The 115,343-nt window shown below is 33.3% G+C and carries 93 protein-coding genes, 5 tRNA genes and 1 pseudogene (1 of these 99 running past the window's edge); 43 read left to right on the top strand and 56 right to left on the bottom strand.

Annotated features, from left to right (window positions below):
- Positions 1 to 443, top strand: partial view of an SAM-dependent methyltransferase gene (locus B0I03_RS12145; protein WP_111567726.1) — the 3' portion only. 292 nt of this gene lie to the left of the window's left edge; 443 of the gene's 735 nt are visible here — the last part of the coding sequence; the start codon falls outside the window, past its left edge; the stop codon is at positions 441 to 443.
- A 2-nt stretch (positions 444 to 445) separates the two neighbouring features.
- Here the strand turns inward: B0I03_RS12145 and B0I03_RS12140 are convergent, their stop codons facing one another.
- From B0I03_RS12140 to dapF, 5 genes are all read right to left on the bottom strand, one after another.
- Complete coding sequence (locus B0I03_RS12140) at positions 446 to 1,093, bottom strand: peptidoglycan-binding protein LysM (RefSeq protein WP_111567708.1); 648 nt, start codon at positions 1,091 to 1,093, stop codon at positions 446 to 448.
- A 96-nt stretch (positions 1,094 to 1,189) separates the two neighbouring features.
- Positions 1,190 to 2,083: a DUF2279 domain-containing protein gene (locus B0I03_RS12135; RefSeq protein ID WP_245903041.1), complete on the bottom strand. Its 894-nt coding sequence runs from the start codon at positions 2,081 to 2,083 to the stop codon at positions 1,190 to 1,192.
- 103 nt (positions 2,084 to 2,186) lie between these two features.
- The gene (mltG, locus tag B0I03_RS12130; RefSeq protein WP_111567706.1) at positions 2,187 to 3,227 is read right to left on the bottom strand and encodes an endolytic transglycosylase MltG; all 1,041 of its coding nucleotides are present in this window, start codon (positions 3,225 to 3,227) and stop codon (positions 2,187 to 2,189) included.
- An 11-nt stretch (positions 3,228 to 3,238) separates the two neighbouring features.
- The gene (locus B0I03_RS12125; protein WP_111567705.1) at positions 3,239 to 3,769 is read right to left on the bottom strand and encodes a GNAT family N-acetyltransferase; all 531 of its coding nucleotides are present in this window, start codon (positions 3,767 to 3,769) and stop codon (positions 3,239 to 3,241) included.
- A gap of 37 nt (positions 3,770 to 3,806) precedes the next feature.
- Positions 3,807 to 4,595: a diaminopimelate epimerase gene (gene dapF, locus B0I03_RS12120; protein ID WP_111567704.1), complete on the bottom strand. Its 789-nt coding sequence runs from the start codon at positions 4,593 to 4,595 to the stop codon at positions 3,807 to 3,809.
- A gap of 124 nt (positions 4,596 to 4,719) precedes the next feature.
- Here dapF and B0I03_RS12115 point away from each other — a divergent pair, with 124 nt between their 5' ends.
- On the top strand, positions 4,720 to 6,102 hold the full coding sequence (locus tag B0I03_RS12115) for a Do family serine endopeptidase (protein ID WP_111567703.1): 1,383 nt from the start codon (positions 4,720 to 4,722) through the stop codon (positions 6,100 to 6,102).
- Positions 6,103 to 6,226: 124 nt separating this feature from the next.
- A complete protein-coding gene (locus tag B0I03_RS12110; RefSeq protein ID WP_111567702.1) occupies positions 6,227 to 7,675 on the top strand; it encodes a glyceraldehyde-3-phosphate dehydrogenase in 1,449 nt (482 codons plus the stop codon).
- 66 nt (positions 7,676 to 7,741) lie between these two features.
- Here the strand turns inward: B0I03_RS12110 and trxB are convergent, their stop codons facing one another.
- Both trxB and B0I03_RS12100 read right to left on the bottom strand, forming a co-directional pair.
- Entirely contained in the window at positions 7,742 to 8,689 is a 948-nt protein-coding gene (trxB, locus tag B0I03_RS12105) for a thioredoxin-disulfide reductase (RefSeq protein WP_111567701.1), read from the bottom strand.
- 133 nt (positions 8,690 to 8,822) lie between these two features.
- Positions 8,823 to 8,897: transfer RNA gene (locus B0I03_RS12100), tRNA-Pro, on the bottom strand.
- 191 nt (positions 8,898 to 9,088) lie between these two features.
- Here B0I03_RS12100 and udk point away from each other — a divergent pair.
- The 5 genes from udk to scpA are packed head-to-tail and all read left to right on the top strand — an operon-like array spanning position 9,089 to position 16,625.
- Positions 9,089 to 9,697 (top strand): uridine kinase, encoded by a 609-nt coding sequence (gene udk, locus B0I03_RS12095; RefSeq protein ID WP_111567700.1) that lies wholly within the window; start codon positions 9,089 to 9,091, stop codon positions 9,695 to 9,697.
- The gene (locus B0I03_RS12090; protein WP_111567699.1) at positions 9,697 to 10,050 is read left to right on the top strand and encodes an FtsB family cell division protein; all 354 of its coding nucleotides are present in this window, start codon (positions 9,697 to 9,699) and stop codon (positions 10,048 to 10,050) included. Before udk ends, B0I03_RS12090 begins: the two co-directional genes overlap by 1 nt.
- 11 nt (positions 10,051 to 10,061) lie before the next feature.
- A complete protein-coding gene (locus B0I03_RS12085) occupies positions 10,062 to 11,435 on the top strand; it encodes a methylmalonyl-CoA mutase subunit beta (RefSeq protein WP_111567698.1) in 1,374 nt (457 codons plus the stop codon).
- 29 nt (positions 11,436 to 11,464) lie between these two features.
- Positions 11,465 to 14,494, top strand: coding sequence for an ELWxxDGT repeat protein (locus B0I03_RS12080; protein ID WP_111567697.1), 3,030 nt, complete (start codon positions 11,465 to 11,467; stop codon positions 14,492 to 14,494).
- Positions 14,495 to 14,498: 4 nt separating this feature from the next.
- Entirely contained in the window at positions 14,499 to 16,625 is a 2,127-nt protein-coding gene (gene scpA, locus B0I03_RS12075; RefSeq protein WP_181452394.1) for a methylmalonyl-CoA mutase, read from the top strand.
- Between the two features lie 55 nt (positions 16,626 to 16,680).
- Here scpA and B0I03_RS12070 read toward each other — a convergent pair whose 3' ends face one another.
- From B0I03_RS12070 to B0I03_RS12055, 4 genes are all read right to left on the bottom strand, one after another.
- Positions 16,681 to 17,211, bottom strand: a complete 531-nt coding sequence (locus B0I03_RS12070) for a tetratricopeptide repeat protein (RefSeq protein WP_111567695.1) — start codon at positions 17,209 to 17,211, stop codon at positions 16,681 to 16,683.
- On the bottom strand, positions 17,195 to 17,887 hold the full coding sequence (gene prfH, locus B0I03_RS12065; protein WP_111567694.1) for a peptide chain release factor H: 693 nt from the start codon (positions 17,885 to 17,887) through the stop codon (positions 17,195 to 17,197). The genes B0I03_RS12070 and prfH overlap by 17 nt, the downstream gene beginning before the upstream one ends.
- A 1-nt stretch (position 17,888) precedes the next feature.
- Entirely contained in the window at positions 17,889 to 19,280 is a 1,392-nt protein-coding gene (locus tag B0I03_RS12060; RefSeq protein WP_111567693.1) for an RtcB family protein, read from the bottom strand.
- A 329-nt stretch (positions 19,281 to 19,609) separates the two neighbouring features.
- Positions 19,610 to 20,182, bottom strand: coding sequence for a hypothetical protein (locus B0I03_RS12055; protein WP_245903039.1), 573 nt, complete (start codon positions 20,180 to 20,182; stop codon positions 19,610 to 19,612).
- A gap of 151 nt (positions 20,183 to 20,333) precedes the next feature.
- On the opposite strand from B0I03_RS12055, the gene B0I03_RS13315 reads away from it, so the two are divergent.
- The 10 genes from B0I03_RS13315 (at position 20,334) to B0I03_RS12010 (ending at position 30,299) form a co-directional block, all read left to right on the top strand.
- Positions 20,334 to 20,456 carry a hypothetical protein gene (locus B0I03_RS13315; RefSeq protein WP_262510485.1) on the top strand — a complete coding sequence of 41 codons (123 nt, stop codon included), beginning with the start codon at positions 20,334 to 20,336 and terminating at the stop codon, positions 20,454 to 20,456.
- Positions 20,457 to 20,939 (top strand): DUF6169 family protein, encoded by a 483-nt coding sequence (locus tag B0I03_RS12050; protein WP_111567691.1) that lies wholly within the window; start codon positions 20,457 to 20,459, stop codon positions 20,937 to 20,939. It abuts the gene before it with no gap.
- Positions 20,940 to 20,946: 7 nt separating this feature from the next.
- Positions 20,947 to 22,074, top strand: a complete 1,128-nt coding sequence (locus B0I03_RS12045) for a methionine aminotransferase (protein ID WP_111567690.1) — start codon at positions 20,947 to 20,949, stop codon at positions 22,072 to 22,074.
- A gap of 211 nt (positions 22,075 to 22,285) precedes the next feature.
- Complete coding sequence (locus tag B0I03_RS12040) at positions 22,286 to 24,703, top strand: T9SS type B sorting domain-containing protein (protein ID WP_181452393.1); 2,418 nt, start codon at positions 22,286 to 22,288, stop codon at positions 24,701 to 24,703.
- 155 nt (positions 24,704 to 24,858) lie between these two features.
- Positions 24,859 to 25,623 (top strand): ParA family protein, encoded by a 765-nt coding sequence (locus B0I03_RS12035; protein WP_111567688.1) that lies wholly within the window; start codon positions 24,859 to 24,861, stop codon positions 25,621 to 25,623.
- A 9-nt stretch (positions 25,624 to 25,632) separates the two neighbouring features.
- Positions 25,633 to 26,532, top strand: coding sequence for a ParB/RepB/Spo0J family partition protein (locus B0I03_RS12030; protein ID WP_111567687.1), 900 nt, complete (start codon positions 25,633 to 25,635; stop codon positions 26,530 to 26,532).
- Complete coding sequence (locus B0I03_RS12025; RefSeq protein WP_111567686.1) at positions 26,532 to 27,092, top strand: DUF5683 domain-containing protein; 561 nt, start codon at positions 26,532 to 26,534, stop codon at positions 27,090 to 27,092. Before B0I03_RS12030 ends, B0I03_RS12025 begins: the two co-directional genes overlap by 1 nt.
- Before the next feature lie 44 nt (positions 27,093 to 27,136).
- Entirely contained in the window at positions 27,137 to 27,844 is a 708-nt protein-coding gene (dapB, locus tag B0I03_RS12020; protein WP_111567685.1) for a 4-hydroxy-tetrahydrodipicolinate reductase, read from the top strand.
- A gap of 36 nt (positions 27,845 to 27,880) precedes the next feature.
- On the top strand, positions 27,881 to 29,596 hold the full coding sequence (gene lepB / locus B0I03_RS12015; protein ID WP_111567684.1) for a signal peptidase I: 1,716 nt from the start codon (positions 27,881 to 27,883) through the stop codon (positions 29,594 to 29,596).
- Positions 29,597 to 29,684: 88 nt separating this feature from the next.
- Entirely contained in the window at positions 29,685 to 30,299 is a 615-nt protein-coding gene (locus B0I03_RS12010; protein ID WP_111567683.1) for a WbqC family protein, read from the top strand.
- 2 nt (positions 30,300 to 30,301) lie between these two features.
- Here B0I03_RS12010 and B0I03_RS12005 read toward each other — a convergent pair whose 3' ends face one another.
- From B0I03_RS12005 to B0I03_RS11975, 7 genes are all read right to left on the bottom strand, one after another.
- Complete coding sequence (locus tag B0I03_RS12005; protein WP_111567682.1) at positions 30,302 to 31,342, bottom strand: endonuclease/exonuclease/phosphatase family protein; 1,041 nt, start codon at positions 31,340 to 31,342, stop codon at positions 30,302 to 30,304.
- Positions 31,343 to 31,345: 3 nt separating this feature from the next.
- A complete protein-coding gene (locus B0I03_RS12000) occupies positions 31,346 to 32,203 on the bottom strand; it encodes a rhomboid family intramembrane serine protease (protein ID WP_111567725.1) in 858 nt (285 codons plus the stop codon).
- Positions 32,204 to 32,390: 187 nt separating this feature from the next.
- Positions 32,391 to 33,137, bottom strand: coding sequence for a rhomboid family intramembrane serine protease (locus B0I03_RS11995; RefSeq protein ID WP_111567724.1), 747 nt, complete (start codon positions 33,135 to 33,137; stop codon positions 32,391 to 32,393).
- Complete coding sequence (mutL, locus tag B0I03_RS11990) at positions 33,137 to 34,993, bottom strand: DNA mismatch repair endonuclease MutL (protein ID WP_111567681.1); 1,857 nt, start codon at positions 34,991 to 34,993, stop codon at positions 33,137 to 33,139. Before mutL ends, B0I03_RS11995 begins: the two co-directional genes overlap by 1 nt.
- Positions 34,993 to 35,286, bottom strand: coding sequence for a hypothetical protein (locus B0I03_RS11985; protein ID WP_111567680.1), 294 nt, complete (start codon positions 35,284 to 35,286; stop codon positions 34,993 to 34,995). The genes mutL and B0I03_RS11985 overlap by 1 nt, the downstream gene beginning before the upstream one ends.
- A gap of 117 nt (positions 35,287 to 35,403) precedes the next feature.
- Positions 35,404 to 35,889, bottom strand: coding sequence for a 6,7-dimethyl-8-ribityllumazine synthase (ribH, locus tag B0I03_RS11980; protein WP_026724848.1), 486 nt, complete (start codon positions 35,887 to 35,889; stop codon positions 35,404 to 35,406).
- 2 nt (positions 35,890 to 35,891) lie between these two features.
- On the bottom strand, positions 35,892 to 36,677 hold the full coding sequence (locus B0I03_RS11975) for a tetratricopeptide repeat protein (protein WP_111567679.1): 786 nt from the start codon (positions 36,675 to 36,677) through the stop codon (positions 35,892 to 35,894).
- 135 nt (positions 36,678 to 36,812) lie between these two features.
- Between B0I03_RS11975 and recF the strand changes: the two genes are divergently transcribed.
- The 9 genes from recF to B0I03_RS11930 all read left to right on the top strand — a co-directional run bounded on the left by recF (position 36,813) and on the right by B0I03_RS11930 (position 46,062).
- Complete coding sequence (gene recF, locus B0I03_RS11970; RefSeq protein ID WP_111567678.1) at positions 36,813 to 37,892, top strand: DNA replication/repair protein RecF; 1,080 nt, start codon at positions 36,813 to 36,815, stop codon at positions 37,890 to 37,892.
- A 164-nt stretch (positions 37,893 to 38,056) separates the two neighbouring features.
- Positions 38,057 to 39,064: a UDP-N-acetylmuramate dehydrogenase gene (gene murB / locus B0I03_RS11965; RefSeq protein WP_111567677.1), complete on the top strand. Its 1,008-nt coding sequence runs from the start codon at positions 38,057 to 38,059 to the stop codon at positions 39,062 to 39,064.
- Positions 39,065 to 39,366: 302 nt separating this feature from the next.
- Positions 39,367 to 39,570 carry a hypothetical protein gene (locus B0I03_RS11960; protein ID WP_026724852.1) on the top strand — a complete coding sequence of 68 codons (204 nt, stop codon included), beginning with the start codon at positions 39,367 to 39,369 and terminating at the stop codon, positions 39,568 to 39,570.
- Positions 39,571 to 39,582: 12 nt separating this feature from the next.
- Positions 39,583 to 40,692, top strand: coding sequence for a glycosyltransferase (locus tag B0I03_RS11955; protein WP_111567676.1), 1,110 nt, complete (start codon positions 39,583 to 39,585; stop codon positions 40,690 to 40,692).
- Positions 40,683 to 41,246 (top strand): RNA polymerase sigma factor, encoded by a 564-nt coding sequence (locus B0I03_RS11950; RefSeq protein ID WP_111567675.1) that lies wholly within the window; start codon positions 40,683 to 40,685, stop codon positions 41,244 to 41,246. The genes B0I03_RS11955 and B0I03_RS11950 overlap by 10 nt, the downstream gene beginning before the upstream one ends.
- Before the next feature lie 16 nt (positions 41,247 to 41,262).
- Positions 41,263 to 41,655 carry a hypothetical protein gene (locus B0I03_RS11945; protein WP_111567674.1) on the top strand — a complete coding sequence of 131 codons (393 nt, stop codon included), beginning with the start codon at positions 41,263 to 41,265 and terminating at the stop codon, positions 41,653 to 41,655.
- A 119-nt stretch (positions 41,656 to 41,774) separates the two neighbouring features.
- Entirely contained in the window at positions 41,775 to 42,650 is an 876-nt protein-coding gene (gene lipA / locus B0I03_RS11940; protein ID WP_111567673.1) for a lipoyl synthase, read from the top strand.
- Between the two features lie 125 nt (positions 42,651 to 42,775).
- A complete protein-coding gene (gap, locus tag B0I03_RS11935) occupies positions 42,776 to 43,792 on the top strand; it encodes a type I glyceraldehyde-3-phosphate dehydrogenase (RefSeq protein ID WP_111567672.1) in 1,017 nt (338 codons plus the stop codon).
- Between the two features lie 119 nt (positions 43,793 to 43,911).
- Complete coding sequence (locus B0I03_RS11930; RefSeq protein WP_245903037.1) at positions 43,912 to 46,062, top strand: tetratricopeptide repeat-containing hybrid sensor histidine kinase/response regulator; 2,151 nt, start codon at positions 43,912 to 43,914, stop codon at positions 46,060 to 46,062.
- Here the strand turns inward: B0I03_RS11930 and B0I03_RS11925 are convergent.
- Together B0I03_RS11925 and lpxK are read right to left on the bottom strand one after the other, a co-directional pair.
- Positions 46,037 to 46,849, bottom strand: a complete 813-nt coding sequence (locus B0I03_RS11925) for a purine-nucleoside phosphorylase (RefSeq protein WP_111567670.1) — start codon at positions 46,847 to 46,849, stop codon at positions 46,037 to 46,039. The genes B0I03_RS11930 and B0I03_RS11925 overlap by 26 nt on opposite strands.
- The gene (gene lpxK, locus B0I03_RS11920; RefSeq protein ID WP_111567669.1) at positions 46,821 to 47,834 is read right to left on the bottom strand and encodes a tetraacyldisaccharide 4'-kinase; all 1,014 of its coding nucleotides are present in this window, start codon (positions 47,832 to 47,834) and stop codon (positions 46,821 to 46,823) included. Before lpxK ends, B0I03_RS11925 begins: the two co-directional genes overlap by 29 nt.
- A gap of 110 nt (positions 47,835 to 47,944) precedes the next feature.
- Between lpxK and B0I03_RS11915 the strand changes: the two genes are divergently transcribed.
- From B0I03_RS11915 to rluF, 3 genes are all read left to right on the top strand, one after another.
- A complete protein-coding gene (locus B0I03_RS11915; protein ID WP_111567668.1) occupies positions 47,945 to 49,060 on the top strand; it encodes a Nif3-like dinuclear metal center hexameric protein in 1,116 nt (371 codons plus the stop codon).
- Between the two features lie 2 nt (positions 49,061 to 49,062).
- A complete protein-coding gene (locus tag B0I03_RS11910; protein ID WP_111567667.1) occupies positions 49,063 to 49,842 on the top strand; it encodes a zinc ribbon domain-containing protein in 780 nt (259 codons plus the stop codon).
- A 226-nt stretch (positions 49,843 to 50,068) separates the two neighbouring features.
- The gene (rluF, locus tag B0I03_RS11905; protein WP_111567666.1) at positions 50,069 to 50,857 is read left to right on the top strand and encodes a 23S rRNA pseudouridine(2604) synthase RluF; all 789 of its coding nucleotides are present in this window, start codon (positions 50,069 to 50,071) and stop codon (positions 50,855 to 50,857) included.
- A 3-nt stretch (positions 50,858 to 50,860) separates the two neighbouring features.
- On the opposite strand, the gene B0I03_RS11900 is transcribed toward rluF, so the two are convergent.
- The 25 genes from B0I03_RS11900 to B0I03_RS11785 form a co-directional block, all read right to left on the bottom strand.
- A complete protein-coding gene (locus B0I03_RS11900) occupies positions 50,861 to 53,011 on the bottom strand; it encodes an erythromycin esterase family protein (protein WP_111567665.1) in 2,151 nt (716 codons plus the stop codon).
- A gap of 76 nt (positions 53,012 to 53,087) precedes the next feature.
- Positions 53,088 to 53,585, bottom strand: a complete 498-nt coding sequence (locus tag B0I03_RS11895) for a GNAT family N-acetyltransferase (RefSeq protein ID WP_111567664.1) — start codon at positions 53,583 to 53,585, stop codon at positions 53,088 to 53,090.
- A gap of 46 nt (positions 53,586 to 53,631) precedes the next feature.
- The gene (locus tag B0I03_RS11890) at positions 53,632 to 53,940 is read right to left on the bottom strand and encodes a DUF3467 domain-containing protein (RefSeq protein WP_111567663.1); all 309 of its coding nucleotides are present in this window, start codon (positions 53,938 to 53,940) and stop codon (positions 53,632 to 53,634) included.
- 175 nt (positions 53,941 to 54,115) lie between these two features.
- Entirely contained in the window at positions 54,116 to 58,423 is a 4,308-nt protein-coding gene (gene rpoC / locus B0I03_RS11885; protein ID WP_111567662.1) for a DNA-directed RNA polymerase subunit beta', read from the bottom strand.
- Between the two features lie 241 nt (positions 58,424 to 58,664).
- Complete coding sequence (gene rpoB, locus B0I03_RS11880; protein WP_111567661.1) at positions 58,665 to 62,477, bottom strand: DNA-directed RNA polymerase subunit beta; 3,813 nt, start codon at positions 62,475 to 62,477, stop codon at positions 58,665 to 58,667.
- A gap of 240 nt (positions 62,478 to 62,717) precedes the next feature.
- Entirely contained in the window at positions 62,718 to 63,089 is a 372-nt protein-coding gene (gene rplL / locus B0I03_RS11875; protein WP_026724869.1) for a 50S ribosomal protein L7/L12, read from the bottom strand.
- Between the two features lie 55 nt (positions 63,090 to 63,144).
- Positions 63,145 to 63,642, bottom strand: a complete 498-nt coding sequence (gene rplJ, locus B0I03_RS11870; protein WP_026724870.1) for a 50S ribosomal protein L10 — start codon at positions 63,640 to 63,642, stop codon at positions 63,145 to 63,147.
- A 22-nt stretch (positions 63,643 to 63,664) separates the two neighbouring features.
- Positions 63,665 to 64,354 (bottom strand): 50S ribosomal protein L1, encoded by a 690-nt coding sequence (gene rplA, locus B0I03_RS11865; protein ID WP_111567660.1) that lies wholly within the window; start codon positions 64,352 to 64,354, stop codon positions 63,665 to 63,667.
- A gap of 21 nt (positions 64,355 to 64,375) precedes the next feature.
- A complete protein-coding gene (rplK, locus tag B0I03_RS11860) occupies positions 64,376 to 64,813 on the bottom strand; it encodes a 50S ribosomal protein L11 (protein WP_026724872.1) in 438 nt (145 codons plus the stop codon).
- Positions 64,814 to 64,879: 66 nt separating this feature from the next.
- Complete coding sequence (nusG, locus tag B0I03_RS11855) at positions 64,880 to 65,431, bottom strand: transcription termination/antitermination protein NusG (protein WP_111567659.1); 552 nt, start codon at positions 65,429 to 65,431, stop codon at positions 64,880 to 64,882.
- A gap of 10 nt (positions 65,432 to 65,441) precedes the next feature.
- A complete protein-coding gene (gene secE, locus B0I03_RS11850; protein WP_008256584.1) occupies positions 65,442 to 65,636 on the bottom strand; it encodes a preprotein translocase subunit SecE in 195 nt (64 codons plus the stop codon).
- Positions 65,637 to 65,651: 15 nt separating this feature from the next.
- Positions 65,652 to 65,723 (bottom strand) — tRNA-Trp (locus B0I03_RS11845).
- Positions 65,724 to 65,775: 52 nt separating this feature from the next.
- On the bottom strand, positions 65,776 to 66,963 hold the full coding sequence (tuf, locus tag B0I03_RS11840; RefSeq protein WP_111567658.1) for an elongation factor Tu: 1,188 nt from the start codon (positions 66,961 to 66,963) through the stop codon (positions 65,776 to 65,778).
- Between the two features lie 57 nt (positions 66,964 to 67,020).
- Positions 67,021 to 67,092: transfer RNA gene (locus tag B0I03_RS11835), tRNA-Thr, on the bottom strand.
- 71 nt (positions 67,093 to 67,163) lie between these two features.
- Positions 67,164 to 67,245 (bottom strand) — tRNA-Tyr (locus B0I03_RS11830).
- Positions 67,246 to 67,277: 32 nt separating this feature from the next.
- Positions 67,278 to 67,351: transfer RNA gene (locus B0I03_RS11825), tRNA-Thr, on the bottom strand.
- Positions 67,352 to 67,443: 92 nt separating this feature from the next.
- Positions 67,444 to 67,746, bottom strand: coding sequence for a ribosome hibernation-promoting factor, HPF/YfiA family (hpf, locus tag B0I03_RS11820; protein ID WP_111567657.1), 303 nt, complete (start codon positions 67,744 to 67,746; stop codon positions 67,444 to 67,446).
- A 33-nt stretch (positions 67,747 to 67,779) separates the two neighbouring features.
- A complete protein-coding gene (locus tag B0I03_RS11815; protein WP_111567656.1) occupies positions 67,780 to 68,670 on the bottom strand; it encodes a tyrosine-type recombinase/integrase in 891 nt (296 codons plus the stop codon).
- Between the two features lie 65 nt (positions 68,671 to 68,735).
- Positions 68,736 to 68,930, bottom strand: coding sequence for a 30S ribosomal protein S21 (rpsU, locus tag B0I03_RS11810; protein WP_111567655.1), 195 nt, complete (start codon positions 68,928 to 68,930; stop codon positions 68,736 to 68,738).
- 72 nt (positions 68,931 to 69,002) lie between these two features.
- Positions 69,003 to 70,172 carry an acyl-CoA dehydrogenase family protein gene (locus tag B0I03_RS11805; RefSeq protein ID WP_111567654.1) on the bottom strand — a complete coding sequence of 390 codons (1,170 nt, stop codon included), beginning with the start codon at positions 70,170 to 70,172 and terminating at the stop codon, positions 69,003 to 69,005.
- 39 nt (positions 70,173 to 70,211) lie between these two features.
- A complete protein-coding gene (locus tag B0I03_RS11800; RefSeq protein ID WP_111567653.1) occupies positions 70,212 to 71,090 on the bottom strand; it encodes a ComEA family DNA-binding protein in 879 nt (292 codons plus the stop codon).
- An 11-nt stretch (positions 71,091 to 71,101) separates the two neighbouring features.
- A complete protein-coding gene (locus B0I03_RS13250) occupies positions 71,102 to 71,257 on the bottom strand; it encodes a hypothetical protein (RefSeq protein WP_220084606.1) in 156 nt (51 codons plus the stop codon).
- Complete coding sequence (locus B0I03_RS11795) at positions 71,254 to 73,074, bottom strand: sodium-dependent transporter (protein WP_111567652.1); 1,821 nt, start codon at positions 73,072 to 73,074, stop codon at positions 71,254 to 71,256. Before B0I03_RS11795 ends, B0I03_RS13250 begins: the two co-directional genes overlap by 4 nt.
- Positions 73,075 to 73,152: 78 nt before the next feature.
- A complete protein-coding gene (locus tag B0I03_RS11790) occupies positions 73,153 to 73,374 on the bottom strand; it encodes a PspC domain-containing protein (protein WP_111567651.1) in 222 nt (73 codons plus the stop codon).
- A gap of 26 nt (positions 73,375 to 73,400) precedes the next feature.
- On the bottom strand, positions 73,401 to 74,669 hold the full coding sequence (locus B0I03_RS11785) for a DUF2851 family protein (RefSeq protein WP_111567650.1): 1,269 nt from the start codon (positions 74,667 to 74,669) through the stop codon (positions 73,401 to 73,403).
- Between the two features lie 66 nt (positions 74,670 to 74,735).
- Between B0I03_RS11785 and B0I03_RS11780 the strand changes: the two genes are divergently transcribed.
- Together B0I03_RS11780 and B0I03_RS11775 are read left to right on the top strand one after the other, a co-directional pair.
- On the top strand, positions 74,736 to 76,424 hold the full coding sequence (locus B0I03_RS11780) for a PNGase F N-terminal domain-containing protein (RefSeq protein ID WP_111567649.1): 1,689 nt from the start codon (positions 74,736 to 74,738) through the stop codon (positions 76,422 to 76,424).
- Between the two features lie 67 nt (positions 76,425 to 76,491).
- Positions 76,492 to 77,289: a T9SS-dependent choice-of-anchor J family protein gene (locus B0I03_RS11775; RefSeq protein WP_111567648.1), complete on the top strand. Its 798-nt coding sequence runs from the start codon at positions 76,492 to 76,494 to the stop codon at positions 77,287 to 77,289.
- Between the two features lie 42 nt (positions 77,290 to 77,331).
- Here B0I03_RS11775 and B0I03_RS11770 read toward each other — a convergent pair whose 3' ends face one another.
- The 5 genes from B0I03_RS11770 to B0I03_RS11750 form a co-directional block, all read right to left on the bottom strand.
- The gene (locus B0I03_RS11770) at positions 77,332 to 78,693 is read right to left on the bottom strand and encodes a pyridoxal-phosphate dependent enzyme (protein WP_111567647.1); all 1,362 of its coding nucleotides are present in this window, start codon (positions 78,691 to 78,693) and stop codon (positions 77,332 to 77,334) included.
- A gap of 262 nt (positions 78,694 to 78,955) precedes the next feature.
- Positions 78,956 to 80,887 (bottom strand): putative porin, encoded by a 1,932-nt coding sequence (locus tag B0I03_RS11765; protein WP_111567646.1) that lies wholly within the window; start codon positions 80,885 to 80,887, stop codon positions 78,956 to 78,958.
- A 109-nt stretch (positions 80,888 to 80,996) separates the two neighbouring features.
- Positions 80,997 to 81,755 (bottom strand): hypothetical protein, encoded by a 759-nt coding sequence (locus B0I03_RS11760; RefSeq protein ID WP_111567645.1) that lies wholly within the window; start codon positions 81,753 to 81,755, stop codon positions 80,997 to 80,999.
- Positions 81,756 to 81,782: 27 nt separating this feature from the next.
- A complete protein-coding gene (locus B0I03_RS11755; protein WP_111567644.1) occupies positions 81,783 to 83,249 on the bottom strand; it encodes a RagB/SusD family nutrient uptake outer membrane protein in 1,467 nt (488 codons plus the stop codon).
- 11 nt (positions 83,250 to 83,260) lie between these two features.
- Positions 83,261 to 86,491 (bottom strand): SusC/RagA family TonB-linked outer membrane protein, encoded by a 3,231-nt coding sequence (locus B0I03_RS11750; protein ID WP_111567643.1) that lies wholly within the window; start codon positions 86,489 to 86,491, stop codon positions 83,261 to 83,263.
- A gap of 198 nt (positions 86,492 to 86,689) precedes the next feature.
- Between B0I03_RS11750 and B0I03_RS11745 the strand changes: the two genes are divergently transcribed.
- The gene (locus B0I03_RS11745; protein WP_111567642.1) at positions 86,690 to 87,349 is read left to right on the top strand and encodes a ribonuclease HII; all 660 of its coding nucleotides are present in this window, start codon (positions 86,690 to 86,692) and stop codon (positions 87,347 to 87,349) included.
- 113 nt (positions 87,350 to 87,462) lie between these two features.
- Here B0I03_RS11745 and lipB read toward each other — a convergent pair whose 3' ends face one another.
- Complete coding sequence (gene lipB / locus B0I03_RS11740) at positions 87,463 to 88,158, bottom strand: lipoyl(octanoyl) transferase LipB (protein ID WP_111567641.1); 696 nt, start codon at positions 88,156 to 88,158, stop codon at positions 87,463 to 87,465.
- A 226-nt stretch (positions 88,159 to 88,384) separates the two neighbouring features.
- Here lipB and lysS point away from each other — a divergent pair, with 226 nt between their 5' ends.
- The 3 genes from lysS (at position 88,385) to B0I03_RS11725 (ending at position 91,063) form a co-directional block, all read left to right on the top strand.
- A complete protein-coding gene (gene lysS / locus B0I03_RS11735; protein WP_111567640.1) occupies positions 88,385 to 90,082 on the top strand; it encodes a lysine--tRNA ligase in 1,698 nt (565 codons plus the stop codon).
- 107 nt (positions 90,083 to 90,189) lie between these two features.
- Positions 90,190 to 90,609, top strand: coding sequence for a hypothetical protein (locus B0I03_RS11730; protein ID WP_111567639.1), 420 nt, complete (start codon positions 90,190 to 90,192; stop codon positions 90,607 to 90,609).
- Positions 90,610 to 90,685: 76 nt separating this feature from the next.
- On the top strand, positions 90,686 to 91,063 hold the full coding sequence (locus B0I03_RS11725) for a hypothetical protein (protein ID WP_111567638.1): 378 nt from the start codon (positions 90,686 to 90,688) through the stop codon (positions 91,061 to 91,063).
- Between the two features lie 30 nt (positions 91,064 to 91,093).
- Here B0I03_RS11725 and hemL read toward each other — a convergent pair whose 3' ends face one another.
- From hemL to B0I03_RS11710, 3 genes are read right to left on the bottom strand one after another with little or no spacing between them, the layout of a single operon-like run.
- The gene (gene hemL, locus B0I03_RS11720; protein ID WP_111567637.1) at positions 91,094 to 92,380 is read right to left on the bottom strand and encodes a glutamate-1-semialdehyde 2,1-aminomutase; all 1,287 of its coding nucleotides are present in this window, start codon (positions 92,378 to 92,380) and stop codon (positions 91,094 to 91,096) included.
- Entirely contained in the window at positions 92,380 to 93,267 is an 888-nt protein-coding gene (locus B0I03_RS11715; RefSeq protein ID WP_111567636.1) for a glucosaminidase domain-containing protein, read from the bottom strand. Before B0I03_RS11715 ends, hemL begins: the two co-directional genes overlap by 1 nt.
- Positions 93,254 to 94,156 carry a 1-aminocyclopropane-1-carboxylate deaminase/D-cysteine desulfhydrase gene (locus tag B0I03_RS11710; RefSeq protein WP_111567635.1) on the bottom strand — a complete coding sequence of 301 codons (903 nt, stop codon included), beginning with the start codon at positions 94,154 to 94,156 and terminating at the stop codon, positions 93,254 to 93,256. Before B0I03_RS11710 ends, B0I03_RS11715 begins: the two co-directional genes overlap by 14 nt.
- Before the next feature lie 497 nt (positions 94,157 to 94,653).
- Here B0I03_RS11710 and B0I03_RS11705 point away from each other — a divergent pair, with 497 nt between their 5' ends.
- The gene (locus B0I03_RS11705; protein WP_111567634.1) at positions 94,654 to 96,729 is read left to right on the top strand and encodes a T9SS sorting signal type C domain-containing protein; all 2,076 of its coding nucleotides are present in this window, start codon (positions 94,654 to 94,656) and stop codon (positions 96,727 to 96,729) included.
- A gap of 174 nt (positions 96,730 to 96,903) precedes the next feature.
- Here B0I03_RS11705 and B0I03_RS11700 read toward each other — a convergent pair whose 3' ends face one another.
- A complete protein-coding gene (locus tag B0I03_RS11700; RefSeq protein WP_111567633.1) occupies positions 96,904 to 98,751 on the bottom strand; it encodes a T9SS type A sorting domain-containing protein in 1,848 nt (615 codons plus the stop codon).
- Between the two features lie 605 nt (positions 98,752 to 99,356).
- On the opposite strand from B0I03_RS11700, the gene B0I03_RS11695 reads away from it, so the two are divergent.
- Together B0I03_RS11695 and B0I03_RS11690 are read left to right on the top strand one after the other, a co-directional pair.
- Entirely contained in the window at positions 99,357 to 105,200 is a 5,844-nt protein-coding gene (locus B0I03_RS11695; protein WP_111567632.1) for a GEVED domain-containing protein, read from the top strand.
- 285 nt (positions 105,201 to 105,485) lie between these two features.
- A complete protein-coding gene (locus tag B0I03_RS11690; RefSeq protein WP_111567631.1) occupies positions 105,486 to 110,777 on the top strand; it encodes a GEVED domain-containing protein in 5,292 nt (1,763 codons plus the stop codon).
- On the opposite strand, the gene B0I03_RS11685 is transcribed toward B0I03_RS11690, so the two are convergent.
- Positions 110,778 to 111,104: a hypothetical protein gene (locus B0I03_RS11685; protein WP_111567630.1), complete on the bottom strand. Its 327-nt coding sequence runs from the start codon at positions 111,102 to 111,104 to the stop codon at positions 110,778 to 110,780.
- Between the two features lie 28 nt (positions 111,105 to 111,132).
- On the opposite strand from B0I03_RS11685, the gene B0I03_RS11680 reads away from it, so the two are divergent.
- From B0I03_RS11680 to B0I03_RS11665, 4 genes and pseudogenes are all read left to right on the top strand, one after another.
- Positions 111,133 to 111,312: a DUF5522 domain-containing protein gene (locus tag B0I03_RS11680; RefSeq protein ID WP_111567629.1), complete on the top strand. Its 180-nt coding sequence runs from the start codon at positions 111,133 to 111,135 to the stop codon at positions 111,310 to 111,312.
- 130 nt (positions 111,313 to 111,442) lie between these two features.
- Entirely contained in the window at positions 111,443 to 113,419 is a 1,977-nt protein-coding gene (locus B0I03_RS11675; protein WP_111567628.1) for a urocanate hydratase, read from the top strand.
- A 79-nt stretch (positions 113,420 to 113,498) separates the two neighbouring features.
- The gene (locus B0I03_RS11670; protein WP_111567627.1) at positions 113,499 to 114,014 is read left to right on the top strand and encodes a DUF4136 domain-containing protein; all 516 of its coding nucleotides are present in this window, start codon (positions 113,499 to 113,501) and stop codon (positions 114,012 to 114,014) included.
- Between the two features lie 122 nt (positions 114,015 to 114,136).
- A pseudogene (locus B0I03_RS11665) lies at positions 114,137 to 115,343 on the top strand (hypothetical protein); the annotation flags it as partial.

Below are 115,343 nucleotides of genomic sequence, written 5' to 3'. Positions count from 1 at the left end.
TGAGTGAATCTGGTTGTCCAGGAGTAGCTGACCCTGGTGCTGTTATTGTAAAACTGGCACATGAAAAAGGAATTCAAGTAGTACCTTTAGTGGGACCGAGTTCTATTTTATTGGCTTTAATGGCTAGCGGAATGAACGGACAAAGTTTTGCTTTTAATGGTTATTTACCTATCGATAAGAACGATAAAAAACAAGCATTGAAAAATTTCGAACGTTTATCTCAGGATAAAAATCAGTCGCAATTGTTTATTGAAACTCCTTATCGTAACAATAAATTGATGGAAGATTTGTTGCAAATTCTACAACCTAGTACTCTTTTATGCGTGGCATGCGACATTACGCTACCAACAGAATTCATAAAAACCAAAACCGTGAACCAATGGAAAAAAGAAAAGGCCGATTTACATAATCGACCTTGTATTTTTATTATTCACAAAATGTAAAATTACTCTAAATCTACTTTAGCATTTGCATCTGCTTCAATGTGCGAAATATCGTAATTTGAAAATTTTCTGATGTAGCTTGATAACGATGTTCCAAAACCATCTTTGAAACCATTACGTCCATTACTTCTTAAATATTTTTTTACGGAACCAGCTCCACCTAAATGCGCTGCCGCAATTAAACCTGATTCTGTAATTTCTACACCATTGATTACTCTACCAGAATATTTTTGAATTTCTTTACGTAATTCCCACTTGTTTCTAGCGATTAAAGCTTTAAAAGCTTCATCTTGCCACTCAGCGTTACGTAAAAATTCTTGAAAATCATAAATACCCACAGTGCGTAGTGTACTTCTTCCGAATTGGTATTTACCCATGTATCCGTATGGATTCACTAAATGTAACATACCTCTTGACTCTTTGTAAGCCATTTTTTGAGCAAAACCAGTAAATGATTTACCAACATTTGGTACTTTAACTGGAATAATTACTTCTTCGTTCTCATACTCATTTGGAACATGGTATTTAATTACCTCTGTATTCGACAAATGAAAACCTTCTAACTTTTCTTTCTTAAAGTTTATAAAACCTGAAGAAATGACTAATACCAGGAGTGTCAATCCTGTAAAATACGACCTTTTTTTTATCATGAATTGTTATTTCTCAGCGTCTGTCACCCATCTGAAATTACCGATGCAAATATACAAAAAAAATTACAATATTGATTTACAGCATGTTAATAATTCCTAAAAGTAGATGAAGTGTGCTTTAAGTCCGTTATACTCATCGTATTGCAAAGTAGGTGCTGGAATTTTAATTGTGTTAAAAACCGAAAAAAGCGTCTTTAAAAAGTGTGATTTTGTAGTAATTTTCGTTAAGTCAACATCCAAACTCAGATAAAATTGACGATACGGGTTTTGAATGATTCCATTTTCGAGTGCTTCTGAATCGTTTCCATACAACATTCCCTCTCCACTATAACCAATTGCGAGGTTTAACCACTTGGGAATAAAGCTATCTTTTGTAAACGAATGAACGTTAAACGACAACCAATACGTTTGACCATTGTAATCTTTTAAAATTTCTTCGTTAAACGATGCACCCAAAGTTTCTGGACGTTGCGAAGCGAATTTAGTTTGATGAAATGAAAATTTAGGCGTGATACGTTGTTCTTTCCAAAGTACTTCTTGCGATACATAAAGCGCTGTTCCAGAAAGATTGGCTATTATATCGCCTGAAGATGCTCCCCATTCTTGTGAAAAACCATCAAAAACCTCAACTACCGTTAAAAATCCTAATCCAAGAGTAGATCCATAAATTAATTGTTCTTTTTTGGACGCACCACTCCATTGCAACATTTCGGAACCTACTCTACCTAAATGATAGGTGGAATACATATGTCCCAGTTTATCCATTTGTAACCACTGATTGTTATCGTTAATGAAATGGAAATTTGTTTGTGGATAATCTTTGTACCAAATTTGATTTAAACCAATTAAAGTAGCACCCAAAGCAACGGATTCTCCAATGTAAACTCCTGTTCTTCTTGACTTATTTAGAGTATCCGAAGGTTTTAAAAAAGTATTGATACTTGATTGCGCCTGAGAAAAAACAGAAACAAACAGAAAAATGGTCAGCAAACTAGCCCTGATTGTAATGAAAATCCTATGCTGAAAGCATAGATTGAAATGGAAAGCAGGAAAATGGTTTACTGATAAAGCCCAAGCCATTCGCTTCTAAAAATTAACGATCAATTCCTAACTTCGTCACCCACTCTGCATATTTTTTAGCATTTACTTGATGCGCTTCGTAGCTTGATGCAAAAGCGTGATAACCTGGTTTGTCTGGATTAGCGCAGAAATAAATATAATCGTGTTTTTCAGCATTTAAAACCGCATCGATAGCCGAAACATCGGGCATAGCAATTGGTCCAGGAGGCAAACCTTTGTTGATATAAGTATTATAAGGAGAATTAATTCGTAAATCGTTAAAGAAAACACGTTTGATTTCTTGATCAAAATCTCCCGAACGTTTTTTAATAGCAAAAATTACGGTTGGGTCAGCTTGTAACGGCATATCTTGTTTTAAACGGTTTAAATAAACGCCAGCTACTGTTGGTCTTTCATCTACTTTAGCCGTTTCTTTATGTACAATTGATGCTAAGATATATACTTGAATTGGAGTTAAACCTAACGCTTTTGCTTTTTCAGTACGCTCATTATTCCAGAAAATACGATATTCTTTTGCTAATTTTTGAGCGATTTTGTCTGCAGGTGTATTCCAATAGAATTCATACGTATTTGGAATAAAAAGAGCTAAAATAGTTTCTTCTGTTAATCCGTTTTCTTCTAAAAAAGGCGTGTTAGTAAACGCTACTTCTAATTTTAAACTATCAGGTTCTAATTGAGTTGCTAAACGTTGCACTAATTTTCCTAATGTTTCTTGATTGTTAAAAGCTACTTTTACTGGAACGTTTAAACGCAAACTTCTTACCATATCAAAACTGGTCATGTCTTTTTTGAAAAGAAATTTTCCGGCTTTTACATTAGTACTATAATTTCTTGATGTGGCTACGAAATCAAATTTTTCAAAATCTTTGATGAATGGTTTTACAATTTCGGTTACTTGTTCATAAGTTGAATTCGTAGGAATGTAAACATAAACCTCGTTTTGAGAAAATTGAGTATTTGGTGTAAAAGCTTTAAAATATACATAAACACCAACAGCAGTTGCAACAACGATTCCAGCAACAGCGATTATTGAAATTATTTTTTTTACGTTCAAGGGGTTATTTTTTAAGTGTAATTGATTAATTGATATAAAATTTCGTCTTTAAAAACGTTGTTTACTTTTATCCAATCTTTTTTTACTCCAATTTTTTGAAAGCCAAATTTAGTAAAAAGTTGTAAACTAATTTCATTATCGCTTCCAATATTTGCATACAATTGATGCAATTGCAATTGATTGAAAGCATAATTGATAACAAGTTGCAAAGCTTCAGAACCAATTCCTGAATTTCGATTGATTTCGCTTAAAATTACAATCCCAACTCCTGCTCTATTATTTTTAGGATCAAAATCAAACAAATCAATTAAACCTACTGCTTCAAAAGTATCATTTAAGCAAATTGCTAAGCGCAATTGTTTGGCTTCATAAATATCTTGATGCGCATTTTCTAAATACTGACGAATCAAAAAACGACTGTAAGGCGTTTGCGTGTTACTCACATCCCAAATGGATTCGTTGTTTTCTATTTTGTAGATAAACTCTAAATCTTCGGGCTCAAGTGCGCGTAGGTATATGTTAGTTCCTTTTAATGTTATCATTTCGATTTCAAGTTCAAGTTCAAGTTCAATTACAAATTCAAAAATCTAAATTGATTTTCCCTTCAAAAACAAAAGTTGCGGGTCCAATTAAGAAAACGTTGGTGTATTTTCCGTTATCTACATCGAATTGTACTTTTAATTTTCCGCCTTCCACGTTTAAATCTATGATGTTGTTGTTTGTTTTTCCGGTTTGATGCATGGCGATTGCAACCGCTGTTACTCCGGTTCCGCAAGACAAAGTTTCATCTTCAACGCCGCGCTCATACGTACGAACTGCAAAAATGTCACTAGCTAATTGATATACAAAATTGACATTACTTCCTGCTTTTCCATACAAATCGGAATAACGGATTTTAGCGCCTTCTGTTTTAATATCCAATTTTGCTAAATTATCTACCAATTGCACATGATGTGGTGAACCCGTATTTAAAAAAGTATAATTTGATTCACTTTTTATAGTATCAACATCTTTCATTTGAAGTGCTACGATTCCGTCCTTATCAATCGTTGCATAATGATATCCATCAACTGCTTCAAACTTGGCTTTATTATCGATAACTCCCATTTGTTTGGCAAAAGCGACTAAACATCTACCACCATTGCCACACATAGAACTTTCGTTACCATCAGAATTATAATATACCATTTTAAAATCATATTGCGGATGATTTTCTAACAAAATCAAACCATCACCACCTATGCCAAATCTTCTGTCACACAATTGCTCTACAAGTTTGGTGTTATTTTTAGGAAAAAAGTCAGTACGATTATCAATCATTACAAAATCGTTTCCTGTTCCTTGATATTTATAAAATATAAGTTGCATTGTCAAATTAGTTTATACAAAAGTACGAATTATTAATAAGATGTTAAACATTGTTAATCGTGCGTTAAAGTGATTTTTTGGAATATTTTTTGTTATAATTTTGAGTGAACAAAAATTAATACATATGAAAAAATTTGGAAGTTTATTAGCGGTTTCTTTATTGAGTGGTGCCGTAACATTAGGTGCTTACAAATTCTTTTTAGAGCCAAATAATGCAGGAAAACTTACACTTGCATCACCTAATTATGCCAAAAATGTAAATTTAGGCGCCGAAAACATTGATTTTACCGCAGCAGCTGAAAACACGATTCATGCGGTAGTTCACGTAAAAAACGTGAGTGTTTCAAAAGTACCAAACAATCCTTTAATGGAGTTTTTCTATGGCTATCAAGGACCAAGAGAACAAACACAAATAGGAACTGGTTCGGGCGTTATTATAACTGAAGATGGCTATATTGTAACAAATAATCACGTTATCCAAGATGCAACTGAAATTGAAGTTACACTTAACAATAACAAATCCTACAAAGCAAAATTAGTCGGAACCGATTCTAAAATGGATGTCGCGCTTTTAAAAGTAGAAGCCGATGAAAAATTACCTTATGCGGTTTTTGGCGATTCTGATGCTATTAAAGTGGGAGAATGGGTTTTAGCTGTTGGAAATCCGTATAACTTAAATTCTACTGTTACTGCTGGAATTGTTTCGGCAAAAGCCAGAAATTTATCAAACAATGGTATTCAATCGTTTATTCAAACCGATGCTGCAGTGAACCCTGGAAACAGTGGTGGCGCATTGGTAAACACTCGCGGGGAATTAATTGGAATTAATACGATGATTTCTTCTCCAACAGGAAGCTATGCTGGATATTCGTTTGCTGTTCCATCGAATTTGACTCGAAAAATTATTGAAGATTTAATGCAGTTTGGAAATGTTCAAAGAGGCGTTTTAGGAGTTGAAGGTGGCGAATTGAATTCGAACTTCGCAAAAGAATTAGGTATTAAAGAAACACAAGGTTTCTATATTAATAAGGTTACTAAAAATTCGGGAGCTGAAAAAGCAGGATTGAGTAAAGGGGATATTATTGTGCAATTAGACGATAAAAAAATCAATAGTTTCTCCGAATTATCGGCTTACATTAATACCAAACGACCAAATGATGTCATTCAGGTAAGTGTTTTACGTGATGGCAAACAAAAAACGCTTCCTGTTAAGTTGACTAAAAAAGAAATTTTGAATTACGAATTCAACGGAATTGAATTTGAAGATATTGATGCTACCGATAAGAAACAATTCAACGTTAAAGAAGGCATCAAAATTAAAAAAGTCAACAATCCTGAATACGCAGAATATAGTGATATTTTAGATGGCGCAGTTATTTTAAGTATTGATGGCTTGAAAGCAAAAGATATGGAAACCGTTTCGAGCTATTTGGCTAAGAAAGAAAATCAGAAAGCGAGATACCAAATCATTTCGAAAAACGGTCAAATGTATAGTATCATCATGTAAAATCATGCGACCCAATTCATATTTAAAACCAGACAAAAATAATGTCTGGTTTTTTTAGTTAAAAAATTTTACGAAAACGATTGAAATCTATACTTTTGCACCACATAACAACACATTTATTTTCATGAGCAATATCTCTTTATACGAAAAAGAATTAGCTTTTCAGGCAGACAGAAGAAAAGCTGGTGTAGAATTCATTAAAATCATCAGTGATTTATGGTATGACAAATCAATCGAATTGGTTTTATTCCGTAATCAATTAATCGACAAAAATGTTAGCGAAATTATCAACTTACATGAGTATGCTGGTGCATTCGTTGGAAAACCAATCAACGTTTTCGACTCAGTTGAAATTGCAAGCGCTATTGTTGATTTAGATTTACCACCATCAAGAATTGATATTGGAAAATTAACTTACGAATATCATTTAGAAGACGACAAATACAATGATGCTAAAGCATTCGTAATTGACAAATTAAAGAATGCTAAAAACTATCAAGAAATTAAACCAAAAGATGTGGTTTTATACGGATTTGGTAGAATTGGGCGTTTATTAGCTCGTGAAATGATGTCGAAAATTGGAAAAGGACAACAATTACGTTTAAGAGCAATTGTTACTAGAGATAAAAATGACGCTGTTTTATTAGAAAAAAGAGCTTCATTATTACGTTATGATTCAGTTCATGGCGATTTCAATGGTTCAGTAATTGCAGATCCAGAAAACAATGCTTTATTGATCAACGGAACAACAGTTCACATCATTACTGCAAACACACCAGAAGAAATTGATTATACAGCTTACGGAATTGAAGATGCATTAGTAATCGACAATACAGGAGCTTTCACTACTGAAGAAGCTTTAAAACGTCATTTAACTTCTAAAGGAGCTGACAAAGTTTTATTAACGGCGCCTGGAAAAGGAGTTCCAAATATCGTTTACGGAGTAAATCATGAAGATTACAATCCAGACGAAGTAAATATTTTCTCAGCAGCTTCTTGTACAACGAATGCAATTACTCCAGTTTTAAAAGCGGTTGAAGATACTTTAGGTGTAGTTAAAGGACACTTAGAAACGATTCACGCGTATACGAATGACCAAAACTTAGTAGATAACATGCACAAAAAATACCGTAGAGGTCGTGCTGCTGCTTTAAATATGGTTATTACTGAAACAGGTGCTGGAAGTGCTGTTGCAAAAGCATTACCTGCATTAGCTGGAAAATTAACTTCAAACGCGATTCGTGTACCAGTTCCAAACGGTTCATTAGTAGTATTGAATTTAGAAGTTGGAAAAAACACTTCAATTGAAGAAGTAAACAACATTATGAAAAAATACGCTTTAGAAGGTGATCTTGTAGAGCAAATTAAATACTCTTTAAACAACGAGTTAGTATCTTCAGATATCGTAGGAACTTCTGCTCCTGCTATTTTTGATAGTAACGCAACTATTGTTTCTGGAGACGGAAAAAACATTGTAATGTACGTTTGGTACGATAACGAATATGGTTACAGCCACCAAGTTATTCGTTTAGCGAAATACATTGCTAAAGTTAGAAGATACAGCTACTATTAGTAGATAGTTTGAAAACAAAAAAGCTCCTATTTTTCAATAGGAGCTTTTTTTATATTCATAATTTAATTACTCTTTCGACGCCAAATAACGCTCCGCATCCAAAGCTGCCATACAACCTGTTCCCGCAGCCGTAATTGCCTGACGATATACATGGTCAGCCGCATCACCAGCTACAAATACACCTGGAACATTTGTTTTTGAACTTCCTGGCACATTTACCACATAACCTGTTTCGTCTAGCGTAATATAATCAGTAAAAATATCGGTGTTTGGTTTGTGACCAATCGCTACGAAAAATCCAGTTGCTGGAATTTCAACAACTTCTCCTGTAGCTCTATTTTTAGCTTTAACTCCTGTTACTACTTGTCCGTCACCTAAAACTTCTTCTGTTTCCGTGTGCATTAAAATTTCGATGTTTTCTGTTTTTTGTACACGTTCTGCCATGATTTTAGATGCCCTAAATTTATCGCTACGTACTAACATCGTTACTTTTTTACATAATTTAGAAAGATAATGTGCTTCTTCACAAGCACTATCTCCTGCTCCAACGATTACTACTTCCTGATTTCTATAGAAAAATCCATCACAAACCGCACAAGCTGAAACACCACCACCTAATTTTAAATAGTGTTGCTCCGATTCTAATCCTAAATATTTAGCCGAAGCTCCAGTAGAAATAATTACCGTTTCTGCATGAATTTCAATCGTATCATTAATCCAAACTTTATGAATAGGTCCAGAAAAATCTACTTTTGTAGCCCATCCATCGCGAATATCTGAACCAAAACGTTTTGCTTGCTCTTGCAACTGTACCATCATTTCAGGTCCGGTTACACCTTCAGGATAACCTGGAAAGTTTTCAACTTCATTAGTTGTTGTTAATTGACCACCTGGTTGTTGTCCTTGATATAAAACAGGATTCATATTAGCTCTAGCCGCATAAATAGCCGCAGTATATCCCGCTGGACCAGAACCTATAATTAAGCATTTTACTTTTTCGATTGTATCTGACATAACTTTATTCTTTTAAGAGTAGCAAATGTAAGTTTTTAATTAAAATTATTTCTTAAAATTGAATTAGTTTTAATTATGAATGTATAATTTTTGACAATAAAAAAAACCTTCCTGAAGTTTCAAGAAGGTTTTGTCGGGGTGGCAGGATTCGAACCTGCGGCCTCCTGCTCCCAAAGCAGGCGCGATAACCGGGCTACGCTACACCCCGAATTTGTGAGTGCAAATATATAACTAATTTCTATTGTTCCAAACAAATCAATTCTTTTTTTGAAATAAATTTTCACTCCTATTTAACCTATATTTTTTTAGCACTAATTCCCTAAACTTTCTATCCAAAAACAAAAAACACTTAGAATATTATTTCTATTTTTGCTAAAATTAAACAAGACAACCTTTTATATGCTAATTATTGGAATTGCCGGAGGAACCGGAAGTGGAAAGACAACAGTTGTTCATCAGATTATGAACGAGTTACCTTCTTCTGAAGTAGGTATTATTTCTCAAGACTCCTACTATAAAGAAACGCATCATTTAAGTTATGAAGAGCGTACTAAAATCAATTTTGATCATCCAAGAGCGATTGATTTTGAATTATTAGTAGCGCATCTTAAAGATTTAAAAGCTGGAAAAACCATTGAACAACCGGTTTATTCTTTCGTAACTCATGATAGAACCGACGATAAAGTTATCACTCATCCAAGAAAAGTAATGATTGTAGAAGGTATCTTAATTCTAACTAATCCAGAATTAAGAGACATGTTTGACATTAAAGTATACGTTCATGCGGATTCTGACGAGCGTTTAATTCGTCGTTTAAAACGTGATATTGCAGAACGTGGCCGTGATATGGAAGAAGTTTTGAATCGTTATCAAACTACTTTAAAACCAATGCACGAACAATTCATCGAGCCTACAAAAGCGTTTGCTGATATTATTATTCCTAACGATAAATATAACACGGTAGCTATCGATGTAGTGCGTGCCGTAATTAATCAAAGAATCGCATAATGAACAAAATCAAGAATTTAATTGCCAAATATCCGTTTTTAGCATTCGTAATGAATCGCTACGTTTTGGTGTTAATTCTTTTTTCTGTTTGGATGCTTTTTTTCGACAATTATTCCTATTTAGAACACCGCGTTTTGGATAAAGAAATTGAAGAAATTGAAGACAATATTCAGTATTATAAAACTGAAATCAAAAAAGACAGCATAAAAATCAAAGAGTTGAAAAACGATGACCGTGTAGAAAAATACGCTCGCGAAAAATATTACATGAAACGCGATAACGAAGACATCTACATCATCGAATTTGAAGACGAAAAGAAAGCGGCTGCCGAAAAAACAACTAGTAACAATTAAATACATAATTCGTGGCTAACAACAATTTATTTTCCGATTTTGATGCCGTTTCTTCTAAACAATGGAAGCAACAAATTCAATACGAACTAAAAGGTGCTGATTACAACGAAACTTTAGTTTGGGAAAGTCCAGAAGGCATTAAAGTAAAACCGTTTTATCATAATGATGATTCCGAAGTGTCGGAAGAAGTAAATCTTGACGCCATTGTTCCAACAAAACCTTTTGCAATAGTTCAAAATATTTTTGTTCATGATGTAAAAAAATCGAATGCTCGTGCGCTAGAAACATTACAAAGAGGAGCAGAAAGTGTTCGCTTTACATTAGAAAACGATACGATTTCAATTGAAGAATTAATGCAAAATCTTCCGCTGGAGAATGTGAATTATTATTTCAATTTGCCTTTTCTTTCTGTTGAATTTTCGAATAAAATCAACGAATTTGCTTCAAAAAACAATGCCAACATCTTTATACAAAATGATCCAATCGGTCAATTAGCAAAAGATGGCAATTGGTTTGAAAACCTTGAAAAAGATTTTGAGAAATTAAATACAATTGCTTCAAAAACAGCTATTCCATTTTTAACTATTTCAAGTGGAATTTATCAAAATGCAGGTGCGAATATCGTACAACAATTGGCTTACACTCTAGCGCAAGCAAACGAATATTTCAATAGAATTCCAGCTATCAACCAACCGATTACAATTGAAGTTGCTGTTGGAACAAATTACTTTTTCGAAATTGCTAAACTAAGAGCGTTACGCCTTTTATTCAATACATTAGCTTCAGAATTCAATCATAATTTTGATTGTCATATCATTGCAACTCCAACAAAACGCAACAAAACCTTATACGATTACAACGTTAACATGTTGCGCACGACTACTGAATGTATGTCGGCCATTTTAGGTGGAGCCGATGCGGTTGCGAATTTAGCCTATGATGCAATTTATCATAAAGACAATGAGTTTGGCGATAGAATTTCAAGAAATCAATTGTTAGTTTTAAAACACGAAAGTTATTTTGACAAAGTAAATAATCCAGCTGATGGCGCTTATTACATTGAAACGTTAACAGAGCAATTAGCCGAAAAAGCCTTGGAATTATTCAAAGACATTGAGAAAAATGGCGGTTTGATTTCGCAATTAATCGACGGAACAATCCAAAGAAAAATCAACGAAAGCGCACAAAAAGAACAAGAACTTTTTGATTCAGGGAAAGAAGTTTTATTGGGAACTAACAAGTATCCAAACAAAAACGACCAAATGAAAAACGATTTAGAATTGTATCCTTTCGTAAAACAAAACGCCAGAAAAACGCTAATCACACCGATTATCGAAAAACGTTTGGCTGAAAAATTAGAACAAGAACGATTAGCTTCGGAATAAATCTATTTAATAAACATAATTAATCTCTTATGAAAAAATTAATTTTATACATTTTAATTTCATTTTTAACCAATATAAATGTCTATTCACAAATTATAGATGTTACACAAATCGAATTAAATTTTACAGGAGATAGTAATCCCAAAAACATCACAAAAGGAATATCCAAAATATATTTCTTAGCAGATGATGGCATACATGGTGATGAATTATGGGTTTATGATGGATTAACAAACAATACTTTTCTAGTAAAAGATGTTATTCCAGGAAGTAACGGGATTGATTCTTCATATTTTTTAGTTAGTGATGATATTTTGTATTTTACTGCAAACAATGGAACTCAATTATGGAGAAGCGATGGTACTGAAATCGGCACCTATCTTATTAAACAAGTTAATAATAACAATTGGTCAGCAAATATTGGCCAATTAATAAAATTTAATGATCAAATATTTTTTGGAGCAAATGATGGAGTTAATGGTTTAGAATTATGGACAAGCGATGGCACTCCTTCGGGTACTAATCAATTAAAAGACATAAATATTGGTTCAAATAGTAGTTCCCCAAGGGATTTTTTTATTTTCAATGAATACCTGTATTTCACAGCTGATGATGGCTTAAATGGGCGTGAAATATGGAAAAGTGATGGAACACCAAGTGGAACTTCTCTTTTAAAAAATATTAATCCAAGTGGAAATGGTTTAGTTGATACTAAATTCATTTTTTTAAACAATTATTTCTATTTTTATGCATATACAAGTTTAAACGGATTTGAACTTTGGAGAAGTGATGGTAACGAAAACAACACTTTTCTTTTCAAAGATATAAATCCCGGATCAGGTAATTCAAATACTAAATTGATAGGAGAATCATCAAATGGTTATTTTATTTTCCAAGTAAATAGTTCAATTCATGGTACCGAATTTTGGAAATGTGATGGAACAGTAGTTGGCACCACATTGTTAAAAGATATTTATACAGGTTCTGGTAGCAGTGTAAATATATTTACTCAATTAGCTTCTATTAACAATAAAATATACTTTAATGCCACAACAAACTCAAATGGCAATGAGCTATGGGTCACAGATGGCACAAATACTGGAACAACACTTGTTAAAGATATTTATCTTGGCACTTTAAACAGTAATATTGAAAAACTTACTAGTATTAATGATTACTTATTATTTTCCGCAAATGACGGAAATCGTCTTTACAATACTTTGTGGAAAAGTGATGGAACACCTAATGGAACATTTGAACTTAAAGATACTAACTTAACTCAAAATTCTGACATGGATCTTAGATTCGTTGAATTTAATGGGGAAGTATTTTTTCCCTCAGGATACAATTCTTCTAATGGAGTTGAATTATGGAAAACAGATGGTACATCTACAAATACTAATCTGTTTGAAGATATTTTTCACAGATATTCTGGAGTATATGACTTTTTTGATTCAGCTGAAATTAATGGAAAGTTAATTATTAGTGGAAATAATGGAAATGGAAAAGAACCTTTCGTAACTGACGGAACAGTTAATGGAACATTTATTATTAAAGATATCAATCCAGGATCATCTGCGTCAATATTTTCAAGTTCTGACTTTAGACCTGCAAGTTACACTAAAGCAGGAAATTATGTTTTTTTTAGAGCAGCTTCGTCAAATATTGGATTTGAACTTTGGAAAACAGATGGTACTCAAACAAATACTTCACTTGTTAAAGATATCAAATCTGGATCAGGAAGTAGCTTATCTGAATTTACTTTTTTTGCAGAACTTAACGGAATTCTTTACTTCAAAGCTGACGATGGTATTCATGGAGAAGAGTTGTGGAGAAGTGATGGTACGAACGAAGGAACTTATTTAGTTAAAGACATAAATCCAGGAAGCGCACCATCCTTAAATGGATTATCTAATGTTTATTATAATGAACCAAACATCTTAAATGAAAAATGTTTTGCTATCCTAAATGGATTTTTATATTTCACTGCTAAAGATGGAATTGACAATTCAATCTGGAAAACTGATGGAACAGAAAATGGTACTATTAAAGTCATTACTATCCAACAAAGTGGCGGATATGACAATAATAGAATCATAATAAATGCCACAAATAATAAAATATTTTTTAAGACTAATACCACCAATTCTTCTTATGGGAATAATAGTTTATGGTCATCAGATGGAACACAAGCTGGCACAATACATTTGTATCATACAGATATAACAGGACCAACACAATTTAAAAAAAATATAATTCATGATGACAATTTATATTTTTCAGTATACGATTCAAATGGTTTAACACTCATTAAATCTGATGGTACAATTGGTGGAACAATTGTTATAAAAGATAATTTATCCTTTTCACCCAATATGAATATAAAATCATTAATATCTTGTGGTGGCAATGTGTATTTCTCAATTGGAGGACAAGGCTCTATAGATGCTAAAGAATTATGGAGAACCGATGGATCTACATTTGGAACTTTAAAACTTGGAGATTTAACAAATTCAAGTTCTATTTTTGAAAATTTCAATTATTGTAATACATGTTACCAAGAAAATTTAATCTTTAATAAAACATCCATAAATGACAATAAAATTTATTATGTAAATGCCAACTCGACGAATACAGATAGTTTTCTTACCCCAAACATAATAAATTCAGAAAGTTTTGGAGAAACAGGCAACTATGGCTACACAAATTTTTACGCTTTTAATGATATATTAATTTTTAATGCTTGGAAAGAAGAATCGGGTACAGAATTATTTTCTTCTATCTTTAATATTACTCTTGATAATAATGATTTTGAAATTAGTTCCTCAAACAACATTAAAATATATCCAAATCCTGCAAAAGAAATTATTAATATTATTTCTTCAAAAAATGAATTAATTGAGAGAGTTGAAATATATGATTTATTAGGTAAAAATATTTTTTCAAGCACAATAAATGATGATCGATTAGCATTACCTCTTTTAAGTAATGGTATTTATATAATTAAAATTAAATCATCTGTAAACCAATATAGTAAAAAATTGATCATAAAAAATTAACTATATTTTGAGAAAAGATATACAACATTTAAAGTTAGAAGTTAAAAGTCAGAAATCAGTAGTTTCTGAAAAACAACACTTCACAACCGCTGAAGGAATCGAATTAAAACCAACCTATTCTAAAGAAGATATTTCCGATTTAGAACACCTTGGTTTTGGAGCAGGTTTTGCACCAAATTTACGCGGACCTTATGCAACTATGTACGTTCGCCGACCTTGGACGATTCGTCAATATGCGGGATTTTCTACTGCGGAAGAAAGTAACGCTTTTTACAGAAGAAACTTAGCAGCTGGACAAAAAGGTTTATCCGTTGCCTTCGATTTAGCAACACACCGAGGTTACGATTCGGATCACGAACGAGTGGTGGGTGATGTTGGAAAAGCTGGAGTTGCGATTGACTCGGTGGAAGATATGAAAGTACTTTTTGACCAAATCCCACTAGGGGAAATGTCGGTTTCGATGACGATGAATGGTGCGGTTTTACCAATTATGGCATTCTACATCGTGGCAGCAGAAGAACAAGGCGTTGCTCCTAACCTATTGTCGGGAACGATTCAAAATGATATTTTAAAGGAATTCATGGTGCGAAATACCTACATTTATCCACCAACACCTTCGATGAAAATTATTGCGGATATTTTCGAATATACGAGTAAAAATATGCCAAAATTCAACTCGATTTCTATTTCGGGTTACCACATGCAAGAAGCGGGAGCTACTGCTGATATTGAATTGGCGTACACTTTAGCAGACGGTTTGGAATACATTCGCACCGGTTTAGCCGCGGGAATGGATATTGATACTTTCGCTCCTCGCCTTTCGTTTTTCTGGGCGATTGGAATGAATCATTTTATGGAAATTGCAAAAATGCGCGCTGGTCGTATGCTTTGGGCAAAACTATTAAAACAATTCAATCCAAAAGACGAAAAATCATTAGCTTTAAGAACGCATTGCCAAACTTCGGGTTGGAGTTTAACCGAGCAAGATCCTTTTAATAACGTAGCTCGAACTGCAATTGAAGCAGCAGCCGCAGCTTTTGGAGGAACACAATCGTTACACACGAATGCTTTAGACGAAGCGATTGCTTTACCAACCGATTTCTCCGCACGAATTGCTCGTAATACGCAAATCTTTTTACAGGAAGAAACTAAAATCTGTAAAACGGTTGACCCTTGGGCAGGAAGTTATTATGTAGAAAGTTTAACGGCAGAAATTGCTGAAAAAGCTTGGGCTTTAATTGAAGAAGTAGAAGAATTAGGCGGAATGACAAAAGCGATTGAAGCTGGAATTCCAAAACTACGAATTGAAGAAGCAGCTGCGCGTAAACAAGCACGTATCGATAGCAGTCAAGATATTATTGTTGGAGTGAACAAATACCGTTTGGAAAAAGAAGATCCGTTACATATTTTGGATGTGGATAACCAAATGGTGCGCAAACAACAAATTGAACGTTTAGACCAAATTAAAGCGACTCGTGATAACGCTAAAGTTGCCGAATGTTTAGCAAAATTAACCGAAAGCGCTAAAAATGGTGGTGAAAATTTACTATCTTTAGCAGTAGAAGCGGCACGAAACAGAGCTACACTAGGTGAAATCAGTGATGCTTTAGAAGTAGTTTTCGGAAGATATAAAGCACAAATTAGAAGTTTTAGCGGCGTGTATAGTAAAGAAATTAAAAACGACGAAAGTTTTGAAAAAGCAAAACAATTAGCCGATGCTTTCGCGAAGAAAGAAGGGCGTCGTCCTCGTATTATGATTGCGAAAATGGGACAAGACGGTCACGATCGTGGAGCGAAAGTAGTAGCAACAGGTTATGCCGATGTAGGTTTTGACGTTGACATTGGTCCGTTATTCCAAACGCCACAAGAAGCAGCCAAACAAGCGGTGGAAAACGACGTACACATTTTAGGTGTTTCTTCTTTAGCTGCGGGACACAAAACCTTAGTACCACAAGTAATTGAAGAACTAAAAAAATACGGAAGAGAAGACATTATGGTAATTGTTGGTGGGGTTATCCCAGCACAAGACTACCAATTCTTATTCGACGCCGGAGCAGTAGCGGTTTTTGGTCCTGGAACTAAAATTAGTGAAGCGGCGATTACGATTTTAGAGGTTTTATTGGAGGAGTAAACCTCATCTAATCAATATACATCAACAAAAAACCAGCCTAAAAGCTGGTTTTTTTTTATTTCTTACTTTTCTTTTTAGATTTTTCAGACTTGGTCTTTTTATTAGGTTTTAAAAGTTCTTTTTTTGCCTTTAATCGCTTTTCAACCTCATCTGTTTCGTAAGTGTCATTGGTAAACGTATTCAATTTAACCTCATCGATTAATTTTAAAGCCTCTTTAATAGCTGCTTGACGTTCTAACAATTGAACTTTCTTTAACAAAATCACCATTTTATTAATGCCTTTTATTGTCATTGCAAAGTCAATTAACTTGGAAGCTTCTTCATAATCTTCATTCAAAAGCAAGGTTTCTATATAATATGGATATACCGCTACGGCATCAATATTAATTGCCAGTGCTTCTTGAAAATAACGTTTTGCCTCTTCATAATTTTGTAATTGCTCTGTTTGAATTCTTCCATACAAACACAAAGCGGTTGTATTTTTTGAATCGTAGGACATCGCATAATCTAAAGATTCAATAGTTTCTTCAAGAGAATAAGGATAATTATCCAAGGCTTGAAATAAGTATTTATCTATATTTTTCATTTTTTAATTCGTTTTTTAATTGCTGTCGTACAGCTTTAAATTTCTTTTCTGCTTTGAGTTTCTTAAAATCAGAACCTTCAAAAGTTCGTGTCGGATTACCTCGTTCTACAGCTAATTGATTCGTCCATTGACTTTGAAACTGTTGTTTCAAAAGATTCAATTGGGCTTCATTTAGTTTCAGTAATAAACGCTCAGTAGCTAATTTCTTGTTCTGATGTTGCGAACGTGAATCCATACTCACCACACTAATTCCTGTTGGTACATGTGTCGCTCGAATAGCAGAACTCACTTTATTCACATGTTGTCCGCCCGCTCCAGAACTTCGCATCGCTTGATATTGAATGTCTTTTTCTGAAAATGCTCTAGATTGAATCGCATCCACTTCAAAAATTCCGATAAACCAATTACTGCGTTTGTGAAATTTTCTAAACGTACTTTTTCCAATCCATTGAATGGTTCCCACCCATGAAGCAACAAACTCATCTGCTTCATTTCCTATAATTTGAACCATGGCGGAAACTACCGTTCCATTTTCCGAACCTGCTTCGCGTTGCAAGATAGTCGCTTCTAAACCAAGCGTTTCTGATTCTTGCAACACTTTTTTCAATACTTGCGCTACTACCCAAGTACATTCAGCAGGCCCTCTTCCTGATGTTATTTGAATTATCTTTTCCATCTTAACGGTCCATTCTAACAATTTTCGGCGTGAAAGTCCCTAACACATCTACTAATTCTGTTTGTAAATTCATCACCGTATGGATGTTTTTATACGCCATTGGTGCTTCGTCAATATTTCCACCTATCAACGTAACATCGTTATCTGCCAAGACTTTTTTAATCTGACTTTGCGTAAAAGTAGCTTTACATTTCGCTCTCGAAAACAAACGACCCGCTCCGTGAGAAGCTGATTGCAAACTGTCTTCGTTTCCTTTACCCATTACAATAAATCCTGGCGCAGTCATTGAACCTGGAATAATTCCCAATTGCCCTTTAGCTGCTGGTGTTGCTCCTTTTCGGTGCACAATACATTCTTTGCCATCCACCATTTCTTTCCAAGCAAAATTGTGATGATTCTCAATGGTTACCGCAATGCGTTTTCCAAGTGCTTTAGCCAATCTTCTGTGAATATCTTCGTGACAAGCTTTGGCATACTCTCCCGCTAAATTCATAGCCATCCAATATTCTTGACCGTCATGCGTATTCAAATCCAACCAAGCTAAATGCTGTACATTTTTTGGTAACGGACATTGCTTACTTGCCAAATACGTATAATGTTTAGCAATATTGGCACCCAATCCACGAGAACCACTATGTGATAAAACCGCTACGTATTCTTTGGCTTCCAATTTCCATTCCGGCAATGGATTGTCTAATTTCACAATTCCGAATTCCACAAAATGATTCCCTCCACCAGATGAACCTAATTGCTTGTACGCTTTGTCTAACAACTGTTTCGCAACTGGAATAGTTTTGAATTCATCTTTGTAAAATACTTCGTGATCTGCTTTAACTTTATGCGTTTCACTCATTCCAAATTTGGTATTGTCTTTCAAAATCGCTTGTAATTGATGGTCTTTCCCTTTGAAAAAAGACGCAGGCAAATCGAAAATCGACAAGCTCATTCTACAACCAATATCAACTCCCACTCCATAAGGAATCACTGCATTTTCAGTTGCCAAAACTCCACCAATTGGTAATCCGTAACCTGAATGTGCATCAGGCATTAAAGCGCCTTTTACTGAAATTGGTAATTTTAAAGCATCGTACAATTGAAACTTAGCTTGTTCATCAATTTCGTTTTCTCCAAAGATGGAAAAAGGTGCTCGAGTTGTTTTCAATTGATTAAACTTTACTTGAACTGGATTTACTAAACCTTCCGCTACTTTTCCCCAAGTGCCATCTCCTTTGAATTTTTCTGGATGCAACAATACTTGTTTGGCTTCGGTTAAAATGCTTTCCTTCTTTTCTCTTTTTCGATATCTGTTAATTTGCCCTAAGGCAATGTTTATTGCATTATTTTTTGGGAAGCCTAATTTGATTAAGTCTTTCCCAGATAGTTTATTTCCCATGATTATTTTAAAAATGATTCATAACAATGAACCGCAGTAAACCAAAAAGGCATACTTAGCACATTGCAATATTTTTGAATACGTTTCGGGAAATTTTTTGAAGGTTCTAGAATAAACAAAAAAAAGCCCGAAACTAAATGTCTTCGGGCTTTTTCATATATGTTTTTTATCTATGATTGCGTTAAGCCACGAAGAAGAGCCACACCAGTTCCTACTGATGAATTGCTTTGAGGTAATGATTTGAATACAAACATTTTTCTTCGTTTTAAAAGGTTATTAATTTTCTGATGCAAAGATTTGGTTAATTTTTTCAATATTCCAAATAAATTTTAAAATTTCTTATAAATATGCTCATTCACCGCCATCACGCCTTCCAAAAAATCAATACCTTTCACTTCTTCAAAAAAGTCGATTTCGGTTTCGTGAGGTAAAAAATCGGAGATGATGCGTACGATAAAATCTTGTGGTTTCTTCAAATATTTAAAAGTGTAATCTTCCATATTTACAACCGTTTTTTCGGCTAAATCGGTTGTTCTTACAAACTTGTCGGAAGTTAAAGAAGACAAACAAGGTAACTTTAGTTTTGGCTTTTCGGTGATGATGGGTTTTCCGTTTTCAAACAAGCCGCCTTCGTAACCGTATAGCGAGGCATTGGTAATTTCGATAGGCTTTCCTAAATGCAAATAATCGGGTAAATGAGCTTCTTTTCCTACCACAGCAGCAAAACCCATTAACACACAAATATCGTGTGGTGGCAATTGCATCATCGCCTTAGCCGTACTTTCGCGACCAATTCCAGAAACGATTACTTCATACGTATGATTCAAATTGGGAATTTGAGCTAAAGCGTTTAGGACTTTTTCTCGCTCAATTTCCATCGGTGTTAATATGATTATCTTCAAAATCTCAGAATTAAATCACAAAATAAAGTAATTTGAAGAAATTTGAGCGTGTGTATTCTCAAAAAATATAAAATAACAACTAATCCGCTCAAAAAGAATAAATTGGAATAATTTTTGACAATATTACAAAATATTATACATTTGCATAACTATGAAACAAACAGTTACAATAACAGCAGATAGCAAAATAGCTGCTACATTGAAAAAAATGGTTGCTTTGAAAAAAGAAAACCGTGAAATTGTTGTGGCAAAAATTAAGGCTTCAAAAAAATAAATGAAAACGAATTCTTATTCATATACAAAAGAGGGCAATGACCCTCTTTTTACTTTTTTAACCAAGCATGGTTTAGAATATTACGTTTCGTTTAAGAAAATGGATTTGGAAAATGAAAATTTCAATAGACTTTATGCCATAGATTTTGGAGAATTAAACAATAAAAAATTCATAAAAGACGATTTGATTGAAAATACAATCATTGAGATTATTTTTGATTTCTTTACATCTTATCCTGATAGTTTACTACACTATGTTTGTGATAGTTTAGATAACAAACAACTTTTTAGAAGTAAACTATTTGACAAATGGTATTCTAAATCAGATAATAAAGAATTTTCAAAATTAGAAATCAATTATGAAATCCCTGAAGAAGAAATTCATTACAAACTCGAATTCATATTCAAAAATGAGTTTTATAATATCGAAATAGTAAAACAACATATCAAAACACAACTTGATGATTTTTCAAGTATGAAATAATTATCTCATGTCAAAACTACCTAACATCACCACAAGTATATTTTCCGTAATGTCGCAATTAGCGAACCAACACGGCGCTATTAATTTATCGCAAGGATTTCCAAATTTCCCTGAAGATGAACGTTTATTACAAATTTCAGAACGTATTATTCGAGAAAACATTCACCAATATACACCAATGGCGGGTTTGCCTTCGTTATTGGAAAAAATTGCGAATCAAACCTTAAAACAATACAACAGAAAAGTCAATACCACAACCGAACTATTGATTACCGCTGGCGCTACACAAGGCGTTTTTACAGCAATTAACACGTTTGTGAATCATGGCGATGAAGTGTTGATTTTAGATCCAAGTTATGACAGTTACGAGCCTTCGGTTTTGGTAGCGGGTGGAAAACCAGTTCGAGTTTCATTAAACGATGATTACACGCCAAATTTCAACCGAATTGAAAGCGCGATTTCGGCTAAAACCAAAATGATTGTCATTAATAATCCTCACAATCCTACTGGGAGAATTTGGACAGAACAAGATTTTGAATCTTTAGAAACCATTTTAGAAAAACATCCTCAAATTCTTATTTTAGGTGACGAAGTATATGAATACATAACGTTTTCGCAACCTCATATTTCGTTTAATACGCGTCCAAAATTAGTAGAACGAACCATTATCGCTTCTTCTTTTGGAAAATCATTACATGTTACGGGTTGGAAAGTGGGTTATTTAATTGCACCTGAAAATCTAATGTTCGAAATGAAGAAAGTGCATCAATTTTTGGTGTTCAGTGTGAATAGTTTTTCGCAACATGTTATTTCAGAATATTTGGATGTAGTTGATTTTAGTGAAGTTTCGAAAATGTACCAACGCAAACGCGATTTGTTTCAAAACCTAATCAAAGACAGTCGATTCGAGTTGATGCCTTGCGATGGAACGTATTTTCAAGTGGTGAATTACAACCAAATTTCGAATAAAAACGATGTGGATTTTGCTAAGGAATTGATTGTAAATCATGGCGTGGCTTCGATTCCGATTTCGGTTTTTTATAATGATGCTACGGATAGACATATGCTTCGTTTTTGTTTTGCGAAAACGGATGAAACTTTAATTGCTGCAGCTAAAAAGCTATGCTCAATTTAAAAAGTGACAAGTAAATTTAGTTAAAAACCGGATTTCAACCTAAACAACACCTATACAGAATAACGATTTACATCATCAAATCTGCTTTAAAGTCAGTAAATATTGATATTTATTGCTTCATAATTATTTGTATAGTTTTTATGACAGATTTTCGCTTCTAACTCTTGAAAAGATATTCTAATTTTAAGAAATTATGAATATCAAGAAAAACATGTCACTAAAAATAAAGGAATTTTACTTTTTTATTGTTCTATTTTTTTACACTATACTTTCGTTTGGACAGTTAGGATTTTGCAATGGTAGTAGTGGCGCTCCTATCTTTTTAGAAAATTTTGGAAGTGGTTTAGATTACGGTCCAGCTTTACCAGCTGGAGTTACCAATTATAGCTACGTCAATACTGGTTTTCCTCAAGATGGTCAATATACTTTGTTTCACAGAACCAATATAATTCCGAATTCTCCCAATTGGCTTTTTTCACTTGACCGCACTCCCGACAATGAAGTTGACGGTTTAAACGGAAAATGTTTAATCGTGAATGCTAGTAATTCGCCTGGACAATTTTACAGAAGAACCGTAACGGGATTGTGTAGCAATACGCGTTTTGAATTTTCGGCGTGGCTTTTAAACATTTATAATGCGGCTTCAGGTGGTTGTCCTGGAACTGGCATACCAATTAATGTCACTTTTGAGATTTGGGATCAAACCGATACCATTTTATTACGTTCAGGAAATACTGGAAATATTGCTGGAACTTCAACTCCGATATGGAATCCATTTGGATTAGTTTTTACAATGCCTGCTGGACAAACTTCTGTAATCTTAAAAATGCGAAATAACGGTGTTGGTGGCTGTGGAAATGACTTAGCTATTGACGATATCATGTTCAGAGCTTGTGGAGAAAATAGTGCTATTATCAACACTGCAACTACTGGAAATACTATGACCATTTGTCAAAATTCAAGCATCACCAACCCAAATTTACAAGTAGTTACAACCGGAAGTATTTCCCATGTTTACCAATGGCAACAAAGTAATGACAACATAAATTTCACGGATATTATTGGTGAAAACACCGCAAATTATACCATTCCAAATATAACTACTACAACATATTACCGAGTTAAAGTAGCGCAAGATATAGTCAATTTAAACAATGCATTTTGTTCCACTTTTTCGGATATTTATAGTGTTATTTTTATTCCAACGCCTAATGCACCAATTTCTAATGGCAATCAACGATTTTGCACCAATCAACCAACGAGTTTAAATGTTAGTGTATTAGCAGGAGAAACTGTAAATTGGTACGATAGTCCAACAAACGGGAATCTTTTACTCGCAAATTCAACGACTTTTACGCCAACCAATATTGGAACTTATTATGCGGAAACCGTTACAACTTCAAGTGGATGCAGAAGCAATACACGAACTGCCGTATCTTTACTACCCGCAATTTCGGTAACTTATTCTGGACCAACGACTTTATGTACGAATACCAACACCGTAATTTCACTTGTTGCTTCGGATGTAAATGCTACTCTAAACTGGACAGCTTCATCTACTGATGTTACTGGATTTTCTAATGGTTCGGGAACAAGTATTAATCAAACGCTACAATATAACGGAACGACTTCAGGAACTGTAACTTATGTGGTTACCCCAATTTTAAATGGTTGCGCAGGAACTTCTGAAACCATTGTTGTGACTGTAACACCTGCAACTACTATTGCTTTAGTTTTTCCATCAATAACGACAACATATTGCTTAAATGCTACCCCTGAAATTTTACCACTAACATCCGCAAATGTTACTCCAATTGCTGGAACTTGGAATCCTTCCATAATAAATACATCAACTTTAGGAACCACAACTTATACTTTTACACCTCAAGTAGGAGCTTGTGAAAACATTCCTATTTATCAAATAAACATTACCATAGTAAATGGTTTATCACCTGATTTCCCTAGTACTATTCCATTATGTTCAGGAGAAACGTCTCCTATTTTATCAAATACTTCTCCCAACGGAATTTCAGGAACTTGGTCGCCAGCGGTGATAGATAATTTAGTTTCGGGAAGTTATACTTTTACACCAAATTTGGGTACATGTGCTGTTCCTCAAACCATAACTGTAACTATTTTAGAATCGCAGTTACAAAGTTTTTCTTATAATATTTCTGGAGCTTTTACAGATAATCAGAGCATTACTATCACTGCAATTCCTTCAGGTAATTATTACTATCAACTCGATAACGGAGCACTTCAAGAGAGTAATGTTTTTGAAAATATTAGCGCGGGAAATCACGTTATTTCTGTAATTGATAGCAATGGATGTGGTTATTTTCTTTCGGAAGAAGTTTTGATTTTAAATTATCCCAACTATTTTACACCAAACAACGACGGAATTAATGATTTTTGGACCATATCTGGAATGAATATTTTTGAGAATTGGAAAATTTCAATATTCGATCGATTTGGAAAACTGATTACCCAACTAAATCCATCAAATGTAGCTTGGAATGGAACCTTCAATTCAAACGAACTTCCTTCGACAGACTATTGGTTTTTGATTGAATATCAAGAAAACGGAATTATCAAATCATTTCGATCACATTTCAGCTTAATTCGATAATAAAAACTTGAAATTCTACTAATTTAAATTATTTTAAACAAGTATTTAGCACACTGTAAATCAGTTACGTTACACTTTAACCCATTGTTAACAAAATTGCCTTGAAAAAACCATAAATAATTGTATTTTTACGGCTTAAAATTTTCAATAATCAAATGGGTAAAATCATTGCAATTGCCAATCAAAAAGGTGGAGTAGGAAAAACAACTACATCTGTTAACTTAGCAGCTTCTCTTGGTGTTTTAGAAAAAAAAGTACTTTTAATCGATGCTGACCCACAAGCTAACGCGAGTTCGGGCTTAGGAATCGATGTGGAAAGTGTGGAAATTGGTTCGTACCAAGTTCTAGAACATAGCGCCACTCCTGAAGAGGCAACTGTTTCTTGTTCGGCACCAAACGTTTCGGTGATTCCAGCTCATATTGACTTGGTAGCTATCGAAATTGAATTAGTAGACAAAGAAAATCGCGAGTACATGCTAAAAACAGCATTGGAAAGCGTAAAAGACAAATACGATTATATTTTAATTGATTGTGCGCCTTCGTTAGGCTTATTGACCTTGAATGCTTTAACTGCAGCTGATAGTGTAGTTATTCCGATTCAGTGTGAATATTTTGCTTTGGAAGGTTTAGGTAAATTATTAAACACGATTAAAAGTGTTCAAAAAATCCACAATCCAAATTTAGATATTGAAGGATTATTGTTAACCATGTACGATTCTCGTTTGCGTTTATCGAACCAAGTGGTGGAAGAAGTTCAAAAACACTTTAACGATATGGTTTTTGAAACGGTAATTCAGAGAAACATCAAGTTAAGTGAAGCTCCAAGTTTTGGAGAAAGTATCATTAATTACGACGCTACGAGTAAAGGCGCTTCTAATTACTTGAACTTAGCAGAAGAAATTATTAAGAAAAATCAATAATAGAGTAAGATGACAAAAGCGGTAAAAAAACAAGCCTTAGGAAGAGGATTATCGGCTTTATTGAAAGATCCAGAGAACGACATTAAATCGGTTGAGGACAAAAACGCAGATAAAGTTGTAGGAAATATTATTGAATTAGATATCGAATCGATTGAAATTAATCCGTTTCAACCAAGAACGAATTTCAACGAAGAAACGTTACAAGAATTAGCCAAATCGATTAAAGAATTAGGTGTAATTCAACCGATTACTGTTCGAAAATTAGAGTTTAATAAATTCCAATTGATTTCGGGAGAGCGTCGTTTGCGTGCTTCAAAATTAATCGGATTAAAAACGATTCCGGCTTACATTCGTTTGGCTAATGATAACGAATCATTGGTTATGGCTTTGGTGGAAAACATCCAACGTCATGATTTAGATCCAATTGAGGTTGCGATTTCCTATCAAAGATTAATCGAAGAAATCAATTTAACTCAAGAAGAATTGAGTGAGCGCGTTGGTAAAAAACGTTCGACTATTACCAACTATTTACGTTTATTGAAATTAGATCCAATCATTCAAACTGGAATGCGTGATGGTTTTATTTCAATGGGACACGGAAGAGCATTGATTAACATTGACAATCAAGATGTTCAAAGCGATATTTATCATAAAGTCGTAACTCAAAATCTTTCAGTTAGAGAAACAGAAGCTTTGGTAAAAAATTATCAAGATAGTTTAAAACCAAAAACAGCTAAACCTGCAAAAGGTAACTCATTTGATATCAACGAAGAAGAGAAAAAAGCATTTGCTAATTATTTCGGAACTAAAGTTGATGTAAAAGTTGCTGGAAATGGAAAAGGTAAAATAACTATTCCTTTCCATTCTGAAGAAGACTTTAATCGTATCTTGAAACTAATTAATTCTTAGTGAAAAAGCTCCATTACATATTTATTTTGACTTGTCTTTTTCTAAGTTATGAAGGAAGAGCACAAGATGAAATTTCTTTGGTTCCAAAAGACACCGTAAAAGCAGTCATAGATCCAAATCGTCCAGCTAGAGCAGCTTTTTATTCAGCTTTAGTCCCTGGTTTAGGGCAAGCTTACAACAAAAAATATTGGAAAATTCCAATTGTTTATGCAGGTCTTGGCGCTGGAATTTATTACTATACTTTCAATCAGAATAAATATCATGAATATCGAGACGAATACAAAAGGCGATTAGATGGTACTTCAGACCCGAATCATCCAATTTATGGTGGTTTAGATAATGACCGATTAATTCGTGCTCAAAAATTTCATCAAAAAAACAGAGATTTATCAGCTTTAATTACGGGTGCTATTTACATTTTAAATATTGTAGATGCTAATATCGACGCGCATTTAATGCAATTCAACGTTAATGATAATCTTTCTTTAAAACCTGATATGAATCAAAATCAAATGGATTACAGATTCAATTATGGAATGACACTCACCTATCGTTTTTAACAAATAATTAAGTAACAAAACGGTTAACGCAACAACTAACAACTATGAAAATTGCACTTTTAGGATACGGAAAAATGGGAAAAGTTATCGAAAGAATAGCTTTAGAAAGAGGTCATGAAATCGTACTAAAAAAAGATCACGACAATACATTTGAAGGTTTATTGAATGCCGATGTCGCTATCGATTTTAGTGTTCCTGATAGTGCTGTAGGAAATATTTCAGAATGTTTAAATAATGATATTCCAGTTATTTCAGGAACTACAGGTTGGTTAGCGGATTATCTAAAAATGGTGAATTTGTGTGAAGAAAAAAACGGTAGTTTTATTTATGCCTCTAATTTCAGTTTAGGTGTAAATGTATTTTTTGAATTGAATGAATATCTAGCTAAAATGATGGCTAACTTGAAACAATACAACGTTTCAATGGAAGAAATTCATCACACACAAAAATTAGATGCACCGAGCGGAACAGCAATAACATTAGCAGAAGGCGTTATTAAGCATACAGATTACGCAAATTGGACACTAGAAACTCCAATTAGCAATGAAATTCATATTGAAGCAAAACGTATTGAAAACGTACCTGGAACACACAGTATTTTTTATGATAGTGAAGTGGACCAAATCGAAATCAAGCACACAGCACACAGCAGAGAAGGTTTTGCTTTAGGAGCTGTCGTTGCTGCAGAATGGTTAGTTGGAAAAAAAGGAGTTTTCAACATGAAAGATGTTTTGGGATTAAACTCAAAATAAACAATTAGACAATTTAACAAGTAAACGATATTAAAAATGGAAATATCAGGTTGGTTAATCTTTATCCTATTAGTTCAAGTAATTCACGGAATTGGAACTTGGAAATTATACGTAAAAGCAGATAGAAAAGCTTGGGAAGCATTTGTTCCAGTGTATAACGGAATAGTCTTAATGCAAATTATTAACCGTCCGAAATATTGGATTTTACTACTTTTTATTCCAGTTATCAATTTATTTTTATTTCCAATCATTTGGATTGAAACCTTAAGAACTTTCGGTAAAAAATCAACCTTAGACATGGTTTTAGGTGTTGTTACCTTAGGACTTTATATCGCTTATGTAAACTATACACAAGAAGTAACATATCATGCTGATCGCGATTTAAAAGCACCGAACAAAACCATGGATACTTTGGGTTCATTATCGTTTGCTATTGTTGTGGCAACTTTAGTTCACACCTATTTCATCCAACCTTACACCATTCCAACCTCATCATTGGAAAAATCGTTATTAGTAGGCGACTTTTTATTTGTGAGTAAATTCCATTACGGAGCAAGAACACCAATGACACCTATTGCTGCGCCAATGGTTCACGATACTTTACCTGTTGTAAAAGTAAAATCATATTTAGCAAAACCTTCGTTACCCTATTTTCGATTTCCTGCATTACAAAAAATTGAGCGTAATGACATTGTGGTTTTCAACTGGCCTGCTGACACATTGTTTCACATGTACAAAGCCGCTGATAAAAGATATGACAAACCAATCGACAAAAAAACCAACTACGTAAAACGTTGTACCGCTATTCCTGGTGATAATTTTGAGATTAGAGATGGTATCATTTTTATTAATGGAAAAGAATCGATTCTTCCTGAAAGAGCTAAACCTCAGTATTTTTATTTGATTAAAACAAATAATATAAATGCAGATGAAATAAAAAACTTCTATCAAATTACAGAAGGCTATCCGTTATTTGAAATTAAAAATGAAATTTGGGACAAACCTGAATTCAAAAATGAGCTAATCAGCAGATATGCATTTGAAGAAATAGCAAGAGACACCTTAACTACAGCTGTAACAGGTCAGATAGATCAAGATATTTACAACAAATTAGGTTTGATGATTTCTCCAAGTTATTTTTATGGAAACTTAACAGCTGAAAAATACGAAAAACTTAAATCAGATAGTAGAATTAGTTCTGTAAAACGTCAAATTAGTAAAACAAGTGAAGATGGTATTTTTACTGACATTCAAGATGGAAAACCTTCAGTAAAAAACAATTGGAACCGAGATAATATGGGACCAATTTACATACCTGAAGCAGGAAAAACAGTAGCCTTAAACAAAGAAAATTTACCGCTTTATAAAAAAATAATTGGCGAATATGAAGGAAATGACTTAAAAGTAAACGGAGATGAAATCCGTATCAACGATCAGGTTGCCACTTCTTACACTTTTAAACAAGATTACTATTGGATGATGGGAGACAACCGTCACAACTCATTAGATTCGCGTTATTGGGGATTTGTTCCGGCTGATCACATTGTTGGAAAACCAATTTTCATTTGGATGAGTATCGATGGTATCAACGATGGTCTTAAAAACTGGAGCTTCCGTTGGGATAGATTATTCACTACTGTTAGTGGAGATGGCCAACCAAAATCGTATTTCCAATATTTTTTAATCGCTTTAGCTGGATATTTTGCTTTTGATTACTTCAGAAAAAAGAAGAAAAAGAAAGAAGAAGCTTAATTATATTTCAAACATAAATTTCACTAATTATCACAAATTAATTCGTGCTAATTAGTGAAATTCGTGTTTTTAAAAACAATATTTTATCATGAACAACATTCTTATACATCCAACTTATTTCCCATCAATTAGTCATTATGTAGCGATGCTTCAAGCAGATTCGGTTACATTTGAAATGGAAGATAATTTTCAAAAGCAAACCAACAGAAACAGGATGTATATTTATAGTCCAAACGGAGTTCAATTATTGAATATCCCTGTAAAACATGCTATTGAAAAACATCAAAAGTATAAAGATGTTCGCATTGAAAATGATTTTGGATGGCAAAAAAATCATTTTAAATCACTAGAAGCGGCTTACAGAACTTCACCTTTCTTTGAATATTTTGAAGATGATTTTCGTCCATTATTTGAAAAGAAACACGAGTTTTTAATGGATTTGAATTTAGAAGTTTTTCAATTGGTAAACGATTTATTGGGAATTAATATACAACCTCAAAAAACTACCGAATTCTTCCATGAAGTTCCTGATTATAACGATTTCAGACATTTAGTAAACGGAAAAAAAGACACTACACAATTAGAAGAATACACACAAGTTTTCAATGAGAAACATGGTTTTATCAATAATTTAAGTATTTTAGATTTACTTTTTAACGAAGGAAGATACGCTGTTGATTATTTGAAGAACCAACAAATTTAGTATTATTCTTTTTCATCGATTTTCAAACGTGTAATTTGTGGAAAATGATCACTTTGTTGAAAAGTTTCAATTGATTTGAATTCTTTTACTTCAATGTTTTCTTCCACAAAAACATAATCAATTCGAGCCGGATAATATTTGTAATTGTACGATTTACCAAAACCAGTTCCAGCTTGTTCAAAAGCATCTTTCATATCGCCTTTAATAGTTCGGTACACGTAAGAAAAAGCACTATTATTCAAATCACCACAAATAATTTTTGAAAACTTACAATCTTCAAAATGTTTTTTAATCAATTCCGCTTGTTGTTGTTGCACAGTAAAAGCTTCGCTTAAACGTTTGAAAATAAACTTTGACTTTTCCTCATCAATTTTTTCGTGAATATCCGTACTGATTTTTATGGATTGTAAATGCATACTGTACACACGAATGGTGTCTTTACCTTTTACAATATCAGCAAAAATGACATTGTTACTCGAATTTGGAAATTCAATTTCTCCTTCGTCAATTATTTTAAAATTAGAATAAATGGCTTGTCCGTATTTATTTTTTCCACCATACAACTTTGTAAAATTGTATTTAAAGTTGAACGATTTAGAAACCAATTCGTTTGGAGAAAACTCTTGCAAACACAAAATATCAGGCTGTTCTTCCACTATGAATTTCGAAATTTGTTCAGGCACATCTTTATTAGGCAACCATTCATATAAATTGAACAATCTAACGTTGTAACTCATCAATTTAAAATCGGAATTTTCAGCTGGAATATTGGTTTCAGAAAATTTATAAAATCGATTTACAAACGTAATTCCTAATAACAAAACAAATCCAGAAAGCAACATATAACGCTTTAACTGAAGCAACCAATACACAAAAAAGAAAAAATTAAGGAATAAAAAAACAGGTAATCCTAATGTTAAAACACTCAAAAACGGAAAAACTTTTGGCGCTAAAAAAGGCAACGTATAAGCAACAAAAGTTACTACAGCTAAAACTATATTAAGAAAAAACATTAATTTGCTTAACCAACTTTGCTTTTGCATGTATTATTTTCCTGCTTTAAATAGGAATTCCTTTTCTTCTTTTGTTAAACTATCATAGCCCGATTTACTAATTTTATCTAAAATATCATCAATCTGCTTTTGAGTCATATCTTTATTATCTTGAAACGAATTTACGCCTTTTTTTGTTGTATTGCGATGTACTTTTTTAAATGGGGTTTTCTTTTTAGGTTTGAAAAGATTTGCAAAACCATCTAATACAGCTGAAAAAGGCTTTGTAATATCTTTACCTGATTGCAATAATTTAATGTAGATAAATCCGAATAAAGCTCCACCTAAATGCGCTAAATGTCCGCCTGTATTATGTAATGGCATTTGAATTAAGTCTACTAACAAAATAACAAAAGCCACGTGCCAAAGCTTCACAATACCAATTAACGGAATACGTAACAACATAAAAGGCGCATACGTTGCTGCGGCAATTAAAATGGCCATAATAGCACCACTTGCTCCGACTAACAAACCTGCTTTCCCAATAAAAACATACGAAAGAACGAATGTGATTCCAGAGAAAATGCCACCTAAAACATAAACACCTAACAATTGCTTATCTGTAAAATAAGTATTGAATAAACGTCCAGAAAAATGTAGCACCATCAAATTAAAAATCAAATGCAAAAATCCAGCGTGAAAGAAGTTAAATAAGATTAATGTCCAAGGTGTTCTAATGAAAGTACTTAAATCAGAAGACAAAGCAATCCATGTGGGAATTTGGAATTTCCCAACAGAAAAACTATAAAAAAACACCAACGAAAACAAGAAGAAACCAATGTTCCAAAAGATTAACTTTTGCACCATCCCTCCTGTTTTGTATTGTAGTTTTAAATCGTCTAAAATGTTCATATTTAAATTTTCAAGTTCAAGTACAAATTCAAGTTCAATACTCAAAAAAGTAAAACGTCTCCATGTATCTCAAATCAACAGAATTAAAAATAAATGAACTCTGTGAATCTCTGTGTAATAATAAAACCAAATGAAGATGCTGAAACGAGTTCAGCATGACAAACTGAGCACTGATTTCTGAATACTCTTACCTATCCCAACGGTTTTTATCAAACTGATTTTTCTTCCAATACCACATCATTATAAAACCTATTAAAGCACCACCAACGTGAGCAAAATGGGCTATATTTCCACCAAAAAGACTAAAACCTGTAACACCTGAAAACAAATCTAACAAAACAATTACAGGCACAAAATATTTAGCTCTAATAGGAACGGGAATAAACATCATCATCAACTCGGCATTTGGAAACATAAAAGCAAAAGCCACTAATAATCCGTAAATTGCTCCAGAGGCTCCAACAGCAGGTGTGTTGTATGCATCACCCATTTGATTTACATAGTTTTGAAGCAAAGCCGTATCAGAAGCATTAATATTTACACTTCCTCCATTTAATAAAGTTTTAATATCTACAATAGAAACACCACTTTGCAGTAAGAAATTTTGAGCGTCGTGAAAGTGGTAATAATTAACTCCAGAATGAATTAAAGCAGCTCCCAATCCACAAGAAAGATAAAAGAATAAAAACTTTTTAGCGCCCCAAAAATGCTCCAATGCGCTTCCAAAAGAAATCAACGCAAACATATTAAAGAAAATATGCATAGGACTTCCGTGCATAAACATATGCGTTATAGGTTGCCAAAATTTAAAGCCATCACTTTCAAAATAATGAAGCGACAATAATTCATTAGCTTGTGGCACAAAATAACTTCCTATAAAAAATAAAACGTTAATAATTAATAACTGTTTTACGGTGTCGGTCATATTATTCATCATAAGGCAAATCTTTTATCTAAATCTTCTACCGTTAAGGTAATAAATGTGGGTTTTTGAAATGGAGAAACATTAGGATCTTTACACGCAAATAACGAATTTACTAAATTTTCTTGTTCCTTCACCGTCAAATACGTTCCTGTTTTCACAGCCATGCTTTTTGCCATCGATTTGGCAATACTATCGCTTTGTGAAAAACTACTTTCTGGAATTTCGTTTTGTAGATTACTAATTAATTCTTCTAAAACAATCGAAACTTCGCTTTCTGGCATACCAATTGGCAATCCAGAAATTTGAACTGAATCTGCATTAAAAGCATCAAAAACAAATCCAGTATTTTCTAAAGACGATTGCAATTCGTTTATCAAAACCGTTTCTTCCGAAGAAAAATACAATTCCAAAGGAAACAACAATTGTTGGCTCGAAGCTTTCTGAACCGTAATATTTGTCAGAAATTGTTCATACAAAATACGCTCGTGTGCACGTTGCTGATTAATGACCAACATACCCGATTTTATGGCGCTAATAATATATTTCTTTTGAATTTGATACGTCGAAGAAGATTTTGTTTCCTCAACCTCATCATCAAATAATTTTCCAGTTACTTCTTCGCTTTCAAACGAAAATTGCTCTAATTCTTGCGTATCCTGCTTTAATCCAACGTATAAACTTTCCCAATTTGCCGTTGAAGTTTCTTTTTTATAACTTCCAAAAGAAGAAAGCGATTTAGCCGCTGGTTTATCATTAGCAAATGGATTGAAACTAGAATCGACTTGAATTGTAGGAAAATCAGCTTCTTTATCTTTGTATTGATAAGGCGTGTCTAAATTGGAATCACGCTCAAAATCTAAAACCGGCGCCACATTAAACTGCCCTAAACTATGTTTTACAGCCGAACGTAAAATTGCATATAACGAATGTTCATCGTCAAACTTAATTTCGGTTTTAGTTGGATGGATGTTGATATCAATTGTGTGAGGTGGCACTTGCAAATACAAGAAATAACTTGGTTGATTGCCTTCTTTTAGTAAACCTTCATAAGCACTCATAATCGCATGATGCAAATACGCACTTTTGATATATCTATCGTTTACAAAGAAAAACTGTTCGCCTCTACTCTTTTTAGCGAATTCTGGTTTTCCAACAAATCCTGTGATATTGATTAACTCCGTTTCTTCAGAAACTGGAACTAATTTTTCATTGGTTTTTCCACCAAAAATATTTACGATGCGTTGACGATAATTAGAACTTGGCAAATTATACAATTCACTTCCGTTATGAATCAACGTAAACGAAATCGAAGGATGCGCCATCGCTACACGTTGGAATTCATCCATCACATGACGAAATTCTACCGTTTCCGATTTCAAGAAATTTCTTCTGGCCGGAATATTGAAAAACAAATTCTTAACCGCAAATGAAGTTCCTTTTGGCAAAACTGCGACATCTTGTGTAACCAATTTACTTCCTTCGATTACAATGTGATTACCTAACTCTTCTTGGTCTTGTTTGGTTTTCATTTCTACATGCGCAATCGCAGCTATAGAAGCCAATGCTTCCCCACGAAAACCTTTGGTATGCAAATCAAATAAATCTTCTGCTTTTCGAATTTTAGACGTAGCATGACGTTCGAAACACAAACGCGCATCGGTGGTGTTCATGCCTAAACCGTTATCGATAACCTGAACTAAGGTTTTACCGGCTTCTTTAACGATTAATTTGATATCTGTTGATTTAGCATCAACAGCATTTTCCAACAACTCTTTAACTACAGAAGCTGGACGTTGCACCACTTCTCCTGCAGCAATTTGATTGGCAACATGATCGGGTAAAAGTTGAATAATACTCGCTGCCATTATTTTCTTCTAAATATGGAAAAATCAAAATCGATGATAAAGAAAAAGATCAAAACCAAAATTAAGGCAATGACAATAACACGCATATTGAAAGAACGATTTTTTCTATTTCTACTAGCATCTCTTGCATCACTCCATAACGCCCTCATGTCGTTGTAACTTGCCGTTTCTCTATCGCGTCGTATTGGAGAATCAAAATCAAATGGATTATCAACCGTTTTACCTTCGTAATGACGAGGCGTGTAATTAAATCTTTTATTCTTTGGCATTCTACCTTTTCCAAACTTAATCATGTCGCATTATTTTTTTCAAATTTAAGGATTTTTACGCGTTTAATCTCCAAATTTTTGTTAACAAAAAATCCCGATAAAAATCGGGATTTAGTATATTGATTTTAAAAGGATATCCTTTTATTTTCTATTCAAATCAACCATTTTAATTGCTGCAATAGCGGCTTCTACTCCTTTATTTCCGTGCTTTCCTCCACTTCTATCTAATGACTGTTGCATGTTATTATCGGTTAGCACACAAAAAATAGTTGGTACATCGTATAAAAGATTTAAGTCTTTCATCCCTTGTGTAACACCTTCGCAAACGAACTCGAAATGCATGGTTTCGCCTTTAATCACACAACCAATCACAATTACAGCATCTAGCTCTAATTTTTCATGCATTTGGCGCGCTCCGAAAATCAATTCAAAACTTCCTGGCACGTTCCAACGGATGATGTTTTCTGGCAAAGCACCACAATCTGTCAAAGCTGCAAAAGCTCCGTTATACAAACCTTCTGTTACTTGCTCGTTCCATTCTGAAACAACAATCCCAAACCGAAAATCTTTCGCGTTTGGGATTGTGTTTTTATCGTAATTGGATAAATTTTTATTTTCTGTTGCCATTCTTATTCTGTCATTGCAATGAAAGCGTCAATATTTAAACTTTCTTTAGAAGTTTCATATTTTTCTTTAATCTCAACAAATAATTTGTGAGCTTCTGCTTTTTTACCAGCAGTTAAATATAATTGAGCCGCTTTTATCAAATATCTTGGCGTAGTAAAATCGTTATCTGAAGCTTCAGCTGCTTTTTTATAGTATGAAATAGCATCATCAACTTTATTTGTTTCAGATAAAGCATCTCCTATAGCTCCTAAAGCGATAGGCTTTAAAATAGCATCGTCCGATTTGAATTTCTCCAAATAAGCAATTGCATTTTTAAAATCACCTAAATTTAAGTAAGCCATACCAGCGTGGTAGTTAGCCAAGTTTCCAGCTGCAGTTCCAGAGTATTGATCTGCTATTGCCAAGAAACCTAATTTACCTTCCCCACCTTTAAGTGCTAAATTGTATAAAGAATCATTCTTTTCTGTAGCATCAACTGCTTGTTGAAAATATTGTTGTGCTTGAAAAATTTCGTTTGCTGCTTTCTCTTCTTTTGGCTCAACAACAAATCTATTGAATAATAAATATCCTAAAGTTCCAATCGCAATTGCACCTACAATACCTAAAAGTACTTTTTGATTTTTTGCTACCCAATCCTCAGTTTTTGAAGCTGTCTCATCTAAAGTATTGAAAACCTCAGCTGTAGTACTATCTTTTACGTCAACTGCTTCTACTTCTTCAAACTCATTTTCAACTTTTGCTTCTTCAGGTTTTGGAGCTTTGTAACCTCTTTTGTTATATGTTGCCATTTATTTTTAATTTAATGAGGTGCAAAAATATAATTTTTATTAAAATTTAAAACCATTTTTGTAGATATTTTTAAGATTTTCAATTTACTTTTGCAGGAAGTCTTACTTTTAGTCATCTAACAACCCTTATTTATTGTGTTTTTAAAACAGTTATCTTTACTTAATTATAAGAATTTAGCCCAAATCGAATTTGATTTTGACGCTAAAATCAATTGTTTTGTTGGGAAAAACGGAGTTGGAAAAACCAATATTTTAGATGCTATTTACCATTTGGCCTACGGAAAAAGCTACTTCAATCCGTTAGCAGTTCAAAATATCAAACATGGCGAAGAGTTTTTTGTAATTGATGCTTTACTTGAAAAAAACGGCAAAGAAGAAAAAATTGTTTGCAGTTTAAAAAAAGGACAAAAGAAAACCATCAAACGCAACGGAAAAGTTTACGAAAAACTCTCTGAACATTTGGGATTAATTCCTTTGGTAATTATTTCTCCTTCTGATGTAGATTTAATTGTGGAAGGAAGTGAAACTCGAAGAAAATTTATTGATAGTGTAATTGGAACATTGGATAACCAATATCTACAATTATTGATTCAATACCAAAAAACGTTAGCGCAACGCAATGCTTTATTAAAATATTTCGCTTTAAATCAGACTTTTGATGCAGATAATTTAGCTATTTACAACGAACATTTAAGCAATTCTGGACAACTAATTTTCGAAAAAAGAAAACAATTTTTAAACGATTTTATTCCAATTTTCGAAAAACATCATACCAATATTTCTGGTGGAAATGAATCGGTTGCTTTGCGTTACGAAAGTCAGTTGTTTGAAAAAGATTTACTATCGCTTTTAGAAGAATCGCTACAAAAAGATAGAATTATACAATATACAAGTTCCGGAATTCATAAAGACGATTTGGTTTTTGAAATTGATGGTTTCCCAATTAAAAAATTTGGTTCGCAAGGCCAACAGAAATCTTTTTTGATTGCTCTGAAATTGGCACAATTTGAGTTCATGAAAAAACAAAGTGGCGAATTACCGATTCTTCTTTTTGATGATATTTTCGACAAATTAGACGAAACACGCGTGCAAAAAATTGTAACCATGGTGAATGATGCTGTTTTTGGACAAATTTTTATTTCCGACACACATGCCGAAAGAACGGAGATGATTATTAAAGAAACGCATCAATCGTATAAAATATTTCCGATTTAATTTTGGAACGCGGATAAAACGGATTCTACGTAACGCAAATGAAACGGATTTTGCTTTGCGTGCTTTGCGAAGAAACTTGGCGACCTTTGCGTTTAAATTTACACTAAGTATCCTTTAATTTGAAAATTACCACATAAACATTACATTTGAAAAAAATTATTCTAATGAATATTCAAACCAATTTCTCTCTAAAAAATTACAATACTTTTGGAATTGACGCTAAAGCCAAACAATTTGTTTCGGTAAGTTCGATTGCAGAATTGAAAGAAGTGTTGACAGCAAACAACGATATTTTTATTTTGGGTGGCGGAAGCAATATGTTGTTAACGCAAGACATCGAAAAATTAGTCGTTCATGTGAATTTAAAAGGAAGAGAAATTGTTGAGGAAAACGATGATTTTGCTATCGTAAAAGCACAAGCTGGTGAAAATTGGCATGAATTTGTACTTTGGTGCATTGACCAAAATTTTGGTGGTATTGAAAATTTATCCTTAATTCCAGGAAACGTGGGTACAACTCCAATTCAAAATATTGGAGCTTATGGAGTTGAAATTAAAGATACGATGTTTTCGTGCGATGCTTTGAATTTGAAAACATTAGAAATCGAGACTTTCACTAACGCACAATGTAAATTTGAATATCGTGAAAGTGTTTTCAAAAACGAATTGAAAAATCAATACATCATTACTTCGGTTAGTTTTAAATTAACGAAGAGAAATCATAAAGTTTCCACTACTTATGGTGCAATTGAAACTGAATTACAAAATCAAAACATACAAAATCCAACCTTAAAAGACGTTAGCAACGCAGTAATTGCTATTCGCCAAAGTAAATTACCAGATCCAAAAGAATTAGGCAATAGTGGAAGTTTCTTTAAAAATCCGATTATTCCCAAAGAAGCCTACGAAAAAGCAAAAGCACTTCATCCAGAAATGCCACATTATGTAGTTTCTGAAACCGAAGTAAAAGTTCCTGCAGGTTGGTTAATTGAACAAGCTGGTTTTAAAGGAAAACGTTTTGGCGATGCTGGAGTTCATAAAAATCAAGCCTTGGTTTTAGTAAATTATGGAATGGCAACGGGAGCTGAAATTGTAGCACTTTCGAGAAATATTCAACAAACGATTTTAGAAAAATTCGGAATTGCGATTGAGGCAGAAGTGAATATTATTTAGTTGGGAGTTGGGAGTTTAAAATCTTGGGGTGCTTTTTTTAAACACATAGACACATTAGATTTGTTTTGTTTTGATTTTTTAGGCATTTCACTTTTCATAGACAACATAAGAAATCTGCTTAAATCTGCGTTTTGCATTAGCAAATCTGTTCTATCTGCGTGCTAATCTTTTTGAACATAAAGATTTCTTCCATTTGTTCAATCTATGTTCCAAAAATTTTGAATTTGTTTTTTGAGATTTGTTCGGAATTTGGGATTTGTTATTTGGATTTTAATTAATTTTGCAGTTCAAAATAGAAAAAGATGAAACTTGTATTAGTAACCATTGGACTTTTAGGACTTGCGTTTGCAGGTATCGCGATAAAAATTTGGGCAAAAAAAGACGGAAAATTCGCTGGAACTTGTGCTAGCCAAAGTCCGTTTTTGAATAAAGATGGAGAAAACTGTAGCTACTGCGGAAAAACTCCAGAACAAATGAAAGACTGCAGCGAACCTTCGCACTCTTAATTTTCAAAATTTATGATACTAACAATACTCTTAATCGCTTTTGCGGTTATCGTGTTTATTCAATTTATTTATTACCTTTTTATTTTCGGAAAATTCTCATTTGGTAAAAAAACCGAAGGAACTCCGAAACGTTTACCTATTTCAATCATTGTTTGTGCTAAAAACGAAGAAGAAAATATCAAAAAGTATTTTCAAACTTTGGTTACCCAAAACTATCCTGATTACGAAATTGTCTTAATTGACGATGCTTCGAGCGATGAAACTTTGGAATTATTTGAAAGTTACGAAAAACAATATGCGAATATAAAGTTGGTAAAAGTTCAAAACAATGAAGCGTTTTGGGGTAATAAAAAATTCGCGTTAACCTTAGGAATCAAAGCCGCAAAAAACGAGTATTTAGTATTTACTGATGCGGATTGTTATCCAGCTTCAAACGATTGGTTGTTACAAATTTCAACTCAATTTACCAAAGAAAAAACGATTGTTTTAGGTTATGGCGCTTACGAAAAAGTGAAGAATTCCTTCCTAAACAAAATCATTCGTTTTGAAACGATGTTAACCGCTACGCAATATTTTTCTTGGGCAAAAATTGGCAAACCTTATATGGGTGTTGGGCGCAATTTAGCTTACAAAAAAGAAGAATTTTTTAACGTTCGTGGTTTTATGGATCATATGAAAATTCGTTCAGGCGATGATGATTTGTTTATTAACCAAGCGGCTACGAAAAAGAATACAGCGATTTTATACACTCCAGAAAGTTTTACTTTTTCGGAACCGAAAACTACTTTTTCGTCTTGGGTATACCAAAAAAGAAGACACGCTACTACTGCAAAATTCTACAAAGGATTTGATAAATTTCAATTGGGATTATTTTTCTTTAGTCAATTTTGGTTTTTAGTTTTGGCGATTGTTTTGTTAGCATTTCAATTTCAATGGATGATTGTGACAGGAATAATCATTTTTAGATATCTATTTTCATGGATTTCTTTAGGCTATGCCGCAGGAAAACTAAAAGAAAAAGATGTGATGTATTGGTATCCGATTATTGAAATTGTACTTATCTTTACACAACTGAGCGTATTTTTTAGAAACCTTATCTCAAAACCTGTACATTGGAAGTAAATTCGGTAATTATTCAAGAAAACATTGAAAAAGCAAAAAAGGGAGACCAAGTTGCTTTCACGTTTTTATTGGATTTTTTCTGGAATGAAGTGTACGGATTCATGCTTAAACGCACTGAAAACGAAACCGATACCGAAGACATCGTTATTGAAACTTTCGCGAAAGCGTTTGATAAAATCTCTACCTACAATCCCGAATACGGATTTAATACTTGGTTGATTGCGATTGCAAAAAATGTTCATATTGACATGCTTCGCAAAAAGAAATCGTCTTTATTTATTGAAATGAATGACGAAGAAGACCATCAAGCCTACAGCGTTGCTGATGACTCCAATTCTGCTGAAGACGAATTGATTATCGAGCAAAATTTAGCGCAATTATTGCAATACATCAAACAATTAAAACCTGCTTATCAGGAAGTCATTCAAATGCGTTATTTTCAAGAAATGACGTATCAAGAAATGGCAGAACAAATTGATGAACCGCTGAATAACATCAAAATTAAATTGCTTAGAGCTAAGAAATTATTGGCGGAGATTATTTCTGGGAAGTAAAACCAATAGATTCTAAATGAAAGAGAAGATTATTGCATATTTTAGAAAAAATAAATTCGGATTCATAATAATTGGAATAGTTTTTCTTATAACATTACCATTTTACATTAATGCCAGAATTAAATTTTCTGAAATTGAAAAAGATGGAAAAGCTGGCATTGGTAAATTTGTCGAATATGAAAGAAAACCTAAGACCCGAAATTATTATTTTGAATACTACAATAAAAATAAAAAAATTAGAGATTTAATAAAAAATCCACCTGATGGCTTTCATAAAAACATTGGAAGATTTTATGAAATTAAATATTTAGATAAATTCGATGACATTATAGTCAATTTTGATAAAGAAATTAAAGACACAACTTTAATTTTGAAAGCAGGCTTTTCAATCGAAGACATTGAAAACTAATTTTTAAAACGATTCACTTTTACATTTCCTAAAACTTTCCTAAAGTTTTCTCATTTTCTAAATTCTTACTTCTAAATTCTGAATTTGATATCGTATCTTTGCCTATCAAAATTTTGATTATGGACACGGCTATTGACAATGTTTTTCCACCAAGAGAACCCAAACCAAAATGGTTGCGCGTAAAATTACCAACAGGTAAAAACTACACCGAACTTAGAGGTTTAGTAGACAAATACAAACTGAATACGATTTGTACTTCGGGAAGTTGTCCTAATATGGGCGAATGTTGGGGCGAAGGAACGGCAACTTTCATGATTTTAGGAAATATCTGTACGCGTTCGTGCGGATTTTGTGGTGTGAAGACTGGTCGACCAGAAACGGTGGATTGGGACGAACCTGAAAAAGTAGCGCGTTCTATCAAAATTATGAACATCAAACATGCCGTAATTACTAGCGTGGATCGTGATGATTTAAAAGATATGGGTTCGATTATTTGGGCAGAAACCGTGAAAGCCATTCGCCGAATGAATCCTAATACTACTTTAGAAACGTTAATTCCAGATTTTCAGGGTAACACCAGAAATTTAGACCGAATTATAGAAGTAGCTCCAGAAGTAGTTTCTCACAATATGGAAACCGTAAAACGTTTGACACGTGAAGTGCGTATTCAAGCGAAATACGAGAAAAGTTTAGAAGTGTTACGCTATTTGAAAGAACAAGGTATCAAAAGAACTAAATCGGGCATTATGTTAGGTTTAGGTGAAACTGAGGAAGAAGTGATTCAAGTTTTACACGATTTAGCAGATGCAAAAGTGGATATTGTAACGATTGGTCAGTATTTACAACCAAGTAAAAAACATTTACCAGTTAAAGAATACATCACACCAGAACAATTTGCGAAATACGAAAAAATTGGAAAAGAATTAGGTTTTAGACATGTAGAAAGCGGTGCTTTAGTGCGTTCGTCTTATCATGCAGAGAAACATATTCATTAAGCGGGAAGCTGGATGATGGATGCTGGAAGTTTTTTAAATCCCGAATTCAATTAATTAAACTTGGTTACGCTAACTTTTCAACTTGAAACTTGAAACAAAAACATTGACCAGAGCAAAGCGACTGTATGAATATAAAACCTGAAACAAAAATAAAAATCGCTATTAATGGTTTTGGAAGAATTGGACGTAATTTGTTCCGATTGCTTTTGAATCATCCTACTATTGAAGTGGTTGCCATCAACGACATTGCCGATAACAAAACAATGGCGCATTTGGTAAAATACGATAGCATTCACGGTGTTTTGAATCATAAGGTTTCGTTTTCTGATGATTCGATTATAATTGATGAAAAATCGTTTTTGTTTTTTCACGAAAGAGAAATTAAAAATTTAGATTGGAAATCGCTAAATATTGACATTGTTATTGAATCGACAGGAAAATTCAAAACGTTTGAAGATATTAATCAACACATTTTAGCTGGAGCGAAAAAGGTAATTCTTTCTGCACCTTCTGAAGTGGACGAAATAAAAACCGTTGTTTTAGGTGTAAATGAACACATTTTAGACGGAAGTGAAACGATTATTTCTAATGCAAGTTGCACGACTAACAATGCAGCTCCGATGATTAAAATCATTCAGGAATTGTGCGAAATTGAACAAGCGTACATTACCACCGTTCACTCCTACACTACCGACCAAAGTTTACATGATCAACCTCATAAAGATTTACGCCGAGCTCGAGGTGCTTCTCAATCTATTGTTCCCACAACAACTGGCGCAGCAAAAGCATTGACAAAAATATTCCCTGAATTAGATGGAAAAATCGGTGGTTGTGGTATTAGAGTTCCAGTTCCTGATGGTTCATTGACCGATATTACATTCAATGTTAAACGACAAGTTTCTATTGAAGAAATCAATCAAGCATTTAAAAAAGCTGCTGAAACTAATTTTAAAGGAATCTTAGATTATACTGAAGATCCAATCGTTTCTGTGGATATTATCGGAAATCAAAACTCTTGTTTATTTGACGCGCAATTAACTTCTGTTATCGATAAAATGGTTAAAATTGTGGGTTGGTATGATAATGAAATAGGCTATTCTTCTAGACTAATTGATTTAATTACGTTCGTTTCTAAAAAATAAAGTTTTTTATTATCGCTAAAAAACTTAAATTGCAGTGTTAAATTTAACTCAGGCATTTCTTGATTAAACGACTTTTCATATTATTTCTACTCGTAACTATAAATGGTTACACGCAGTCTGTGTATAAAGATGCAGGAAAAATAAGTGACAGTACTGATTATTACTTAGAAATTGGTTTATTTAATAAAGAGGCTAAAAAATCATATACAAAAGCCATTTTATATACCGAAAAAGCGATTGAATATGCTAAAAAAAATAAATTAGACAAAAAATTAGCCGATTGCTATCTACAACTTGCTACTATTTTTTACGAACTTGAAAAAAATGACTTAGCCATTGATTATTACATAAGAGCAATTAGCATTTTTAGCAAAAGCGAGCCAAATTCTAATATTGCACTTTCTTACTATGGTTTGGGAAAATGTTATCTAAAAAAAAACAATATCGCCTTTGCTGAAATTTACTTTGAAAAAGCAACTGTTGTTTATAAAAGTTTAAATTTCCTTGAAGCTATTGAGTTAATCAATCTTCAAAAAGCCATTATTAAAAAAGAAAAAGGAAAATACAACGAAGCCTCTATAATTTTAAAAAGAGTAATTGAGAACATTAGCGACGATGCTTTTTTGAGCACAAAAACTGAAGCTTATATTCAGTTAGGAGAAATTGAAATCATTAAGAAAAATTTTTCGCAAGCAATTAATTTTCTAAATCTTGCCAATCAAACAAACGAAGCAAACAATAACGATTACCAACTTACGAAACGTATTTATAAACTTCTTAGTACTACTTATGAAAAGAGTAAAAACATTTCGAATGCTAATTTATATCTAAAAAAATACGCTGACTTAACGGATTCAATTGGAAAATATTACAACACTTATGTGGCTGAAAATACCGTTGATAAAATCCAATTTGACAAGCAACTTAAAACGATTGAACAATTAGACAAAGAGAAAAAAAGTCAGCAAAAAACGTTGCGATTTTCTAAATTGATTAGTATTTTGAGTATTGCTCTGATTTCGATTTTATCGTTATTGAGTTTATCATTATACAAAAACAACAAAATTAGAATTAGCACTAACAAACTTTTAAAAGAGAAAAATAAGGAACTAACCATTGAAAAAGAAAAAGCAGAACAAGCATCAAAAGCAAGAGCAGATTTCTTGTCAACTGTAAGTCACGAACTTCGAACGCCTTTGAACGCCATTAATGGTATTACCTATCTTTTATTACAAGAAAAACCAAAAGCAAGTCAATTAAACTATTTAAAATCACTTGAATTTTCTGGAAATTATTTACTTAACTTCATCAATGACATTTTAGAAATCAACCGTTTAGAATCGGATAAAGTAGTACTCGAAAAAATAAATTTCAACTTATCTGAGCTTACAGAGAACATCGTAATTTCCTTCAAAGAATTTATACACGAAAATAACATCAAATGTCATCTAGATATTGATAAATCTATTGATTATAACTTGAAAGGTGACCCAACAAAATTATCGCAAATACTTATTAATCTTCTCAATAATGCTATTAAATTTAGTAAAAACGGAGATGTTTGGTGCACCATCAAAAAGAAAGAAGAAACAGAAAATAATGTAACTTTATTTTTTGAAATAAAAGATAACGGAATTGGAATTCCAAAAGAAAAACAAGATGCCATTTTTGACAGTTTTAGTCAAGGTTCGGTTGAAATTAATCGTACTTATGGCGGAACAGGTTTAGGACTTTCCATTGTGAAGAAAATCTTAGAATTAATGGGAAGTGAAATTCACTTAACAAGTGAATCTGGAAAAGGAAGTACTTTTGGTTTTGAATTACAATTTGAAAAAGGAGTTGCAAACAAAACTAAAATAATTGAAACTAAACCTGATATTACGCTACTAAACGAGAAAAAAGTATTATTAGTTGAAGACAATAAAATCAACCAAATGATTACACAAAAAATGCTTGAAAAAAGAGGCATTTCATGTAAAATTATCGACAATGGAGAAGATGCAATTGAAGATACAAAAGTAAACAACTACGATTTAATTCTTATGGATGTTCACCTTCCAGGAATTAACGGAACTGAAGCTACAAGCGAAATTAGAAAATTCAATGCATGTACTCCTATTGTAGCTTTGACAGCAATCTCTCTGAATGAAAACAGAGAAATGCTCTTGTCCTACGGCATGAATGAAGTTATCACCAAACCTTTCGAACCAGAGCATTTCTATACGGTTGTTACCAAATACTTAACTAGTACTGAGCAATCAAATTCTTAATTAAGTTTCTTACATGAGGTTCTGCTTTTTGAGCCGCTTGTAAGACTTCTTCATGGTTTACTTCTTCGATATTTTCCTCATCACCCATATCGGTAATTACAGAAACACCAAAACATTCCATATTCATGTGACGCGCAACAATGACTTCTGGAACAGTTGACATTCCAACACAATCGGCTCCTAAGGCTTTTACCATTTTATATTCAGCAAGGGTTTCAAAGGTTGGACCTTGTAATCCTAAATAAATTCCTGTTTTAAGATAAATATTTAAATCCTCAGCCAATTCAAATGCTTTCTCAATCATAGCTTTAGAATAAGGCTCGCTCATATTTACGAATCTTGGTCCAAAACGTTCATCGTTATGACCTCGTAATGGATGTTCAGGCATCATATTAATATGATCGGTAATCACCACAACATCTCCAACAACATATTCAGGATTAACACCTCCTGAAGCATTGGAAACAATTAATCTTTCAACTCCTAAATATTTCATTACACGAACTGGAAACGTTACTTGCTTCATATCATAGCCTTCATAAAAATGAAAACGTCCTTGCATAGCCACAACCTTTTTTCCTTGAATCGTTCCAAAAACCAAAGCTCCTTGATGGCCTTGCACCGTTGAAACTGGAAAATTTGGAATTTCTGAATAAGGCAATGTATGTTCTATAGTAATATCCGCTGTAAATCCGCCTAATCCTGAACCTAAAATCACGCCGTATTCTGGTGTGAAATTGGTTTTGTTTTTAATATAACTAACTGTTTCTTGAACCTTTTCCCACATAATCTTCTATCGTTTTATCAATATTTGTATTTAAAAAAGTAGATTTTATTGGTAAATAGAACAATTGCGATTTTGGCAATAATCCGTTTAAACGAACAAAATCTTTTTCTGTTGTAATTATTTTTCTTCCGTTGGCTTTAGCCAAAATTTGCTCACAATCTTGTCTCGAAAAATGATGATGATCTGGAAATACCAAAGAATCATCCTTTTCACTTTTTAGAAAATCGAAGAATAATTTAGGTTTTGCAATTCCGGCAACCAAAACTTTACTTTCTGATTGAATTTGGGAAACTAATAATTGACTATCATTTCCAAAAACATAATCATCGTATTGAATGGTTGTAAAGAAAACTTGTTGCTTAACTTTTAACTTTTCTCTGATTTTCTGCTGTGCAATTTCGGACAAATCGTTCGGACATTTTGTGACAATTATCATATCGGCACGTTTCTTTCCTGAAGACGGTTCGCGTAAATTCCCGAAAGGTAAAATATAGTCATCACAAAACAAATCGTCGTACGCTGTGAGTAAAATGTAAAATCCTGCTTTTACTTTTCTGTGCTGAAAAGCGTCGTCTAGTAAAATAACATCAGGTTTGTTTGAAAGTTGTAATAAATTTTCAATTCCGTTTTTACGATTGGCATCAACTGCCACTTGAATATTTGGAAATTTCGAATAAAACTGAAAAGGTTCATCTCCTATTGAACTCGCAGTTGCGTTTTCTTCAGCTAAAATAAAACCTTCGGTCGTACGCTTGTAACCGCGACTCAGAACCGCGACTTTATATTTATCAGAAAGTAATCGGATTAAATATTCGATTTGAGGTGTTTTCCCTGTTCCACCAACGCTTAAATTTCCAACAGCAATTATTGGAACATTAAAGGAATAACTTTTGAAAATGCCTTTGTCGTAAAGCCAATTTCGGATAAACGTAATAAGCCAATACAAAAAGGCTAAAGGGAAAAGTATTTTTCGTAACAAAATCATATTACGAAAGTATAATAAATTATCTTTATATTAAAGTTTATGTCCTTTATCATTTCATTTCTAACGGGTATTTCGTTAATTTGTGTAATCATTTAGTAAAATCAAACATCATGAAACTTTCCGATATACTTTCTATTCTTGAAGAAATGGCACCACTGGGTTATGCCGAAGATTTTGACAATGTTGGACTTTTAGTTGGAAATCCAAATCAGGAAATTGATGGCGTTTTAGTTTGTCATGATGCATTGGAATCAGTGATTGATGAAGCGATTTCAAAAAAATGTAATTTGGTTGTTTGCTTCCATCCTATTTTGTTTTCGGGAATTAAGAAAATTACTGGAAAAAATTATGTGGAACGTGCGATTTTGAAAGCGATAAAAAATGATATTGCGATTTATGCTGTTCATACCGCTTTGGACAATCATCAAAAAGGGGTGAATAAAATTTTCTGTGATGTTTTAGGTTTGAAACATTCCAAAGTTTTAATTCCGAAAGAAAATTACATTCAAAAATTAGTTACTTATACGATTCCAGAAAACGTTGAAAAATTGCGAAATGCGTTATTTGACGCTGGAGCTGGAACCATTGGAAATTATGAAGATTGCAGTTTTAGTTCGAAAGGAATTGGAACCTATATGGGAAATGAGAATTCGAATCCGCAAATTGGAGAACGCTTTGAATTTGTAGAAAACGAAGAAATTAAAATTGAAATGACGTTTGAAAAGCATTTACAAGGAAAAATCTTGAAGGCTTTATTCAAAAATCACGTATATGAAGAAGTGGCTTACGAAATTTATCAATTGGAAAACAAGCATCAAAATATTGGTTTGGGACGCGTTGGTGAGTTCGAAAATCCACTTTCGGAAACCGAGTTTTTACAATTGGTAAAGGAGAAATTGCAATGTGGAGGTATTCGTCATTCGGCTTTTACAGGAAAATCAATAAAAAAAGTAGCCGTTTTGGGCGGAAGTGGAAGTTTTGCCATTAAAAATGCAATTGCTTCAGGAGCAGATGCTTATCTTACGGCCGACATAAAATATCACCAATTCTATGAAGCTGAAAATCAGTTACTTTTGGCCGATATTGGACATTTTGAAAGCGAAAGATTTACAAAAAATTATATTGTTGATTTTCTTAAAGAAAAAATCACTAATTTTGCACCAAATTCGCTGCAATGCGGAATTATTTTATCAGAAGAAAATACAAATCCAGTTAAGTACTTTTAAATATGGCAACAATCAAAGAGCTAAGTGTAGAAGATAAGTTAAGAGCCCTTTATGCTTTACAACTAGTTGATTCTAAAATAGACGAAATAAGAAATGTAAGAGGAGAATTGCCTCTTGAAGTAGAAGATTTAGAAGATGAAGTAGCGGGACTTTCTACTCGTTTAGAGAAACTAAAAAGTGATTTAGAGACTATTGACGATCAAATCAAAGAAAAGAAAAACGCTATCGACGAGCACAAAGCTGCGATTAAAAAATATTTAGAGCAACAAAAAAACGTTCGTAACAATAGAGAATTCAACTCTTTAACTAAAGAAGTGGAGTTTCAGGAATTGGAAATTCAATTGGCTGAAAAACACATTAAAGAAATGAAAGCTTCTATTGAGCACAAAAAAGAAGTAGTAGCTCAAACTAAAGAAAAATTAGACGGAAAACAAACGCACTTAAAACATAAAAAAGCGGAATTAAGCGATATTATGGCTGAAACTGAAAAAGAAGAAAACTTCTTATCAGCAAAATCAGAAGAATTAAGAGGTCAAATTGAAGAGCGTTTAATTGCTGCTTACGACAGAATTAGAAATAGCGTAAGAAACGGTTTAGCGGTTGTTTCTATTGAGCGTGGTGCTTCTGCTGGTTCATTCTTTACCATTCCACCACAAACGCAAATGGAAATTGCAGCTCGCAAAAAAATCATTACAGATGAGCACAGTGGAAGAATTTTAGTAGACGGTGTTTTAGCTGACGAAGAAAAAGAAAAAATGGAAAAATTATTTGCTAGCATCTAATTGAATCCTTTTCCAAATAAATGAAAGTCCTTTTTTTAAAAGGGCTTTTTTTGTTCTTATTACACAGAGATTCACAGAGTTTTTTTTGATTTTGATTGTGTTGAAAGAGATACACTGAGACGTTTTACTTTTTTAAAAACTTGTAATGAAATTTTGTGTAACATAACCAAATCCACTAATTACTTATCACTATTCACTAATCACTAAAAAAACTTATCTTTGCATCATGGAAGAAAATACAACACGAATTAATAAATTTTTATCAGAAACTGGCTATTGTTCTCGTAGAGAGGCCGATCGTTTGATTGAGCAAGGAAGAGTGACTATTAACGGAAAGATTCCGGAAATGGGCACTAAAGTTGCGCCTGATGATGAAGTTCGTGTGAATGGTGAATTGGTACAACAGAAAAACGAGAAACCAATTTATTTAGCGTTTTACAAACCTGTTGGCATTGAATGCACGACTAATTTAAGCGTGCGTGACAATATTGTAGATTACATCAATTATCCAGAGCGTATTTTTCCTATTGGTCGTTTAGATAAGGCCAGTGAAGGTTTGATTTTCATGACGAATGATGGCGATATTGTAAACAAGATACTTCGTGCGAGAAACAACCACGAAAAAGAATACATCGTAACCGTAAACAAACCTATTACCGACCGATTTATTGACCGAATGGCAAACGGAATTCCGATTTTGGAAACGATTACCAAGAAATGTAAAGTAGAACAAATTAGCAAATACGTTTTCCGAATTATTTTAACGCAAGGTTTGAATAGACAAATTCGTAGAATGTGTGAATATTTAGATTACGAAGTAACGGCTTTAAAACGTACTCGTATCATCAACATTTCCTTAGACATACAAGAAGGCAAATACCGAAACTTAACCGATGCTGAAATAACTGAATTAAATAGATTAATAGAACCTTCTAGCAAAACCGAAGAAGCAAGTTTACCAAGTAATAAAGGTAAGTTTACTGGGAAAAGGAATTATGGTGAGAGGAATCGATAGTTTTTAAAACTTAAAATCATTCCAAAAACCAGCATTATATTTTACTTTTTCAAACGAATGTTCTTCCTCTTTATTTTTTATTTGAATAGGATTTTGAATGTTAAAATTATTCCAATTTGAATTTACTATAATTTCAAATTCATCTTTATCAGATGTATTGTTATAAACATTTCCAGATAAAATACTTTTAGATTTTGTAATGAAATAGTACTCACCAATCTTTGTAAAATCGGTAAGTATCGATTCGTTTTTATATTCTTTTGAAGTGTATTTTGATAACGAATTTTTAAGATTAAATCCTTCTCTAAACTGTTCTGGGAATTCGGTTACTGACCAATTTTCGAAAATCTTTACAATTGCAAAATCTTTTTTATTCACGTACAAATATCCTGAATAGTCACTTAAGAAAACACGTCTGGTAAAAGTGGAATGATTTCTTGGCGATGAAAAATGAATCACAAAGACTTCTTCATTGTTGAATATCTTAGTTTCTTCAATTTGAAAAATAAATTTCTTAAACTTTCCTTTTTTCAAAAAAGGAGCATATTTTATTGGACAATTGTACATCAAACCATGATATTCTCTTAAACTTTCCGACAGAAAATCGCTTTTCTTATTCCATCTTAACTCTTTTATATTTTTGGTACTTCTGTTGATATGATTGACGTAACCTAAATCATATTGTTCGGCAATAAAAACAAAATCAAGATAAGTAATAGTTGAAATTTTGGCTTGTATATTCGTTTTCATCGATGAACTAAATGGATTATCAGGATAATTTTTTTCCAAAGACTCAATAACGTTTTTCATTACCTGATAAGCTGTTCTTTTTCCGTAAATGACAACTTCGTTTAAATCTGTTTTCTTAAGTTCATCATCTTTAGGCTCTGATAGATTGACCGTATGTATATCTTTAGTTTTAAAAACTTTATTCTCTTCATCTGAATCTATTATAGTGGAAGGTGTAACGCTTCTAAAATAGAGATAACCATCGTGTAACTCATTTAACTTACTTTCCACAAAAGTAATTGGACTAAAAAGTCGGTTCCAAGCTAAAATTTGCATTTCACTTTGATTTGAAGAAATGAAAACATGTGGTGAAGTCTTTGTTTCTTTAAAGAAATACTCAAATGAGTGCTTTTTAATTGGTGTTTGATGCCATTTATTTTGAAGAAATATAGAATCTTCAGCTGTTACCGAAGCTAAACTGTACACTTTGTTCTTAAGTTCTTTTTTAATATAAGAACCCATTGGTACAAATTCTTTTAATATAGGCTCATTGATTGAACTCATATTATTTACGAAATGTGCGTTGGCTCCCCAACAAATTATCTTAGCTTCTGGATTTTGTCTTAAGTAAGCTATTAAATTATCCGCCATTTGCTTGTCGCGAATATTGTCGTATGAAGTAGTGTTGAAAGTGCTTAAAATCTCTTCTTTTACAAAAGCGTCATGACCTAACTCTAAAAGACTCTTTACAGTTTGATTCCAATAAAACTTTTCTTCAGAATCTTTTTGCAAACTAATTTTGTTTTTAAAAGAGGATAATTCGATTTTAAATTGCTCATAAGAAATATCTTCTTCATCAAACATACCAGAATTAGTCACTGATTCTAAAAGCAACTCAAAATCTTCTTGTTTAAATTTTATTTTATGATTGATTTTTTTTGCATATTCGAATAAATCTTTAGCTAATAATACATTTCCATTATTACCCGTAATCTGATAATCAAAACCGAAAATTTTCAAATTTTTCTTATTCGCATCATAAAAATTGATAAAACTTTGAAATTCGTTTCTTTTTGCCCAAATAGAAAACAAAGAATTTGAAAGTGCTTCCTTTACATTTTGCCCTTCACTAATACTTTTTTGAGCTTTCCACACATCATAAATTCCAGATTCAAATGCGATAGTAGTAAAACCCATTTCTTGATACAAATATTGAACGATTTTGGTTTTCATTTCAAATACATTTCCATCAAAATGCGTATTTTCTCCAAGCATAACCACTTTAACATCTTTCAATTCTTCTTTTAAAAAACTAAAATCTGTAATTTCAGGATTTTGTAAAAGATTTATTGTTTTTGGATTGAATTCTTGTGCTGATAATACTAGACTAAATAAACTACAAAGTACTATTGTGATATTTTTCAAATTTATTGCTGTTTGATTACCATTACAAAAACAGTAAGATAAGTTATACAAAAAACATAACGAGGAAATTATAATCTTATTGTACCATATCAATCTCCATCACATAATCATCCATTACGTAACCATTTCCAATATCAATTACTTCGTCTTTTACTTTTGTAAAGCCTAGTTTCATATAAAAATGTATGGCGTTATTGTATTTGTTTACGTTTAAGAAAATGGCATTTTGGTTGTTTTCTATGGCTTTATCTTTTACCAATTCAAAAAACTGTCTGCCTAAACCTGTTCCTTGTGTTTCGGGTAACACGTAAATTTTGTGGATTTTAGTTTTGTTGGGTTCGCAATTAATTTCATAGGAAACAAAACCTACATAATTATCTTTATCGTCTTGTGCTAAATAAAAAACATGACCTTTTTGTATTAATTCGCGCAAAGCGGTTTCGTTATAAAATTTGTCAATCATGTAATCTAATTGAGCTTTTGACAAGATTTCTCCATAAGCTACAGGCCAAATTTTCTTGGTTAAGTCGATGACAATAGAAATATGTTCGGTATTTGCTTTTATTAAATTCATAGATAATCAACTAAAAAAGTCTCGCAATATACGAGACTTTTGGTTATTAAGCTTGTCCTGTTGGACCAAAATTTAAAGGAATTGGCGGTTGCTCGCTTTCTTCAATTTTTCCGTGAGCACTTTCAAAACGATGAATGTTTTCACCTAATGCTTTTAATAAACGTTTTGCGTGTTGAGGCGTTAAAATAATTCTAGATTTTACTTTCGCTTTTGGTACTCCAGGCATAATCGTTACAAAATCTACCACAAACTCAGAATTAGAATGATTGATAATTGCTAAGTTGGAATAGATTCCTTCAGCTGTTTGCTCGTCTAACTCGATGTTGATTTGTCCTTGTTGATTGTTATTTTCCATTTTTTTATTTTTTAAACATATAAGTCATAGAAGTTTTTAAATATTTTGACCTATATTATGTTATTAGTTCATTTAAGTACTATTTGAAAATCTTTTACAAGAATAAGTATTATTTGGATAAAAAAAAAGCCTAACAGAAAATCTGTTAGGCTTTGTATTAGAATAATGAAGCTAATTAGTAGTTAAACTCTTCTTTAGCAGCCATTAACTCATTGTATTCTTCTTTAGAACCTACTATTGTATTGTCGTAGTCTCTCATACCTGTACCAGCTGGGATTCTGTGACCTACAATAACATTTTCTTTTAATCCTTCTAAAGTATCTACTTTACCTGCTACTGCAGCTTCGTTTAATACTTTAGTAGTTTCCTGGAACGATGCCGCAGAAATGAATGATTTCGTTTGTAACGATGCTCTCGTAATACCTTGAAGTACTGGAGTTGCAGTTGCTGTAATAACATCACGAGCTACTACTAAGTTTTTATCATTACGTTTTAATAACGAATTTTCATCTCTTAACTGACGTGGAGAAATGATTTGACCTGGTTTTAAATTCTCAGAGTCACCTGCATCCTCTACTACTTTCATTCCGTATAATTTGTCGTTTTCAACAAGGAAATCGCTTGTATGAGCTAATTGATCTTCTAAGAATAAAGTATCTCCTGGATCAACAATTCTTACTTTACGCATCATCTGACGAATTACCACCTCAAAGTGTTTGTCATTGATTTTTACCCCTTGTAAACGGTACACCTCTTGAATTTCATTTACTAAATACTGTTGAACAGCAGATGGTCCTTGAATTCTTAAGATATCTTCTGGTGTAATTGCTCCATCAGAAAGTGGAGTTCCCGCTTTTACGTAGTCGTTCTCTTGAACTAAGATTTGGTTCGAAAGTTTTACTAAGTATTTCTTCACTTCACCAAATTTAGACTCGATAGCGATTTCACGGTTACCTCTCTTAATTTTTCCGAAAGTTACAACTCCATCAATTTCAGAAACTACTGCAGGGTTTGAAGGATTACGAGCCTCTAACAACTCGGTAATTCTTGGTAAACCTCCTGTAATATCTCCCGCTTTTGAAGAACGACGTGGAATTTTAACTAAAATCTTACCCGCTTTAATTTTTTCTCCATCATCTACCATAAGGTGAGCCCCTACTGGTAAGTTGTAAGAACGAATTAAATCTCCATCTTTACCATAAATTAATAAAGTAGGAACTAATTTTTTATTTCTGCCTTCAGAAATTACTTTTTCTTGGAAACCTGTTTGCTCATCGATTTCAACTAAGAACGATTGTCCTTGTTCTAAATCTTCGTAAGCAATTTTTCCTGTAAATTCTGAAACAATTACTCCATTATATGGATCCCATTTACAAATTGTAGTACCTTTTTCAACAACGTCTCCGTCTTTAACAAAAATACTTGAACCGTAAGGAATATAGTGTGTATTTAATAAAATTCCAGTTTTAGCATCAACTAATTTAAGCTCTGTAGAACGAGAAATTACAATATCAACTGTATTTCCATCAGCATCTTCTCCTTTAACAGTTTTTAAATCTTCGATTTCTAATTTACCAGCAAAACGAGTTACAATACTAGACTCTTCAGAGATACCTCCAGCAACCCCTCCAACGTGGAACGTACGAAGTGTTAACTGTGTACCTGGCTCACCAATTGATTGCGCTGCAATAACTCCAACTGCCTCCCCTTTCTGAGTCATTTTTCCTGTAGCTAAGTTTCTTCCGTAACATTTAGCACAAATACCTTTTGTAGCCTCACATGTTAATGGAGAACGTACTTCTACTCTTTCTATTGGAGATGCTTCAATTTTCTTAACGATAGCTTCTGTAATTTGTTCTCCTGCATGAATTAAAATTTCATTATCAAGAGGATTAACTACATTTTGTAAAGCTACACGTCCTAAGATTCTTTCTCCTAAAGTTTCAACGATTTCTTCGTTTTTCTTTAAAGCAGAAACTTCAATACCTCTTAAAGTACCACAGTCTACAGAGTTTACAATTACATCTTGAGATACATCATGTAATCTACGAGTTAAGTAACCAGCATCGGCCGTTTTAAGAGCCGTATCCGCAAGACCTTTACGAGCACCGTGAGTAGAAATAAAGTACTCAAGAATCGAAAGACCTTCCTTAAAGTTAGAAAGAATTGGGTTTTCAATAATTTCACCACCACCAGCAGTTGATTTTTTAGGCTTAGCCATTAAACCACGCATACCAGTTAACTGACGAATCTGTTCTTTAGAACCCCTCGCTCCAGAATCAAGCATCATATATACCGAGTTGAAACCTTGTTGGTCTTCACGGATATTTTTCATTGCTAACTCTGTTAATTGCGCATTAGCAGAAGTCCAGATATCAATAACTTGGTTGTAACGTTCGTTATTGGTAATAAGACCCATACTATAGTTCATCGAAATTCCATCAACTTGCTCACGAGCATCAGCGATTAACTGCGTTTTTTGTTCTGGAATTCTAATATCACCTAATGAGAAAGATAATCCTCCACGGAATGCGAACTTATAACCCATATCTTTCATGTTATCCAAGAAAGCTGCTGTTGTAGGAACGTCAGTCACCGCTAAGATTTTACCAATAATATCACGAAGTGATTTCTTAGTTAATACCTCATTAATATATCCTGCAGCTTCAGGTACTACTTCATTAAATAATACTCTACCAGCTGTAGTTTGAATAATTTTTGTTACTAATTCACCTTCTTCATTAAAGTCTTTTGCTCTAATTTTCACTCTAGCATTTAACTCTAATCTTCCTTCATTTAAAGCGATATTTACCTCTTCAGCAGAATAGAAAGTTAAACCTTCTCCTAAAATTTTCATTTCTGGAGTAGACAAACGCTCTTTGGTCATATAATAAAGACCAAGTACCATGTCTTGAGAAGGTACAGTAATTGGAGCACCGTTAGCTGGATTCAAGATATTGTGAGAAGCCAACATTAATAATTGTGCCTCTAAAATAGCTTCTGGTCCTAATGGTAAGTGAACCGCCATCTGGTCACCATCGAAATCGGCGTTGAATGCCGTACATACTAATGGGTGTAACTGGATTGCTTTTCCTTCAATTAATTTAGGTTGGAATGCTTGAATACCTAAACGGTGAAGCGTAGGAGCACGGTTTAATAATACAGGATGTCCTTTAATTACATTCTCTAAAATATCCCATACTACTGGCTCTTTTTTGTCGATAATTTTCTTAGCCGACTTAACTGTTTTAACGATTCCTCTTTCGATTAACTTACGAATAACGAATGGTTTGTATAGTTCAGCAGCCATATCTTTTGGCAAACCACATTCGAACAATTTCATTTCTGGTCCAACGACAATTACCGAACGAGCAGAATAATCCACACGTTTTCCTAATAAGTTTTGACGGAAACGACCTTGTTTACCTTTTAATGAATCTGATAAAGATTTTAATGGTCTGTTTGATTCTGTTTTAACTGCAGAAGCTTTACGCGTGTTATCAAATAATGAATCTACAGATTCTTGTAACATACGTTTTTCGTTTCTTAAGATTACTTCTGGAGCTTTAATCTCCATTAATCTTTTTAAACGGTTGTTACGAATGATAACTCTTCTGTATAAATCATTTAAATCTGAAGTTGCGAAACGACCTCCATCAAGTGGCACTAACGGACGTAATTCTGGTGGAATAACTGGAATTACTTTTAAAATCATCCATTCTGGACGGTTTTCTCTGTTTAAGTTAGACTCACGGAATGATTCTACAACATTTAAACGTTTTAACGCTTCTGTTTTACGTTGTTTAGATGTTTCGTTATTAGCAGCGTGACGTAAACTATAAGAAAGTTCATCTAAGTCAGTACGAGCCAATAAATCCATAATACATTCAGCACCCATTTTAGCGATGAATTTATTAGGATCGTTGTCATCTAAATATTGATTTTCCATTGGAAGTGTATCTAAGATATTTAAATACTCTTCTTCCGTAAGGAAATCTAATCTTTGTAATGATTCTCCATCAGCATTTTTAGCAATACCTGCTTGAATTACTACGTATCTTTCGTAGTAAATAATCATATCTAATTTCTTAGATGGTAAACCTAAAATATAACCAATTTTGTTTGGTAACGAACGGAAATACCAAATATGAGCGATAGGCACAACAAGGTTGATGTGTCCTACTCTATCTCTACGTACTTTTTTCTCAGTTACTTCAACACCACATCGGTCACAAACGATTCCTTTGTAGCGAATTCTTTTATATTTTCCACAAGCACATTCGTAGTCTTTAACAGGTCCGAAAATACGCTCACAGAAAAGACCATCTCTTTCTGGTTTGTGTGTACGATAGTTGATAGTTTCTGGTTTTAAAACCTCACCTCTAGATTCTCCTAAAATAGATTCTGGAGAAGCTAATCCTATCGTGATTTTGTTAAACCTTTTGATTTGGTTTTTATCTTTATTATTTCTATTATTCATCATAGTTTTTACTATTGATTTACTTTGCAATTAAAAATTGATTTAGAACAGTTGTAGCCAAGCTACTTTCCTGTTGACTCGAATTACTTCTCTAAACTTCAAACCTAAAATTTTGAAGTGCTAATTATAAAAACCCAAAGGTTTAAATAAAAAATCGGAACGGTTTACGGTTATAAATCCTTAAAAACTTATTATAAATAAGTATTCAGCTCCGAAAAATCGGAACTGAATACTGCATTCTTATTTATTCTTCTAATCTGATGTCTAATCCAAGACCTTTCAATTCATGCATTAATACATTGAATGATTCTGGTAATCCTGGTTCTGGCATAGTTTCACCTTTTACGATAGCTTCGTAAGTTTTAGCTCTACCAATTACGTCATCCGACTTAACAGTCAAGATTTCTCTTAGTGTACTTGATGCACCGTATGCTTCAAGTGCCCAAACCTCCATCTCTCCAAAACGCTGACCTCCAAATTGAGCTTTACCTCCTAATGGTTGTTGCGTAATTAACGAGTATGGACCAATAGAACGTGCGTGCATTTTGTCATCTACCATGTGTCCTAATTTCAACATGTAAATTACACCTACAGTAGCACGTTGGTGGAAACGCTCTCCAGTTCCTCCATCATACAAGTAAGTATGACCGAATCTTGGAATTCCTGCTTCGTCTGTTAATTCATTAATTTGATCTAAAGTAGCACCATCAAAAATTGGAGTAGCAAACTTCTTACCTAATTTTTGTCCAGCCCAACCAAGAACCGTTTCATAAATCTGTCCGATGTTCATACGAGATGGTACCCCAAGTGGATTCAATACGATATCTACAGGTGTTCCGTCTTCTAAGAATGGCATATCTTCATGACGAACGATTTTAGCAACAATACCTTTGTTACCGTGACGTCCTGCCATTTTATCCCCTACTTTTAATTTACGTTTCTTAGCGATGTAAACTTTAGCAAGTTTTAAAATTCCTGAAGGTAATTCATCTCCAACAGTAATAGTAAATTTCTCTCTTCTTAACCAACCTTGTAAATCGTTTAATTTGATTTTGTAGTTGTGAATTAAGTCGTTTACCATTGCATTGGTATGCTCATCTGTTGTCCACTGACCTTTAGTTAAGTGAGCAAAATCTTCTACTCCTTGTAACATCTTTTTAGTGAATTTTTTACCTTTTGGTAATACTTCTTCACCTAAATCGTTCATTACACCTTGAGAAGTTTTACCATCGATGATAACAAATAATTTTTCAATTAATTTGTCTTTCAAGTCGTTGTACTTAACTTCGAATTCAGTTTCTAATTTATCAACGTCTTCTTTATCTTTAGAACGTTTTCTCTTATCTTTTACTGCTTTCGCAAATAATTTTTTATCTAAAACCACACCGTGTAAAGATGGAGACGCTTTTAATGAAGCATCTTTTACATCACCTGCTTTATCCCCGAAGATAGCTCTTAAAAGTTTTTCTTCTGGAGTAGGATCTGATTCTCCTTTTGGTGTAATTTTTCCGATTAGAATGTCGCCAGGTTTAACCTCTGCACCAATTCTAATCATACCGTTTTCATCTAAATCTTTAGTAGCTTCTTCAGAAACGTTTGGAATATCATTAGTTAATTCTTCGTTACCTAATTTAGTATCACGAACTTCTAATGTATAATCATCAATATGCAATGATGTAAAAATATCATCACGTACTACTTTTTCAGAAATTACGATAGCATCCTCGAAGTTGTACCCTTTCCATGGCATGAACGCCACTTTTAAGTTTCTACCGATTGCTAATTCTCCGTTTTGAGTAGCATAACCTTCACATAATACTTGACCTTTTACAACTCTATCCCCTTTTCTTACGATAGGTTTTAAGTTGATACAAGTACTTTGGTTGGTTTTTCTATATTTGATTAATTGATATGTTTTCTCATCAGAATCAAAGCTTACCATGCGCTCTTCTTCAGTTCTGTCGTATTTGATAGTGATCATATCAGCATCAACATACTCAACAGTTCCGCTTCCTTCAGCGTTGATTAATACTCTTGAATCAGAAGCAACTTGTCTTTCTAAACCAGTACCAACGATTGGAGCTTCAGGACGTAATAATGGAACGGCCTGACGCATCATGTTAGATCCCATCAACGCACGGTTCGCATCATCATGCTCTAAGAAAGGAATCAATGAAGCTGAAATCGAAGCAATCTGATTTGGAGCAACGTCTGTATAATGAACAGCAGTTGGAGCAACCACAGGGAAATCTCCTTCTTCACGTGCAATAACATTTGAAGCAGTAATTTTACCTTTAGCATCCATTTCAATGTTTGCTTGAGCAATCATTTTACCTTCTTCTTCTTCAGCGCTTAAATAAACTGGAGTAGATTCTAAATCAACTACACCATCCGTTACTTTACGGTAAGGCGTTTCGATGAATCCCATTCCGTTCACTTTAGCATAAACTCCTAAAGATGAAATAAGTCCAATGTTTGGTCCCTCAGGAGTTTCAATTGGACAAAGTCTTCCGTAGTGCGTATAGTGAACGTCACGCACCTCGAAACCAGCTCTTTCTCTAGATAAACCTCCAGGTCCAAGTGCAGATAAACGACGTTTGTGAGTAATCTCTGCTAATGGATTCGTTTGATCCATGAACTGAGATAACTGGTTTGTTCCAAAGAATGAGTTAATTACCGATGATAATGTTTTAGCATTAATCAAATCGATAGGTGTAAACACCTCGTTATCACGAACATTCATTCTCTCACGGATAGTTCTAGCCATACGAGCTAAACCTACTCCGAACTGAGCTGATAATTGCTCACCAACGGTTCTTACACGACGGTTTGATAAGTGGTCGATATCATCAATCTCTGCTTTAGAGTTGATTAATTCGATCAAATATTTAACAATTGTAATAATATCTTCTTTAGTTAAAACTTGTTTTTCCATTGGAATATCAAGGTTTAACTTTTTGTTCATTCTGTAACGACCTACTTCACCTAAGTTATAACGTTGGTCAGAGAAGAATAATTTATCTATAATACCACGAGCCGTTTCCTCATCAGGCGGTTCCGCGTTACGTAATTGTCTGTAAATGTGCTCAACTGCCTCTTTTTCAGAGTTTGTTGGGTCTTTTTGTAACGTATTGTGAATAATTGTGTAATCAGCCGCATTATTATCCTCTTTGTGTAAAAGGATAGTTTTTACGTCTGCTTCAATTATTTCTTCGATATTATCTTTATCAAGAATTGTATCACGATCTAAGATAATTTCGTTACGCTCAATAGAAACTACTTCACCAGTATCTTCATCAACGAAGTCTTCATGCCATGTATTTAATACACGCGCAGCAAGTCTTCTTCCTGCATATTTCTTGATACCTGTTTTTGATACTTTAATTTCTTCAGCTAAGTCGAAAATTTCTAAGATATCTTTATCTCTTTCAAATCCGATAGCTCTAAATAAAGTAGTTACAGGTAATTTTTTCTTTCTATCGATATACGCATACATAACGTTATTGATATCGGTAGCGAATTCAATCCAAGAACCTTTAAAAGGAATAATTCTGGCAGAATATAATTTAGTTCCATTTGCATGGAAAGACTGACCAAAGAATACACCTGGAGATCTGTGTAATTGCGATACAACTACACGCTCTGCACCATTAATTACGAATGTACCGCTAGGCGTCATATATGGTATTGTTCCTAAATACACATCTTGAACGATTGTTTCAAAATCCTCGTGTTCAGGGTCAGTACAATATAATTTTAATCTAGCTTTTAGAGGCACACTATAAGTTAAGCCCCTATCAATACACTCTTCGATGGTATATCTAGGTGGATCAATAAAATAATCTAGGAATTCTAATACGAATTGATTTCTCGTATCCGTAATTGGAAAATTTTCCATGAAGGTATTATACAGCCCTTCGTTGCCTCTTTCGTCAGATTTAGTTTCTAATTGAAAAAAATCTTTAAACGATTTCACTTGAATATCTAGAAAATCTGGATATTGTGGAATGTTTTTTGTTGAAGCAAAATTTAATCTTTCAGTCTGATTAGCAATCATCAATGGATAAAATTTTGATTTAAAAAAAGTAATTTTTGTGTAAATACACTGTTTTAATAATACTTCCTTTTAAATAAACAATACATCTTTAAAATAAACCAGGAAAGATAGTTTAATTTTTTTCTTCGTTATTGTTTACTTTTTAACGCATAAAAAATACAATAATTTAATATACGCAAAATGGTTTAGGTCTTTGAGAACACTCTCAAGACCTAAACCTAGCTTATTTATGAGTATAAATTATTTTAACTCAACTACAGCTCCTGCTTCTTCTAAAGCTTTCTTAAGACCTTCAGCCTCATCTTTAGAAACTCCTTCTTTAACATTTGTTGGAGCAGCATCAACTAAATCTTTAGCTTCTTTAAGACCTAAACCTGTTAATTCTTTAACAGCTTTAACAACTCCTAATTTAGAAGCACCAGCGTCTTTTAATACTACTGTAAATTCTGTTTGCTCAGCAGCAGCACCAGCATCTCCTCCACCTGCAGCAACTACTACAGCTGCAGCAGCAGGCTCGATACCATACTCATCTTTTAATATTGTTGCTAATTCGTTAACTTCTTTAACTGTTAAGTTAACTAATTGTTCTGCGAATTGTTTCAAATCTGCCATTTTTTCTATCGTTTAAAATGTTTTGTAAAAAATATAATTTATTTGTGCGTACTTATTATTCTGCTCCTTCTTCCTTGTTAGGTTGATTTTGAAGAGCTGCAATAACTCTTTGAGCAGGCGATTGTAATAATCCAATAATTTCTGCGATAACTTCTTCTTTAGATTTGATAGCTACTAAGCTGTCTAATAAGTTGTCACCGATGTAAATTTCTTGGTTAATATAAGCTCCTTTAAAGATTGGTTTTTCACCTTTCTTACGGAATTCTTTAATGATTTTTGCTGGTCCATTAGCTGTATCAGCAATAAACATAGAAGTATTTCCTTTAAGAACTGATGATAAATCACCAAAGTCGTTATCAGAAGCTTCCATTGCTTTTTCTAACAATGTGTTCTTAACAACTTCTAATTTAATACCAGCTTTAAAACAAGCTCTTCTTAAGTTTGAAGTAGTATCTGCATCTAGTCCTGAAATGTCTGCTAAATAAACAACATTCACATCCGCTAACTGTGCAGTTAAATCTTCAATAGCGATTGATTTTTCTTCTCTAGTCATACTAAAAATTTTTAACTACCAATTATACTGCTTTAGGATCTAAAGCAATAGCAGGACTCATTGTACAAGATAAGTGAATAGACTTAATATATGTACCTTTAGCTGCAGTTGGTTTTAATTTGATTAATGTTTGAACGATTTCGTGTGCATTTTCGTAGATTTTATCTGCATCAAAAGATACTCTACCTATTCCAGCGTGAACGATACCAGTTTTATCAACTTTGAAATCGATTTTACCAGCTTTTACTTCTGCAACAGCTTTAGCAACATCCATAGTTACAGTTCCTGTTTTAGGGTTAGGCATTAAACCTCTTGGTCCTAAAACACGTCCTAATGGACCTAATTTACCCATAACAGCTGGCATAGTGATGATTACATCAATATCTGTCCAACCATCTTTGATTTTTTGAAGGTAGTCATCTAAACCTACGTGGTCTGCACCAGCAGCTTTAGCTTCCGCTTCTTTATCTGGAGTAACAAGAGCTAAAACTCTTACATCTTTACCAGTTCCGTGAGGTAATGTTACAACCCCTCTTACCATTTGATTCGCTTTTCTAGGATCTACCCCTAATTTCACTGCGATATCAACAGACTCGTCAAATTTTGCAGAAGCAACTTCTTTAATTAATGCAGAAGCATCTCTTAAAGTGTAAAGTTTATTCTTCTCAATTTTTGCTGCAGCCTCTTTTTGCTTTTTTGTCAATTTTGCCATTGTCTAATTTCTTTTTAGAGATTAAAAAGGAGCATTTCCTGTTACTGTTATACCCATAGATCTAGCTGTTCCAGCAATCATACTCATCGCTTTTTCGATTTCGAAAGCGTTTAAGTCTGCCATTTTGTCTTCAGCAATAGTTCTAATTTGATCCCAAGTAACGTTAGCTACTTTTTTACGGTTAGGTTGCCCTGAACCAGACTTTAATTTTGCTGCTTCTAATAATTGAATTGCAGCAGGTGGCGTTTTAACAACAAAGTCAAAAGACTTGTCTTTATACACAGTAATTTGTACTGGTAAAACTTTGCCAGGTTTATCTTGTGTTCTAGCATTAAATTGCTTACAGAACTCCATGATGTTAACCCCAGCAGCCCCCAAAGCAGGTCCAACCGGTGGCGATGGATTCGCTGCACCTCCCTTAACTTGTAGTTTAACTACTTTACTAACTTCTTTTGCCATTTTTAAAAAAATTTAGCACATCTATCAATTGGAAGCGATTGATGTGATTTATATATGTAACGAAAATTATACTTTTTCAACTTGCATGAAACTTAACTCTAAAGGTGTTTTTCTTCCAAAAATTTTCACCATTACTTCAAGTTTACGCTTTTCTTCATTTACTTTTTCAATAGTTCCATTGAAACCATTGAAAGGTCCGTCTACCACTTTTACTGTTTCACCAACAGCATAAGGAATAGCAACATTATCTACTGTTACTGACAATTCATCTACTTTACCTAACATCCTGTTAACTTCAGATTGTCTTAATGGCACAGCATCACCACCTTTAGTTTCACCTAAAAACCCGATAACTCCTGGAATCGATTTGATGATATGAGGAATTTCACCTGTTAAGTTAGCTTCGATCATAATATAACCAGGAAAATATACTTTGTCCTTAGCTATTTTTTTCCCATCTTTAACTTGAACCACTTTTTCGGTAGGAACAAGAACTTGAGAAATATAATCAGCCATACCTAATCTCGCTGCTTCTGTTTCAATGTAAGCCTTAACTTTGTTTTCCTGACCACTTACAGCTCTTACTACATACCACTTATTAACATTATTATCAGCCATACTGTAAGTACTATTTTAAAATGTTAAAAAAACCTTCAAGAGCTTTTACAAATAATTCATCAACACCCCAAGTTAATAGAGCGAAAACAATTGAAAATACAGCTACAATAATTGTCAAACGTTGTACATCTGCCCAAATTGGCCAAGTAACATTCGTTTTCAATTCATGAAATGCTTCAGATATGTAATTAACTACTTTTGTCATTTTAATCTTTATTTGCACGGGCGGAGGGATTCGAACCCCCATCAATGGTTTTGGAGACCACTATACTAGCCCTTGTACTACGCCCGTTTGTTAAAAAACCAGCAGCGAACTGCTGGTTTTAATTATTATCGACTTATAATTAGTCTAAAATTTCAGTAACCTGACCAGCACCTACTGTTCTACCACCCTCACGGATAGCGAAACGTAAACCTACTGATAAAGCGATAGGGCTTAACAAAGTAACATCAATTGTTAAGTTATCACCAGGCATAACCATCTCTACACCAGCTGGTAAAGAAATAGTACCCGTTACGTCAGTTGTACGTACGTAGAACTGTGGACGGTAGTTATTGTGGAATGGAGTGTGACGTCCACCTTCTTCTTTTTTCAAGATATATACCTCAGCTTTGAAGTGAGCGTGTGGTTTAACAGATCCTGGCTTAACAATAACCATTCCTCTTTTGATATCTTCTTTAGCGATACCTCTTAACAATAAACCTACGTTATCTCCAGCTTCACCTCTATCAAGGATTTTACGGAACATCTCAACTCCTGTAATAGTAGAAGTTAATTTATCAGCTCCCATACCAATGATTTCAACAGCGTCACCTGTATTAGCAACTCCTGTTTCGATACGACCTGTAGCTACAGTTCCACGACCAGTAATTGTAAATACGTCTTCAACTGGCATTAAGAAAGGCTTATCAACATCACGAGCTGGCAATTCAATCCAGTTATCAACAGCTTCCATTAATTCCATGATAGTAGCAACCCATTTTGGATCACCATTCAATCCACCTAAAGCAGAACCTTGGATAACTGGACCATTATCACCATCATATTGATAGAAAGATAATAAATCTCTAATTTCCATTTCTACTAATTCTAATAATTCAGCATCATCAACCATATCCACTTTGTTCATGAATACAACCATTCTAGGCACACCAACTTGACGACCTAAAAGGATGTGCTCTCTTGTTTGTGGCATAGGACCATCTGTAGCAGCAACTACTAAGATAGCACCGTCCATTTGAGCAGCACCTGTAACCATGTTCTTAACGTAATCCGCGTGACCTGGACAGTCAACGTGAGCGTAGTGACGGTTAGCTGTAGAATATTCTACGTGAGATGTATTAATAGTAATACCTCTTTCTTTTTCTTCTGGAGCATTATCAATTTGATCAAATGATTTTGCTTCTGATAAACCAGCATCAGCTAATACTTTAGTAATTGCAGCTGTTAACGTAGTTTTACCGTGGTCAACGTGTCCGATAGTTCCAATATTTAAATGGGGCTTCGAACGATCAAAGGTTTCTTTTGCCATGATTTAATAATTTAATCTTAGTTATATATTAGTGTTCAAAAAATAAACTTTTTTAAGAGCCAATGACGGGAATTGAACCCGTGACCTCTTCCTTACCAAGGAAGCACTCTACCCCTGAGCTACACCGGCTTTTGTGTATTCAGAAGTTAGCCATCAGAATTCAGAAAAACCAAATCCTTCTCTCTAAATTCAAAATCTCGTGGGGAGAGCAGGATTCGAACCTGCGAAGACGTAGTCAGCGGATTTACAGTCCGCCCTCGTTGGCCGCTTGAGTATCTCCCCAAACCTTTTATATTAAGTTACTTACAACTTTGAGCCGATGGAGGGACTCGAACCCACGACCTGCTGATTACAAATCAGCTGCTCTAGCCAGCTGAGCTACACCGGCAACTTAAATATAAAAAGTCCGCTATTTCTAACGGACTGCAAATGTATATAATTTATTTTTGAATCAAAACATTTTTTATGTTTTTTTTCTTTTTATGAATGCGCTCTTAATTTTTCTTTTCTTTTTAGGATAACTCGCTCTAAAGAATCAACCGATAAATCTACTCCTTCTTCAAAACTTTTTGCTGTTTTTTTAACTACAAAATCGTCTCCTGGTACATTAATTTTTATCTCTACTGTTTTATTTTCTTTATCACTCGTATTTTCAAGCCTCAAAAAAACTTCAGCTGAAACTATTTTATCATAATATTTTTCCAATTTATCCATTCGCTCTTGAATGAAATCTACCAATTTTCTGTCTACATTAAAATTTACTGCTTGCACATTAACTTTCATAATTCTGTTAATTAAAATGGTTATACAATCGAGTTATTTCTTGTTTCTAGGATGTGCTTCTTGATACACTTTTTTTAATTCAGCCAAACTGCTGTGGGTATATATCTGAGTAGACGACAAACTAGCATGACCCAATAACTCTTTTACGGAATTTAAATCGGCTCCATTATTCAACAAATGTGTTGCAAAGGAATGCCTAAGAACGTGGGGACTCTTTTTTTCTTTTTTCGAGACAGTACTAAAGTAGTCATTTATTAATCGATAAACAAAAGATTCGCTTACTTTATTTCCAGTTTTAGATAAAATTAACATCTCTTTATCATTTATTACTTCTAAATGATTTCGTTGTTCCTTATAGCGTTTAAGCAAATTCAGAGTACAATCAAGCATTGGAATAATCCTTTCTTTATTTCTTTTTCCTATAACTCTGATTGTTTTTTGCGATTCATCAATACTAGTCATCTTTAAATTTATCAACTCTGCCCTTCTAATTCCAGTTGCATAAAACAGCTCAATTACAAAACGATTACGAATACCTTCAAAGTCATCCGAATAATCATTATCTAAAAAAACATCTTGTAACTCTTTTTCGGAAAAAGGAATTTGAACTTTCTTGGCTGTTTTTAATGATTTATGTTTCAATAAAGGATTAACCGAAATCTGCTTTACTTTTAAAAGAAACTTATAATACGATTTTAATGCTGATATTTTTCGATTGACCGAAGTGGTTGAAATATTTTGCTCTACTAAAGTTACTATCCAATTTCTAACATGTGGATAAATAACTTCATCGAGATTTACAGATTGACCAGTAAGATATTCTTGAAAAGATTTGATATCATCTAAATACGCACGAACCGTTAAAGGAGAATAATTTTTCTCTTTAACCAAATAATCTTGATATGCTTGTAGATTTGTAGACATAAAAAAACCGCTAACAACAAAGTTACACTTTATTAGTTAGCGGTTAGTATAGTTTATTCAAAAAATTAACTCTCTAATGAGTCTCTTAATCCTTGAATGTAAGATGCTTTTTGGATCTTAGCTCTGTTTACAACAGATGGTTTAATGAAAGCTTGACGTGCACGTAACTGACGAACAGTTCCTGTTTTATCAAATTTTCTTTTATAGCGCTTTAATGCTCTATCGATATTTTCTCCGTCTTTAATTGGTATAATTAACATAATATAGACACCTCCTCTCGTTAAGGGTGCAAATGTAGAAAATAATTCTGAATTAAAAATTATAAATTAAAATTATTTAACTGCTGGTTTATAATTCTGATTATCAATTATCATTTTTGATAAAATTTCTTTCAGAATCTCAGAAGTTCCTCCACCAATTGGACCTAAACGACTATCTCTTAATAAACGTGCTAATGGATATTCTTCCATATAACCATAACCACCTAGCATTTGCAAGCAATCGTAAATAGCTAAATCAGCCACTTTAGTCGATTTTAATTTTGCCATAGTAGCTTCTTTAACTACATATTCTCCTTTATCTAAACGAGCTACAGCAGCATAATTAAATATTTTACAATGCTCTACTTCTGTTGCATGCTCTACCATTGTATGTCTTAAAGCTTGAAACTTGTTGATTTTACTACCAAAAGCTTCGCGTTGTGACATATATTCAATAGTGTACTCAATTGCATATTCTGCTCGTGCATGAGCGTTGATTGCCATAATTAAACGCTCTAAAGCAAAATGCTGCATAATGTATGGAAAACCTTTTCCTTCTTCACCCATTAAATTTTCTAGAGGAATTTCAACATTATCAAATGCAAGTTCAGCAGTATCTGATGCTCTCCAACCTAATTTATCTAGCTTAGTAGCTGAAATACCTGGGGTTTTTGCATCTACTAAGAAAATACTAATTCCTTTATTCCCTAATTCTGGGTTTGTTTTAGCGGCTACAACATAGTAATCAGCATAAACTCCGTTTGTGATAAATGTTTTAGAACCATTGATTACAAATTTATCTCCACTTCTTACCGCTGTTGTTCTCATCCCAGCAACATCACTTCCACCGAATGGCTCTGTAATACATAAAGCTCCAATTTTTTTTCCAGCAATACTTGGCGCTAAATAATCTTGTTTGATTCTTTCATCTCCTTCAGCATTTAAATGTGTCATTGCTAAATAAGCATGTGCCCACATAGCTGCAGCAAAACCAGAAGATTTTACTTTTTGAAGTTCTTCTAAAAATATAACGGTGTAGAATAAATCTAAATTCATTCCTCCATAAGCTTCAGGATAATTCAATCCAAAGAAGCCCATTTCTCCAAATTTTTCCCAAATAAAACGCTCAATAGTTCCTGTTTTTTCCCATTTTTCAATGTGAGGAACCACTTCTTTATGTAAAAAATCTCTAAAACTTTGTCTGAATAATTCGTGTTCTTCTGTGAAATACATTGAATTCATAAATCTGTAATTGTATAGGTTGTTTTATTGGTAATATTTTTAAAAATCCAAATATAAGGCGATTATTTTTATTTTTTCGTTAGGCATTCCCTTAATTTTTGTTAAATCATCAATATTCTTAATTCCATTATTCATGGTTCTATAAATGACAATTTCTTTAGCCAATGCATAATCAAAATAGGGAAATTTTGCCAATTCTTTCTGAGACAATTCATTAATTGCAATTTTACTCAATCCGTTTTGAGTTTTTACGTTAAATCTTTTTTCTAAATCCGCCAAAGCTTCTGGACTAATTCCCCACATAAACTGAAATTGCTCCATACTCACAAAACATCCCAACTTCTCTTTTTCTAATAAAATCTTATCCGCTAATTTTTCCCCAATACCATACACTGCAATTAAATCTTCTCGAGTTGCTGTGTTTATATCTTTTTGGATGATTTTTTCTTTTTCCTTTGGTAAAAACTTACGAAACTTTTCTGAAGCAACATTGGTCTTGTTTTTTACCCAATCTGGAAATTTGAAATAAGGGCTAATTTTAGAAAGAAATGCATTTGAAACTTTAGTAACTTGTTGAAAATCTTCTGCTGAGTTTACAAATTTTCCAGTTTTACGAAAAGCATGTAAACGATCAATTTCTTGAATTGTCATTCCTAACTTATATCCTTTGTAGTCTGTTATATAATTTGGATTAAAAGGATAAATTGTATCTTTTTTTGTTGATTGAATACTTTTCAAGCTATCAATTTCATTTTGAACTAACAACCAAGCTTTATCTTCAGGATTATTTTTTGTTGACGTAAAATTATCCTTAAAAAGAAAATAACTTAACTGCACCAAAATGATGATTGCAAATAACAAGAAAATCCCACTTCGGTGTTCTCTTGAAAACATGAAGTAGGATTTTATTTTATTCATTTTACTTTTATTTAATCGTTTTTTCTAACTGATTCCTCATCATTATCCGAGAAAGAATCTGGTTCCTGTACAGGTGGAGTTTTTAAAACTTTATAGAAAAAATAAAGTGTTAAACAAATAACAATTCCTTGCGCCAAAACCATTGTAATTAATGCTGCTGAATTCATAATGTAGCTCTCCCTTCTTTAACACGTTTCTTGTAAGCAACGTAAACAATTATTGAAATAAATACAAAAAGTGACAACAATAACATTCTTCCAATAAATTTATATAATGTATTGTTTGTAAAATTCCCTTTCGCAATTGCATCACCTGGTTTGATAACATCACCAACTTTTACAATAGCTTCTTGATTTAAACTTGAATCAAATTTATATTCTTTTGTATCATTGAATTTTTCAACAAGAACCTGATTTGAAACTTTATCAAATTTCTTTCTTTCGTTTTCAAATTCAAATTTTACATAATCCGATTTTACCTCAATAACTTTTCCAGAAACAGCACCCGAACCTTCAAAGTTTTCAGCAAAATAATTATCGGCAAACCATTCTTTATTATTGGTATCGTTGTTCTTAATTTGATTAACCCAATCTGGAATACTTGAAACCAAAACAGCTCCTAATAATAATGGTGTAATAATCAAAATTACATATTTAAAGAATTTAGGCAATTTGATATCAGCGCCTTTGTTGATTTCTTCCCAACCTCGATTGATTCCAAAAATATAGGAAAACAATACGGTTTCTAAGAAAGCAAATACAACCAAACTAACAGTTCCCGCCCAATAGTCATATTGATCAAAAACTCCTTGATTATAGAAAATAACCGTTGGTAATCCCATAATTAAAGCTAAGGCTCCAAAAGACCATGCTCCTTTATTTTTAGACCAACCAAATTCATCAGACATGAATCCCATCCATGGGGTTCCCATAGCTAATGAAGAAGTAATTCCGGCAAAGAATAAAAGTCCGAACCAAAAAACACCAGCTAAGATAGCTAAAACACCACCCCATTGTTGGAACAAATAAGGCATTGTTTGGAAAGCCATACCAAAACCTGCATTTTGAATAACCCAATCTAATCCTAAGTATCCAGCAGCAATAGGAATAACAATTAAAGAACCTAAAACCACTTCAACGAACTCATTCATAAATCCAGCAGATACAGCATTTAAAGCCACATCATCTTTTTCTTTTAAGTAAGCCGCATAACAATGAATGGTTCCCATACCTACTGACAGCGTAAAGAAAATTTGACCTGCAGCAGCTAACCAAACCTTAGGATTTGCCAATGAATCAAATTGTGGTGTCCATAAGAAATTTAGACCATCCCATGCATTTGCATTTGGAAAAATATCTGAAGCTCCACTAGTACCTAAAGTAACTCCTCTTACAGCTAAAATTACACCGAATAAAATCAATAATGGCATTCCAATTTTAGCAACTTTTTCAATTCCACCTAAACCTTTAGATAAAATCCAAGTATTTAATAATAAACATAAAATGTAAAAAATAACTGCTTCATAAGGAATTCCAGTAGTAGATTGAGAAATATCTACATAAGAATTGAAGAATCCTGCTACGTCTGCTTGACTCATTCCGTCAAATGTTCCAACAATTGAGTGATACACATAAGACATTGTCCAAGACTCGATATAACAGTAATATGCAGCAACGGCAATATTAGTAAAAATCCCAAAAACACCTATATATTTCCATACACGACCTTTAGCCATTGTATCTAATATATAAGGTGTACTGTGGTTACCAAATTTTCCACCGAAACGACCTGTCGACCATTCAATCAACAATAATGGGATTCCCATTAATAAAAAACAAACTAAATAAGGAATAATAAAAGCTCCTCCACCATTTTGAACTGCTTGAACCGGAAATCTTAAAAAATTACCTAATCCAACAGCATTTCCAGCCATAGCCAAGATTAGTCCTACGCGTGAACCCCACGCTTCTACTTTTGCTGCCATATAATTTTATTGGTTGTTAATGCTTCAAAGATAATAAAAGTATCTAAAATTCAAATAAAACTTACACTTAATGAAATTTTATAAGTCAAAAACTGAACTTCTTTTAGTTTTTATCATATCTTTTAACTTTAAAAGGAATGCCAAAGTAAGATACAATCCAAATCCTAAACCTACTGTTATAAAAGATATGTAAATAAAAAACAAACGCACGTTAGTAGCACGCATACCCAAACGGTCGGCCAAACGTGTGGCTACAAAAAAGCCATGTTTTTCAAAAAAATGTAATAGGTTTTGAACCATTTTTAATATTTTTTCCAAAAATACGATTATTTTTTAAGTATAAAATGTCCGATAGCGCAATCTAGACACTTTTTATTATCGCAATAATTCTTCTTTAATTGCAATAAGGATTGAGATTCATATGCGTTTTGAGAATTGACTCCGAAAGAATAAAATTTTTCAAGAATTGCGTTTTTCTCTGCAGGTATTAAAATCGCTAAATCAATTAATTCCTGTGTGATTTCTTTTTGTTGGCTTCTGGCATAGGCAAATCGAAGCGGAATGATTGTATTGATAACCAATAAATCGATAAATGATTTGGAAAGTTTTTTCATCTTTTTCGAGCTATTTTTATCAAAATTATAATGTGTTTCCCAATATTGACTTACTCCTACATTAAAAATCTGATACAATTCATTTATGGAAGTACCATTCATAACCAAAGAGAAAAGATTCTTTTGATGAAAATACAAATTAGCCAATTGCGCCAAGCGAATCGTAGGAAAATTATCAGGACGATGTTTGAAGAATTCTACCAAACCAAATACTTTTTCATGCAACTGATATTTCAGAACTAAGTAATTATAGGATTTTTGCAACTCTTTCGCATAATTATCTTGAAAATCTTGTGAGAGCAAATTCGCTTGACCAAATAATAAAGCTTCTAATGATTCCGAAGAATAAGATTCTTTTCGAACAACCGAAAACGGAATTGATTTAGCAATTTTATAAAACATTTCGCCATTCGTATTTAATCCGAAGTTTTTAGCCAAAAGACAAAACAAAACCGCTTCCCAATCGTGATTAGAAATTTCCGCTAATTCAAAAATCAGTTGCGATTTTCGTTCTAAGCGTTCAAAAAACAAACGTTCTTGCCAATTTTTAAAGATAAAATCATCTACATTTCCAATTTCATTTTCACAATAAATCCAGGATTTCTGACTTACTAGCGACTGATATTTATGCAAATCTGTAAAGGCAACATATTCCTTGAGCTCTAACGTTGGAATTTCGGAATCATCTTTCCTAAAAATAGGCACATCATATTCCCAAACGACATGCAAAATAACAGAATCATAATTGGAATCTTTCTCATGATTGTGAACATACCAATCTGATGACTTGAGATGAATTTCTACATTTCCAGCCCATTTTTGATTTCCAATAATAAGTTGCGCATTGAAAAAATCAGGTCCAGCAAGTTGTAAATATTGACCCGAATTGAGAATTTGAATCGATTCTCCTTTTGTAGTTTTTAAATTGGCAATATCAAATTTCTTGAATTGCCACACGTGGTGCAAAAAATCTTCTTTCATTCTGTATGGCGTATATAATTGAAAAACAAAGATAAAAAATTATATTTGCTGAACAACCCAACATTTATGAAAAAATTTATAACCATCACATTACTAAGTCTTTTTACGTTCGCACAATCTCAAACTAATGCAAAACCACCAAAAGGATTCAAAATTACCTACACAAGAAGTTCAAATGGAAAGCTAATTGAAAATCAAGATGCAATTTTAGTTTTTACAAATCCAACAGAAACTTTAGTAACTTCTGAAAAAATGAATTTAGGAAAAGCGGAATTTCCTTTTGAACAAACTTTAATCAATCGTTCTGAAAATAAAATTGTTCAGGTTACTCAACTCAAAAAAGACAAATCAGTTACTACAGTTGATAGTCTTTCTTCAGCAAAGCAAGACTTTGAATTCTTAGATGAAACTAAAATCATTATGGGTTACAAATGCCAAAAAGCTAAAACAATCATCAATTCAAACACCTTTGAATTTTGGTATACCAACGAATTACAAGTTAAAGGAGCTCCTACTACTTTAGGTCAAAATATTGGTTTAGTTTTAGAGATGATTCGTAATAGAAATTTCGTGATTTCGGCAACTAAAATCGAGAAAATAAAATCCGTTAGCCCAAGTTTTGAATTACAAAAAAGCACAACTAAAAGCCCTATTTTAGATGGACTGACATATAAAGATTTGGTTTGGAAAAGTCGTTTTACTACAATAAAAATATTTGAAAATGAAGTCATTAATTATTCAGAAGAAACAAAATCTAATGACTCTATTTTACGATTTGCAAACGGGACAATCATTTTGAAAAAAGTTACATTTCCAGAAATTAAAAAAGGTGATTTAATTTTTCTAGACTTAACTGAGCAATCAAATGGCGATGCTTATGACAGAACAGGTTCAGTTTTTGTGATTCCGCAAGATAAAAAGCAATCGTTTTTAGATGGTTTGCAAAATGGCGCTAAAACTCTACCTATTTATGAAAACGGAAATGGGAAAAAATATCAAGGTGTTGTAGCTACAACAGAATTTTCTCCAATTATTGAATTAATGCGCTTTTTTACTCCTTTCGGAATTAAACAATACAACTACATTCAGTTAAAAGACAAAACGTGGCACGAAATTGTTCCTTATCGAATGGAAATTACCGATTTAAAATCAAATATATCAGGAAAAACAGTTTATGTAGGAACTTTTATTGGTAATTATGACAAAGGTGGACACAAAATTTCAATGAATATTACGATTAATCCAAACGAAAGCACCTTAGACAACAATAATATTTCTATTCCTTTGTTTAACACGACAAACGTAATGGAAATGGCAAATCAAGAGTATGCTACGATGTTTAATCATGAAAAAGGATTAGAAGTTACTTTTACTTTGGACAAAGAAATCAAAAACACGAAACTTCGCTATATTACCACTGGACATGGAGGTTGGGAAAACGGAGACGAGTTTGTTCCAAAAAGAAACACCATTGTTTTAAACGGAAAAGAAGTGTTTTCATTTATTCCATGGCGACAAGATTGTGGTGGATATCGATTGTTTAATCCAGCATCAGGAAATTTTAATGATGGATTATCTTCATCTGATTTGAGCCGTTCGAATTGGTGTCCTGGTACAGCAACGAATCCTATTTATATTGAATTAGGAGATTTGAAAGCAGGAACACATAAGATACAAGTTAAAATTCCTCAAGGTGAAAATGAAGGCGGAAGTTTTAGTTCTTGGAATGTTTCAGGAGTTTTACTAGGAGAATAATTTTTTATTATTTATATAATTTTAACTACATTTGCTGTTATTAATTAATTATTTAAATAATTTTATTATGAAAAAACTCTACTCTTTAACATTTTTGTTGTTAATTCAATTAACACAAGCTCAATTGAGCGAAAATTTTGATGCCGCCACAACACTTCCTGCTGGTTGGACCGCTTTTAGAGGAACCAACAACTTAGGAACTGGTTTTGATTGGGGAACAAGTACAGCCAGAAATTACTCTCCTGGAAATTCTGCTTTTGTAAGATATGAAAATGTTACCGGCGGTAATGCAGAAGATTGGCTTGTAACACCTTTAATTGACTTATCTAACAGAACTAGCTGTTCGTTAACTTTCTACGGAGGACAACAATATACAGATCCGTACGGAACAGTTTATCAAGTAAAAGTTTCTACAACTTCACAAACCTCTCATGCTTCATTTACAAATGTTGCTACTTATGCCGAGGCTGATTTTACAGATATTTTATCAGCACCTTTAACAAGTTTAAAAACAGTAGATTTAAGTACTTACAATGGACAACAAATTTACATTGCTTTTGTAATGACTCAAGATGATGGCGACAATTGGTTTATTGACAATGTAAACGTTACAGGAACTTTAAGCACTCCTTCTTTTGATGACAAACAGATTTCAATTTATCCAAATCCAACAAATGGAATTTTGAATGTTGAAGCTATTGAAACTATATCAAGAATTGAAATTTTCAATATTTTAGGAAGCTTAGTAAAAGCTACTGAAAATTCAAATAAGATTGATATAACAGAATTAAATTCTGGAACCTATTTTGCTAAAATAACTTCAACTGAAGGAAAAGTTAAAACGCAAAAAATAGTAAAAAATTAAAAGATAAAACAAAAAAGCCGTTCAAATGAACGGCTTTAATTTTTATTTTATTGAACCAATAATATCATATTTCGTAATAATGTGATGTTTACCGTTTCCTAAATCAATTAAAACGGCTTGATTTTCTTTTGTAATTAATTTAGAAACTTCTTCAACTGGCGTTCCTAATTTTACAATAGGAAAAGGTTTACTCATAACTTCGCGAATTGGTCTTTCGGCAGTATTTTTATCAGTAATGAAACTTTGAAATAAATCTGATTCATCAACAGAACCTACAAAACCATTTACATCTACTACAGGAATTTGAGAGATTTTATATTTTCTCATTCTTTCGATAGCATGTGAAACTAATTCTTCAGTACGAACAATTACTAATGGCTTTTCGATATGTTCTTTGATTAAATCTTCTGCTTTTGTGATTTCTTCTTCTAAGAAACCTCTTTCGCGCATCCAATCATCGTTAAACATTTTTCCAACATAACGGCTTCCAGAATCGTGAAATAAGACCACAACTACATCTTCTGGACCAAAGTGTTCTTTTAACTGCAATAAACCCTTTACAGCAGCTCCAGCAGAGTTTCCAACAAAAATTCCTTCTTCTAATGCGATTTTTCTTGTATAAACAGCTGCATCTTTATCGGTAACTTTTGTAAATCCGTCGATTAATGAAAAGTCAACATTTTTTGGTAAAATGTCTTCACCAATTCCTTCTGTGATGTAAGAATAGATTTCGTTCTCATCAAAAATTCCAGTTTCGTGGTATTTTTTGAAAACCGAACCATAGGTATCAATTCCCCAAATTTTAATGTTTGGATTTTTTTCTTTTAAATATTTAGCTACACCTGAAATCGTTCCTCCTGTTCCAACTCCAACTACAAAATGCGTAATTTTTCCTTCTGTTTGTTCCCAAATTTCTGGACCTGTTTGTTCGTAATGTGCGATAGCGTTACTTGGATTATCGTATTGATTTACATACCAAGAATTAGGAATTTCTTCACCTAATTTTTTAGAAACTGAATAATACGAACGAGGATCTGTTGGTTCAACATCTGTAGGGCAAACGATTACTTTTGCTCCAACAGCACGAAGAATATCTGATTTTTCTTTTGATTGCTTATCTGAAATTACAAAAATACATTTGTACCCTTTTACAATAGCAGCTAAAGCTAATCCCATTCCAGTGTTTCCTGAAGTTCCTTCAATGATGGTTCCACCAGGTTTTAATCTTCCATCAGCTTCTGCATCTTCAATCATTTTTACTGCCATTCTATCTTTAACAGAATTTCCTGGATTAAAAGTTTCTACTTTAGCCAATACTAATGCATCAACTTCGGCTGTTACTTTGTTTAATTTAACTAAAGGTGTATTCCCAATAGTTTCTAATATATTTTTTGCGTATTTCATTGTAAAATTTAGAATTTAGAAATTTGAATTTAGAAAACCTCAAAGTCTTCAAATTTTTTGCAAAGATAGTGTGAAATTTTGAATTCAGAAATTAGAAGTTTGAATTAAGAAGATTAGCTGTTTAAAACAAGAATCCAAAAAAGAAAATGATTGGCTAACTAACCCTGATGGGAACGGTAGCTTTTTTGTTTGCTAAAAACAAAAAACTATAGTGGACAGCAGGAAAATGGACAGCAAAAACGCCCGAACTATTCGTTTCAAATTATCTAAAGAAGTTCCAAACCAAACCGAAGCGGACAATGAAATCGCGATATGGGTAATTTGGTGCTGAATAAAAATCATAACCTGTCCAAGCGGAGTTGAAATGTTCTGCTTTTAGAAAAATTCGTGCTTGACGCACTCTTGCATTTATAAAGAAATCGAACATAGGAAACCCTCCTATTTTTGTTTCATTTTGTACATAAAATTCACCAATCAAAGGGTTATAATCGTTGGCGTAATATTTAGAAAAATATTGAAAAGTTACTCCTGTTTGCAAAAGCATTGCTTTTTTAAATACATAATCTGTAAAATACAACGTATTTCGGGTAACAATTTGGGGTACATTAACAATATCATCAGACTGTTCGACCGATTGATACAAAATAGTATTATCTAAAGCCAATTTCCAAAACTTAATTTCTTTATTAGCTTTTACAGAAAGATAATTAATGGTTTTATCGTACTGAATAGGTTTAACCGTTAATTCAGTAATGTTGTTTGTTTGATTATCAAAAAACAAGTAGTCATTAAGTACTTTATATGTTGCAGAAACATTTAACAATTTTGTTTGTGCAGAAAATTCGAATTGGTTTAGTTTTTCGTTTTTAAAATTATTAAACCAATTGTAATCTATATAACCACTTTGATATAAAGTAAAATTCAAATTAGGCAAACTATTTAATTTTTGATACTTGAATTGGAAATTGTAATCATCATTCAATTTATAATTTGCACTAGCCTCAATATTTGAAATTGATTGATCTGTAATAGATTGAGAAGTGTGCAATCTTACATTTATTTTATTAATCAAATAAGTGTAATTACCACCTATCATATTAATTCTATCAGAAACAGAATTAGGGACCGTGATATTTCCATTTATGTCGTAAACAACACTATTATAATAGTAATTATAATTATTATCGTCTATAAAAAATTCTAAATCACCGTATGATTTTGTTTTATAGGCAACTCCAAATTTATTATACAAATGATTATAACGTGTCTTATTACTTATTTTATTGGTATAAGTATCTCCGAATCTTTCATTGACTGTTGGCTGAGTAAACTCGAAAAATTTATATTCTTGATTAAATTGATGCGTAAACACCAAGCTATTAGGGTTTTCTTTATTCAATTTAAAGGAATGATCTACAAAAAAACGATTCCCTTTTAAAAGTGAAGTAGCATCAGTAAAATAAACCTTTATACGTTCTCTTTCGTTGAACGGATCTTCGCTGGTTTCAAATTCTTGTAAATTTACAATTCCACCATTTTCTTGATTAGAAATGTCTTGGCCTGTAAAGTGAGCATTTAAAAAATAGCGCTTATCTATAGTATAATAACTACTTGTAAATCTAAAATTACCTGAACTTGTTAAATTATTCACATATTTACCTAAAGAACGGAGTCCTCTGTAAGCAATAGAAAAATTTAGATTAGGCTTTGTATTTACAGTTAAAAAAGCATCTAAAGCCTGACCTTGTTCCATTACAGTTTTAAAATACAAATCTGTAAGTGGTGTAGGAACATTGTAATATTTAATATCGGTCGCTTCTAAATAGTTAAAATGCTTGGCTTTAAATCCAAAACTAGGCATAGCATTTTTACTAGATAAAGCAAAATCTAAGGAATTGTAAGTATGTCCTTCATTTGCAAAAGGCAACAAACCAAAAATATCTTTTCTTAATAAATTGTACATATACTCACTTTTAATGGTAAGTGATGTATCTACATAGGTAGTATCCTTTTGAAGGGTGTAGATTTTGTATAAATCTATAGGTGCTTTTTCATAAGAAGTAGTGTCTTTAACTTTCTTTTGAGATTTATCTGACACATTAGATACACCTAAACCTTCTCCTCTAAGAGTATTTCTTTGAGAATAAGAATTAATAAAAAAGATAAAAGTTAAAAAAATAAAAAATTTACTCATTTTAAAATAAAATTCAAAAGTAAGAGTAAATATCTAAGATATCATAATTTTTAACAAAAAAAATAGCCAGTTTTCACTGGCTATTTATAATCTGTATAAATTACTTTAGTTATAAAGTAAAACTATGACTTCTTGAATCTGAGAAGTTACCAGATTGGTTTGTAATTACAACTCCATTAGCTGAAAGAACATAAGAACCAATTACAGAAGCACTTGTTACCATACCATCACCATAAGCGTCATAGATAGTAAAAGTATAACTTCCATCAGGTAAACATAAGATAAAGTTTTTTACTGGTTGTAATGCATTAGTTGCAGTGTCAGTATAAGGACCTCCAGAAGCAACTACATCTCCAGTGTTGTCATCTACAATCTCCCAATCAGTTTCACTACCGTATCTATCTAAGATTAAAGCTAAAGTTACTGTATTTAACGTACAGTTTTCTCTAACATTAATTTGTGTAGTTTGACCAGTATAAAGACCATTTTCCTCAACAAGTTTTAACTTAAGAGTTTTAGCTAAACTTAAATCTAAATCTACACCTTCAAAATCAATACTTAAAGTACCAAAATTTGAATTAGCAGGAATAGTAACTGTTGTAGGAACAGAAACATTGTTCATATCAATAGTAGAAGTTGGATCAACAACTAAATTAAAAGATCTATCAGATCCTGAAACTTGAGTAACATAAACTTTAATATCAGAAGTTAAAGTTTCACCTGGGTTTACAGCTACGTTTTTAGATAGAGTCTCAAAAGTAGCATAATTAAAATCTGTTGACGCAGCATCATCCTCTGTACATCCTTGTAAAACAAGTCCTAAAGACAAGAACATTACAAAAATCTTAGTAAATTTTAATAATTTCATATTTATAATATTTTATTAAACCTTAAATTAGTTTTGGTCTGAAATAAATGGATTATACAAAATTTCAGCTTGAGGAATTGAGAACTTTAATCTAGGATCATTATAAGGTACTGCAACACCAGCTTGGAACAAGTGGTTAGAACCTCTATTAATAGTCGCTTGATTACGTTTCATAGCAAGATAACTCTTACCTTCACCCCAAAGTTCAATTCTAGTTTGCTTATAAATTTCATCTTGTAAATTCAACCCTGTTAATGAAGCAATGTAAGCAGTACTTGGAACACGGTTAGATAATAATTCAACTAAACGATCTCTAGCTTCGTCTTCACGACCTGTTTTAGCAGCAGTCTCAGCGTTTAAAAGATACATTTCATCTATTCTCATGTAAATATAATCTGTTTCAATAATACGTTGACCATTAACAACTCTAGCTGGATGGTAAAATTTATTAACAGGTCTGTAACCAGTTCCTGCAGTAAATTGCGTTTTTCTAACATCACCAGCAGGTATAGCATCCCATAAAGCTCTATCAATAGATTTTCTATCTCCAGCCGTTTGATAACTGTAAGTAAAGTAGTCCATTTGACCCCACCATGAAATTAAATCTAAACCTTGATCAGGAGTTAAATTAACACCCCACATCCATGAAGGTGTATTAACATCGTTAAAACCACCTGTTAATTCAGAAGTAGTTGTAATAGAAAAGCTACCTGAATTAATGATTTCCTCTGTTAATAAATATGCATCTTCATTATTTCCACGTGAAGCATAAGTATAAGCTAATAAACCTTTAGCAACGTCAGCATCAATTTGATTTTTAGCAGTTCTCGTGAAATCAGCCATAAAATCAATAGCATCTGTTAAATCACTCTCAATTAAAGCATAAACTTGTTCAGTTGTGCTTTTAGGCTGAGCTTGTTGTTCAGGGTCTGTATAAATAGGAAGAATCTCTCTAGTTGGCTCATACTCTCTTGTATAAAGCTGAGTTAAGTAAAAATAAGCATAAGCTCTTAAAGCTTTTGCTTGCCCCAACAACCATCTATTTTCAGCTAATTCAGGAACAGCATCATCACCACCTAATGCTTTAATAACAATATTAGTAGAACGAATAATTCTATAATAATATCTCCAAGGTACATAATTTTCATTTCTAGTAAAATCAACCGTAGATTGATAATCTACAAAATTTCTATACCAGTTATATGTATTTTGAGACAAAGCCATATCTCCAGAAAGCATATCTGTCCAGATATCAACCCCCTTTTGACCAAAATCATTATGACCAGTTGTACCTCCAGTACCTTCCTCAAACATCAATGTATAAATACCTGTAACAGTTCCTCTAAGGATATCAGGATTAGTTGATGCTGCTTCACCTAATTGTTCTTGAGTAATAAACTGAGTCGGCTCAGTTTCAAGATAATCAGAATTACAACCTACTGTTACTAATAACAAAGGTGTAAAAATCGATAAAATTAAATTTCTTTTTTTCATATTTTCAATTTTTAGAATTCAAGTTTTACTCCTAAACTGAAAGTTGATAGAGGAGAATAACGATAAGTGTTAGAACTACCATTTTCAGAAGTTGAAGGATTAAATCCATCTCTTTTACTAAAGAAAAATAAGTTATCACCTGTAACATAAATGTTAAAGTTAGATATATTCAATCTATCAGTAAAAGTAGAAGGCATAGTATACCCAAGCCTAACATTATTCATACCTAAATAATCAGCTTTAGTTAAAAATCTTGTTGATTGAGCGTTTACGTTAGCATCAGCAGCAGCAGATAATCTAGGAATATTAGTAATATCTCCTGGCTCTTGCCATCTTCCTCTAATATCTGTATGCCAGTTATTTTGACCTAAAGAACCATTACCCATTAAACCAGCGTACGCACCATCGTAAGCATATCCACCGATACTATAAGTAAATTGAGTTGATAAATCAAAGTTCTTGTAACTTGCATTTAATCTAAATGCACCTCTAACTTTAGGTATTGCTGATTTACCAACAAATCTTTGAGTTGCGTCTGCATATGCTGTAGTAGTAGTCTGACCAACAATAGCATCTGAATTAGTGCCTAAATAATCAGTTAAACTGCGGATAATTACATCTCCTGCATCATAGATTCCATTTGCATTAATATCGTCGTAATTCATATACCACATACCTACTCCTGTTGCAGGATCTACACCAGCCCATTCTCTCATGTAAAAATCATAAACAGATTTTCCATTTGCCCATCCATAAGGAGCATTTGAAACATCTATTAATCTCTCTTCTCCAGTAGCAGGATCAATTGGCATTTTAGTTAACTTGTTAGTTAACAACTCTCCATTAATTCCAAAATCTAAAGTGAAGTCACCTTTGTTTTTACCTTTAATCAATTCAGCATTTAAATCAAACTCAACACCTCTATTGGTCAACTCACCATCATTAACTGTAATGATTGCAATACCAGTAGAAGGAGCAACTCTTCTCTCAAAGAATAAATCATAGGTGTTTTTTTCATAAAAATCAACATTCAAACTTAAGAAATTGAAAAATTTAGTTTCAATACCAACTTGAAAAATTTTTGATTTTTCCCATGTTAATGATGGATTTCCATTATCTCTAATAGAAATTGAATATTCATTATTCAAATTACCTATACTAAAAGTATCATAACCCGAATAAAAACCTACACCTTCTTGATCACCCATTAAACCGTAACTAGCTTTCAATTTTAAATTGTTAATAAAACTAGCTTTTTCCATGAACGATTCTTTAGAAACTATCCATGAAGCCCCTATAGAACCAAAATTCCCCCATTTATCATTTTTAAATCTAGAAGAACCATCACGTCTAGCAGAAGCAGTAAAATAATACTTACCTGCATAGTTATAATTAAACTGTCCAAAATAACTCTCAAGATTTGAAGTATTCGTCCATGATTCAGGAGGTGAAGAAACATTAATATACTGATTCAAATCATAAGTATCAATAAGTACAGCACCAAATTTAGAAGCACTAAAAATATTTTGTTTAAAACTATTTGATTCATGAGCTCCAAATAATTCAACATTATGATTTCCAAAAGAATTTCTATATCTTAATAACTGTAAGAAATTCTGTCTTAACAATCTAGACTGTTGCTTAAACAATGAACCATACTGTTGAGCAGCAGAACCATAAAAAGGATTATTTCTATTGTTATACTCATTATCATAGAATTGAGCACCATAACGAGTTTCTAATGTTAAATTTTTTGTAAAGTTAACATCAAAACTGAAGTTACCAGTTAACTCATGTCTATTAGTAACACTTCTATCATAATGTGCATCAGCAATTGCATTAGTTAAACCACCAAATGCTCTAGCGCCTGATGTTCCATCACCATAATCATATTGATAACCTCCAAAATAAGGATCTGGAATCATATTCCCATCAACATCTCTTGCAAATAAAGGATATATAGAAGGAATATTGTCAACAAACCAGAAAATACTCCCTGAATCAGCAGACTGACCGTTATTATTTGTTTTAGAACCTGAATAACCTATATTAGCACCAGCTCTTAACCATTCTGCAGGTTTGTGATTCACATTTAACCTAGCAGTATAACGTTTGTAATCAGAGTTAATAATATAACCCTCATCATTTAAATATCCAAATGAACTGAAATAATTTGTTTTATCATTACTTCCAGAAAATCTAACATTAGCCTCTTGTCTGTAAGATGTTTGAAAACCATAATCTTCCCAATCTTCTGGAGAATATTTTCTAGTAACTCCAGGTCTTACTGTACGTGTAACTGGATCAATCAAATCACCACCATCAGCAACATTCCACATGTTGTAACCTGGACTAATACCTCCACCAGAAAACAATGTATTATTAGCAAATGCAACAGGATCTGGCTGAGCAGTAGCCACCCCTCTGTTGTACAAAGCTTCCCATGAAAGACCAATATACTCTTCTGGCGATTCTATAACACTATATCTTGGCAACAAAGCCATATTTACACTTGTTCTTAAATCCACACTTATAGAAGAACGCTCTTTTTTACCAGTTTTTGTCGCAATAACAATAACACCATTCGCACCTCTTGACCCATAAACAGCTGTCGCTGCAGCATCTTTCAACACCGTTAAACTCTCAATATCCGAAGGATTAACAGAATTCATGTTATCTTCGCTCATTGGAACACCATCCACAACGTATAACGGATCTCTATTACCATTAACAGAACCAAAACCACGAATACGAATTGTAGCGAAAGTACCTGGCTGACCCGAAGTTGTAATAACATTCACACCTGCAACCTCTCCTTTTAAAGCTTGAGAAACGTTAGAAACTGCTTTTGCTTCAACATTAGCAGTCTTAACAGAAGTTGCCGTACCAACAAACGCTTCTTTTGTTGTAGTACCATACCCCACAACAACCACTTCTTGCCCTACAACTACATCATCTTTCAACGATACATTGTATGCGCTTGCAGCTGCTACAGTAATTTTAGTTGTTTTCTTACCTGTATAAGAAATCACCAAAACTTCACCTTGTTTTGCTTTGATAGTATAATTACCATCAAAATCAGTTGTAGTACCACGTGTTGTTCCTTCAACAACAACGTTAGCACCTGCGATTGGGCCTAGTTCGTCAGAAACCACACCCGTAACAGTTTTCTCTTGCGCGAACGAAAACTGCATTGTAAACGCTACTAAAAGCGTAAAAATCCATTTGAACTTCGATCTCATATTAAATTTATTTGAGTTAGTTATTCCGCAAACTTCTTAATTATTTCTTAAATAAACAAATAATACTTCGGAATATTACTAATTTATTTTTGTTAAAGTTTTAGTTTCAAAAAAACATTTTGCGAAACAATAACATCTTTTAGATGAGAATATATCAAAAAGGTTGCGTATAAAATTATATTTTTGTCAAAAAAAAGCATGTTAAGCAAAAGTTACAATAATTTAATATTAGAGTGTGGAACTGATGAAGCCGGAAGAGGCTGCTTGGCAGGACCTGTAACTGCGGCCGCTATTTTACTTCCTAACAATTTTGAACTGAATTTACTTAACGATTCGAAACAACTTTCTGAAAAGATTAGAGAAAAATTAAAACCCGAAATAGAAGAAAAAGCAATTTCATTTGCTATTACTCATATATTTCCAAATGAAATTGACGAAATAAACATACTAAATGCTTCTATGAAAGCTATGCAAGAGAGTATTTTGCAGTTAAATCCAAAACCTGAATATATAATTGTAGATGGAAATCGTCCATTAAATGGAAAACTGGGAATGAAACAAAAAACAGGAAAGATTTTTACTATTGAAGAAATTGAACTTTTAAAATCAATTCCAAACACAAGCATTATTAAAGGAGATAGTAAATATTTAAGTATTGCCGCTGCATCAGTTTTAGCAAAAACGTACCGAGACGAATATATGGATAAAATTCACGAGGAATTTCCAATGTATAACTGGAAGAAAAATAAAGGATATCCTACAACCGAACACAGAGAAGCCATAAAGAAATACGGCCCGTGCAAATACCACCGAATGAGTTTTCGATTGTTGCCTGAGCAACTGGAATTGGAATTTTGATTTTTACACAGAGATTCTCAGAGTTTTTTTTGATTTAGATTGTGCTGAACAGAGTTACAGAGAGCGTTTCACTTATTTTAATTCGCAATTAAACTTGCTCTTGCCCTTGAATTTTAGACAATCTCTGCTTCAAATAAATTTTGAAAATGTTTTAATATTTTTTCTTTAACTTCTTGCTCATCTACTTCCCTTCTTAATTCGACATGCATAGAAGTAACGGCTTTTCCTTTTATCCCACAAGGAATAATATTATCAAAGTAACCCAAATCGGCATTTACGTTTAGAGCAAAGCCGTGCATGGTTACCCAACGTGATGCTCTCACTCCCATAGCGCAAATTTTTCTTGCAAATGGCGTCCCTACATCAAACCAAACTCCGGTTTCTCCTTCGCTACGAGTTCCATGTAAACCGTATTCAGCTAAAGTTAGAATAATGACCTCTTCTAAAAATCGCAAATATTTATGAATATCGGTAAAAAAATTTTCTAAATCTAAAATAGGATAGCCTACAATTTGCCCTGGTCCATGATACGTAATATCTCCTCCTCTGTTTATTTTATAAAAAGTAGCTCCTTTTGCTTCTAATTGTTTTTCGGAAAGTAATAAATTCGAGACATCTCCGCTTTTTCCTAAAGTATAAACATGTGGATGTTCTACATAGAGTAGGAAGTTGGGAGTTGGGAGTTGGGAGCTGGATTGTCTATTTTGAACTTTGATGTCTACAATTTCTTTGAATAATTCTTCTTGATAATCCCAAGTGTCTTTGTAATCTTTATTTCCTAAATCTTGAAGTTGGACTTTTTTATTCATGGTAAACGAAATTGTGTTTTGAAAAAGTTTCGCAAAGATACGAATAGTTTGCTAATTAGCCCTGACAGGAGTGACATCCTTTTTGAAAAAAAGATATAACGGATGGCAGGAACATGGAAACCAAAAAAGCCCGAACCATTCGCTCTTAAAAAAAGTATTCAGTGTTCAGTTGAAAGTTGGCAGTTTTTTAATTTATAGTTACATTTGCACGCTAAAATACAATACTATGCAACTTTCGGAACAAGAAATCATTAGAAGAGACAAACTAAACGCTTTACGCGAACTTGGAATTAACCCTTATCCAGCGGATTTATTTCCGGTGAATCACACTTCAAAGCAAGTGAAGGAAAATTTTGAAGAAGGTAAGAAGGTTATTTTGGCTGGACGTTTGATGAGTGTTCGTGATCAAGGAAAAGCTTCGTTTGCTGAATTACAAGACAGCGAAGGAAGAATTCAGTTGTATTTTAATCGTGATGTACTTTGCGAAGGTGAAGACAAAACGCTTTATAACCAAGTTTTCAAAAAATTAACCGATTTAGGAGATTTTATTGGAATTGAAGGTGAATTATTCATGACAAAAGTTGGCGCGATGTGTGTTCGTGTGGATGATTTTAAAATGTTGAGCAAAACGTTAAAACCGCTTCCGTTACCAAAAACTGACGAGGAAGGTCATGTTTTTGATGCGTTTACTGATCCTGAATTGCGTTACCGTATGCGTTACGTAGATTTAGTCGTAAACCCGCAAGTGAAAGAAGTTTTCATGAAAAGAACCAAATTGTTCACGGCAATGAGAACATTTTTCAATGAAGCGGGTTATATGGAAGTGGAAACTCCTGTTTTACAATCGATTCCTGGTGGAGCGGCTGCAAGACCTTTTATTACACATCATAACAGTTTAGATATTCCATTATACATGCGAATTGCTAACGAATTATATTTGAAAAGATTAATCGTTGGTGGATTTGATGGTGTTTACGAATTTTCGAAAAACTTCCGTAACGAAGGAATGGACAGAACGCATAATCCAGAATTTACCGCAATGGAAATTTATGTAGCTTACAAAGACTACAACTGGATGATGGAAATGACTGAAAATTTATTAGAATATTGCGCTACTCAAGTAAACGGAACAACCGAAGCTACTTTTGGAGAACATAAAGTAAACTTCAAAGCTCCTTATGCTAGAGTAACGATGACCGATGCAATCAAACAATTAACTGGTTTTGATATCACTGGAAAATCGGAAGATGAATTGCGCGAAGCTGCAAAATCTATGGGAATCGAAGTAAACGACACCATGGGTAAAGGAAAATTAATTGATGAAATTTTTGGTGAAAAATGTGAAGGCAACTTCATTCAACCAACATTCATTACCGATTATCCTAAAGAAATGTCGCCTTTATGTAAATCGCACCGAGATAATCCTGAATTGACAGAGCGTTTTGAATTAATGGTTTGTGGAAAAGAAATCGCAAATGCGTATTCGGAATTAAACGACCCAATTGACCAAAGAGAACGTTTTGAAAACCAAATGGCTTTAGCTGCTAAAGGTGATGATGAAGCAAACGGAATTATCGATGAAGATTTCTTAAGAGCTTTAGAATACGGAATGCCTCCAACTTCTGGATTAGGAATTGGAATGGACAGATTAATTATGTTCTTAACGAACAATCAATCGATTCAAGAAGTGTTGTTTTTCCCACAAATGCGTCCTGAGAAAAAAGGTCCGGAATTAACAGAAGACGAAAAACACATTATCGAAATTTTAAAAGCTAACGAAGGCATTTCTATTGGTGATTTAAAAATAAAATCAGAATTAAGCGGTAAAAAATGGGATGCTGCCAGTAAAGGAATCAGCAAACATGGCTTAATGAAGATTACAGTAGATGGCGAAAATAAAATCGCAGAATACTTAGGTAAATAAAAAAAACGGGGCTAATTAAGTCCCGTTTTTTTTATTTTGTTCTCTTAAATTAAACTTTTTTATATTTACAACGTCTTATTAACATAAAACTTAAATTTCTATACATTATGAAAAAACTTATTTTAGTTGTAGCACTTACTTTAAGTAGCTTAACATTTGCTCAGTCAAGAAAAGTTCAAGAAATGACTCCTGAACAACAAGCGGAACTTCAAACTAAAAAAATGACTTTAGATTTAGATTTGAACACCAATCAACAAAAAGAAGTTAAAGCCTTACTTTTAGAACAAGCTCAAAAAAGAAAAGCTATTCAAACCGAGATGAAAGCAAAAAGAGAAGAAGAGAAAAAAGTTACTTCTGATGAAAAATACAAAAAACAAATGGAAGCTTTAGACAATCAAATTGAATTAAAAGCTAAAATGAAAAAAGTTTTGAACCCAGAACAAATGAAAAAATGGGAAGAAAAACAAAATCATCGCAAAGAAATGATTGCTAAGTCAAAAAGAAAAGCATTGAACAAACAAGAGTAACTATTTAAAAAACTTTTTTTGCTTTATTTCTAAATTTAAATTAGATTTGGCAAACCAAAAATAAATTTTTACAATTATGAAAAAAATAATCGCTGCTTTTATTTTATTTGTTGGCTGTTCTTTAACTGCTAATGCTCAAGAAATTAAAAGCGTAAACTCTCAAGAAAGAAAACAATCAACAGAAGTAATTGAAACTAGAAAAGTTGATTTTAATGATTTAGCAAAGAAAGACACTCATACATTGACTAAATTAATTCAGTTAGATGAACAAAAGATTAAAGATTTAAATGGATTGTTTCTATACAAGCATGAAGCATTGAACAAGGCTAAAGAAACTAGAGATAAAGAACAAGTTAGTACTATTATTGAAGCTAAACTTAGAGCTACATTATCTCCAGAACAAATGGAGAAAGTTGCAAATCAACCTAATTTACTTCACCAGTTAACTCATTAAAAAAAAGTCCCGATTAAATCGGGACTTTTTTTATAACTCTTTTGCTGTTTCTGCAATTGCGTTTATGGTAAAATCTAAATCTTCATACGTTAACGCATCAGTAATAAACCAAGTTTCATAAGCTGATGGCGCAATGTAAACCCCGCGTTTTAACAATCCATGGAAGAATTTCTTAAAGCTTTCATTATCTCCATTTTTAGCTGTTGCAAAATCATAAACAGGATTAGCATCAAAATGAACCGAAATCATAGAACCTACTCTATTAATTGTAAACACAACATTAGCCTCAGTTAAAACTTTTCGGATTCCTTTTTCCAAATAAGCCGTTTTTTCTTCTAATCGAGAAAAAATAGTAGAATCAGAATTTAGCGATTTCAACATTTCAAATCCTGCAGCCATTGCCAATGGATTTCCAGATAAAGTTCCAGCTTGATAAACAGGTCCTAATGGGGCTAAATGATTCATTATTTCTTCTCTTGCAGCAAAAGCTCCAACTGGTAATCCTCCACCAATTACTTTTCCAAAACAAACGATATCCGCTTGAATTCCATATAATTCTTGCGCTCCTCCTTTTGCTAAACGAAATCCTGTCATAACTTCATCAAAAATCAATAAAGCTCCATTCTCAGAACAAACACTTCTTAAAGCCTCTAAAAATCCTTTCGCTGGCGGAATGCAACCCATGTTTCCGGCAACTGGCTCAATGATAATTGCTGCAATTTCATTTTTATTTGCTTCAAATAATGCTTTTACATTTTCAATATCATTATAAGATGCTAACAAGGTATCTTTAGCGGTTCCTTCTGTAACACCTGGAGAATTTGGCACACCAAATGTACTCAAACCACTACCTGCAGCAATTAAAAACGAATCGGAATGCCCATGATAACATCCTGAAAATTTGATAATTTTATCACGCTTTGTATATCCTCTTGCTAAACGAATGGCGCTCATACAAGCTTCGGTACCTGAATTTACAAAACGAATTTTATCTATATTTGGAACCATCGAAACTGCTAACTGTGCAATTTGAGTTTCTAATTCGGTTGGCATACCAAATGAAGTTCCTTTTTTTGCTTTTTCGATTACAGCATTAACTACAGGTTCATAAGCATGACCTAAAATCATAGGCCCCCATGAGTTAATATAATCAATTAATCGATTGCCGTCTTCATCATACAAATAGGCACCTTTAGCTTCTTTAACAAAAATAGGAGTACCACCTACTCCTTTAAATGCTCTCACAGGAGAGTTTACTCCACCCGGAATTACTTTGTTTGCTTCAACAAATAATTCGCTACTTCTTTTATATAACATTATTTTATTTTGATTTGTTGCCCAATTGAAATGGCATTATCAGACATATTATTTAACTTTTTTAAATCGTCAACCGTAAGATTAAATCTTCTTGAGAGAGAATACAAAGTATCACCTTGTTGAATGGTATAATAATCTGCTCCTTGTGCCAAGATTACTTCTTTCTTAACTGGTTTAAAATCGCGACTTAGCACTTCATTATCGTATTTGTACAATTCGAAACGTTCAATTAATCCAATTAATTTATCTGGATATTTTACATCGGTTGCATATCCTGCGGCTTTTAATCCTTTTGCCCAAGACTCGTAATCGCCTTTATCTAATTTAAATAAATTCGAATATCGAGTTCTTGATGTTAAAAACAAAGAATGATCGCGATAAGACTCTGATGGATGCTCGTACTTTCTGAAACATTCTTGTGCTGCATCATCATCATGTTTAACACTTTCACCTGTCCAACCCGTATGACATTTTATTCCAAAATGATTATTTGCTGATTGTGCTAATTTCCCTTTCCCTGCACCCGATTCTAAAATTCCTTGTGCTAATGTAATACTTGCCGGAATTCCATGTGTTTTCATGTTATTCTTAGCAATCTCTTTAAAGTTATCTACATACATTTGAATTTCCTCAGCATACGTTTTCACATTAGATGTAGCTTCTAAACTTACCTGAGTATCCGTTTTAGGAGTTGATGTATGAGTTGAAGTATTATTTTTTGATTCGCCTGATTTTGTTACTGGCTTTGTTACTGATTTATTTTGCGTTACAGGTTGCTTTTTAGTTGTAACTTTTGGCTTTGTTGTTGTTCGTACCACTGGTCGCGAACTAGTACAACCTACTACTAAAAGCGCTAATAAAAAAAGGGCAATTTTAGTTTTCATCATAACTTATTAATTCTTTATTCTTATTTTTTAGAGCAAAATTCATGCCTTTAATTCCTTGTAAACCTCCTGTATGTATCATTAAAATTTTAGAATTAGCCGGAAAATATCCTTTCTCAATTAAATCTAAAACGCCAAAAGCCATTTTACCCGTATATACAGGATCCAACGGAATACTAGTTTGACTATAAAACGAGTTTATAAACCGAATCAACTCGTCATTTACTTTACCATATCCACCAAAATGATAGGCATCATTAATACTCCAATTAGTTTTCACTACAAAATTACGAATTACATCAGACAAAAAAGCACCTTTTAACGAAGAAAATCCAATTATTTCTTGTGTTTCATTTGCAGAATTAATTAAACCTGAAATAGTTCCTCCAGTTCCAACCGCACATGCAATATGTGTAAAATAGTCTTTATCTGCATCCGTTAAGATTTCTTCACAACCTTGAATTGCTAATTCGTTTGTACCACCTTCTGGAACCAAATAAAAGTCTCCAAACTTTTCATGAAGATGCGAAACAAAAAAGGAAGCTTCTTTGTCGCGATAATTTGTTCGACTTACAAAATAAAATTGCATTCCTAATTCTTGCGCTTTGGCTAGCGTAGGATTTTCATCAATTTTACTTTCGAGTTCTTCTCCTCGTATTACTCCTATTGTTTTAAATCCAAATTCGGCACCAGCACCTGCAACAGCCAAAATATGATTAGAAAAAGCGCCGCCAAAAGTTAACAATGTAGCATGACCTAATCTTTTTGCTTCTTGAATATTATACTTAAGTTTTCTGAATTTATTTCCCGAAATGATAGGATGTAACAAATCCTCTCTTTTTATAAAGAGTTTAATATTATTAGGAAGTTGTTGTTTTATTTCTTGAATCACTTTACAAAGTACGGAAAAATCACTTTATGAATTCATTTTTATTTCATTCAAAACTCATTTCAAACTAAAGAAGTAAAATTAACATCAAAAATAACTTAAATTAAAGATCAAAAATTATCGTTTTCACACAAAAAAATTGATTTTATAACAATTCATTAACACTTTATCGTTAAAAAATCAATTTTACATCATTTTTATCAAATAACCAGCTTTTTTATAAATATAAATTAATAAAACACAAAAAACTGCAAAATCAATTAATAATAAACAAAGAAAAACTGCTAAAACACGAAATATCTCACAAAATCTACAAAAAAGCCAAATATTTGATTTTCAATAGTTTAGTAAAAAGTTATTTTTTCAATTATAAAACCATAAGAAAAACCTATTATGCAAGCATAGTATTTAATAATCAGCACTTTATCTTTGCACCAAATTCAGAATAACTGTATTGATTTTCGGAACAACTGTAATAAAAAAAGAACCCTCTAAAAATTATGAAAAAAATTACTTTACTTCTCTTATTAATTTTCCCCTTATTTCTATTTTCACAAAACCCTTACACTTTTAACGGAAGCTATTCTTTAACAAACAATACTTCTTTTCCAAACGCTTTCAGTGGATTAGGAAACGGAAATTGTGGTAATGGAAATACTCAAACTATTATTATTAATGGTGACTTAAACTTAAATGGTAGAATTTTAAACCTAAGAAATGTAAACTTAATTGTTTATGGTAATTTAAATGGTGGTGGCTCTATAACCACTTGTACTGCTAATTCTACTTATTGCGTTAGAGGTGCAATTCAAAACAATCCAAACATTTCTGTAACTAGAAATTATGATTGTACTCCGCCGCCATCTTGTACAAAAACATGGACTGGTGCTCAAAGTACTAACTGGAATAATAGCGCTAACTGGTCGCCTGCAGGTGTACCAACAATTAATTGCGACGTTATCATAAATAACAATGTAAACTGTATTGTTTCTTCGAAAGATGCAGAAGCAAAAACCATTACAATCTCAAACACTGGATCTTTAACTTTAAATAATTCAGGAATAGTAAGAGTTAAAGGAAGTGTAAACACTAGTTCAACCGCTTCATTTGTAATTGAAAACGCTTCAAGTTTAATTCAAATAGACAATGTAGCGAATTCTGGAAACATTCAATTAAAAAGAAACACAACAATATCTAAATTAGACTATGTATATTGGTCTTCACCAGTAGCGAGTTTTAATACATCTCAAGTTTCACCTAATTCAACCTTCATTTATAAGTGGGTTCCAACAAATGGGAACAACTTTAACGGATTTGGAAATTGGGCCGGAGCGACTAACCAAGTTATGACATTAGGAAAAGGTTACATTATAAGAGCTCCTAATAATTTCCCAACAAACACAGCTCAAAATTTTACAGCTACATTTACAGGTGTTCCAAATAACGGTAACATAAGCACACCTATTGCAAGAGGAGGCTATGCCGGAAACAGCTACATGAACGGTAATTTAAAAGTTACAGAAGATGATGACAACTGGAATTTAATAGGAAATCCGTATCCTTCTGCGATTAATGCGGTACGCTTTTTAAATAGCAATACTTCACTTGACGGATTTGTTCGTGTTTGGACTCACAACACCTCGGTAAGCGCTAATAATGATTCTCCTTTTTACGGCAACTTTACTTATAATTATTCGCCAGACGATTATTTATTAATAAATGGGACTGGAACTTCAATTCCTGGTGCTTTAAGCGTAATTGGTGCTGGACAAGGTTTCTTTGTAAAAATGAATCACAATACTACTTCACCATCAGGAAATGCAATATTTACTAATGATATGCGTGGTACAGATGTTTCAAACAATCAGTTTTACAGAAGTGCAAACACTACTTATTCAGAAGATACTGACGAGAAACACCGTATTTGGTTAAACCTTGTAAATCCGAATCAAATTGCTACTAGTTTATTAGTAGGATATGTTGAAGAAGCTACTAATGGAGTTGATAGAATTTATGATGCTGAAACTAAACTTAAAAACAATTTTGAAGTTTACAGTATTGTAGATAACCAATATTTTAATATTCAAGGAAAGGCATTACCTTTTACAACTACTGATGAAGTTCCATTAGGATTTACAACGAATCAAAATGGTATTCACACTTTTGGATTAACTGCTGTAGATGGTTTGTTTGAAGGAAATCAAGAAATTTACATTCAAGATTTAGAATTAAACATAATACACAATTTAAAAGAATCTCCTTACTCATTTACAACTGAAGCAGGAAATAACAATACTAGATTTGTATTGAAATTTTCAAATGAAACTTTAGGAAATGAAGACTTTATAAACAATGAATCAGTAGTTATTTACACAAACGATGCACTTAACATTGAAGCAAATGAGAACATAAAAGAAGTGTTGGTTTATGATACGTTAGGAAGACTAATTTCTCAAAACAAAAAAGTAAATTCAAATAAGTATCGCGAAACGCAAGTCTTAAAATCAAATTCTCCTTTACTTATTCAAGTAATTTTAGAGAACAATATTAAAATTGTCAAAAAGATAATTTACTAAAGCCTTATAAAAAAATTAACCGTCAATTTATTGGCGGTTTTTTTTGCTTCTTATAGAAACTAGAATTACAACAAATTCACATAAACCATTACTTTTAATCTGCATTAGCACAAAATTCATGAATAAAAAAGCAGCCTTTTAAAGCTGCTTTTTTATATAATGTAAATCGAACTCCTATTTTCTAGAAACTATTACTTTTTTAGTGCTATCTAAGTTATCTCTTGTTTTTGTTTTAACCACGTAAACACCATCACTTAAACTAGCCGTTGAAAACTCATACGTGTTTGCTTTTCCTAAGTTTTGCTTTTCTAACACTATTTTACCTGTTACATCATACATAACTAAAGACATAATATCTTTATCTAAAGTATTATAAACTGTTAACATTGCATTTTGATTGTTTTGATACACCGAAAATGAATCTGCAACTTCATCTGGATTACTTAAAACAACATCGATGTTTTTAAATGTAATTTCAAAACGAGTTGTATTATTTCCAACTGGTAATGTCATATCAAAAACGTTGTTTTTAATATCGTAATAAATTCCAGTTAATTTATCATGTAAGTAAACATTTTGATTTGGATCAAAATCTACCACATCTTTAACTTGTAATTTAAAATTCGTTTGTGCATTACATCTAAATCCTACCGGAATTCTTTTATCGATATCAAATTTTACAGCTGTTGCAACATATTCATGAGGAATATCTGGCAAAATATAATAAAACTCAGCCGCTTCAGCAGATGGAGAACGACCATCTGAACCATAATCGTATCCGTCAGTTGCTGTATCCATAAAAGCTATAGTAGTAGGTCTTACTCCTCCATTATTATACATAGCATGTATTCTAATATAAGGAGCCGTTCCTTTTCTAATTTGAGTATAATCTGTTCCTGCTACATTTGGTATCGCTGGAAAAAATTCTGAATCGGTATTGTAAACATCAAATATAGATGAATCGTTAGTAGAAGCTGTTCTTGCAAATTCAGACTGATTAACAGCACCTTCTTTAACAAAAACCCTGTATGAATTTTTCATAGAAACGTTTCCATTTGCTATTCCTTGTACCATAAAACCTTGTCCTACAGGAGAAAATCTTCTTTGAAAAACAGTACCAGAACCAATTGGAACACCTTGATTTCCAGAACCATCATAAGTAAAAAATGCCGCTGGTGTATAAATCCCTGTTCCAGGATTATAAACACCATAACCACCTTGATATTGTCTTAAAACATGCGTATTTACTACAACTTGTTCCCAAAAATAAGCTTGCCCATTAAGCAAAGCCGCATTAGCAGGATCTAACAAATAGGCATTCAAATCTATTGCACTAGGATAAGGATTTCCAACTAAAGTAAAATTTCCAGCACTTACTGGAACCGAAATCGTCCCATCATTTGGTTTTCCTCTAAAATCGTAACGTTGTCTGCTTCCTGAATTATTCTGAACATTTTCTGCCGCTTGCGCAATAGTAGCGTCAGTTCCAGAAGTTCCTTTCATGGTAAATCCTTCGCCTGCGTTCAACGTAGAACCCGAACCAACAAAAGCCCATTGTGCATAAGCATTTGAAGTAATAAATTTCCAAATCCAATAAGGAGCAATCGCTAAAGGACTCGATGTACCATTGTAATTATTAGTTGGTAAAATAGTGGCTGCTGTACTTGTTGTTAAACCTGTAGGCCTGTTTAGCATTGTAATACCAAAAGACTCATTTCCTACAAGTGCCGAAGCATTCCCAACTGGCGAACACCAATAATTATATTGAAAATTATTTACCGTACCTTCTTGAAAAACTGAAAGCTTTCCAGCACCAGTATTAGCCCCTGCACCTCCAGAACCTTGTAACAACTGCGATTTGTTTCTTAAAAAGAAATTACCATTGTTTTGCAAGTTTACATCTTGCCTTACATACATAAACTGATCGTTTACAAATACGTAACTGTTTGGACTCACATATAGCTGTGAAAAAACAGTAAAAGAACTAATAAGTCCTAGCGTTGAAAGTAAAATTCTTTTCATAATTCGGAATTTAAAACGTTACATTACAAATATATACAAATAATTTTAACAAATTACTATGAAAAAATAGCTTTTTATCGTTAAAAAGAAACATTTCATCCTTAATACTTACGAAAGAATCCTTTTTTTGGTTTTACAAATATTGAAAAAAACTAAAAAAATTCAAAAACAACAAAAATCCACCAAAAGAAATCCTACTGTTTTAAACATAAAAAAAAGATCACCTCAAACAAGTATTTTCTTTAAACCGCTCACTTTCAGATAAAAATAAACTAAAAACAAACAATTTGTTACAAATAAAACATAAAAACACTAACCAACTTAATTTCAACTAAATAAAGCTACATATTGACGATTAAAATTTTGTAATTAAAAAAATAACTATACATTTGTCCACTGAAACAGTTATTCCATAAAAAGATACAGTTATTCTTTTTTTTGAATAATTTATTCCATACATTTACAATACAACTTTTAATTTAGTTGTTGTGTAAGGAAGAAAACGGAGAAGTTAACTTAACTAAATTTAACAAAGTTAATTTCGAAGTATACTTGCGAAACATAAGCTTCCCCAAGCCAATTGTTTTACTTAAATTTTAATTTTTATGCAAAAAAATTACTTAACAAAAATGGTGAAGTCGATGATTAACCCCTTAATATCGACATCAAAAAACTGGAAAAAAAGCACAACCACTTGGTTAGTTGCTTTATTTGTGCTTTGTGGGGTTTCTGATGTCTTCGGACAGGTAGCAAATTACACCTTTTCCGAATCTGCAGGGACTTACACATCTGCCGCAGGAACAACCGTCCATGCTTCGGGATGGGATGATGCGGTTTCGGCTAATACAATCCCACTTGGATTCACATTTGTATTCAACGGAACAAACTACACTACATGTTCTATTGCTACTAATGGTTTTTTAACTTTTGGAGGTACAGTAGCCGCGACAACCGAATTTACACCAATTTCTTCTGGTACTGGTTATGCAGGAGCTATTAGTGCTATTGGTTATGATTTAATTTCTAACGCATCTACAATAACCTACACAACAACTGGTACTGCTCCAAACAGAACTTTTATTGCTCAATGGAATAATGCTAACAGATATAGCTCAGGAGTAATTGCTGGAAATTTTAATTTTCAGATAAGATTAAACGAAACAACCAACGTTATAAATATAGTTTACGGAGCATGTGCACCAGCTACTAACACTAATTACAATGTACAAGTTGGTTTAAGAGGTGCTTCAAATGCTGATTTTAATAATCGAAGTTTTGCATCAAATGCAATATGGGACAATGCAACTACTGCTGGTGGTGCTAATAATGCAACTTGCAGAACAAGAAGTAGCGCATATCCTACAACAGGTAGAACATTTACTTGGACACCTCCAACACCTCCAACAATAACTTCTTTTACACCATCAAGTGCTTGTGCTAGTTCTTCACAAACAGTCGTTATTACAGGAACCAATTTTACAGGAGCAACCGCAGTTACAATTGGAGGAACAGCTGCTGCTTCGTATGTAGTTAATTCTGCAACACAAATTACTGCAACAATAGGAACAGGGACAACAGGAACTGTTCAAGTTACAACACCAGGAGGTAGCGCAACATCTGCAGCTACTTTTACAGTAAATCCTTTACCTGCTAACCCAGGAAATCCTACAAGTAATTCCCCACAATGTAACCCTCCTGGCGTTACACTTACAAGAACAGGAACACCACCTGCAGGAGTAACATGGTATTGGCAAACGGTTGCAGGAGGCACAAGTACCGCTAATAGCGCAGCTACTTTTGTTGCTACAACTTCGGGCACCTATTATTTAAGAGCACAAAATGACACAACTGGGTGTTGGAGTACTGGTTCAGGAAGTCTTGCTATAACCGTAACTCCTTCTTTAAGTGCTATTGCAGGAACACCTGCTCCAACAAATGCAGCAACTGGAATTTGTTATGCTGGAGGATCACCATTAACAAGTTTAACTTGGAATGCCGTTGCAGGAGCAACTTCTTATGATGTATATTTTGGCGCTGGAAGTTTACCTGGCACAGCAATTGCAAACGTAGCTACTAACTCTTATACGTTAGGAACTTTAAGTGCTAGCACTACTTATTACTGGCAAGTTGTACCAAGAAATGCTTGTGGAGCCACTACTGGAACTCCAGCAACTTGGACTTTTACCACTACAGCTGCACCGTGTGCTTGTGTACCTACAAGTACTAATGATACGTATCCAATTTCTAACGTTACCTTTGCGGGGATTAACAACAATTCATCTGCAACAGTTGCAGCCGGACCAGATTATCAAGACTTCACTACTATATCTGGAAATGTTACAGCAGGAAGTACTTACAATATTTCTGTAACTTCCACTGGAGCAACTGGGAATACCTTTTACCAATATGTCTTTTTCGATTGGAACAACAATGGCAATTTTTCTGACGATGGAGGTCCTTACAATATTGGAAACTACACTACTGCAACAGGAACTTTTAATTTAAACATTACAATACCGCTTACTGCAACAATTGGAACTATTAAATTTAGAGTAGTAAACAGCTTTAACACAATTCTTAATCCTTGTGCTACTACTGGATATTTCCAAATGGAAGATTACAGTTTAAATATTATAGCACCTCCAGCATGTACAACTCCTACTGCAGTACCTACTTCATTAGTACTTAGTGCAGGAACTCCTTCGGGAACTGCTATTAACGGAAGTTTTACAGCTGCAGCACCCGCTCCTAATTCTTACTTAGTTGTAGTGAGCACTTCAAATATTGCACCATCTATTTCAAACGGTACTACTTATACTATAGGAGGTAATGCAGGAGTAGGATATACTGTAGTTGATACAGACACTAATACTACTTTTACAGCCGGAGGTTTAAATCCATCAACTACTTATTATTTCTATGTTTATTCAATGAATAATGTTTGTAGTGGAGGTCCTTTATACAATACAACTCCTTTAACAGGAAACTTAACTACAGGCGCAACAGCACCTACCTATTGTAACGCCACCACACTAACAGGACAAGCTACTCGTTATATTGATGATATTAGCTTCTTAGGTATGTTGAATGGTAATATTTACAATTTGAACACAGGTTCTACAACTACACCAGCACCCGGAGGTTATCAAGACTGGACTGGTTTAGCTACTAGACCGAGACAAGCACAAGGTGGCGGAGTTAACATTTCATTTGAAAGTAATTCTCGCGGAACTTGGAAAGCTTGGGTAGATTGGAATAAAGATGGAGATTTTACAGATGCTGGTGAATTAGTTTATACCTCTGCAGGTGTTGCCATGATTACTAATACTTTCGGATTTATCATCCCTAATGGTGCAACTCCTGGGGATTATAGAGTTAGAATTAGAACTTATAATGCATTTGGAAATTATAATGCAACTGGAGGAGCTTGTGATGACCCATCTTATGAATACTATGGTGATGGAGCAGGGCACTTTGATAGTTGTACACAGTTCAGTACTTATAGTCAATTCATAAATAATGGTTGCGGAGGCGCTACAGTAAATTTCACAGAATACGGAGAAGCAGAAGACTATTTATTTACTGTAGTAGAAATGTGTTTGGCTAACATTGTTACCGTAACTGATGGTGAAATCTGCGGACCTGGAGCGGTAAATGTATCAGTAACTGGAACACCAGGAACTACACAATACAGATGGTATAGTGCAGAAACCGGAGGAGCTTTACTAGCAACAACTGCAACTGGTAGTTGGACTACACCTGCTATAGCAGCTACAACTTCTTACTGGGTAACTGCATTTAACGGAAGTTGTGAATCTTTAGTAAGAACAGAAGTTATTGCTAAAATTAGCCCACTACCAACTATCACATTTACACCTTCAGTACCAGAAGTATGTGGTGAAAACAATGTAGTATCTATCACGGCTGGCGGAGACACTGAATTAGTATATTTAATAGACGAAAATTTTGAAGGAAGCGGATTAGGCGTATTTTCTAATGATCACATCACTAGCACTGCCTACAATACACAAACTGCTTGGCAAAAGAAAACTAGTACATATATCCCTAATGGATCTTCATGGTATCCAGCAATTTCCTCTAATTTTGGAGCCAATCATTTTGCTATTGTAACTTCAGATATTGGAACCAATGGAATAACCATTCATAATGCTTTGGTTTCTCCTTCTGTGAACACTAGTACATTCTTAGATTTAACATTAACTTTTAGAATGTATTTTTCAAGATATTATCCTGACGCTGGAGCAACACACAACCCAACATTAGAATACATGCAAGTTGAAGTTTCTGATAATGGCGGAGCTTGGACAAGTATTTCAGGAGGCAATATAGTTACTGACCAAGGTTATGGAACTGATTTCAAAGAATTCAGTTACGACATGAGTGCTTACATCAACCGTCCAAACATTAGAGTTCGTATTCGTTATTATGCTCAAGATTGGTATGATGGTGCGGCAGTTGATGATATTCAATTATTTGGAAAAAGACCATTAAACACTTCTTTTAACTGGACAAGTGTATTACCTGTTGATGCTTATCTAGATGCTGCTTGTACAACAAATTATACAGTAGGCACACCTGCGGTAACCGTTTACATAAAACCAACAATGGCGCAGTTAGAACAAACTACGTATTCGTTTACTGCGACTGCAGTATTGAACAATGGATGTTCTGCAAGTAGTTTAGTTACTATTGACAATAAATCAAAAGTTTGGAAAGGTGGAACAAATGGGGATTGGAATAATCCAAACAACTGGTCACCTGTAGGAGTACCAGATGCTAACACTTGTGTTATCATACCTCCTGCTGCAAATAATTCTAATGTTTTAGGAACAAATTATAATGGATTTGGAAAAACATTACAAGTTATTAATGGTGGTTCTTTAACTTTACATCCATCAAACACACTAACAATAACAGATTTTGTTGAAGTTAGAGGAGCTACAAGTATATTTAACGTAGAAAATAGTGCAAGTTTAATTCAAATAAACAATGTTGCTAACACAGGTAACATTTCTATGAAACGTAATGTTAATATTAGAAAACTAGATTATGTTTATTGGTCATCTCCAGTAGCTAACTTCCAAGTAAGCGCAGTATCTCCAGGTACATCCGCAGGATATAGATTCAAATGGATTCCAACAATTGGAAGTAACACTAACGGTTGGGGGAATTGGACAGCAGCAAACGAAGCAATGGTAGCTGGAAAAGGATATATCGTAAGAGGTCCTAATTCATACACTACAGTTCTTCAAAACTTTACTGCTAACTTTGTAGGCGTACCTAACAATGGTACTGTTAATATGCCAATTAGCAGAGGTACTTACGACGGAGTTGATTACCCAACAGGAGTTTCTTCAACACCAGCTACTAAAGATGATGACAACTGGAACTTAATTGGTAACCCTTATCCTTCAGCTGTAAATGCAAACTTGTTCTTAGCTACAAATACAAACATCGCTGGATTTATTAAATATTGGACACACGGAACTTTACCTTCAAATGTTACATCAGACCCATTCTACAACAATTATGTCCAAAACTATTCTGTTGGAGATTATGTAACTTACAATGCAACTGGAGCCAATCCAGCAATTGGAAATGGTAATATTGCAGCAGGTCAAGGATTCTTTGTATTGATGAATCACACATCAGGCGCAACAACTGAAAACGTTGTCTTCAACAATAGTATGAGAAGAAACGATTATAGAAATGATCTTTTCTTCAGAAATGCAAACGTAACTGATGCTGGTATTGATGAAAAAAATAGAATTTGGTTAAACTTAATTAGTCCAGCTTCTACTTCAAGTACAGCATTGATTGGTTATGTTTCTGGAGCTACAAACGAACTTGACAGAATGTATGATGCGCCAGCTTTAGGTGTAAAAACAAACTTTGAATTATATTCAGTATCAAATTCAGATAAATTAAACATTCAAGGTAGAGCTTTACCATTCAATAATGAAGATCAAATTCCATTAGGAGTAAATATTGCCCAAAACGGTGTTCACACGATCGGAATTTCAACGGTTGATGGTTTATTTGAATCACCTGAACAAACTATTTTCCTTGAAGATAGAACTTTAGGAATTACACATGATTTACGTACAGCTCCATACAGCTTTACTGCAACAACTGGAAGAAACGAAAATAGATTTGTTTTGAAATTTACTAATACAACTTTAGGAAATGAAGACTTTGTTGCAAACAATGTAACGGTTTATACGAATGAATCTATCAATATCAATGCAGTTAATCAAACTATTAAATCTGTTACAGTTTACGATTTATTAGGAAGAGTTTTAGGAACATTCAACAATGTAAATTCAAATACATTTACAAGTAAAAATATTGCAAAAACACAAACTACATTATTAGTAGAAGTTACTCTTGAAAATGGCGCTTCAAAAACCATCAAAGTGATTTTCTAACACATAAAATTTCTAATAAAAAAATGGCTGACTTAATCGTTAGCCTTTTTTTTATTAGAATAACAACCAAACTACATAAAAAAAACATATCGCATAATTTTAAACTCAAAAACCACAATAGTTATCAACAAATTAAACATTTCTTAACAAAATATTCATTTTTAGTTGCACAATACACAAAAAAAACTATTTTTGTGTAAAAATTATAATTAACAACTGTAATTAAATTCGTAATAACTGTAATCAAATACATAACAATTGTAAATTAACACACAACAACTTAAAATGAAAACTATTCCTCTAATCTTTCTCAAAAACTTTTTGGTTTTTCTGTTTTTTATTTTTACAACAAATTCTTTTTCTCAGAGCGGAAATGATAATTGTGCCAATGCATCAGTTTTACCTTTAGGTACTTCATGTACAAATACAAGTTTTACCTTTACATCTAATACCGTACAAACAGGAACTGCAAATCCTGCACTATGTAATTCTGTTACAGCTACAAGAGATGGCTGGTATACTTTTACAACTGGGGCAACTACAAATCAAGTTACTTTAACTGCCGAAGGCAACAGACCATGGGCTGTGGCAATATACTCAGGAAATTGTAGTGGGTTTACACAAATAGCGTGTGATAATGCGGGTGGCGGAACACCTAGAACATTAAACCCAACAGTTTTGCCAAACACAACTTACTATGTAAGAATTGCCAGAACAAATACAGGTACAAACGGTTTTAGCGGAACAGTCTGTGTTTATGACACTACTGTAAATACTAATTTTACGTGTGCAACAGCTACAAATCTCCCTTGTGGAACAACAAATCTTTCAGGAACTACAGTAGGCTCATCAGATATTTCTCATGGTACTGGGTGCTCTATGAGTAATTATGGTGCTTGGTATACTTTTGTTGGAGACGGTCAAATTACAACAATTTCAACTAATCCCTCTTTTGATATTAAATTATCCGTAGCTACAGGCTCATGTGGTTCTCTAACCAATATTGCCTGTACAGATTCATCACCTGAGTCCGCAAGTTTTTCTACGGTTAATGGCGTAACTTATTATATTTATGTAGCCTATTGGTTAAGTGGAAGTTCAACAACTGGAACATATACAATTTCAAGAACTTGTAGCGCACCAATAGTTAACGACAATTGTACTGGAGCAATAAGTGTCCCTGTAAACCCAACCAGAACATGTACTTCTACAGTTTCTGGAACCATCTTAGGAGCAACTGATTCTGGGGTAACCGGAAGTAGTTGTGGCGGTACTGATGATGATGACGTATGGTACAGCTTTGTTGCTACTTCAACTACACATCATATTGAACTTTTAAGCGTTACTGGTAGCACTACCGATTTATACCACGCTGTTTATAGTGGTGCTTGTGGAAGTTTAGGAACAGCGATTTTATGTTCAGACCCAAACACAAGTATGGTAACTGGTTTAACACCAGGAAATACGTACTATTTACAAATATATTCATGGGGAAGTTCATCTGGTCAAAATACAACATTTAACATTTGTATCTCAACAGATCCTCCATGTTCGGCTCCTGGAGCGCAAGCTACAGGCTTTACTGCTGGAACAATAACTTCAAATTCATTTCCTGCTACTTTTTCAGGAACTGCAGATAGTTATTTAGTAATACGTTCTACATCAGCTACACCTCCTACTCAACCTGTAAATGGTGTAATTTATACAGGGGCTAACATAGGAACTTTAGGAACTGGCTTAACAGTTGTTCAAGACGGAACTTCAACAAGTATCGCAGGAACAGGTTTAACTGGAAACACACGTTATTACTATTACATTTACGCCTACAACAATAGTGGCTGTTCAGGTGGACCGTTATACAATGCATCAGGACCTTTAACAGGTAATGCTGTGACTTGTCCTGCTACTCCAACTCCTGTATCTACATCAAGTACTTTAACAAGTATTGATTTCTCATGGCCATCATCTTTGGGAGGTGGTATAAATGCTGTAACGTATCAATTACAAATTACAACAGATGCTGGATACACAGCTAATATAGCAGGTTCTCCTTTTACAATCAATCATCCAACCACTACTTTAAGCGTAACTGGCTTGGCTTCAAACACAACTTATTATTACAGAATTAGAGCAAATAATGGATGTTGGAGTACATACACTACTGGAACTGCAACTACTGGATATTGCGTACCAACTAACACCTATTCAACATCTTACTATATTAGCGGAGTAACCACAACAGGTGGTATTGCAAATATTAGCAATACGCCAACAGGATTCTCAGCATATACTAATTATTCTGCACAATTTGTAAGTCAATTACCTGGCAGTAATTTCTCTATTACCGCTACACACCCTTCAAGTAGTTATGGATATAACGTTTGGGTTGACTGGAATAATGATTTAGATTTTAATGATGCTGGTGAAAATGTACTATCTACAGGATATCTTACCTCTCCAGCTGCTTTAGGAAATATAACAATTCCAACAGGTCAAGCACCGGGTAATTACAGAATGAGAATTAGAAATGCTTATCTAGATAATCCTGCCCCTTCATGTGGATCACACGATTATGGAGAAGCAGAAGACTATACCGTTAGAGTAATTGCTCCGCCAGCTTGTGCCGGAACACCAAATGCTGGTACTGCAACTACAACACCTAATACAGGTTGGCCAGGATCTAACTATACAGTATCGGCTACCGGATATTCTATTGCATCAAACTTAACTTTTCAATGGCAATTTAGTACTGATGCTGGTGGAACATGGACAAATGCTGGTGCTGCAACAAGTACATATTCTAACTATAGCGCAACAGCTCCTGCAAGTGGAATTGTTCACTGGAGATTGGTAGTAACGTGTACAAATAGTAGTCAAACTGCTACATCTACTACAGGAATTTTTACTACAATGACTGTGAGTGATGTTGAAACTGGATGTCCAAATGTAGTATCTGGTGGTTTAGGATTAAATGGAGCTGACCCTCTAGCAATAAACTGTACAGCATCTTCAACATGTGTTGATCTTGAAGCTACGTATTTAGATTTAGGAGAAACCACAAGTTATATTGTCGAACCAATTGCTTATAATCCTCCATTCGCATTTAATGGATTAGCAAATCCAGTGAGTGTGAACACAGATGACGTTTGGTCTCCTATAGTTCCTCTACCTTTTGATTTTTGCTTTTTTGGTAATACATATAACCAGTGTGTAATTGGTTCTAATGGAATTCTATCTTTCAACACTTCTCTTGCAAGTAGTTCAAGTGGATATAGTTTTAGTAACAATATCCCAATTAGCGGAGATGGTCGTTTGGTAGAAAATTCAATTTTTGGAGTTTTCCACGACATTAACCCTGGTGTAGGAGGACAAGTTGGATGGGAATTAATAACATTACCAACAGGTTGTAGAGCATTAGTTGCTTCTTGGTCTGATGTACCTATGTTTGATGAAAATTCAATTTTGTATACAGGTATGATGGTACTTTATGAAAACTCTAACATCATTGAAGTTTACATCAAAGAAAAAAATATCGATAACTTTGGTGCAGGAACATGGAATGATGGTAATGCAATTGTAGGTATTCAAAATGCTACAGGTACAATAGCATCAGTAGCACCAGGAAGAAATGGATTAGATCCAAACTGGTCAGCAACAAATGAAGCTTGGCGTTTTGTTCCAAGCGGAAACTCTATTGCTTCTATTGCTTGGTACGAAGGTTCAGGAACAACAGGTCCTGTTGTAGGAAACACTCCAAACATAAACGTATGTCCTACTTCAACCACAACATATACTGCTGAAATTACTTACACATTATGTGATGGAAGAACAATAAAAGAAATTGACGAAACTACAGTTACCATTAATGGTGCAAAAGTTTGGGATGGTTCTGTTAGTACAAACTGGAATGTAGCAAATAACTGGACTCCAGCAGGAGTTCCAACAGCTATGGATTGTGTTGTTATTCCTGATACTGCAAATGACCCTATTGTTTCTGGAACTAACTTTAACGCTTTAGGTTTAAATTTAACTATTGATAACAATGCAACTTTAACTATTACACCTGATAATGCTATAACAATTACAGATTGGGTTAATATTAATACAACTGGTGATTTAGTTCTACAGAATAGTGCAAGTTTAATTCAAATTAACGATGACGCTAATCAGGGAACTATGCATATGACAAGAACTGCAAATATTCGTAAATTAGATTACGTATACTGGTCATCTCCAGTAACAAGCTTTGGTTTAAGTAACGTTTCCCCAGGAACCACAGGTAACAAATACAAATGGATTCCGACAATTGGATCAAATACTAACGGATTTGGTAATTGGGTAGGAGCAAATGAAAATATGGTTATTGGAAAAGGCTACATTGTTAGAGGCCCAGATGCTTTTACTACTACGGTTACTCCTTTTAACGCTGTTTTTGCAGGAACTCCAAATAATGGAACAATAACAACTCCAATAGCAAGAGGAACATGGAACGGTGGAACATATCCTACAGGTGTTTCTTCAACTTTAGGAACAAACAATGACGACAATTGGAATTTACTTGGAAATCCATATCCATCTGCTATTGATGCCATAGATTTCTTAACCTTAAATACAAATATTGATGGTTTCATAAACGTTTGGACACATGGAACTTTACCAAGTTCTGCAATTGCCGATCCATTTTATAACAACTATCAATACAATTACAGCCCTGGCGATTACATTACTTACAATAGTTCTGGTATTTCAAGTGGTCCTGGTACATTTGGTGGATACATTGGAGCAGGTCAAGGTTTCTTCGTATTAATGAATCATACTTCTGCTTCACCTTTAGAAAATGTTACTTTTAACAATTCTATGAGAAGTAGTGCTTATGACAACACACAATTCTTTAGAACGTCTAATGATAATGGAAGAATTTGGCTAGACCTTATTGCATCAAATGGTTCAAATGTTAGAAATTTAGTTGCTTACATAGATGGAGCTACAAACAATAGAGATCGTATGTTTGACGCAATTACAGATGAAAAACTAAGTCTTAATTTATATTCGTTAATTGGAGATGAATTAATGAAAATTCAAGGAAGAACATTACCATTTGACCAAGAAGATCGCGTTCCAATGGGAATAAAAGTTCCTCAAAATGGAAATTACACAATTGGTATTGGTGCTGTTGACGGATTCTTCACAAACGATCAAAATATTTATCTAGAAGATAAGGAAAACAATACAATTCACGATCTAAGACTTAATCCTTACAGCTTTACAGCTAACGCAGGAAATCATCCAAATCGTTTTGTATTACGATACACGAACGAAACTTTAGGTGGCGATGATTTAGTAGCTGATGATGCTAATTTATGGGTGTACTCTTCAGATGTATTATCTGTGAAATCAACAAAAAATACAATTCAATCGGTAAGAGTATTTGATGTTTTAGGAAGACACTTAGCCTACTATCCAAATGTTGATGGCTACGAAGTTCCTTTAACTACAATTCAGAAAAACAATGCTGGATTGATAATTCAAGTAACATTATCAAACGGATCAGTTATTAGTAAAAAAGCAATTTACTAATCATAAATATTTTAAAAAACTCCAAAAAGACCTTTGCTTTAAATAGTAAAGGTCTTTTTCTTTAGAATAAGCCTCACGTTCAAACGAAATATTATAATAAGCTGCTCTCCTATCTTTATATTGCACCAATCGAACTAAAAATTCAATTCCATACCAAATAAAAAAGAAGACAATCAAAAGTTCCAATTGTTGTCTAATATGAATTCTTTCATGATTTAGTAAAACAGAATTCGATTTATCTTTTTTATCCGATAAAAACACAAACGGAAAAAAAGTAAACCCACGAAATCCTTTTGGAATTAAATATTTAAAAACTAGTACTATCATTTCATGCAAAGTTGCTAAATTTGTCGATATGAATAACGATTTAAATCCGAATAATTTAAAAGAAGGGGAAGATTTCTATTATACACCCGAAGGATACAAGTGTTTCACAGAAAAATACCATCTAAAAAGAGGTTATTGTTGTAAAAGTGGTTGCCGTCATTGCCCTTATGGTTTTGATAAAAAAACCGGAACTACCAAGAAAAAATAAAATGGATATACAATTATTCAAATACCGAATTAAAATTCACAAGTCCTATCATAGGTCTGATATTCGTTATCCTTAGTTTTTCAAATCAAAATTGAGGAAGAAAATTAATTAACGAATTAACCCAACAAAAATGACATTTCAAGAACAAATATTAGAAGGAATTCCATCGGTTTTACCAAATCCAAAACCGTATGAAACCGAAATAAATCATGCACCAAAAAGAAAAGAAATTCTTTCAAACGAAGAAAAAAAATTAGCTTTAAAAAATGCACTTCGTTATTTTGATGCAAAACATCATGCCGAATTAATTCCAGAATTCAAAGCTGAATTAGAAACTTACGGTAGAATTTACATGTATCGTCTGCGTCCAGATTACAAAATGTATGCGCGACCAATTAATGAATATCCAGGAAAGTGCGAACAAGCGAAAGCGATTATGTTAATGATTCAAAACAATTTGGATTATGCTGTAGCACAACATCCGCACGAATTAATTACGTATGGTGGAAACGGTGCGGTTTTTCAAAACTGGGCTCAATATTTATTAACCATGAAATATTTGGCAGAAATGACCGAAGAACAAACGTTAGCCATGTATTCTGGTCACCCAATGGGATTATTTCCATCACATAAAGACGCACCAAGAGTTGTCGTTACAAACGGAATGGTCATTCCAAATTACTCCAAACCAGACGATTGGGAAAAAATGAACGCTTTAGGTGTTTCGCAATACGGACAAATGACAGCTGGAAGTTACATGTACATTGGCCCACAAGGAATTGTTCATGGAACAACAATCACAGTTTTAAACGGTTTCAGAAAAATTAAGAAATTTCCAAAAGGCGGATTATTTGTAACTTCTGGATTAGGTGGAATGAGTGGCGCTCAACCAAAAGCAGGAAATATTGCAGGTTGCGTTACCGTTTGTGCTGAAGTAAATCCAAAAATTACACACATTCGTCATTCACAAGGTTGGATTAATGAAATTGTTGAAGATATTACATTATTAGTTGCTAGAGTTCGAAAAGCACTAGAAAATCAAGAAGTAGTTTCGATTGCTTACTTAGGAAACGTAGTAGATGTTTGGGAACGCTTTGATCAAGAAAATTTACACATTGATTTAGGTTCTGACCAAACTTCTTTACATAATCCTTGGGCGGGTGGCTACTACCCTACTGGTTTTTCTTTTGAAGAATCAAATGAAATGATGGCTAATAATCCTGATAAATTCAAAGAAGAAGTTCAAAAAACCTTACGTCGACATGCTGCTGCAATCAACAAACATACTGCAAAAGGAACCTATTTCTTCGATTACGGAAATGCCTTTTTGTTAGAAGCTTCTCGTGCTGGAGCTGATATTATGGCAGAAAATCATATCGATTTCAAATATCCAAGTTACGTGCAAGACATTATGGGACCAATGTGCTTCGACTACGGATTTGGCCCATTCCGTTGGGTTTGTGCATCAGGAAATCCAGAAGATTTAGCTAAAACTGACAAAATTGCTTGTGATGTTTTAGAAGAAATGATGAAAAATTCTCCAGAAGAAATCCAACAACAAATGGCGGATAACATTCAATGGATAAAAGGCGCGCAAGAAAATAAATTAGTTGTGGGTTCACAAGCAAGAATTCTTTATGCCGATGCCGAAGGAAGAATCAAAATAGCAGAAGCATTCAACCAAGCAATTGCTCGTGGTGAAATTGGCTACGTAATTTTAGGAAGAGATCATCACGATGTTTCAGGAACAGATTCTCCTTATCGCGAAACCTCAAATATTTACGATGGTTCTCGCTTTACAGCCGATATGGCCATTCAAAACGTAATTGGAGATAGTTTCCGAGGAGCAACTTGGGTTTCCATTCACAATGGCGGTGGCGTTGGCTGGGGCGAAGTAATTAATGGTGGTTTTGGTATGGTTCTTGATGGTAGTAAAGAAGCATCAAGACGCTTAGAGTCAATGCTTTTCTGGGATGTAAACAACGGAATTTCAAGAAGAAGTTGGGCTAGAAACGAAGGAGCTATTTTCGCAATAAAAAGAGCTATGGAGACGCAACCTTTATTGAAAATTACCATCCCTAATATAGTAGACGAAAATTTATTATAGTTTCAAGTTTAAAGTTTCAAGTTAATTCGAGATTTAAAAACTTTACTCCTGAAACCTGAAACTTTAAACAAATAAAATTATGAAAACAATTAAATTTCTTTCGGCATTATTTTTAGTCGCTACTTTGGCTTCTTGTAGTTCTGTACGAGTAAATGCTGATTATGATAAAAAAGCAATTTTTACAAACTACAAAACTTATGCTTATTTAAAAAGCGGCATTGATAAAGCTGAAATTTCTGATTTAGATAAAAAAAGAATTTTGTATTCCATCGAAGAAGTAATGGCTACTAAAGGCTTTACTAAATCTGAAAACCCAGATGTTTTAATCAGTATTTTTACAAAAGAAAGAGAACGAGTTGATATTTATCAAAATTATGGCTTTGGTTGGGGTTGGAATCCTTACTGGGGAATGGGATATTCAAATGTAACCACTACTCCAGAAGGAACTCTTTTTATTGACATAATAGATGCCAAAACGAAAGAATTGGTTTGGCAAGGTGAAGGAAGTGGTTATCTTACAAAAGATACAAATAAAAAAGATGCAAGAATAAAAGAGTTTGTTTCAAAGATATTAGAACAATATCCTCCAAAATAAAGAATTTAAAAGGTGTAAGTGTTAATTTACACCTTTTTCATTTAATATTAATTGTTTAGTAATATTAAACTTTAGCTTTTTTGTAATTTTGCATCCGCTTTTCAAATAAAGCAATTTACAAAATGAATTTTTTAAAGGTTTTGATACTATCTTTAAGTCTATTTTTAGTATCAAATAATAGTTTTTCACAATGTTTTCAAATTGAGAGTATTTTAGTAGATGCTTGTGATAACGGTTCAGACGAGGCATACAATGAAATGTTTCGAATGAAAATTGGTCCCGCACCTCTAAATACAAGTAGTTTAAGTATCAACTGGCCAGCTCAAGCTTGGTTAGGACTAGTTCAAAACGCTACTACAGCTTCAAAAGTTAGTCAACTAAATACTGCAATTGCCGCTGCTGGAGGTTGTGGTCAAATTTTAGAACCAACAGGAGGAGTTCTTCCTGCTAATGCAACAGTCATTGTTGTTACAAGCCCCAATTTAGACACCACTTTAAATTCATTCGGAGCTTTAACTTCAGATATATACATGTTATTTCAAAACACGCCTTCAAATCCTAATGCGGGTCATTTTGGAAATTATAATGCAACTCCTGCAACAAGAACTTTAAGTGTTTCTTTTGGAGGAGGTTGTACTGATAGCGTAACTTATCAACGTGCCAATCTTGTAAACTCAGTTGGAGGTGTTGGTGGCTCAATATCAGATCTAAATGGATCAACTGTTAACTTCACTCCTTCTGGTACCGCTTCTTATGTAAATAATGGCTGTATTGCCCCTGTTCCACCTTTCACCGTTGAAGCAGGTACAACTCTATCCTCTTGTGCCGGACAAACGATAAATCTATCAGGAACAGCTCAAGGACAAACTAGTGTTACATGGAGTGCAGCTTCAGGAAGTTTTTCAACTCCTAGCAATTTAACAACTTCTTATACAGTACCAACAACCGCAACAGCTGGGAGCTCAATAACTTTAACTTTATCAGTAACAAACTCTTGTGGAACCACCATAACTGACCAAATAACAATTAATATTTCTGGCAGTACTTTAACTTTAGACTCAGCAAATAACAATCAAGACATTTGTTCTGGTAATGCTATTGCTCCTATTCAATATACTTTTGGTGGCGGAGCTACTGGTGCAACTGTAACAGGTTTACCAACTGGTGTTACAGCTACAACTTCTGGAAATACTGTAACTATCAGCGGAACTCCTACTAGCCCTTTTTCGTACAGTGTAAATACAATTGGCGGATGTGGAACAGTTCCACCTTTAGTTGGAAGTATTACTTTTTCAACAAATGCTACTTTAACTTTAGACTCCGCAAACA

The organism is Flavobacterium aquaticum, from assembly GCF_003259835.1.
Lineage (GTDB): Bacteria > Bacteroidota > Bacteroidia > Flavobacteriales > Flavobacteriaceae > Flavobacterium > Flavobacterium aquaticum.
This window is presented reverse-complemented; position numbering and strand designations above follow the sequence as displayed.

Bases quoted from the DNA above. Each gene is read 5' to 3' on its own strand.
- B0I03_RS11765 (WP_111567646.1), bottom strand. From the start codon at position 80,887: ATGAGTAAATTTTTTATTTTTTTAACTTTTATCTTTTTTATTAATTCT.
- rpsU (WP_111567655.1), bottom strand. From the start codon at position 68,930: ATGTTAATTATACCAATTAAAGACGGAGAAAATATCGATAGAGCATTA.
- B0I03_RS12000 (WP_111567725.1), bottom strand. From the start codon at position 32,203: ATGAACATTTTAGACGATTTAAAACTACAATACAAAACAGGAGGGATG.
- hpf (WP_111567657.1), bottom strand. From the start codon at position 67,746: ATGAAAGTTAATGTGCAAGCAGTAAATTTTAATGTAGACAGAAAATTG.
- lipB (WP_111567641.1), bottom strand. From the start codon at position 88,158: ATGAATAAAAAAGTCCAACTTCAAGATTTAGGAAATAAAGATTACAAA.
- nusG (WP_111567659.1), bottom strand. From the start codon at position 65,431: ATGGCTGATAATAATGTTAATAAGTGGTATGTAGTAAGAGCTGTAAGT.
- B0I03_RS12010 (WP_111567683.1), top strand. From the start codon at position 29,685: ATGAACAACATTCTTATACATCCAACTTATTTCCCATCAATTAGTCAT.
- ribH (WP_026724848.1), bottom strand. From the start codon at position 35,889: ATGGCAACAGAAAATAAAAATTTATCCAATTACGATAAAAACACAATC.
- B0I03_RS12060 (WP_111567693.1), bottom strand. From the start codon at position 19,280: ATGGGAAATAAACTATCTGGGAAAGACTTAATCAAATTAGGCTTCCCA.
- B0I03_RS11715 (WP_111567636.1), bottom strand. From the start codon at position 93,267: ATGATGAAAACTAAAATTGCCCTTTTTTTATTAGCGCTTTTAGTAGTA.
- B0I03_RS12090 (WP_111567699.1), top strand. From the start codon at position 9,697: ATGAACAAAATCAAGAATTTAATTGCCAAATATCCGTTTTTAGCATTC.
- trxB (WP_111567701.1), bottom strand. From the start codon at position 8,689: ATGTCAGATACAATCGAAAAAGTAAAATGCTTAATTATAGGTTCTGGT.
- B0I03_RS11695 (WP_111567632.1), top strand. From the start codon at position 99,357: ATGCAAAAAAATTACTTAACAAAAATGGTGAAGTCGATGATTAACCCC.
- B0I03_RS11945 (WP_111567674.1), top strand. From the start codon at position 41,263: ATGAAAGAGAAGATTATTGCATATTTTAGAAAAAATAAATTCGGATTC.
- B0I03_RS11770 (WP_111567647.1), bottom strand. From the start codon at position 78,693: ATGAAATACGCAAAAAATATATTAGAAACTATTGGGAATACACCTTTA.
- rpoB (WP_111567661.1), bottom strand. From the start codon at position 62,477: ATGATTGCTAATCAGACTGAAAGATTAAATTTTGCTTCAACAAAAAAC.
- B0I03_RS11995 (WP_111567724.1), bottom strand. From the start codon at position 33,137: ATGAATAATATGACCGACACCGTAAAACAGTTATTAATTATTAACGTT.
- dapF (WP_111567704.1), bottom strand. From the start codon at position 4,595: ATGCAACTTATATTTTATAAATATCAAGGAACAGGAAACGATTTTGTA.
- B0I03_RS12070 (WP_111567695.1), bottom strand. From the start codon at position 17,211: ATGAAAAATATAGATAAATACTTATTTCAAGCCTTGGATAATTATCCT.
- tuf (WP_111567658.1), bottom strand. From the start codon at position 66,963: ATGGCAAAAGAAACCTTTGATCGTTCGAAGCCCCATTTAAATATTGGA.
- rluF (WP_111567666.1), top strand. From the start codon at position 50,069: ATGGAAGAAAATACAACACGAATTAATAAATTTTTATCAGAAACTGGC.
- udk (WP_111567700.1), top strand. From the start codon at position 9,089: ATGCTAATTATTGGAATTGCCGGAGGAACCGGAAGTGGAAAGACAACA.
- secE (WP_008256584.1), bottom strand. From the start codon at position 65,636: ATGACAAAAGTAGTTAATTACATATCTGAAGCATTTCATGAATTGAAA.
- B0I03_RS11955 (WP_111567676.1), top strand. From the start codon at position 39,583: ATGATACTAACAATACTCTTAATCGCTTTTGCGGTTATCGTGTTTATT.
- rplA (WP_111567660.1), bottom strand. From the start codon at position 64,354: ATGGCAAAATTGACAAAAAAGCAAAAAGAGGCTGCAGCAAAAATTGAG.
- rplJ (WP_026724870.1), bottom strand. From the start codon at position 63,642: ATGACTAGAGAAGAAAAATCAATCGCTATTGAAGATTTAACTGCACAG.
- B0I03_RS11705 (WP_111567634.1), top strand. From the start codon at position 94,654: ATGAAAAAAATTACTTTACTTCTCTTATTAATTTTCCCCTTATTTCTA.
- B0I03_RS11910 (WP_111567667.1), top strand. From the start codon at position 49,063: ATGGCAACAATCAAAGAGCTAAGTGTAGAAGATAAGTTAAGAGCCCTT.
- hemL (WP_111567637.1), bottom strand. From the start codon at position 92,380: ATGTTATATAAAAGAAGTAGCGAATTATTTGTTGAAGCAAACAAAGTA.
- murB (WP_111567677.1), top strand. From the start codon at position 38,057: ATGAATATTCAAACCAATTTCTCTCTAAAAAATTACAATACTTTTGGA.
- gap (WP_111567672.1), top strand. From the start codon at position 42,776: ATGAATATAAAACCTGAAACAAAAATAAAAATCGCTATTAATGGTTTT.
- B0I03_RS12045 (WP_111567690.1), top strand. From the start codon at position 20,947: ATGTCAAAACTACCTAACATCACCACAAGTATATTTTCCGTAATGTCG.
- B0I03_RS11725 (WP_111567638.1), top strand. From the start codon at position 90,686: ATGAAAAAAATAATCGCTGCTTTTATTTTATTTGTTGGCTGTTCTTTA.
- B0I03_RS11960 (WP_026724852.1), top strand. From the start codon at position 39,367: ATGAAACTTGTATTAGTAACCATTGGACTTTTAGGACTTGCGTTTGCA.
- B0I03_RS12035 (WP_111567688.1), top strand. From the start codon at position 24,859: ATGGGTAAAATCATTGCAATTGCCAATCAAAAAGGTGGAGTAGGAAAA.
- B0I03_RS12115 (WP_111567703.1), top strand. From the start codon at position 4,720: ATGAAAAAATTTGGAAGTTTATTAGCGGTTTCTTTATTGAGTGGTGCC.
- B0I03_RS11815 (WP_111567656.1), bottom strand. From the start codon at position 68,670: ATGTCTACAAATCTACAAGCATATCAAGATTATTTGGTTAAAGAGAAA.
- B0I03_RS13250 (WP_220084606.1), bottom strand. From the start codon at position 71,257: ATGAATTCAGCAGCATTAATTACAATGGTTTTGGCGCAAGGAATTGTT.
- lysS (WP_111567640.1), top strand. From the start codon at position 88,385: ATGCAACTTTCGGAACAAGAAATCATTAGAAGAGACAAACTAAACGCT.
- B0I03_RS11975 (WP_111567679.1), bottom strand. From the start codon at position 36,677: ATGGCAACATATAACAAAAGAGGTTACAAAGCTCCAAAACCTGAAGAA.
- B0I03_RS11675 (WP_111567628.1), top strand. From the start codon at position 111,443: ATGACATTTCAAGAACAAATATTAGAAGGAATTCCATCGGTTTTACCA.
- B0I03_RS11755 (WP_111567644.1), bottom strand. From the start codon at position 83,249: ATGAAAAAAAGAAATTTAATTTTATCGATTTTTACACCTTTGTTATTA.
- B0I03_RS11680 (WP_111567629.1), top strand. From the start codon at position 111,133: ATGAATAACGATTTAAATCCGAATAATTTAAAAGAAGGGGAAGATTTC.
- B0I03_RS12040 (WP_181452393.1), top strand. From the start codon at position 22,286: ATGTCACTAAAAATAAAGGAATTTTACTTTTTTATTGTTCTATTTTTT.
- lpxK (WP_111567669.1), bottom strand. From the start codon at position 47,834: ATGATTTTGTTACGAAAAATACTTTTCCCTTTAGCCTTTTTGTATTGG.
- B0I03_RS11760 (WP_111567645.1), bottom strand. From the start codon at position 81,755: ATGAAATTATTAAAATTTACTAAGATTTTTGTAATGTTCTTGTCTTTA.
- B0I03_RS11925 (WP_111567670.1), bottom strand. From the start codon at position 46,849: ATGTGGGAAAAGGTTCAAGAAACAGTTAGTTATATTAAAAACAAAACC.
- prfH (WP_111567694.1), bottom strand. From the start codon at position 17,887: ATGGAAAAGATAATTCAAATAACATCAGGAAGAGGGCCTGCTGAATGT.
- B0I03_RS11750 (WP_111567643.1), bottom strand. From the start codon at position 86,491: ATGAGATCGAAGTTCAAATGGATTTTTACGCTTTTAGTAGCGTTTACA.
- B0I03_RS11790 (WP_111567651.1), bottom strand. From the start codon at position 73,374: ATGGTTCAAAACCTATTACATTTTTTTGAAAAACATGGCTTTTTTGTA.
- B0I03_RS12125 (WP_111567705.1), bottom strand. From the start codon at position 3,769: ATGATAACATTAAAAGGAACTAACATATACCTACGCGCACTTGAGCCC.
- B0I03_RS11690 (WP_111567631.1), top strand. From the start codon at position 105,486: ATGAAAACTATTCCTCTAATCTTTCTCAAAAACTTTTTGGTTTTTCTG.
- B0I03_RS11775 (WP_111567648.1), top strand. From the start codon at position 76,492: ATGAAAAAACTCTACTCTTTAACATTTTTGTTGTTAATTCAATTAACA.
- B0I03_RS11700 (WP_111567633.1), bottom strand. From the start codon at position 98,751: ATGAAAAGAATTTTACTTTCAACGCTAGGACTTATTAGTTCTTTTACT.
- B0I03_RS11890 (WP_111567663.1), bottom strand. From the start codon at position 53,940: ATGGAAAATAACAATCAACAAGGACAAATCAACATCGAGTTAGACGAG.
- rplK (WP_026724872.1), bottom strand. From the start codon at position 64,813: ATGGCAAAAGAAGTTAGTAAAGTAGTTAAACTACAAGTTAAGGGAGGT.
- B0I03_RS12110 (WP_111567702.1), top strand. From the start codon at position 6,227: ATGAGCAATATCTCTTTATACGAAAAAGAATTAGCTTTTCAGGCAGAC.
- B0I03_RS12050 (WP_111567691.1), top strand. From the start codon at position 20,457: ATGAAAACGAATTCTTATTCATATACAAAAGAGGGCAATGACCCTCTT.
- B0I03_RS11805 (WP_111567654.1), bottom strand. From the start codon at position 70,172: ATGAATTCAATGTATTTCACAGAAGAACACGAATTATTCAGACAAAGT.
- B0I03_RS11670 (WP_111567627.1), top strand. From the start codon at position 113,499: ATGAAAACAATTAAATTTCTTTCGGCATTATTTTTAGTCGCTACTTTG.
- B0I03_RS11915 (WP_111567668.1), top strand. From the start codon at position 47,945: ATGAAACTTTCCGATATACTTTCTATTCTTGAAGAAATGGCACCACTG.
- B0I03_RS11795 (WP_111567652.1), bottom strand. From the start codon at position 73,074: ATGGCAGCAAAAGTAGAAGCGTGGGGTTCACGCGTAGGACTAATCTTG.
- B0I03_RS12140 (WP_111567708.1), bottom strand. From the start codon at position 1,093: ATGATAAAAAAAAGGTCGTATTTTACAGGATTGACACTCCTGGTATTA.
- B0I03_RS11800 (WP_111567653.1), bottom strand. From the start codon at position 71,090: ATGAATAAAATAAAATCCTACTTCATGTTTTCAAGAGAACACCGAAGT.
- B0I03_RS12030 (WP_111567687.1), top strand. From the start codon at position 25,633: ATGACAAAAGCGGTAAAAAAACAAGCCTTAGGAAGAGGATTATCGGCT.
- B0I03_RS11785 (WP_111567650.1), bottom strand. From the start codon at position 74,669: ATGAAAGAAGATTTTTTGCACCACGTGTGGCAATTCAAGAAATTTGAT.
- B0I03_RS11745 (WP_111567642.1), top strand. From the start codon at position 86,690: ATGTTAAGCAAAAGTTACAATAATTTAATATTAGAGTGTGGAACTGAT.
- mutL (WP_111567681.1), bottom strand. From the start codon at position 34,993: ATGGCAGCGAGTATTATTCAACTTTTACCCGATCATGTTGCCAATCAA.
- B0I03_RS12005 (WP_111567682.1), bottom strand. From the start codon at position 31,342: ATGCAAAAGCAAAGTTGGTTAAGCAAATTAATGTTTTTTCTTAATATA.
- B0I03_RS11730 (WP_111567639.1), top strand. From the start codon at position 90,190: ATGAAAAAACTTATTTTAGTTGTAGCACTTACTTTAAGTAGCTTAACA.
- dapB (WP_111567685.1), top strand. From the start codon at position 27,137: ATGAAAATTGCACTTTTAGGATACGGAAAAATGGGAAAAGTTATCGAA.
- B0I03_RS13315 (WP_262510485.1), top strand. From the start codon at position 20,334: ATGAAACAAACAGTTACAATAACAGCAGATAGCAAAATAGCTGCTACA.
- lipA (WP_111567673.1), top strand. From the start codon at position 41,775: ATGGACACGGCTATTGACAATGTTTTTCCACCAAGAGAACCCAAACCA.
- lepB (WP_111567684.1), top strand. From the start codon at position 27,881: ATGGAAATATCAGGTTGGTTAATCTTTATCCTATTAGTTCAAGTAATT.
- rpoC (WP_111567662.1), bottom strand. From the start codon at position 58,423: ATGATGAATAATAGAAATAATAAAGATAAAAACCAAATCAAAAGGTTT.
- B0I03_RS11780 (WP_111567649.1), top strand. From the start codon at position 74,736: ATGAAAAAATTTATAACCATCACATTACTAAGTCTTTTTACGTTCGCA.
- B0I03_RS11895 (WP_111567664.1), bottom strand. From the start codon at position 53,585: ATGAATTTAATAAAAGCAAATACCGAACATATTTCTATTGTCATCGAC.
- rplL (WP_026724869.1), bottom strand. From the start codon at position 63,089: ATGGCAGATTTGAAACAATTCGCAGAACAATTAGTTAACTTAACAGTT.
- B0I03_RS11985 (WP_111567680.1), bottom strand. From the start codon at position 35,286: ATGATTAAGTTTGGAAAAGGTAGAATGCCAAAGAATAAAAGATTTAAT.
- B0I03_RS12080 (WP_111567697.1), top strand. From the start codon at position 11,465: ATGAAAAAATTAATTTTATACATTTTAATTTCATTTTTAACCAATATA.
- B0I03_RS11685 (WP_111567630.1), bottom strand. From the start codon at position 111,104: ATGATAGTACTAGTTTTTAAATATTTAATTCCAAAAGGATTTCGTGGG.